This window comes from Halpernia sp. (genome assembly GCF_048269545.1).
Classification (GTDB): Bacteria; Bacteroidota; Bacteroidia; order Flavobacteriales; family Weeksellaceae; genus Halpernia.
In genome coordinates this window covers 57,672-144,163 of record NZ_JBLXIJ010000005.1, presented here as the reverse complement: position 1 = coordinate 144,163, position 86,492 = coordinate 57,672, and the positions used below count along the sequence as shown (strand labels likewise).

At 30.7% G+C, this 86,492-nt stretch carries 83 protein-coding genes, 8 tRNA genes and 1 other RNA gene (1 of these 92 only partly in view); 34 read left to right on the top strand and 58 right to left on the bottom strand.

From position 1 onward, the window contains the following. Positions 1 to 112: 112 nt before the first annotated feature. The 14 genes from nusG to ACN0WB_RS08195 form a co-directional block, all read right to left on the bottom strand. Entirely contained in the window at positions 113 to 655 is a 543-nt protein-coding gene (gene nusG, locus ACN0WB_RS08260) for a transcription termination/antitermination protein NusG (protein ID WP_417430684.1), read from the bottom strand. Positions 656 to 676: 21 nt separating this feature from the next. After that, complete coding sequence (gene secE, locus ACN0WB_RS08255) at positions 677 to 883, bottom strand: preprotein translocase subunit SecE (RefSeq protein WP_417430682.1); 207 nt, start codon at positions 881 to 883, stop codon at positions 677 to 679. Positions 884 to 895: 12 nt separating this feature from the next. Then, a tRNA-Trp gene (locus ACN0WB_RS08250) sits at positions 896 to 966 on the bottom strand. A 55-nt stretch (positions 967 to 1,021) separates the two neighbouring features. Further along, positions 1,022 to 2,209, bottom strand: coding sequence for an elongation factor Tu (tuf, locus tag ACN0WB_RS08245; RefSeq protein ID WP_417430680.1), 1,188 nt, complete (start codon positions 2,207 to 2,209; stop codon positions 1,022 to 1,024). Between the two features lie 251 nt (positions 2,210 to 2,460). After that, positions 2,461 to 2,532: transfer RNA gene (locus ACN0WB_RS08240), tRNA-Thr, on the bottom strand. Between the two features lie 40 nt (positions 2,533 to 2,572). Next, positions 2,573 to 2,648, bottom strand: a tRNA-Gly gene (locus tag ACN0WB_RS08235). Between the two features lie 67 nt (positions 2,649 to 2,715). Then, positions 2,716 to 2,796 (bottom strand) — tRNA-Tyr (locus ACN0WB_RS08230). Between the two features lie 20 nt (positions 2,797 to 2,816). Beyond that, positions 2,817 to 2,890 (bottom strand) — tRNA-Thr (locus ACN0WB_RS08225). Positions 2,891 to 2,990: 100 nt separating this feature from the next. Next, positions 2,991 to 3,281 (bottom strand): HPF/RaiA family ribosome-associated protein, encoded by a 291-nt coding sequence (locus ACN0WB_RS08220; protein ID WP_417430678.1) that lies wholly within the window; start codon positions 3,279 to 3,281, stop codon positions 2,991 to 2,993. Positions 3,282 to 3,302: 21 nt separating this feature from the next. Next, positions 3,303 to 4,193 carry a tyrosine-type recombinase/integrase gene (locus ACN0WB_RS08215; protein ID WP_417430676.1) on the bottom strand — a complete coding sequence of 297 codons (891 nt, stop codon included), beginning with the start codon at positions 4,191 to 4,193 and terminating at the stop codon, positions 3,303 to 3,305. 78 nt (positions 4,194 to 4,271) lie between these two features. Further along, positions 4,272 to 4,469, bottom strand: coding sequence for a 30S ribosomal protein S21 (gene rpsU / locus ACN0WB_RS08210; protein WP_417430674.1), 198 nt, complete (start codon positions 4,467 to 4,469; stop codon positions 4,272 to 4,274). 59 nt (positions 4,470 to 4,528) lie between these two features. Beyond that, positions 4,529 to 5,881: a DNA repair protein RadA gene (radA, locus tag ACN0WB_RS08205; RefSeq protein WP_417430672.1), complete on the bottom strand. Its 1,353-nt coding sequence runs from the start codon at positions 5,879 to 5,881 to the stop codon at positions 4,529 to 4,531. Between the two features lie 124 nt (positions 5,882 to 6,005). Next, on the bottom strand, positions 6,006 to 6,566 hold the full coding sequence (locus ACN0WB_RS08200) for a transposase (protein WP_417430670.1): 561 nt from the start codon (positions 6,564 to 6,566) through the stop codon (positions 6,006 to 6,008). 63 nt (positions 6,567 to 6,629) lie between these two features. After that, positions 6,630 to 7,061: a DUF6759 domain-containing protein gene (locus tag ACN0WB_RS08195; RefSeq protein WP_417430668.1), complete on the bottom strand. Its 432-nt coding sequence runs from the start codon at positions 7,059 to 7,061 to the stop codon at positions 6,630 to 6,632. Between the two features lie 77 nt (positions 7,062 to 7,138). Here ACN0WB_RS08195 and ACN0WB_RS08190 point away from each other — a divergent pair, with 77 nt between their 5' ends. The 4 genes from ACN0WB_RS08190 to rnpB all read left to right on the top strand — a co-directional run bounded on the left by ACN0WB_RS08190 (position 7,139) and on the right by rnpB (position 12,165). Then, positions 7,139 to 7,882 carry a dienelactone hydrolase family protein gene (locus ACN0WB_RS08190; RefSeq protein WP_417430666.1) on the top strand — a complete coding sequence of 248 codons (744 nt, stop codon included), beginning with the start codon at positions 7,139 to 7,141 and terminating at the stop codon, positions 7,880 to 7,882. A 146-nt stretch (positions 7,883 to 8,028) separates the two neighbouring features. Further along, positions 8,029 to 9,636 carry a CTP synthase gene (locus ACN0WB_RS08185; RefSeq protein ID WP_417430664.1) on the top strand — a complete coding sequence of 536 codons (1,608 nt, stop codon included), beginning with the start codon at positions 8,029 to 8,031 and terminating at the stop codon, positions 9,634 to 9,636. Positions 9,637 to 9,849: 213 nt separating this feature from the next. After that, positions 9,850 to 11,637, top strand: a complete 1,788-nt coding sequence (yidC, locus tag ACN0WB_RS08180; RefSeq protein ID WP_417430662.1) for a membrane protein insertase YidC — start codon at positions 9,850 to 9,852, stop codon at positions 11,635 to 11,637. A gap of 196 nt (positions 11,638 to 11,833) precedes the next feature. Continuing rightward, positions 11,834 to 12,165, top strand: an RNA gene (gene rnpB / locus ACN0WB_RS08175) — RNase P RNA component class A. Positions 12,166 to 12,234: 69 nt separating this feature from the next. Here the strand turns inward: rnpB and ACN0WB_RS08170 are convergent. After that, a complete protein-coding gene (locus tag ACN0WB_RS08170; protein WP_417430660.1) occupies positions 12,235 to 13,107 on the bottom strand; it encodes a PPK2 family polyphosphate kinase in 873 nt (290 codons plus the stop codon). Positions 13,108 to 13,188: 81 nt separating this feature from the next. Beyond that, on the bottom strand, positions 13,189 to 13,578 hold the full coding sequence (locus ACN0WB_RS08165; protein WP_417430658.1) for a DUF1573 domain-containing protein: 390 nt from the start codon (positions 13,576 to 13,578) through the stop codon (positions 13,189 to 13,191). 116 nt (positions 13,579 to 13,694) lie between these two features. Between ACN0WB_RS08165 and ACN0WB_RS08160 the strand changes: the two genes are divergently transcribed. From ACN0WB_RS08160 to ACN0WB_RS08145, 4 genes are read left to right on the top strand one after another with little or no spacing between them, the layout of a single operon-like run. After that, positions 13,695 to 16,313 carry a valine--tRNA ligase gene (locus ACN0WB_RS08160; protein WP_417430656.1) on the top strand — a complete coding sequence of 873 codons (2,619 nt, stop codon included), beginning with the start codon at positions 13,695 to 13,697 and terminating at the stop codon, positions 16,311 to 16,313. Further along, the gene (locus ACN0WB_RS08155; RefSeq protein WP_417430654.1) at positions 16,313 to 16,948 is read left to right on the top strand and encodes a DUF4241 domain-containing protein; all 636 of its coding nucleotides are present in this window, start codon (positions 16,313 to 16,315) and stop codon (positions 16,946 to 16,948) included. Before ACN0WB_RS08160 ends, ACN0WB_RS08155 begins: the two co-directional genes overlap by 1 nt. A 31-nt stretch (positions 16,949 to 16,979) precedes the next feature. After that, positions 16,980 to 17,888 (top strand): ribokinase, encoded by a 909-nt coding sequence (locus tag ACN0WB_RS08150; protein ID WP_417430652.1) that lies wholly within the window; start codon positions 16,980 to 16,982, stop codon positions 17,886 to 17,888. Between the two features lie 57 nt (positions 17,889 to 17,945). Further along, the gene (locus ACN0WB_RS08145) at positions 17,946 to 18,788 is read left to right on the top strand and encodes an alpha/beta fold hydrolase (protein WP_417430650.1); all 843 of its coding nucleotides are present in this window, start codon (positions 17,946 to 17,948) and stop codon (positions 18,786 to 18,788) included. A gap of 10 nt (positions 18,789 to 18,798) precedes the next feature. Here ACN0WB_RS08145 and ACN0WB_RS08140 read toward each other — a convergent pair whose 3' ends face one another. Then, on the bottom strand, positions 18,799 to 19,371 hold the full coding sequence (locus tag ACN0WB_RS08140; protein WP_417430648.1) for an ACP phosphodiesterase: 573 nt from the start codon (positions 19,369 to 19,371) through the stop codon (positions 18,799 to 18,801). An 81-nt stretch (positions 19,372 to 19,452) separates the two neighbouring features. After that, positions 19,453 to 19,965 (bottom strand): YceI family protein, encoded by a 513-nt coding sequence (locus ACN0WB_RS08135; RefSeq protein WP_417430646.1) that lies wholly within the window; start codon positions 19,963 to 19,965, stop codon positions 19,453 to 19,455. 268 nt (positions 19,966 to 20,233) lie between these two features. On the opposite strand from ACN0WB_RS08135, the gene hpt reads away from it, so the two are divergent. The 5 genes from hpt to ACN0WB_RS08110 all read left to right on the top strand — a co-directional run bounded on the left by hpt (position 20,234) and on the right by ACN0WB_RS08110 (position 26,894). Next, a complete protein-coding gene (gene hpt, locus ACN0WB_RS08130; RefSeq protein ID WP_417430644.1) occupies positions 20,234 to 20,791 on the top strand; it encodes a hypoxanthine phosphoribosyltransferase in 558 nt (185 codons plus the stop codon). A gap of 43 nt (positions 20,792 to 20,834) precedes the next feature. Beyond that, on the top strand, positions 20,835 to 21,413 hold the full coding sequence (locus ACN0WB_RS08125) for an adenylate kinase (RefSeq protein ID WP_417430642.1): 579 nt from the start codon (positions 20,835 to 20,837) through the stop codon (positions 21,411 to 21,413). A gap of 92 nt (positions 21,414 to 21,505) precedes the next feature. Further along, entirely contained in the window at positions 21,506 to 22,489 is a 984-nt protein-coding gene (obgE, locus tag ACN0WB_RS08120; RefSeq protein WP_417430640.1) for a GTPase ObgE, read from the top strand. 216 nt (positions 22,490 to 22,705) lie between these two features. After that, positions 22,706 to 23,956: a DEAD/DEAH box helicase gene (locus tag ACN0WB_RS08115; protein ID WP_417430638.1), complete on the top strand. Its 1,251-nt coding sequence runs from the start codon at positions 22,706 to 22,708 to the stop codon at positions 23,954 to 23,956. 391 nt (positions 23,957 to 24,347) lie between these two features. After that, positions 24,348 to 26,894, top strand: coding sequence for a phosphoenolpyruvate carboxylase (locus ACN0WB_RS08110; RefSeq protein WP_417430694.1), 2,547 nt, complete (start codon positions 24,348 to 24,350; stop codon positions 26,892 to 26,894). A 27-nt stretch (positions 26,895 to 26,921) separates the two neighbouring features. Here ACN0WB_RS08110 and ACN0WB_RS08105 read toward each other — a convergent pair whose 3' ends face one another. From ACN0WB_RS08105 to ACN0WB_RS08080, 6 genes are all read right to left on the bottom strand, one after another. Continuing rightward, entirely contained in the window at positions 26,922 to 27,689 is a 768-nt protein-coding gene (locus ACN0WB_RS08105; protein ID WP_417430636.1) for a TatD family hydrolase, read from the bottom strand. Between the two features lie 76 nt (positions 27,690 to 27,765). Further along, positions 27,766 to 28,716, bottom strand: coding sequence for a GSCFA domain-containing protein (locus ACN0WB_RS08100; RefSeq protein WP_417430634.1), 951 nt, complete (start codon positions 28,714 to 28,716; stop codon positions 27,766 to 27,768). Between the two features lie 19 nt (positions 28,717 to 28,735). Beyond that, positions 28,736 to 29,707 carry a polyprenyl synthetase family protein gene (locus ACN0WB_RS08095; RefSeq protein WP_417430692.1) on the bottom strand — a complete coding sequence of 324 codons (972 nt, stop codon included), beginning with the start codon at positions 29,705 to 29,707 and terminating at the stop codon, positions 28,736 to 28,738. A gap of 102 nt (positions 29,708 to 29,809) precedes the next feature. Next, positions 29,810 to 30,949, bottom strand: a complete 1,140-nt coding sequence (locus tag ACN0WB_RS08090; RefSeq protein ID WP_417430632.1) for an anion permease — start codon at positions 30,947 to 30,949, stop codon at positions 29,810 to 29,812. Positions 30,950 to 30,979: 30 nt separating this feature from the next. Continuing rightward, a complete protein-coding gene (locus tag ACN0WB_RS08085; protein ID WP_417430630.1) occupies positions 30,980 to 31,618 on the bottom strand; it encodes a DUF47 domain-containing protein in 639 nt (212 codons plus the stop codon). 174 nt (positions 31,619 to 31,792) lie between these two features. Beyond that, entirely contained in the window at positions 31,793 to 33,538 is a 1,746-nt protein-coding gene (locus ACN0WB_RS08080) for a DEAD/DEAH box helicase (RefSeq protein WP_417430628.1), read from the bottom strand. A gap of 142 nt (positions 33,539 to 33,680) precedes the next feature. Between ACN0WB_RS08080 and ACN0WB_RS08075 the strand changes: the two genes are divergently transcribed. Next, positions 33,681 to 34,358, top strand: coding sequence for a DUF2461 domain-containing protein (locus tag ACN0WB_RS08075; RefSeq protein WP_417430626.1), 678 nt, complete (start codon positions 33,681 to 33,683; stop codon positions 34,356 to 34,358). Positions 34,359 to 34,500: 142 nt separating this feature from the next. On the opposite strand, the gene ACN0WB_RS08070 is transcribed toward ACN0WB_RS08075, so the two are convergent. Next, the gene (locus tag ACN0WB_RS08070; protein WP_417430624.1) at positions 34,501 to 35,019 is read right to left on the bottom strand and encodes a TlpA family protein disulfide reductase; all 519 of its coding nucleotides are present in this window, start codon (positions 35,017 to 35,019) and stop codon (positions 34,501 to 34,503) included. Positions 35,020 to 35,031: 12 nt separating this feature from the next. Continuing rightward, the gene (locus ACN0WB_RS08065) at positions 35,032 to 36,657 is read right to left on the bottom strand and encodes an alpha-amylase family glycosyl hydrolase (protein WP_417430622.1); all 1,626 of its coding nucleotides are present in this window, start codon (positions 36,655 to 36,657) and stop codon (positions 35,032 to 35,034) included. Between the two features lie 118 nt (positions 36,658 to 36,775). On the opposite strand from ACN0WB_RS08065, the gene ACN0WB_RS08060 reads away from it, so the two are divergent. Beyond that, positions 36,776 to 37,579, top strand: coding sequence for an FkbM family methyltransferase (locus ACN0WB_RS08060; protein ID WP_417430620.1), 804 nt, complete (start codon positions 36,776 to 36,778; stop codon positions 37,577 to 37,579). After that, entirely contained in the window at positions 37,576 to 39,054 is a 1,479-nt protein-coding gene (locus ACN0WB_RS08055; RefSeq protein WP_417430618.1) for a lipopolysaccharide biosynthesis protein, read from the top strand. Before ACN0WB_RS08060 ends, ACN0WB_RS08055 begins: the two co-directional genes overlap by 4 nt. 88 nt (positions 39,055 to 39,142) lie before the next feature. Here ACN0WB_RS08055 and ACN0WB_RS08050 read toward each other — a convergent pair whose 3' ends face one another. Genes ACN0WB_RS08050 through polA form a run of 5 tightly spaced genes read right to left on the bottom strand, consistent with a single transcriptional unit; the run spans position 39,143 to position 44,453 of the window. Beyond that, entirely contained in the window at positions 39,143 to 40,210 is a 1,068-nt protein-coding gene (locus ACN0WB_RS08050) for a hypothetical protein (protein ID WP_417430616.1), read from the bottom strand. Continuing rightward, positions 40,207 to 41,049, bottom strand: a complete 843-nt coding sequence (locus tag ACN0WB_RS08045) for a glycosyltransferase family 2 protein (RefSeq protein WP_417430614.1) — start codon at positions 41,047 to 41,049, stop codon at positions 40,207 to 40,209. The genes ACN0WB_RS08050 and ACN0WB_RS08045 overlap by 4 nt, the downstream gene beginning before the upstream one ends. 5 nt (positions 41,050 to 41,054) lie before the next feature. Then, complete coding sequence (locus ACN0WB_RS08040; RefSeq protein WP_417430612.1) at positions 41,055 to 41,378, bottom strand: type II toxin-antitoxin system RelE/ParE family toxin; 324 nt, start codon at positions 41,376 to 41,378, stop codon at positions 41,055 to 41,057. Then, positions 41,375 to 41,605 (bottom strand): hypothetical protein, encoded by a 231-nt coding sequence (locus ACN0WB_RS08035; RefSeq protein ID WP_417430610.1) that lies wholly within the window; start codon positions 41,603 to 41,605, stop codon positions 41,375 to 41,377. Before ACN0WB_RS08035 ends, ACN0WB_RS08040 begins: the two co-directional genes overlap by 4 nt. A gap of 31 nt (positions 41,606 to 41,636) precedes the next feature. Further along, on the bottom strand, positions 41,637 to 44,453 hold the full coding sequence (gene polA, locus ACN0WB_RS08030) for a DNA polymerase I (RefSeq protein ID WP_417430608.1): 2,817 nt from the start codon (positions 44,451 to 44,453) through the stop codon (positions 41,637 to 41,639). 166 nt (positions 44,454 to 44,619) lie between these two features. On the opposite strand from polA, the gene ACN0WB_RS08025 reads away from it, so the two are divergent. The 5 genes from ACN0WB_RS08025 to ACN0WB_RS08005 are packed head-to-tail and all read left to right on the top strand — an operon-like array spanning position 44,620 to position 48,686. Beyond that, entirely contained in the window at positions 44,620 to 46,161 is a 1,542-nt protein-coding gene (locus ACN0WB_RS08025) for a S10 family peptidase (RefSeq protein WP_417430606.1), read from the top strand. A gap of 8 nt (positions 46,162 to 46,169) precedes the next feature. After that, positions 46,170 to 47,009 (top strand): alpha/beta fold hydrolase, encoded by an 840-nt coding sequence (locus ACN0WB_RS08020; protein ID WP_417430604.1) that lies wholly within the window; start codon positions 46,170 to 46,172, stop codon positions 47,007 to 47,009. 16 nt (positions 47,010 to 47,025) lie between these two features. Then, positions 47,026 to 47,499: an SRPBCC family protein gene (locus tag ACN0WB_RS08015; protein ID WP_417430602.1), complete on the top strand. Its 474-nt coding sequence runs from the start codon at positions 47,026 to 47,028 to the stop codon at positions 47,497 to 47,499. A gap of 28 nt (positions 47,500 to 47,527) precedes the next feature. Continuing rightward, positions 47,528 to 48,316 (top strand): HipA family kinase, encoded by a 789-nt coding sequence (locus tag ACN0WB_RS08010; protein WP_417430600.1) that lies wholly within the window; start codon positions 47,528 to 47,530, stop codon positions 48,314 to 48,316. Further along, on the top strand, positions 48,303 to 48,686 hold the full coding sequence (locus ACN0WB_RS08005; protein ID WP_417430598.1) for a DUF3037 domain-containing protein: 384 nt from the start codon (positions 48,303 to 48,305) through the stop codon (positions 48,684 to 48,686). The genes ACN0WB_RS08010 and ACN0WB_RS08005 overlap by 14 nt, the downstream gene beginning before the upstream one ends. A 44-nt stretch (positions 48,687 to 48,730) precedes the next feature. On the opposite strand, the gene ACN0WB_RS08000 is transcribed toward ACN0WB_RS08005, so the two are convergent. The 3 genes from ACN0WB_RS08000 to ACN0WB_RS07990 form a co-directional block, all read right to left on the bottom strand. Continuing rightward, a complete protein-coding gene (locus ACN0WB_RS08000; protein ID WP_417430596.1) occupies positions 48,731 to 48,895 on the bottom strand; it encodes a phosphatidate cytidylyltransferase in 165 nt (54 codons plus the stop codon). 86 nt (positions 48,896 to 48,981) lie between these two features. Next, the gene (locus ACN0WB_RS07995) at positions 48,982 to 49,311 is read right to left on the bottom strand and encodes a ferredoxin (RefSeq protein WP_417430594.1); all 330 of its coding nucleotides are present in this window, start codon (positions 49,309 to 49,311) and stop codon (positions 48,982 to 48,984) included. Positions 49,312 to 49,486: 175 nt separating this feature from the next. Beyond that, positions 49,487 to 50,539, bottom strand: a complete 1,053-nt coding sequence (locus ACN0WB_RS07990; RefSeq protein WP_417430592.1) for an NAD(P)/FAD-dependent oxidoreductase — start codon at positions 50,537 to 50,539, stop codon at positions 49,487 to 49,489. Positions 50,540 to 50,697: 158 nt separating this feature from the next. On the opposite strand from ACN0WB_RS07990, the gene ACN0WB_RS07985 reads away from it, so the two are divergent. Continuing rightward, complete coding sequence (locus ACN0WB_RS07985) at positions 50,698 to 51,468, top strand: DUF3108 domain-containing protein (RefSeq protein WP_417430590.1); 771 nt, start codon at positions 50,698 to 50,700, stop codon at positions 51,466 to 51,468. Between the two features lie 96 nt (positions 51,469 to 51,564). Then, positions 51,565 to 53,979, top strand: a complete 2,415-nt coding sequence (locus ACN0WB_RS07980; protein ID WP_417430588.1) for a DUF5916 domain-containing protein — start codon at positions 51,565 to 51,567, stop codon at positions 53,977 to 53,979. 25 nt (positions 53,980 to 54,004) lie between these two features. On the opposite strand, the gene ACN0WB_RS07975 is transcribed toward ACN0WB_RS07980, so the two are convergent. Both ACN0WB_RS07975 and ACN0WB_RS07970 read right to left on the bottom strand, forming a co-directional pair. Continuing rightward, positions 54,005 to 54,253: a hypothetical protein gene (locus tag ACN0WB_RS07975; RefSeq protein ID WP_417430586.1), complete on the bottom strand. Its 249-nt coding sequence runs from the start codon at positions 54,251 to 54,253 to the stop codon at positions 54,005 to 54,007. Positions 54,254 to 54,318: 65 nt separating this feature from the next. After that, a complete protein-coding gene (locus ACN0WB_RS07970; RefSeq protein ID WP_417430585.1) occupies positions 54,319 to 55,341 on the bottom strand; it encodes a 3-oxoacyl-ACP synthase III family protein in 1,023 nt (340 codons plus the stop codon). Between the two features lie 195 nt (positions 55,342 to 55,536). Between ACN0WB_RS07970 and ACN0WB_RS07965 the strand changes: the two genes are divergently transcribed. Continuing rightward, entirely contained in the window at positions 55,537 to 56,436 is a 900-nt protein-coding gene (locus ACN0WB_RS07965) for a CorA family divalent cation transporter (protein WP_417430583.1), read from the top strand. A 108-nt stretch (positions 56,437 to 56,544) separates the two neighbouring features. Here the strand turns inward: ACN0WB_RS07965 and ACN0WB_RS07960 are convergent, their stop codons facing one another. The 8 genes from ACN0WB_RS07960 to ACN0WB_RS07925 all read right to left on the bottom strand — a co-directional run bounded on the left by ACN0WB_RS07960 (position 56,545) and on the right by ACN0WB_RS07925 (position 66,845). Next, the gene (locus ACN0WB_RS07960) at positions 56,545 to 57,576 is read right to left on the bottom strand and encodes an NAD(P)/FAD-dependent oxidoreductase (protein ID WP_417430581.1); all 1,032 of its coding nucleotides are present in this window, start codon (positions 57,574 to 57,576) and stop codon (positions 56,545 to 56,547) included. A gap of 83 nt (positions 57,577 to 57,659) precedes the next feature. Further along, entirely contained in the window at positions 57,660 to 58,517 is an 858-nt protein-coding gene (gldN, locus tag ACN0WB_RS07955; RefSeq protein ID WP_417430690.1) for a gliding motility protein GldN, read from the bottom strand. 260 nt (positions 58,518 to 58,777) lie between these two features. Then, the gene (gldM, locus tag ACN0WB_RS07950) at positions 58,778 to 60,331 is read right to left on the bottom strand and encodes a gliding motility protein GldM (RefSeq protein WP_417430579.1); all 1,554 of its coding nucleotides are present in this window, start codon (positions 60,329 to 60,331) and stop codon (positions 58,778 to 58,780) included. Positions 60,332 to 60,379: 48 nt separating this feature from the next. After that, positions 60,380 to 61,054 carry a gliding motility protein GldL gene (gene gldL / locus ACN0WB_RS07945; RefSeq protein WP_417430577.1) on the bottom strand — a complete coding sequence of 225 codons (675 nt, stop codon included), beginning with the start codon at positions 61,052 to 61,054 and terminating at the stop codon, positions 60,380 to 60,382. Positions 61,055 to 61,090: 36 nt separating this feature from the next. Then, positions 61,091 to 62,530, bottom strand: coding sequence for a gliding motility lipoprotein GldK (gldK, locus tag ACN0WB_RS07940; protein ID WP_417430575.1), 1,440 nt, complete (start codon positions 62,528 to 62,530; stop codon positions 61,091 to 61,093). Positions 62,531 to 62,633: 103 nt separating this feature from the next. Further along, positions 62,634 to 64,487 carry a glutamine--fructose-6-phosphate transaminase (isomerizing) gene (glmS, locus tag ACN0WB_RS07935; RefSeq protein ID WP_417430573.1) on the bottom strand — a complete coding sequence of 618 codons (1,854 nt, stop codon included), beginning with the start codon at positions 64,485 to 64,487 and terminating at the stop codon, positions 62,634 to 62,636. Between the two features lie 19 nt (positions 64,488 to 64,506). Further along, positions 64,507 to 66,060 (bottom strand): DUF4270 family protein, encoded by a 1,554-nt coding sequence (locus ACN0WB_RS07930; protein WP_417430571.1) that lies wholly within the window; start codon positions 66,058 to 66,060, stop codon positions 64,507 to 64,509. A gap of 14 nt (positions 66,061 to 66,074) precedes the next feature. Beyond that, on the bottom strand, positions 66,075 to 66,845 hold the full coding sequence (locus tag ACN0WB_RS07925) for a glycogen/starch synthase (RefSeq protein ID WP_417430569.1): 771 nt from the start codon (positions 66,843 to 66,845) through the stop codon (positions 66,075 to 66,077). A 212-nt stretch (positions 66,846 to 67,057) separates the two neighbouring features. Between ACN0WB_RS07925 and panC the strand changes: the two genes are divergently transcribed. Next, positions 67,058 to 67,906, top strand: a complete 849-nt coding sequence (gene panC / locus ACN0WB_RS07920; protein ID WP_417430567.1) for a pantoate--beta-alanine ligase — start codon at positions 67,058 to 67,060, stop codon at positions 67,904 to 67,906. A 100-nt stretch (positions 67,907 to 68,006) separates the two neighbouring features. Here panC and ACN0WB_RS07915 read toward each other — a convergent pair. From ACN0WB_RS07915 to ACN0WB_RS07905, 3 genes are all read right to left on the bottom strand, one after another. Further along, positions 68,007 to 68,079, bottom strand: a tRNA-Lys gene (locus tag ACN0WB_RS07915). An 85-nt stretch (positions 68,080 to 68,164) separates the two neighbouring features. Then, a tRNA-Leu gene (locus ACN0WB_RS07910) sits at positions 68,165 to 68,247 on the bottom strand. Between the two features lie 50 nt (positions 68,248 to 68,297). Further along, positions 68,298 to 68,370: transfer RNA gene (locus ACN0WB_RS07905), tRNA-Lys, on the bottom strand. A 97-nt stretch (positions 68,371 to 68,467) separates the two neighbouring features. Here ACN0WB_RS07905 and ACN0WB_RS07900 point away from each other — a divergent pair. Next, on the top strand, positions 68,468 to 68,983 hold the full coding sequence (locus tag ACN0WB_RS07900) for a shikimate kinase (RefSeq protein WP_417430565.1): 516 nt from the start codon (positions 68,468 to 68,470) through the stop codon (positions 68,981 to 68,983). On the opposite strand, the gene ACN0WB_RS07895 is transcribed toward ACN0WB_RS07900, so the two are convergent. After that, a complete protein-coding gene (locus ACN0WB_RS07895) occupies positions 68,969 to 69,391 on the bottom strand; it encodes an RNA-binding S4 domain-containing protein (protein WP_417430563.1) in 423 nt (140 codons plus the stop codon). The genes ACN0WB_RS07900 and ACN0WB_RS07895 overlap by 15 nt on opposite strands. A gap of 58 nt (positions 69,392 to 69,449) precedes the next feature. Between ACN0WB_RS07895 and ACN0WB_RS07890 the strand changes: the two genes are divergently transcribed. Further along, the gene (locus ACN0WB_RS07890) at positions 69,450 to 70,175 is read left to right on the top strand and encodes a hypothetical protein (protein WP_417430561.1); all 726 of its coding nucleotides are present in this window, start codon (positions 69,450 to 69,452) and stop codon (positions 70,173 to 70,175) included. Between the two features lie 3 nt (positions 70,176 to 70,178). Here the strand turns inward: ACN0WB_RS07890 and recO are convergent, their stop codons facing one another. The 4 genes from recO to ACN0WB_RS07870 are packed head-to-tail and all read right to left on the bottom strand — an operon-like array spanning position 70,179 to position 74,830. Then, on the bottom strand, positions 70,179 to 70,868 hold the full coding sequence (gene recO, locus ACN0WB_RS07885; RefSeq protein ID WP_417430559.1) for a DNA repair protein RecO: 690 nt from the start codon (positions 70,866 to 70,868) through the stop codon (positions 70,179 to 70,181). Positions 70,869 to 70,873: 5 nt separating this feature from the next. Continuing rightward, entirely contained in the window at positions 70,874 to 73,114 is a 2,241-nt protein-coding gene (locus tag ACN0WB_RS07880; protein WP_417430557.1) for a T9SS type A sorting domain-containing protein, read from the bottom strand. A 5-nt stretch (positions 73,115 to 73,119) separates the two neighbouring features. Beyond that, positions 73,120 to 74,070, bottom strand: a complete 951-nt coding sequence (locus tag ACN0WB_RS07875) for a bifunctional metallophosphatase/5'-nucleotidase (protein ID WP_417430555.1) — start codon at positions 74,068 to 74,070, stop codon at positions 73,120 to 73,122. After that, a complete protein-coding gene (locus tag ACN0WB_RS07870) occupies positions 74,063 to 74,830 on the bottom strand; it encodes a 5'-nucleotidase C-terminal domain-containing protein (protein ID WP_417430553.1) in 768 nt (255 codons plus the stop codon). Before ACN0WB_RS07870 ends, ACN0WB_RS07875 begins: the two co-directional genes overlap by 8 nt. 171 nt (positions 74,831 to 75,001) lie before the next feature. On the opposite strand from ACN0WB_RS07870, the gene dapA reads away from it, so the two are divergent. From dapA to ACN0WB_RS07845, 5 genes are all read left to right on the top strand, one after another. Beyond that, entirely contained in the window at positions 75,002 to 75,877 is an 876-nt protein-coding gene (gene dapA, locus ACN0WB_RS07865; RefSeq protein ID WP_417430551.1) for a 4-hydroxy-tetrahydrodipicolinate synthase, read from the top strand. Positions 75,878 to 75,892: 15 nt separating this feature from the next. Next, complete coding sequence (locus ACN0WB_RS07860) at positions 75,893 to 76,387, top strand: GNAT family N-acetyltransferase (protein WP_417430549.1); 495 nt, start codon at positions 75,893 to 75,895, stop codon at positions 76,385 to 76,387. Between the two features lie 2 nt (positions 76,388 to 76,389). Next, entirely contained in the window at positions 76,390 to 77,079 is a 690-nt protein-coding gene (locus tag ACN0WB_RS07855; RefSeq protein ID WP_417430547.1) for a hypothetical protein, read from the top strand. A gap of 15 nt (positions 77,080 to 77,094) precedes the next feature. Beyond that, the gene (locus ACN0WB_RS07850; RefSeq protein ID WP_417430546.1) at positions 77,095 to 77,763 is read left to right on the top strand and encodes a hypothetical protein; all 669 of its coding nucleotides are present in this window, start codon (positions 77,095 to 77,097) and stop codon (positions 77,761 to 77,763) included. 83 nt (positions 77,764 to 77,846) lie between these two features. Next, positions 77,847 to 78,623: an NYN domain-containing protein gene (locus ACN0WB_RS07845; protein WP_417430544.1), complete on the top strand. Its 777-nt coding sequence runs from the start codon at positions 77,847 to 77,849 to the stop codon at positions 78,621 to 78,623. A gap of 104 nt (positions 78,624 to 78,727) precedes the next feature. Here ACN0WB_RS07845 and ACN0WB_RS07840 read toward each other — a convergent pair whose 3' ends face one another. Together ACN0WB_RS07840 and msrB are read right to left on the bottom strand one after the other, a co-directional pair. After that, positions 78,728 to 79,303, bottom strand: coding sequence for a fasciclin domain-containing protein (locus ACN0WB_RS07840; RefSeq protein ID WP_417430542.1), 576 nt, complete (start codon positions 79,301 to 79,303; stop codon positions 78,728 to 78,730). A 78-nt stretch (positions 79,304 to 79,381) separates the two neighbouring features. Further along, on the bottom strand, positions 79,382 to 79,924 hold the full coding sequence (msrB, locus tag ACN0WB_RS07835) for a peptide-methionine (R)-S-oxide reductase MsrB (RefSeq protein WP_417430541.1): 543 nt from the start codon (positions 79,922 to 79,924) through the stop codon (positions 79,382 to 79,384). 90 nt (positions 79,925 to 80,014) lie between these two features. On the opposite strand from msrB, the gene ACN0WB_RS07830 reads away from it, so the two are divergent. Together ACN0WB_RS07830 and ACN0WB_RS07825 are read left to right on the top strand one after the other, a co-directional pair. Further along, positions 80,015 to 80,575, top strand: a complete 561-nt coding sequence (locus tag ACN0WB_RS07830; protein ID WP_417430539.1) for an RNA polymerase sigma factor — start codon at positions 80,015 to 80,017, stop codon at positions 80,573 to 80,575. Positions 80,576 to 80,579: 4 nt separating this feature from the next. Continuing rightward, positions 80,580 to 81,377, top strand: a complete 798-nt coding sequence (locus ACN0WB_RS07825) for an anti-sigma factor domain-containing protein (RefSeq protein WP_417430537.1) — start codon at positions 80,580 to 80,582, stop codon at positions 81,375 to 81,377. Between the two features lies 1 nt (position 81,378). Here the strand turns inward: ACN0WB_RS07825 and recG are convergent, their stop codons facing one another. From recG to ACN0WB_RS07805, 4 genes are all read right to left on the bottom strand, one after another. Next, entirely contained in the window at positions 81,379 to 83,472 is a 2,094-nt protein-coding gene (recG, locus tag ACN0WB_RS07820) for an ATP-dependent DNA helicase RecG (RefSeq protein ID WP_417430688.1), read from the bottom strand. Between the two features lie 91 nt (positions 83,473 to 83,563). After that, positions 83,564 to 84,097, bottom strand: coding sequence for a thioredoxin family protein (locus ACN0WB_RS07815; RefSeq protein WP_417430535.1), 534 nt, complete (start codon positions 84,095 to 84,097; stop codon positions 83,564 to 83,566). A 12-nt stretch (positions 84,098 to 84,109) separates the two neighbouring features. Then, a complete protein-coding gene (locus ACN0WB_RS07810) occupies positions 84,110 to 85,621 on the bottom strand; it encodes a peptide MFS transporter (RefSeq protein WP_417430533.1) in 1,512 nt (503 codons plus the stop codon). A gap of 86 nt (positions 85,622 to 85,707) precedes the next feature. Then, on the bottom strand, positions 85,708 to 86,492 hold the 3' end of the coding sequence (locus ACN0WB_RS07805) for a peptide MFS transporter (protein ID WP_417430531.1). The gene runs 1,192 nt beyond the window's last position; only the last 785 of its 1,977 coding nucleotides appear in the window; its start codon lies beyond the right edge, outside the window; its stop codon occupies positions 85,708 to 85,710.

Below are 86,492 nucleotides of genomic sequence, written 5' to 3'. Positions count from 1 at the left end.
AATAATTACAAAGGTTTGCTTAAAAAAATATAGTTAATAATTTATTATTCTGATAAATTGTAAAAAAAAACCACTCCTATAAAAGTGGTTTTATTATATTTCTATAAAATATTTAAACTTTTTCTACTTGCATAAAGCTAAGTTCCATTGGAGTTCTTCTACCGAAAATCATAACTGAAACTTCAATTTTTTTCTTGTCTTCGTGTATTTTCTCAACTGTTCCGTTGAAACCATTGAAAGGACCATCTGTTACCTTTACGCTATCTCCCACGATATATGGAATGTCCATTTCTACAGCAAATTCAGAAAGTTCATCCATTCTTCCAAGCATTCTGTTTACTTCAGATTTACGCATAGGAACTGGATCTCCACCTTTGGTTAAACTTAAAAAAGAGATAACACCGGGAATATTTTTTATAATATGAGGAATTTCACCAATTAAATTAGCTTCCAACATCAGGTAACCTGGGTAATAAGGTTTTTCTTTGGGAACTTTTTTACCGTTCCGCATTTGGATTACCTTTTCCATAGGAATGACAACTTGAGTAACATCATTTTCGAAACCCAATCTTTTCATTTCGTTTTCAATATAAGTTTTTACCTTATTTTCTTGCCCACTAATGGATTTTAGGACGTACCAGTTTAATTCACTCATCTCTTTTGGAAAATAATAATTTTAATTAAACATATTAATTAAGCTACCTACAAAATTTTTAATAGCTGTACTAAAAGCTGAATCTACTCCAAAAGTAAATAAAGCTAAAAGCACTGATGTTACTGCAACTACTATTGTAGAAGATTGTAATTCTGGCCATTTTGGCCACTCCACTTTCGTTGTAAATTCTGTATAAGAACCTTTTATAAAATCTACTAATGAACTCATAATAATATTTTGCACGGGCACAAGGACTCGAACCCTGATCAACGGTTTTGGAGACCGGTATCCTACCATTGGACGATGCCCGTAGATTAAAAATGTTCCGCAAGTTTCCCTGCGGAACGATTTTTTATTTAATTTAGATTAGTCTAAAATTTCAGTAACTTGACCTGCACCAACTGTTCTACCACCTTCTCTAATTGCAAATCTAAGACCTACATTAAGAGCGATTGGTTGTAATAATTCAACAGTTATAGTTAAGTTATCTCCCGGCATTACCATTTCTACACCTTCTGGTAAGAAAATCTCACCTGTAACATCGGTTGTTCTAACATAGAATTGTGGACGATATTTGTTGTGGAATGGAGTGTGACGACCACCTTCTTCTTTTGAAAGAACGTAAACCTCAGCTTTGAATTTTTTGTGTGGAGTTACAGAACCCGCTTTCGCGATAACCATACCTCTTTTGATATCTGTTTTTTCAATACCTCTTAACAATAAACCAACGTTATCTCCAGCTTCTCCTCTATCTAAGATTTTTCTGAACATTTCAACACCTGTAATTGTAGAAGTTAATTTCTCGTCACCCATACCTACGATGTCTACTGGATCACCTGTATTAATAACACCTGATTCTATTCTACCTGTCGCAACTGTACCACGACCTGTAATAGAGAATACATCTTCAATTGGCATTAAGAATGGTTTATCTTGATCTCTTACTGGAAGTTCAATCCAACTATCAACAGCATCCATTAATTCTTCAATTTTCGCTACCCATTTTGGATCTCCATTAAGACCACCTAAAGCAGATCCTTGAATAACTGGCGTATTATCACCATCATAGTCATAAGAAGAAAGCAAATCTCTTACTTCCATTTCTACTAACTCTAATAATTCTTCATCATCTACCATATCAACTTTATTCATGAATACCAAAACGTTTGGTACGTTTACCTGGCGACAAAGTAAGATGTGCTCTCTTGTTTGTGGCATTGGTCCATCAGTAGCTGCAACTACTAAAATGGCACCGTCCATTTGAGCTGCTCCAGTTACCATGTTTTTTACATAATCCGCGTGACCAGGACAATCAACGTGCGCATAGTGTCTATTTGCAGTTTCATATTCAATGTGTGAAGTATTAATTGTAATACCTCTTTCTTTTTCTTCTGGGGCAGAATCGATTGAAGAGAAATCTCTTGCTGTTCCGAATCCTTTTTCAGATAATACTTTACTGATTGCTGCAGTAAGTGTAGTTTTACCATGGTCAACGTGACCAATAGTACCAATGTTCAAGTGGGGTTTGTTACGATTAAACGTTTCCTTTGCCATGATTTTAAATATTTATTTTATATTAAATTATTGATTTTTTCAGTGCGCAAATATAGTGAAATTTTAAATAAAAAAAATTATTTAAATAGTTTTTTCCATTCAAAACAACCACATTATAAATTCTGAAAAAAATTGAGATGCAAATTTACAATTTTTTTTGAAGAAATAAAAACATTAAGTTTCTCTCCTCTATTATAATTTACTTTAAAATAAAATTCTCAGAAAGAATCTGAGAATTTTTAAAATTAAAGAGCCAACTACGGGAATTGAACCCGTGACCTCTTCCTTACCAAGGAAGCACTCTACCTCTGAGCTAAGTCGGCAAAAAAAAACCACAAATGAACAAACTTTTGTGATTTTTTATGGAGCGGAAGACGAGGGTCGAACTCGCGACATTCAGCTTGGAAGGCTGACGCTCTACCAACTGAGCTACTTCCGCAATTTTTTTTCAAAAATGTTGATATATGTTTGGCAAAATTAAAAAAATAAATCCACTTTTAAAAAAGTGGGGAGAGCAGGATTCGAACCTGCGAAGTTTTCACAACTGAGTTACAGTCAGTCCTCGTTGGCCGCTTGAGTATCTCCCCAATCTCTTTTATTTTAAATGAGCCTCCAGAGGGACTCGAACCCACGACCTGCTGATTACAAATCAGCTGCTCTAGCCAGCTGAGCTACGGAGGCAAAGATTTTAATGAACTTCTTATCTGTTTTTGCGAGTGCAAATATAAGGTAGTTTTATTGAAATCTACAAATATTTTTTACATTTTTTTTAAAAAATATTTTATGCTAATTCCTTTTTCTTGATTAACAGTTTCTTAGCAACTTCAGCACATAAATCTAAACTCTCTTCAAAACTAGAACTTGTCTTTTTTACTACTATATCATCACCAGGAACACCCAAAATAATTTCAGCTGTTTTGTTTTCTTTATCAGAAGTATTTTCAACTTTTAAAAATACTTTGCAGTCTAATATTTTATCATAATAAGTCTCTAGTTTATTAAGTTTTTTTTCTAAATATTCTTCTAGCGGTGCATGTGGCGTTAATCCTAAAGATTTTACATGTATTTTCATAATAATAAATTTTGGTTAAAATTAATTCTTTCTTTCTTTTTTCTCTGCTCTCGGATGTGCAGCGTTTAAAACTTTCTTAAGTTGCTCTATATTAGATGAAGTGTAAACTTGTGTAGAAGCCAAACTACTGTGTCCCATCAATTTCTTTACTTTACTAATTTCTGCTCCGTTTTCTAAAACCTGCGTTGCAAACGTATGTCTCAATATATGGGGGCTTTTTTTCTTTTTTAAAGTTACTTGACTAAGATAGAAATTTACTACAGAATAGACAAATTTTTCATTTAATCTTTTACCTTTTTTACTTACAAAAAAATATATTTCATTATCTTCATGTGCATTTCTTTCTTTCTCAAAATAAAGTTGAAACTTATGAGCTAATTTTTCTGAAATAGGAATCAATCTTGTTTTGTTTCCTTTTCCTAAAACTGAAATTTCCAATTTAGTATAATCTACATTTTGAACTAATAAATTACAAAGTTCAGCCTTTCTTATTCCAGTTTGGTAAAGAAGTTCTACAATGCACTCTCTCAAATAATCATTTTTATTTTCAAAAATTTGTTCTAAATGTTCCATTTCTTCTAAAGACATCGGAACTTGCTTTTCAGGATAAAATTTTAAAAGCGAAATGCTTTCGATTGGATTAATTGTAATCTCTCCTACTTTTAATAAAAAAAAATAAAAAGATTTTAAAGTAGAAATTTTCCGGTTGATGCTGCGTTTAGAATAATTTTGAATGGAAAGATCCACAATAAAATTTCGAAGCATTAATTTAGAAGCTTTTGCCAAGTCCTCAGAAAGTTCTGTTTTAAACAAAAATTTTTTAAAATCTGTTAAATCTTTAGCATAACTTTTTATTGTAAGTGGCGAGTAACGCTTCTCTATCAACAAATAATCTAAGAACTTCTGAATCATACTAAATAAAAAATCACTTCTCAAATATACAAATTTAAGAAGTGATTTTATATAAAATCTTTAGAAAGATTCGGGATTTTATCCTTGTTCTTCCTTGCTGATTAATCTTTGTTTGTGAGCTGCTTTTAGGTTAGCTTGTCTTTTTACAACTGAAGGCTTGTTAAATTGTTGACGACCTCTTAAAGCTCTAACTGTACCCGTTTTATCAAATTTTCTTTTGTATTTTTTAAGGGCTCTATCGATAGCTTCGCCATCTTTTACTGGAATTATTAACATAGTTTACATCTCATTTTGGTTTGCAAAAATACAATTATTTTTTAATGTTGCAATTATTTTTAAATTAATTTTTCATGAAATTCTTCTATTTTATTCACAACTTCCACTACAATTCCCAGTTTCTTTTTTGCAATTTTATTTAAACCCGAAACAAAAATTTTTTCATAACCCAATTTTTCTGCTTCTGAAATCCTTTGCTCAATTTGTGGAACTGGTCTAATCTCGCCACTCAAGCCAATTTCTCCCGCAAAGCAAAATTTTTCTGAGATAGCAATATCTTCATTACTAGAAAGAATTGCCGCAATTACGGCTAAATCTAAAGCGGGATCATCGGTTTTAATTCCGCCCGTAATATTTAAAAAAACATCTTTTGAACCGAGCATAAATCCTGCTCTTTTTTCTAAAACGGCTAAAAGCATATTCAATCTTTTACCGTCAAAACCAGTAGAACTTCTTTGTGGTGTTCCATAAACCGCAGAACTTACCAGAGCTTGAATTTCCAAAAGCATAGGACGATTTCCTTCTAAAGTAACAGCAACTGCATTCCCCGAAAGTTCTTCAAATTTTTTCGTTATTAAAAGTTCCGAAGGATTTTTTATTTCTCTTAAACCTTGCGCAACCATTTCATAAATCCCGATCTCTGCCGTAGAACCAAATCTATTTTTATTCGCACGCAACAATCTGAACATATGATTTCTATCGCCGTCAAAATTTAAAACCACATCTACCATGTGTTCTAAGACTTTCGGACCCGCAATTTGTCCGTCTTTTGTAATGTGTCCCACCAAAAAAACCGGTGTTCCTGTGTCTTTTGCAAATTTTATAATTTCTGAAGAACATTCTCTGATTTGCGAAACCGTTCCAGGCGAACTTTCTATCAATTGACTTTGCAAAGTTTGAATAGAATCAATAATCACAAAATCAGGTTTTAATTTTTTGGCTTCCGTTAAAATTTTCTCAACCGAAGTTTCTGTGTAAAGAAAGCAATGTTCTTGATGAATTTCTGTTAATCGATCGGCGCGCATTTTTATTTGCGATGCGCTTTCTTCGCCGGAAACATACAGCACTTTTTTTCGCATTTTTAATGCGATTTGTAAAAGCAAAGTTGATTTCCCAATTCCAGGTTCGCCGCCAATTAATGTAACAGACCCCAAAACAATTCCACCCCCTAAAACGCGGTTGAGTTCTTCGGAAGGTGTAGAAATTCTTTGTTCCACACCAAATCCTACATCAATTATATTGACAATTTTCTGTTTCCCAGAACCCAAAATATCATAGGTTGAGCGTGAAGATTTTCCTATAATTTCTTCCACCAAAGTATTCCATTCGCCACAACTTTTGCATTGTCCCATCCATTGCGAATAGTTTGTTCCGCAGTTTTGACAGATGAAAGCGGTTTTTATTTTTGTCATAGATTACAAATTTCCAATTTTTTATTTAATAATAAAAATTTTCCGGTAGAGACGCGATTTATCGCGTCTCAAAAATATTGCAGTTGTTCAAATTAATTACATGTAACTAATCAAGTTTATATGATTATTTCAACGAATCATCATCCCAATTTGCAGGATTATTTTCAATATAATTCTGAATATTTTCAAACGATTTGCTGTTTTTGATGATGTGGTCATGAAACCGAGATTGCCAATCAAAACCTTTTGAAATTTTATTAATTTCAAATTTACACCGTCCTTTATACCATCTGATTATGGTAGAAATATTTTGATGTAGCATAGGATTTTTATTTCCTGTGATGCCGCCGATTTTATGTGGCGGTTCATCATTATTATTTAGAGACGCGATAAATCGCGTCTCTACGAATGGGTTATTTATTATTAAAATGCCGTGCGTGTGGTTTGGCATTATGATGAAATTTCCTAATTCAATGAATGGAAAATGTTCAGGGATTTCTAACCACAACTTTTTTGCAATTAAACCTGATTCATTGTGATACATTTCACCATTCAATATTTTACCAAAATAATTTTCTCTATTGGCAGTGCAAATTGTGATGAAATAAGCACCATTCGCAGAATAATCCCAAGATTGCAAACGTGCTGATGAAATTCTATATTTATTTTGAAATTTATTTCCCATAATAATTACAATACAAACGTGATTTATCACCTCTCAAATCTTATCAATTTTCATAAAAATTATTTATCGCTCAGACAAAGTCACCGTCACACTTTCTACAATATTTTTTCGTGAATTATATTTTGAATTACAAAAATTAGAAGTAAAAGTGTAATTTCCTTTATCCACAATTAGATAATTTTTATCATTTTTATAAACAGGAATTGTATAATTTTTCCCTCCATATATTCTTACAATAATATTGCAATTCGTTTTATTGTCAAAAACAAGCGCAGCGATTTTGTCAGTTGGTTGATCATTAATTAATTGAGAAATAACTTCTGCGGTTCTTTTATTTTTATCGATTTTATCTTTTACCATTAATGTATTAAACTCTTTATTTTCACTATAAACAGAGGAGTTCCCAGAAGAAGCGGGATAACTTGATGGATTGCTATAAACATCACAACTTTTAAAAATAAAAATAATAAAACTGAGGAGGAGAAAATATTTCATAGTTTTAATTTTGATTAAATTTAAACATTTTTGAAAATAAAACACTTATATTTATAGAATTAAAAAATCAAATTACAATGAAATATTCAATATTATTTATATGTATGTTTTTTGCCACTCAACTTTCTATTGCTCAATCATTAAAACCTATTTCCTATAATGATGGTTCCCAAAAACTGAACGGTTTTGTAACATCAAACACTGGAAAAAATTTACCAGGAGTTTTAGTTCTTCCCGCTTGGAAAGGAATTGATAGTGAAGCAAAAAATACCGCATTAGAATTAGAAAAAGCCGGATATATTGCTTTCATTGCAGATATTTACGGAGAAGGAAATATTCCGACAGATAATTCTTCTGCAGGGAAAATTGCAGGAAAATTTAAAACAGATTATAAACTTTATCAACAAAGAATTTCTTCGGCTTTAGACCAATTAAAAAAACAAGGTGCAAATCCTGATAAAATTGCAGTTATTGGTTTCTGTTTTGGCGGAACAGGAGCTTTAGAAACAGCGCGAGGAAATCTACCAGTTGTAGGAATCGTTTCAATTCATGGTGGACTTTCTAAAGATTCTGCAAGACAAAACAATCCAATTACAACGAAAGTTTTGGTAGAAAATGGCGCAGAAGATGGCGGCGTAACTCCAGAAGTTTTAACCGCATTAACTAAAGAATTAAATTTAGGAAAGACCGATTGGCAAATGATTACTTACGCCAATTCTAAACACACTTTCACCAATCCAGAATCGCCAGATTATAATGAAACGATGGCGAAAAGAGCTTGGAAACATACTTTGATGTTTTTGAATGAGATTTTAAAGTAAATAAAATATCAATTAATAAAAAGTTCAAAATATTTTGAGCTTTTTTTGTTGTCAATTTTAAATTTTCAGGATTTTTTTTTTAAAATAAAATGTTCTCAGATTTGCCAATCAAACGAGATAGTTTAACTTTGCGCAAACCTAAACTAATGAGTAAAAAACAAACGAAATATATTTTCGTAACAGGCGGTGTAACGTCTTCTTTAGGAAAAGGAATTGTCTCCGCTTCTCTCGGGCTTCTTCTAAAAGCGCGTGGCTTTAACGTCACAATTCAGAAATTAGACCCTTATATCAATATCGATCCAGGAACATTAAATCCATATGAACACGGCGAATGTTACGTTACGGAAGATGGCGCAGAAACCGATTTGGATTTAGGACATTATGAAAGATTTCTAAACTCTCCTACTTCTCAAAATAATAATGTAACAACAGGAAAAATTTACCAAACCGTGATTGATAAAGAACGAAGAGGTGACTTTCTGGGAAAAACAGTACAAATTATTCCACATATTACAAATGAAATAAAGCGCCGCATAAAAATTTTAGGAAATAAAAATTACGATATTATTATTACTGAAATTGGCGGAACTGTAGGTGATATAGAATCTTTGCCTTATATAGAATCTGTTCGGCAATTGCGTTGGGAATTAGGCTCGCAAAATTCTATGGTGATTCATCTTACTTTATTACCATTTTTAGCTTCAAGTGGTGAATTAAAGACAAAACCGTCTCAACATTCCGTGCGTCAATTAATGGAAAGTGGCATTCAAGCCGATGTTTTGGTTTGCAGAACAGAACATAAAATTCCAAAAGAACAACGTGTAAAACTTGCCCAATTTTGTAATGTCGCCTTCGAAAATGTAATAGAATGCAAAGATTTAGAAACGATTTATGAAGTTCCTATTTATTTACAGAAACAGGATTTTGATGATGTGGTTTTAAAAACTTTAGATTTAAAAAATGATAAAGAAGCCGATCTTAAAGATTGGAAAGAATTCTTAAAAAAATACAAACACCCAAAAAAAAGTATAGAAATTGCTTTGATTGGGAAATATGTAAAACTGCAAGATTCTTATAAATCTATTGCTGAATCTTTTATACACGCAGGTGCAGCGCTAGAAACTGAAGTAAAAGTAAGATGGGTTTATTCTGGTGAATTATCTGAAGAAAATATTTCAGAAGAATTGAAAGGAATAGACGGAATGTTAATCGCTCCAGGTTTTGGCGACAGAGGAATTGAAGGCAAAATCTTAGCCGCAAATTATGCACGAGAAAATAAAATTCCACTTTTGGGAATTTGTCTCGGAATGCAAATTATGACTATAGAATTTGCTAGAAATATTTTGAATTTAGAAAATGCAAACAGCGTAGAATTTGATAGCAGAACTCCAGAACCTGTTATTGATTTAATGGAGGAACAGAAAAATATAGTAGAAAAAGGCGGTACAATGCGACTTGGCGCGTGGAAATGTACTTTGAAAAATGGTTCAAAACTGCAGGAAATTTACGGCACAAAAAATATTTCTGAAAGACACAGACACAGATATGAATTCAACAGTGATTATAAAGAAGCGTTCGAAAAAAATAATTTCATCGCTTCTGGAATAAATCCTGAAACTGGTTTAGTAGAAACTCTTGAATTGAAAGATCATCCATTTTACATCGGTGTGCAATATCATCCGGAATATAAAAGCACAGTTGCAAATCCGCATCCTTTATTTTTGGCTTTCATAAAAGCGGTTTCCAAAAAGTAGTTCCTTTAAACACAAAAACATGAAGGCTTTTTAAAAATCTGAAATAAAATCTGAAATCCGAAAACAAAAATTTCATTTGTGACTTTATAATTTAGAATTTTCATAATTTTTTTCAATGCAAATATTAAAATAAAAATAGTAATTTTGCACCCAAAAATTAATGGAAAAACTACGTCTTTTCAATTCGTAAACTTCCTACTTTAAACAAAAACAATGCAACAAAACAACGGCATAGATAAAAACCAAATCATCAGTTTTGTCTTATTTTCAGTAATCTTATTTGGCTTTTTGATATATTTTCAATCTAAACAAGCGAAAGAAAGTGCCGCCAAACAAGCAAAACAACCCGTAAAAACTGAACAAACAGCTACAAAACCAGCGGAAGTTCAGAATATAAATCCAACAATAAATCAAGATTCTATAAAAACAGTAAGTCTAAAAAATGATTTACTTAATGTTCAATTTTCAAGTTTGGGCGGTCAGATTTCTTCTGTAGAATTATTAAAATTTAAAGCTTACAATGCGAAAGCTGATAAAGACATTGATCCTTTATTTTTATTTAATAAAAATAATGCGTCTTACGGTTTCCAATTTAAAGATAAAACAGGGAAAGTTTTCAACACCAAAGACATGGTTTTCAGTCCTTCCGTAAATGGAAATACTGTAACAATGCAATCAAATTTAAATGGTTCTTTAATTCAGTTTATTTACACTTTAAATCCAAAATATGCAATTGGTTTTAAAGTAAAAACGCAAGGTTTAGCGCAGATTGTAAATAATGGAAAAGCAGATTTCACTTGGAATTACGATGTAAGAGGAAAAGAAAAAGGACGTTCACAAGAAGAACAGCACACAGAATTTTCTTATAGTTTTAATAATTATAAATCTTATGATTATGATGGACGTACAACAATGGAGGAACCAGAAGAAACTTTAAATTGGATTGGAATAAAACAACAGTTTTTTGGTGCAATTATAGAAGCAAATGATGGTTTTACAAATTCTAAAGGAAACCAAGAACAACCAAAAGACGGTGAATTCTTAAAGAAATTTACTTTTGACGGACAAGTAAAAATGGCAGGAAATGAATTAAACCAAGATTTTACTTGGTATTTTGTTCCAATGGATTTAAATCTATTAAAAGAATATAACAAAAACTTTGATGAAATTATTCCACTTGGTTGGTCTTTTATTGGAACGCTAAACAGGCATTTCTTCATTCCAGTTTATAATTTATTGACTTCATGGGGAATTGCTGCAGGTTGGGTAATTTTCTTAATGACGATTATTACGAAAATAATTTTATCTCCGGTCATGTACAAACAGCACAAACTGAGTGCAATGATGCGCGTTATTCGTCCTGAAATAGATGAAGCAAATGCGAAATTCAAAGATGCGGATGCAATGAAAAAGCAACAAGCAACCATGGCAATTTATAGGAAGGCGGGTGTAAATCAAATGGCGGGTTGTCTTCCGGCGGTTTTACAAGTCCCCATATTTTATGCGCTTTTCCGATTTTTCCCAAATAATTTAGATTTGCGTGGACAAAGTTTTTGGTTCGCAAAAGATTTAACAGCTTATGATGACGTTATAAAATTACCTTTTAATATTCCATTATTAGGAGATCATTTAAGTATTTTCGCTGTTGCGTGTACTATTGTAATTTTAATTTATACCATTATGAATTCCGGTAATATGCAGCAACCGCAACAACCGGGAATGCCGAATATGAAAGTCTTAATGTATATTTTCCCAATTACATTTATATTCTTTTTAAATACTTCTGCATCTGGTTTATCTTGGTATTACTTTGTTTCAAATGCAATTAATATTGTTATTATTTTAGTCATAAAATATTGGATATTAGATGAGAAAAAGATTCACGCACAAATCCAAGCGAACAAAGAGAAAGAGCCGAAAAAAGAAGGAAAATTCCAGAAAAGAATGCGCGAAATGATGGAAAAAGCACAAGAACAACAAAAAGCACAAGGCAAGAAATAGACTTTAGACTTTAGACTTTAGACTTTAGACTTTAGACTTTAGACTTTAGACTTTAGACTTTAGACAAAATTAAAAACATCCCGAAAAATTTTCTGGATGTTTTTTTTATAACAAACGCTTTATTTTCAAAAATTCATAATTCATAATTCTAAACTCATACTTTTAAATTTTAAAATTTCTCTATCTTTGCCATCCATGAGAAAAACAGCTTGTTGATTTCAATTTATTTTGAAATAGGAAAGTCCGGACACCGTAGAGCAGCAAAGCGGTTAACAACCGTCGGTCGCGAGATCAGGACAAGTGCAACAGAAAGTATGTATATTAATTTATAGTGAAACCAGGTAAACTCTTTGCGGTGCAATGTTAAGTATATCGATGCTTTTAGATTCGTCTAAAATAGGAGTTGCTCGCTCCGAAAATCGAGGGGTAAACAGCTAAAGTTTTGCAGCAATGTAAAACGTAGATAAATAACAAGCGTTCAGAATTTTTTTTTGAAAACAGAATCCGGCTTATCGTTTTTCTCGTGGTTTTTTGTTATTGCAAAAAAGATTTAAAACAAAATCTAAGTTTTTATATAATTATTTAAGTCAATATAATTTATTTTTCATCTTGTAATGTTAATTTTGCCGCCTCCAATTCGCCTAAATTTTCATTAGTTAGAGTTGGAAATTTCAAATCCATTTTTTCTAAATTTTCGATAATAATTTGCAACGCCGCCAATCTCGTAAACCATTTGCTGTCGGCTGGCAAAACATACCACGGTGCATAATCTTTAGAAGTCTCGTTGATCGCATCTTCATAAGCTTTTTGATAATCGTCCCACAATGCGCGTTCTTTCATATCTCCCAAACCAAATTTCCAATTTTTATCTTCTTCATCAATGCGGTCTAGAAATCTTTGTTTTTGCTCTTCTTTGGAAACGTTAAGGAAAAATTTAATAATTTTTGTACCGTTTTCTGATAAATGTTTTTCAAAATTTCTAATACTTTCATAGCGGTTTTCCCAAAATTTATCATCAAAATCTGAAATATTATCCCAAACTTTTTCATTCAAATTAAATGCAGGATGAACTTTACAAATCAAAATACTTTCATAATGAGAACGGTTAAAAATTCCAATTTTTCCTTTTTCTGGCAACGCAATATAATGACGCCAAAGAAAATCATGGGAATAATCTAAAGAAGACGGCGTTTTAAAACTCGTCACTTCACAACCTTGCGGATTAATTCCTCCAAAAACGTGTTTTATCAAAGAATCTTTTCCCGCTGCATCCATCGCTTGCAAAACAATTAATACAGATTGACTTCCATCTGCATATAATTTTTCTTGCAAAAGCCGAAGTGTATCTTGCTCATCTTTAAGCAATTTTTTACCATCTTTTTTGGAAATAGAACCTTTGTATTTTGTGATAGATTTTTCTATATCAAACTTATCATCAACAATAAAATCTTTAGAATAATTTTTAGACATTTTAAATTTTTAATAAATGTACCAAAAAAAATGCCTCGATAAAAATATCAAGACATTGTAATTATTTTTAATAAATAATATTTAGCTTTTTGCAACTGGAGTAGTATCTTCAACTACAGTTCCTTTAATATAAAGTACTTCTCTTCCTTTTTTCGGATCATTAGAATATACTTCAATCATTTTATTGAACGGATTTACCAATTGTGTATTATAACCTACTTTAATTTTAGCAGATTTTCCCGGCATAATTGGATCTTTGCTCCATTCTGGCGTTGTACAGCCACACGCAGGTTGAACTTTAGAAATAATTAAAGGCTTGTCTCCTGTATTTGTTACCGTAAAAAAAGTATGTCCATCAGAACCTTTTGCAATTGTACCGTAATCATGAGTTGTTTCATTAAATGAAATTGTTTGTGCAGAAGTAAAAGCGAAAGTTGCAGTTAACATTAATCCTGCTAAAATATTTTTCATAATTGTCAATTTGTAATTAATTAGTAATAGACAAATTTAAATATTATTTAATAAATAGAAGATATAATTTTTGATTATCTTATTTTTGCAAACATTACGCTTTAGAATTTAGAACTATGCAGATTTCAGAAAAATATAATCCGAAAGAAACCGAAAGTAAATGGTACAAATACTGGTTAGAAAATAATTATTTTCATTCTACACCAGATGAAAGACCAGCTTATACCATTGTAATTCCGCCACCAAATGTTACGGGAATTCTTCACATGGGACACATGTTGAATAATACCATTCAAGATGTTTTGGTTCGTCGTGCGAGAATGCAAGGTTTTAATGCTTGTTGGGTTCCAGGAACGGATCACGCGTCTATTGCAACAGAAGCAAAAGTGGTGGCAAAATTAGAATCTGAAGGAATAAAAAAAGAAAATCTCACCCGTGAAGAATTTTTAAAACACGCCTGGAAATGGACCGATCAATACGGCGGAACTATTTTAGAACAATTAAAAAAACTGGGTTGCTCTTGCGATTGGGAACGCACGAAATTTACTTTAGAAGAAAATCTATCCAAACAGGTCATAAAATCTTTTGTTGAATTATTTAATAAAGGTTTAATTTACCGCGGTTTTAGAATGGTAAATTGGGATCCAAAAGCCAAAACCAATATTTCTGATGAAGAAGTAATTCACAAAGAATTAAACGGAAAACTTTACTTTTTAAAATATAAAATTGAAGGTTCAGAAGAATTTATGACCGTTGCTACTACTCGACCAGAAACTATTTTCGGTGACGTCGCAGTTTGCATTAATCCAAATGACGAAAAATATTTTCATTTAAAAGGAAAAAATGTCATTGTTCCAATCGTGAATAGAATTGTCCCGATTATTGAAGATGAATATGTGGATATTGAATTCGGAACCGGAGCTTTAAAAATTACGCCGGCTCATGATATTAATGATTATGAAATTGGAAAAAAACATCAACTTCAAATTATTGATGCTTTAGACGATGACGGAAAATTAAACGAACACGGACTTCATTACAATGGTCAAGATAGATTTGTAGTAAGAAAACAAATCGCAAAAGAATTAGAAGAAAAAGGATTGCTTTTAAAAGCAGAAGATTACGTCAATAAAGTGGGAACTTCCGAAAGAACCGGCGAAATTATTGAGCCGAAATTATCCGTTCAATGGTTTTTAAAAATGGAAGATCTTGCAAAACCAGCTTTGGAAGTTGTAATGAACGGAGACATAAAATTATTCCCAGAAAAGTTTAAAAACACCTATAAACATTGGATGGAAAACATCCGAGATTGGAATATTTCTCGTCAACTTTGGTGGGGACAACAAATTCCTGCGTATTTTTTTGGTGATGGTGAAGATGATTTTGTTGTAGCAGAAAATATTAAGGAAGCCTTGATTTTAGCAAAAGAAAAAACTGACAACCAACAACTGACAACTGACAACTTAAAACAAGAAGAAGATGCGCTCGATACTTGGTTTTCATCTTGGCTTTGGCCAATGTCGGTTTTTGATGGTTTAAATAATCCAAATAACGAGGAAATAAATTATTATTATCCAACTGCAGATTTGGTAACCGGTCCAGATATTATTTTCTTTTGGGTCGCAAGAATGGTGATGGCTGGTTTAGAATTTCGAAATGAAATTCCTTTTAAAAATGTTTATTTTACCGGAATTGTGCGCGATAAACAAAGAAGAAAAATGTCTAAACAATTGGGAAATTCTCCAGATCCAATAGAATTAATTGAAAAATATGGCGCAGATGGCGTTCGTGTGGGGATTTTATTGAGCGCTCCTGCCGGAAATGATTTATTGTTTGATGAAGATTTAATGCTTCAAGGAAGGAATTTTGCCACAAAAATCTGGAACGCGTTTCGACTGGTTCAAAATTGGGAAAAATCTGAAACTATAAAAAGTAATTCTGCGGATCAACAAGCAATTGAATGGTTTGAAAATCAGATTAATAAAACCATTATTGAAGTCGCAAATCAATTTGAAAAATTCAGGATTTCTGATGCTTTACATTTAATTTATAAACTAATTTGGGACGATTTCTGCTCTTGGTATTTAGAAATTATTAAACCCAATTATGGCGAGCCAATTTCTAAAGAAGTTTATCAGAAAACGATTTATTTCTTTGAAGAATTAATGAAATTAGTTCATCCATTTATGCCGTTTTTATCTGAAGAACTTTGGCAACAAATGGGAAATAGAAATATAGATGAAGCTTTAATAATTGCACAGCAAAAAAAAGCAACTTCTTTTAAAGAAGAATTAGTAAAAGATTTTGATTTTACCAAAGAAATAATTTCCGGCATAAGAAATTATCGACAATCGAAAGGCATCTCGCCGCGTGAAACGGTGGAAATTTTCACCAACGCTGATTCATTTAAAAATGAAGAAATCATTAAAAAACTTGCAAATTCTGAGCAAGTTAATTTTAATAAGAAAACAGATTTACCAAGTTTTACATTTTTAGTTGGTGGAACAGAAATTTCAATTCCATTTAGTGAAAATTTAGATTTAGCTGAAGAAAAAGCTAAAACTGAAGAAGAATTAAAATATTTGCAAGGTTTTCTCATTTCAGTAGAAAAGAAATTATCTAATGAGAAATTTGTTGCAGGCGCGCCAAAGCAAGTTTTAGAAAACGAGCAAAACAAACAGAAAGATGCGCAAGAAAAGATCAAATTATTGCAAGAAAAATTGAAAACTTTGTAATGAAACACCTAGAAAATCTCACAAAATTATTCAGTAAAAATTTAGCAGATAATATCTTAATTGATACTTATGAAGCAGGAGAATTGCACATTAGTTCAGGCGAAATAATTGCTTGCGATCCTTTAATTACAAATGATAAAGCACCTTTTTTAATTAAATTTCCTAATGGGAATTTTCCAGTTTTAATTCATAAAGAAAAAGAAAGCAACTGCATCGCTTATGTAGAAATTACATTTTCGAAAAATAAAATCGAAAAATGGGAATTAGCACTTTGTGAAAATCAAAATTTAAAAGATTTAAAGGAAGGCGAAATTTTCGGTTATCCTGTGAAAAGCGGAATGGGCTGTTTTATGGACGCCAAAACCCAAGAATGTTTGAACCATTTGGAAACGCGACTTTACCATAGAAAAGGTGCAGATTTCATGGGTATTTATGAAGAATTTTTTCATCCTTCCTTTTATGACAGTTCTGGAATATTTAATCAATTTGCAATTTTAAAACCCGATGAAGTAGAGCCTGAAAATATGATTGCATTTGAAACAGGTTACGGAGAAGGATTTTATGGAACTTATATTGCTTTCGATGAAAATAATAAACCTGTGAAAATTATTTCAGAATTCATAGAAATGGCTTAGATTTAGCATTTCAAATTTTTATTTTTACAATATGAATTTTCAAAATATAAAATTTAACCAAAATTATTCTCCGAAAATAGTTGTAGTCGGAAGTTGTTCTATTGATTTAGTACTTAATACTTCCCAAATGCCACAAGCAAATCAAACCGTTTTAGCCCATCAATCTGAAAGTTTTTTTGGTGGAAAAGGCGCAAACCAAGCAGTTGCAACGGCAAGATTAGGCGCAAGCGTTTATTTTGTAGGCGCTGTAGGTGCAGATCCGCACGGACAACAAATTTTAAGAAATCTACGTGAAGAAAACATTAATATTGGTTTTGTAGCAGAAAAAATAAATACTGCAACTGGAACTGCATTTGTTACCGCATCAGAAGGAAAAAATGCAATTGTTGTAGTTCCTGCAGCAAATGATTTGCTTACTCCAGAAGATATTGATGCCGCAGAAAAAGCACTTTCACAAGCAGATTTGGTTCTTACTCAATTAGAGATTCCACTAGACACTGTGAAATATTTATATAAAAAATGTAAGCAATTAAACGTTAAAATTGCAATTTATGCCGCTCCAGGAAATAAATTACCACAAAATATTATAGAACAATCTGAATTTATAATAGCAAAAACCAATGATTTAGCTTCGATTTTTGGACCAGAAAGCAGAGAACAAATAATGAAAAGACTACCCAATAAATTATTTGTGCGAGATGACACCAATTCTTCAATCTATTTTAACGGTTCAGAAATGAGTTATTTTAGAAATGATCCTGCACAAACAGCTCATAAAATGGGAATGGGCGATGCTTTTACATCTGGTTTTGCAATGGCGTATTGTCATAAAAATAAAATAAAAGATTGTGTGAAATTTGGAAATGATGTTTCATTAAAAGTAGCGGAAAACAGAGGTTCGCAAAGTGGATTGCCTTTTTTAAAAAATGTTTTGGTTTAGGTTTTAATCAAAACTTAATCTTTAGAAATCATACATTTTCTTATATTTCATTTTTAAATGACAGAATTAAATTTAAAAAACGCTTCAAACCAAACTATTTTTGCCACACTTTTTGAGCCGAAAATCTCCAATAAAAAGATTATTTTAATTAATTCTGCAACAGGCGTAAAACAACAAATTTATTTTAATATTTCCCGCTTTTTAGCAAAAAATGGTTTTACAGTAATTACTTATGATTATTCTGGAATTGGTTTATCCAAACCAAAAATTCTGAAAAATTCTGATAGTTCTATGCGAACTTGGGGAACTGAAGATTTTAAAACTTTGACCAATTTTATTAAAATTAAGTTTGAGAATTATGATAAATATTTAATCGGACATTCGGTGGGTGCATTAATTTTAGGAATGAATGAAGGTTCTAAACAATTTAAAAAATTTATTTTTTTTGGTGCACAAAAAGCGTATGTAGGAAATTTAAATTTTAAAACCAAACTTTTAGCTTACGGTGGATTCGGTATTTTGCAACCATTTTTCACGAAAATTTTTGGTTATTTTCCGGCGCAATATTTCGGTTTAGGTGAAAGTCTCCCAAAAAATGCAGCCTTTGATTGGCGCACTTTAATTTTAAATAAGAAATCAACAAATGCACTTTTAGAGAAAATTGATTTTAATTTTTCTAACGATTTACAACAAAATGTTTTGGTTTTGCGAGCAGAAGATGATTCTTGGCTCACAGAAAAAGGCGTAAAAAGTTTATTAAAAGAAACTTTTCCCAATTTAAAACCAACTTATAAAGTTTTAAAAATTGCAGATTCTCCGAAAAAGGAAATTGGTCACATTAATTTTTTTCGGTCTTATAATGAACCTTTGTGGAAAATTATTTTGAAAGAATTTAAATAATAAATTTGAACTAAAATTTAGAATTCATTTCTGAAATATGTGCTTTTAATTCTGGAAAAAATATATCAAATTTTTCTTTTAAAAAAACTTTATTCTGAAGAAAAACTTCAAGAATTGGAATTTCTTTTTCAAGATATTTTGCTTTGTTTAAAACATTTTGAAAACTATATTTTATTCCCCAATCAAATTTATAATTATAAAGCCAATTGTCTTTTTGCATAGAATTCAATCGATTGTGAAAAATTTCCGGAAAATAATTTTCATATTCACGCAACGCTTTATAAACTTTATCGGTATGTTTTTTTAAATCATTTTCTGATAAACTATTTGCTAAAAAATAATCAAAACTCACATCAATAAAGGCTCCAGAATAAAGTCTAACCAAAGGTTGATAAATTTTTTTGGCTTCTGTAATTATAGGGTGAGAATCTGTAAAAGTATCTATTTCTCTATGCAAAATGATACCTTCTTGGATTTTTTCGGGTAAATTTCCACGCTGATTATTTTTCACATAATCTTCCAAAAATTGTCCCACAATTTGTTGGTCTGAAAAAGAAAGATAAGAATGTGCTAAATAATTCATTGAATTAAATGTGATTAAATTTAAAAAAAATTCTATGATTTAATGAAAAATCATAGAATTTAAAATTTAAAGATGGTAAAATTATGCTTGTTTAGAAAATTGCAAATCACCCGCAATTTTCACTTCATCACTTACCAAAACGCCGCCAGTTTCTAAAGTAGCATTATAAGTCAAGCCAAAATCACTTCTTTTAATTTTTCCTTCAAAAGAAAAACCAGCTTTTGTATTTCCCCATGGATCCACGTTTATTCCTCCAAAATCTACATCTAATTTCACCGGTTTTGTAACGCCATTTATCGTTAAATTTCCAGTGATTTCATCATTTAAAGAATCACTTTCAAAATTAATAGTTGGATTAACTTCTACATTAAAAAAGTCTGCGCCTTTTAAGTGATTATCTCTATCTGAATTGTTTGTAAAGACAGAATCAGTCTGGATTGTTGCGGAAGTTTTTGCATTTTTGAATGAATCATCTTCTGATTTTATTTCTGCATCAAAAGTTTGAAAGTTGCCTTTCACGTTAGAAATCATCATATGTTTTACTTTAAAAGTAATTTCACTATGAGACGGATCTAATTTCCATGTTGTTGCCATAATATTTTATTTTTGTTATTAAATTATAGTGCAAATTTATTTTAAAAGTCATCTAGAAACATTGACTTAGGATAAGAAATCATGTTACAATAATTTTGCCAATTAACGTTTTTTGTTAAAAAAGAATTTTAATCATAAACTTGATTTTCATTAATTTTCTTTTTATTAATTCACTTTTTAAGAAAAATATATCATATTATAATAATTAAACCATTTACAGTAAAATTATTCTTTTTAAAAAGTTTAAATTTGCACCTTATAAAAATCTATGGACCGTATTAAAATACACGACAAAAATTTTGTCACATATCTTAAAGATGAAGAAATTCAATCCATCGTAAAAGAAACTGCTCTAAAAATTCATCAAGATTACAAAGATGAAACACCCGTTTTCATCGGCGTTTTAAATGGTGTGATTATGTTTTTTTCAGATCTGTTAAAACATTATCCAGGTAAATGTGAAATCGCATTTATCCAAATGAGCTCTTATGTGGGAACGCAATCTACAGGAATTGTTTACCAAAAAATGGATTTAACTAAAGACATTAAAGATCGACACATTATTATCTTAGAAGACATTGTAGATACAGGAAATACTGTGGAAAGTTTGTTTCAATATTTCAAAGAAACGCAACGTCCAAAATCTATAAAAATCGCTTCTTTTCTTTTAAAACCAGATGTTTATGATAAAGATTTTAAAATAGATTATGTTGGTAAAGAAATTCCAAACAAATTTGTTTTAGGTTATGGCTTAGATTATGATGAATTGGGGCGAAATCTTAAAGATTTATACCAATTAGAAGATGGAAGAATTAATGAAGATTAAATAATAGTAAAGTTTTAAAAACTTATTTTCAAAAAAAATAAAAATGATAAACATTGTCTTATTCGGCCCTCCCGGAAGTGGAAAAGGAACGCAGGCAGAAAATTTAATTAAGAAATTTCATCTGAAGCAGATTTCAACTGGGGATTTATTCAGATTTAATATGAAGAATGAAACACCACTTGGAATTCTTGCAAAATCTTTTATTGAAAAGGGAGAATTGGTTCCAGATAAAGTGACAACAGATATGCTGATTGAAGAAATTAAAAAGCCGACCGATTGCAATGGTTTTATATTCGACGGCTATCCGAGAACTACTTTTCAAACTGCTGCATTAGATGAAATTGTTAAAAATGAACTGCATTCTGAAATTTCAATTTGTTTGTCTTTAGTTGTAGAAGATAAAATATTAGTTGAAAGATTGATCAACAGAGGAAAAACAAGTGGCAGAAAAGACGATTCTGAAGAATCTATTATTAAAAATAGAATTGTAGAATATTATAAAAAAACGGCAGAAGTGGCCGAACTTTATAAGCAACAAGGAAAATACATCGAAGTAAATGGTGTAGGAGAAATTGCTGAAATTTCGGAAAAACTTTTTGCAGAAGTAGAAAAAATTAAATAGTTGTTAGTTGTTAGTTGTTAGTTGTCAGATTTCAAGTGCAAATCTCAACGAAAAACACTAACAACCAACAACTGACAACCAATAGCTAAATTATGTCCAATTTCGTAGATTACACCAGAATAAATTGTAAAGCCGGTCACGGAGGAGGCGGATCTGCGCATTTGCGTCGAGAAAAATATATTCCAAAAGGCGGTCCAGATGGAGGAAATGGCGGTCGCGGTGGAAATATAATAATGCGCGGAAACGAAAATGAATGGACGCTGCTTCCACTTCGTTATACAAGACACGTAACTGCAGGACGAGGAAAAAACGGACAAAAAAGTCAATTAACTGGCGCAGATGGAGAAGACGTTTATATCACAGTTCCACTTGGGACAATTGCAAAAAATGAAGAAGGCGAAATAATTGGCGAAATTTTAGAAGACGGACAAGAAATCATTTTATTTAAAGGTGGAAAAGGCGGAATGGGAAATGAATTTTTTAAAACTTCCACCAATCAAACGCCTCGTTATGCACAACCAGGAGAACCTGGTGAAGAAGGAATGGTAATTTTTGAATTGAAAGTTTTAGCAGACGTTGGTTTAGTTGGCTTTCCAAATGCTGGAAAATCCACACTTTTAGCTTCAATTTCTGCCGCAAAACCAAAGATTGCAGATTATGCTTTTACCACTTTGACACCCAATTTAGGAATCGTGGAATACAGAAATTACAAATCTTTTGTAATGGCAGATATTCCGGGAATTATTGAAGGTGCAGCCGAAGGAAAAGGTTTAGGACATCGTTTTTTGCGTCATATTGAACGAAATTCTATTTTATTATTTTTAATTCCCGCAGATTCTGAAGACCATTTTCAAGAGTTTAAAATTTTAGAAAATGAATTAAAAGAATACAATCCGGAATTGATAGATAAAGATTTTATTTTATCTATTTCAAAAGCAGATCTTTTAGACGACGAACTAAAAAAAGAAATTGCCGCAGAATTTCCTGAAAATAGACAACCACTTTTTTTCTCAGCCGTGTCGCAAGAAGGTTTAATGGAACTAAAAGATGCCATCTGGAAAAAATTACACGGATAATTATTTTTAAAATATTAAATTTATAAACGAAAGAGTTTTTACTTTTTCGCTTTTTTGTGGAAAATCTTTATTCAAACAAATAAACTATCTTTGCAAAATATTTCGCGGCATTCTTAGCCAAAGTAATTTTTAGATTACTCCATTTGCAACTGCAAATGTGCTTAAAATGAAGAAGTAAACTACTTCATCCGCACAAAAAATTTAATATAAATAAATTTGTTATTTACAGACTTAAAAATTATTAAGCCCATCTTAGATGCGCTTGAAAAACAAGGCTATGAAAAGCCAACTCCTATTCAGGAAAAAGCAATTCCATCCATAATTGACGGAAAAGATTTTCTCGGTTGCGCCCAAACTGGGACAGGAAAAACCGCCGCTTTTGCTATTCCAATTTTACAAAATATTGCTGAGAGAAAAGGACCAAGAAACAATCAAATAAAAGCATTAATTTTAACTCCTACAAGAGAATTAGCGATACAAATTGAAGAAAACTTTGAAGCTTATGGTAAAAATTTACCTGTAAGAACTTTAGTAGTTTTTGGTGGTGTAAAACAAGGCACACAAGAAAAATCTTTACGTCGTGGCGTAGATGTTTTGGTAGCAACACCTGGAAGACTTTTAGATTTTATTTCACAAGGCATTATTACTTTAAAACATTTAGAAATTTTTGTTTTAGATGAAGCGGATAGAATGCTCGATATGGGCTTTGTACACGATGTGAAACGCATTATCAAAATGATTCCGCAGAAAAGACAGACTCTATTCTTTTCCGCAACTATGCCGCAAGAGATTGATTCTTTGGCGAATTCCATTTTAAATAATCCCATAAAAGTACACGTTGCTGCAGTTTCTTCAACAGCTGAAACAATTAATCAATCGGTTTATTTTGTGGATAAAAGTGACAAATTAGACTTATTAACACATCTTCTACAAAACGATATTAAAGATTCTGTTTTGGTTTTTTCTCGTACAAAACATGGCGCAGATAAAATCGCTAGAAAATTGCATTCTCACAAAATTTCGGCAGAAGCCATTCACGGAAATAAATCTCAAAATGCAAGACAAAACGCATTGAGTAATTTTAAAAATGGAAAAACCAGAATTTTAGTTGCAACAGATATTGCAGCACGTGGAATTGATATCGATGATTTAAAATACGTTGTAAATTTCGAACTTTCCGATGTTTCTGAAACTTATGTCCATAGAATTGGGCGTTCCGGAAGAGCTGGTGCAGAAGGAAATTCCATTAGTTTTGTGGATGGTTTAGATTTAATTAATTTAAAAAATACCGAAAAATTAATCGGTAAAAAAATACCCGTTGAAAAAAATCATCCTTATCACACAGATAATTTAGTTTTTGAAAAACGAGATTCTAATAATAAACCTTTTAGACCACAACGAAATGCTCCAACTTCTGGACATTCTAAAAAGCCAAATAATAAAAGCAATTTTACGCGAAACAGATAAAAGTAAAACTTTTTTTAAATCAAATACTTTCTTCGGAAGGTATTTTTTTTGTGTTCTGCGCGTCATTGCGAGTGTTGCAAAGCAATCTGTTGAATAATCGAAAAATAATTTTGGAGCAAGGCGGTTTCACTTTTTTCGACCTTTCAGCGCGCTGTTCATTCCAATCTTTTTGTCATTGCGAGGAACGAAGAAGTCCGATGAAACTTTTTCGCAATCGCAATAACAAAAAGGATTTTCCCTTCCATCACGGCTATGTTGAACGGAAGTTCATAAAATTAGTGAAGTTCTTTGCTTAGATTCCTACGGAATGACAAACATTATGGTTGTATTCTGCAAAATACTTATTTCTAATGATTAATAATTTCATCAAGAATTTTCTTTAAATTTGATGATGCGAAACACAGACAGAAAAGAAAAATTCCGGCAGATTGTAGAGAATAAATTTCAAATTTACAACTCACTTTTTATGAGTTTGCCATATGATAAAATGAGTAATATCGGGATGTTGCTGCCATTTTTATATGAAGAAAGCAAAGAAGGTTATGAAGCTGGAAAAACTCCCGAAGATATTTTGGATTCTTTTTTTGCGAATCATACGCATCTTAAAACCGAAGATGAAAAATTAGAATTACTATTTAAAATTATACAATATATCGAAAGACAAGTGGTGCTTTTTGACAGTATTGAAGATGCTGCTTTTCCTTCTTTGCATTCAGAATCTGATGCGGGAACTGTGCAAAATATTTTTGATCGTGCATCTCAACAAAATTGTTTGCCACAAGTAAGAGAAAAATTAAATCAATTTGGTGTGAAAGTAGTTTTCACGGCTCATCCTACGCAATTTTATCCCAATTCTGTACAGCGAATTTTACACGATTTGAAAACACAAATTACCGCAGATTCAGTTACACAAATCGATTTGCTTTTGCAACAATTGGGAAAAACACCATTTTTAAATAAAGAAAAACCGACGCCTTTAGATGAAGCGATGAGTATTATTTATTATTTGCGCTACATTTATTACGATACTTTAGGCGAACTTTTTACGGAAATAAAATCTCTTTTTAAAACTGAGGGATTTCATCTAAATGAAGATTTATTTCAATTGGGATTTTGGCCAGGTGGAGACAGAGACGGAAATCCTTTCGTAACTGCAGAAATCACAAAGAAAGTTGCCGAAGAACTTCATGTTTCTATTTTGAAATCTTATTACAGTCATTTAAAATATGTGAGAAGAAGATTGAGTTTCAGTGGAGTGGCAGAAATATTAGAAAAATTAAGCAATAAATTATATGACGCCATTTTTAAAGAAGAATGTGATATTACTTCAGAAGAATTAATTACAGAAATTGATAAAGCTGAACAGATTTTAATCTTAAAACACAAAGGACTTTTCAGAGGTTTACTTGATAATTTTCGTGATAGAATCAGGATTTTTGGGACTCATTTTGCGAGTTTAGATATAAGACAAGACAGCAGAATTTTGCAAAAAGTAATTGATTTTATTATTTCAAAAAGTGATATTTCTAACGGAGAAAATTTTACAGAAAGAGAAAAATTTAATTATTTAATTGAGCACAAACCGTATCTAAACTACGAAAAATGGGAAGATGAAATGGCGAAAGATACTTTGAAAACGGTCTCTCAAATTACAGAAATTCAAGCGAAAAACGGAGAACGCGGAATGAACCGATTTATCATTTCTAATGCAGAAACAGTGCAAGATGTGATGAATGTTTTAGCTTTTTTTAAAGTTTGTCAATATAAAGATGAAGTCATAAAAATAGACATTATTCCTCTTTTTGAAACCATGGAAGGAATGGGAAATGCAGAAAGTGTAATGGCTGAATTGTATGAAAACCCGTTCTACAAAAGACATTTAGAACGCCGCGGAAATCAACAAACTATAATGCTTGGTTTTTCAGACGGTACAAAAGACGGCGGTTATTTAAAGGCGAATTGGGAAATTTTCACTACCAAAGAAAGACTCACAAAAATTTCAGAAAAATATGGGATTAAAGTTATTTTCTTCGACGGTCGCGGCGGTCCACCTGCGAGAGGCGGCGGAAAAACACATGATTTTTATGCGTCTCAAGGAAAAACTATTGCAAATAATAAAATAGAATTAACAATCCAAGGTCAAACGATAACAAGTGTTTTTGGAAATAAAGAACAGGCAAAATTTAATTTTGAACAGCTTCTGACCGCAGGAATTGAAAATGATGTTTTTGAAAATTCTAAAAAAAATATAAGTGAAAATGAACGAAACTTATTTATACAATTAGCCAGTTTAAGTTTTGAAAAATACTCATCTTTAAAAGCAAATCCTTTATTTGTGCCTTATTTACAAGAAATGAGTACTTTGGAATATTATGCAAAATCTAATATTGGAAGCCGTCCCACAAAAAGAGGAAGTGGTTCTGAACTAAAATTTGAAGATTTACGCGCGATTCCTTTCGTGGGAAGTTGGTCTCAATTAAAACAAAATGTTCCAGGATTTTTTGGTGTCGGAACTGCTTTGCAAAATTTTAAAAATGAAGGAAAATTTAATGATGTAAAAGCATTATATGCAGGTTCTGATTTTTTTAAAGCATTGATTTTAAATAGTATGATGAGTTTAAGTAAATCTTATTTTCCGCTCACTTCTTACATGAAAAATGATAAAAAATATGGTGATTTTTGGCAAATTTTATTTGATGAATATGAACTTTCAAAAAATTTGATGTTAGAATTAACTGGTTTTACTGAACTTATGCAAGAAGAGCCTATTTCTAAAAAATCTGTTGAAATAAGAGAAAAAATTGTTTTGCCGCTTTTAAGCATTCAACAATATGCATTAATTAAAATCAAAAAAAATACGGAAAACAAAGAGGCTTTTGAAAAATTAGTGATGCGTTCGTTATTTGGAAACATTAATGCGAGTCGGAATTCTGCTTAATTTTCAATATTTTTTTTTAAAATTAAATTAAATCTTTGAAAAAATTTTCTCAGCGTTTTCTGTGGTAATTTGGTCAATTTCAGCAAAAGTTTTTCCGTAAATATCAACTAATTTCCCTACAACCAAATCTAGATAAGAACTTTCATTTCTTTTTCCTCTAAATGGAACTGGTGCGAGATAAGGAGAATCTGTTTCTAAAACTATTTTATCTAAAGGAATTTCATTTAAAAATTGGTCAATTTTACCATTTTTAAAAGTCACTACTCCACCAATTCCCAGAGAAAAACCAAGATTTATGGCGCGTTTTGCTTGGTCTAAAGCGCCTGAAAAACAATGAAAAATCCCTCGTAATTTTTCGCATTTTTTATTTTCTAAAACTGCAAAAGTTTCATCAAAACTATTTCTTGTGTGAATCACAATAGGTAAATCATATTGAATTGCCCAATCAATTTGTTGCTCAAAAGCTTTGATCTGAATATCTAAAGTGGTTTTGTCCCAATACAAATCAATTCCAATTTCTCCAATTGCGGGAAATTTTCTTTGCTTTAAATAATTTTCTACAATTTCTAATTCTTTATCCCAACTTTCAGGTTTCACATAACACGGATGTAAACCAACCATAGAGAAAATTTGTTCGGGATATTCTGCTTCCAAATCAAACATTTTTTGGTGTGTTTCGGAGTTAATTGCTGGAAGAAAAAACTTTGAAACACCTTTTGAAAGGGCTCTTTCAATCATTTCATTTCTGTCGTCATCAAATTCTTCGGAATATAAATGGGTGTGTGTGTCAATCATTTTTCTAAATTGTAAAAGCGTAAAGTTGTTGCGATGAAAAGTTAAAATGTATATTTCTAAAGAAAATTTAATTAAACTAAAAAATCTTATGCTTCACTTTTTCCTGTTGCGAGGCAATTTTCAATTTTAATTTCTCTTGAAATTCCAAATATTTCGGATTTTTTAAATCGTCAGTTTTGTGTTCTAAAGCTTTTTTAATTTTTAAATTTTCTGCTACAAAACTTTTACATTCTTCACTAAAATAAGAGTTCCCAAATTTTTCCCAAATGTATTGAATGGCTTGCGAATTGGGATGAATTAAATCCTCTTTATAAAAACGGTAATCTCGCAAATCGTCTATCATAATTTCATAAATCGGTAAATAAGTGCAATTTTCTTCCGTAGAAATTACTTCATGTAAAGCATTAAATAATTTAGATTTACTTAATTGGTTTTCTACAATGCCATCTTTGGTGTGACGAACCGGCGAAATACTAAATAAAATCTGAACATTTTCTGGACAAATATCTTTTAATAAAGAAATACTTTCGGAAATAGAATCACACAATTCCAAATGCGTTAAATATCGTTTTTCAAAATATTTTGATGGAATTTTATGGCAATTGGCTACTAATTTTTTCTTTGGTAAAAATTCATAAATAAAAGATGTTCCATAAGTAATAATTACGAAATCTGTCTTCTTTAAAAATTCATTACTCTGTTGAATTTGATGATTGATAAAATCCAAAGTCTGATGCGAAAACCGAGAATTAAAAGAAGAATTATGGTCTAATGAAATATAATAATCATTAAATTTAATTAAATCTTCTTCAGAATAAAATTCAGCATTATGGATTTTGCTTAATGCCTTATTAATCGAAAAGGGATTAAAAAGTGTTCCAAATGGATTGTTGAAATTCTGCAATTGTCCATCTTGTAAAAGCGTAGAAATTTCTGTGGCAAAACAAGAACCAATACTAAAAATATGAGAATTTAAATTTATTTTTTGCTCGGAATTTTGAAGATTAACTTCAGTACGGAATTTCATGATTTTAATTAAATAAAAATTAAACTTCTCTCTTCAAAAGATAGTTTGCAAGCTCTATAAAAGGTTTCTTTTTTTCATCAGAAACATCAATTTTATGTAAAAACTCTTGAGCAATATGATTGTGTTTTTGTATTAATTGCAACACTTTTTCTTCTACTCTTGTTCTTCTGAAAATTTTCTCAACTCCGTGAATTTTATCAATGTTATCGGTTTTTTTAGAATACCAATATTTTAATTCTTCACGCTCTTCTGATGTTCCAAATTCTAACGCATATTGATACAGAACTGTTTTTTTATTTTCATAAATATCACCTGCATGTTTTTTTCCAAATTGCTCCATATTTCCATAAACATCTAGATAATCATCCATAATTTGAAACGCAATTCCAACATGTTTTCCAAAATTAAATAAATGTTTCGCATCTGTAAAATTGGCACCTGCAATTACTGCTCCAATTTCAAAAGACGAAGCACTCAAAACGCCTGTTTTATAGGTAATCATTCTAATATAATCATCAAAACTTACGTTGCTATCTGTTTCAAAATTAATATCATATTGTTGTCCTTCGCAAAGAAGTAAACCTGTATGCGTAAAAATTCTGACGCAAGCTTTGTATAATTCTGGTTCTAAATCTTCAAAAAATTTATATGCTTTTAGAAGCAATCCATCTCCAGAAAGAATTCCTACGTTAATTCCATGTAGCGTATGAATTGTTGGTTTATTTCTTCGCAGCGGTGCTTCGTCCATAATATCATCATGGATTAAAGTAAAATTATGAAAAAACTCAATTGCTAAAGCTGGTTTGATTGCTTTTTCAGGATCGCCACCAAATAAGTCATTTCCCATTAAAACCATAATTGGGCGTAATCTTTTGCCTCCATGACTTATTATATAGTTCATCGGCGAATACAATTCTTTGGGATTATCTTTGAAGGTGTATTTTTCTATCGCCTTCGAAACTATTTGTTGGTATTGATCCAAAAATTCCATAAATGCTTTTGTTTGTTGCAAAAATACGATTTTTAAAAATTTTTAAAAGAAAAAAACTTTGCCAATAATTGACAAAGTTTTGAATATTTTGAATATAAATTTTTAGAAATAACTCACTGCTAAATAAGTAAAAGCAGCAACAATTGCACTAATAGGAATTGTTAAAACCCATGCCCAAAGCAAACTTACAGTAATTCCCCATCTGACAGCAGAAACTCTTTTCGTTAAACCTACTCCAATAATTGAACCTGTAATTGTATGCGTTGTAGAAACTGGAATTCCCAAATGATCTGTTATAAACAAAGTTAAAGCTCCTGCAGTTTCTGCGGCAACTCCTTCTAAAGGTGTTACTTTTGTAATTCTAGTTCCCATGGTTTTTATAATTTTCCAACCACCACTCATTGTTCCTAAACCTATTGCAACAAAGGAAACAATCGGAACCCACAGATAATGTTCAGCAAAAAAATTAAAACGATCTGCAACGGCTAAATTTAAATAAACAGGATCTGAAATCATATTTACATGATAATAAATAATTGCTGCACCAATAATTCCCATTACTTTTTGAGCATCATTTAAACCATGTCCTAAACTAAAAAGTGCACTAGAAGCTAACTGTAATTTTTTAAAAGCAAGTTCTGCTTTATGTGGATTGCTTTTCTTAAAAAGACTCACAATTATTAAAGTTATGATTACAGAAATTACCATTCCAATTATCGGAGCTAAAAATATAAATAGAAATATAGGAATTACAACTTTAAACTTGACGACATTTTGAGTAAATAATTGTTTTAAAGCTCCAATCAAATTCTCCCAAATTGTAATATCGGGTTGTGAAATTGCAATCTGATGATAATCTAACATAAAAGCGTGCATTAATGCGGCTCCTAAAAAACCGCCAATCAAAGTATGAGAGGAAGAGGAAGGAATTCCAAACCACCACGTTAATAAATTCCACAAAATTGCGGCAATTAAACCAGAAAAAATCACGTGTAAATTAATAAAATCTTCATTTACTGTTTTTGCAATTGTATTACCAATTTTAAATTCACCGATAATATAGTAAGCAATAAAAAAAGCGGCAAAATTCCACACAGCCGCCCAAAGTACAGCTTGAAAAGGTGTTAAAACTTTAGTAGAAACAATGGTTGCAATGGAGTTTGCAGCATCATGAAACCCATTGATATAATCAAAAATTAGAGCTAAAATTACAATTATAGTAAGAAGTAAGGGAAATTCCATCCAAATAAAAATTTTGTTGAATAAGCGTTGTTAAGCGTATTTTATTAAAATATTGTCAATTGTATTTGCAACATCTTCTGCTTTGTCGGTAACAATTTCAAGATAATCTAAAACCGATTTTACTTTGATAATATTAATTGGATCATTAGTTTCAAAAAGTTTTACTAAAGCTTGGCTTAATACCTCATCTGCAATATTTTCAATACTATTTATTTTGATGCAACATTCTTTAACAACTGCAGGATTTTTAAATCCATCAAGATTGGAAATGGCAGTTTTTAATTCTACACAAGCTTTGTAAATTAAAAGAGAAAATTCAGAATAAGCTTTTGTTTCTGGGCTTTTATAAAGATAAATATATTTTGCAGAAGCGTAGATATAATCTGCAATATCATCTAAACCACTTGTTAAAACATTAATATCTTCTCTGTCAAAAGGCGTGATAAAATTTTCTCCTAATTGTACAAATATTTCGTGTGTTAAATCATCCAATTTGTGCTCATAATCGCTCATTTTTTTCAATAATGTATCATCGTTCAAGTCAAAATCCATCATTCCATCATGAAATTCTTTTGACATATCTACTAAATGATCTGCAACCTTGTTAAACAAAACAAAAAAAACTTTGTCTTTTGGTTGAAAAGCACGAAAAATGTTACCTATTCCCATTTTTAATTTTTTAATACTACAAATATCTTTATTTTGATTTTTAAAAAAAGCAAAACAGTATTAAGTTTTGTTAACAATAAAAAAAATTATCCACATAAATTTTATTTGAACTTAATTCAAAAAAAAATCTCAACAAATAACTATTGAGATTTTAAATGTAAAATTTAAATTATATTATTTGCCTGCAACTTCTGCACGCGCATCTTTTCCTTTAAATTTTTGAGTTTCCATTCCTTTTAGAACGGTATCTTTAAAAGCTTTTTCAACTTCAAAAAAGGAGAATTTTTCTAAAATTTCAATATTACCGATGTCGGCTTTTTTACGCGAACCTTCTGTCGCTTTATTGATAATATCCAAAACGTCCATTTTTTTCAAGTTATCTCTTTTTCCAAGATTAAAGAAAAATCGCACCATATCTTCATTATTTCTTCTTGGTCCGCGTTCTCTTCTTTCTCCACGATCACCTCCTCTGTCATTAGAAAACCGATCACTACTTCTTCTATCATCTCCTCTTCCACGGTCTCTATCTCTTCCGCGGTCTCTATCTCTATCTCTTCCTCTATCACGATCTCTTCTGTCTCCACGATCATCTTTACTGAATTTTTGATCTGCCATATCATTTTTATCTTTATAAAAAAGAGCAAGATCTTTCAGTTGAAGTTGAAGCATTTGATGTACCAATTCTTCTTTTGTGAATTTAGATAAATCAGGAATTAAACTATCGTCGAATGTAAAAACATTCACATCTTCTGTTAATAATTTTTCAAAAACTCCACCCACTTGTGCTTTTATAATTTCTTCACCAGTTGGAACTTTTTTCTCAACAATATCAATTTTTGTAGAAGATTTTATTTGTTTTAATTTTCTACTTTCTTCAGGTTTAATTAAAGACATAGAAATTCCGCCTTTTCCTGCACGACCTGTTCTTCCACTTCTGTGAACAAAAACTTCCGGATCGTCCGGTAAAGAAAAATGAATAACGTGCGTTAAAGAATCTACATCTAATCCTCTCGCAGCAACATCAGTTGCTACTAAAATATCAATATTTTTTAACCGAAATTTTTTCATTACCGTATCTCTTTGCGCTTGGGAAAGATCGCCATGAAGCGCATCTGCAGCGTAACCGTTTTGCATTAAAAAATCTGCGATTTCTTGAGTTTCCATTCTAGTTCTACAGAAAATAATGGAATATTGATTTGGATTAAAATCAATTAATCTTTTTAAAGCTTCTTTTTTGTGTCTGTAACCAACAACGTAAAATTCGTGTTTAATGTTTTTCTTAACTTCATTGATATGACCCACAGAAATTCTGTGTGGATTGTTCAAATAATTTTTAGAAATTCGCTCTACCTCCTTATTCATGGTAGCCGAAAAAAGAAAAGTTTGTTTTGCAGAAGGCGTTTCACTTAAAATGGTTGCCAAATCTTCTTTAAAACCCATAGAAAGCATTTCATCTGCTTCATCCAAAACTAAGTATTGAATTTCGGAAAAATCAAGCGCTTTTCGGTTAATTAAATCAATTACACGACCTGGAGTTCCGACAATAATTTGGGGTTTGTCTCTCAAACTGCGTATTTGATCTGTAATACTACTTCCACCATAAACCGCGGTGGTTTTGATGTTTTGTTTGTATTTTGAGTAATTTTTTATGTCTTTCGTAATCTGAAGACATAATTCTCTAGTCGGACAAAGAACCAAGAATTGGATTTTGCGACTTGCATCATCAATCATATCCAAAATTGGCAAAGAAAATGCTGCAGTCTTTCCCGTCCCGGTTTGCGCAAGTGCAATCAGATCTCTGTCGTCTGAAAGTATAAAAGGAATTGACTGTTTTTGGACTTCTGTGGGGGTTTCAAAACCCATTTCTCCAATGGCCTTCAAAATTTCAGGGCTTAAATTGGATTCTGTAAATAAATTCATTAATTATATTAAATATTTTGCAAAGGTACAATTTTTATTAATGATAAATTTAAAGGGCTTTTATTAAGTTTTTGTTAAAATTAAAGTTAAAAAATTTACTTAGATTTATAATCATATAATTTAAAGCATTTATTATAAAATTATGTCACTCTTAATTTCAAAAAACACCTTTTTATTTCTGAACAGTCTAAAATTAAACAACAACCGCGAATGGTTTAATGAAAATAAAAATCTTTATTTAGAAGCGCAGGAAAATGTTCTTCTGTTTTTAGAAAAATTAATCGAATATATTTCAGAGTTTGATGAAGAAATTTTAAAAATTTCGGCTAAAAAAGCCTTGTTTAGAATTTACCGCGATGTGCGTTTTTCTTTAAATAAATCACCTTACAAAACACATTTTGGTGCAGGTTTAGGATTTGGCAAAGGCGGCAGAACTTCTGGTTTTTATTTGCACATCGAACCGGGCAATTCTTTTCTTGCAGGTGGCGCTTTTAGACCTGAAAAAGAAGTTTTAAAAAGTATCAGAACAAATATTAGTGAAAATCCTAAAGAATTTCTCAAAATCGTTAATGATAAAAATTTCAAAAAATATTTTACCGAATTATCGCAGGAAGACAAATTAAAAAGAATTCCACAAGGTTTTGAAAAAGAAAATCCGATGGCTGAATTTTTAAAATTAAAAAGTTTTATAGTAAGATATTCTTTAAAAGATGAAGATTTAATAACAATTTCAAGTGCAGAAAAAATTGCAGAAATCTGCCAAAAAATAAAACCGCTGAATGATTTTATAGAAAAATCGATAAATGTGAATGGTGAATAATTGTGAGCCGTAAATTTTAAAACCACAAAGTCAGAAAGAATAATATAAATAAAAATGGAAAAAGTTCATAAAGAATAAAATCTTCATGAACTTTAAATAGTAACTCTTTTCACAAAAATCTTTGTGACTTTGTGTTAATAAATTAATGTTTTGTTAATTCATTAATCGTTTTTTGAACTTCTGGATCGTCTGGAGTAATTGCATAATAATTTGCGATGTTTCCATTTTTGTCAATTACCATTAATCTAGGAATCCAGTTGAGTTCTACATAATCGTTAAATTTATTTTTCCAACCCGCAGAAAACCAATAATTTTCTTTTGATGATAACTCGTGTTTTTCTAAACCTTTCTTCCAAGCTTCAGAATTTCTATCCAAAGAAAAATATACAAAATCCACATTTGCATTCTTCGCAACTAGTTCTTTTGTTTTTGGCAAAGCTTTTATACAATCTTGACACCAACTCGCCCAAAAATCTATCACTAAAACTTTTCCCTTATGTTTTGCAATGATATCTGAAATTGGCAATTCATTACCATTTGTATCTGTTATTTTTTGCGAAACTGCATCTTTTGTGAATTCGGTTTTATTTACAGCAGGCGTTTTTTGTGAACAAGCCACAGAAAATATAAGTATGGTAAAAATTGAAATTAATTTTTTCATTTTGATAAATTTTTATTTAATCTTCTCCAAAAGTACAATATTGAAAGGAGAATCTACAACAATTTCACCATCAATCACTTTTGCATTTTTACCGGAATAAGCGTCGCGAAGTATCATTCCATTAGAAAAAACTTTAGAAACATTTACTTTTTTGACACCTAAATTCAAATCTAAACCAACAATTACTTTATCATCATTTAAAATTCTTGAAAACCAATACGGCGATTTTGAAAGCATTTCGTGTTTTCCTGCGCCAATTGAAGGATGATTGGCTCTAAATTTTCCCAATTTTTGATAATGCAGTAATAAATTTTTAGTTGAAGGATTTGTTTTTTCATCATCCCAATTCATATCAGATCGTAAATTAGCGTCACCTTCCGCACCTTTTATTTCTAAAGGTCTTGCACTTTCGTCACCATAATAAATTTGCGAAACGCCGGGAGAAAGTAATAATTTTGTTCCTGCTTCAAAAGTTCGGGTTCTGTTTTTATCAAACGGAGAACCATCGTCGTGAGAAGTAAGATAATTCAAAACACTTTTTCCTTTCAAATCTGAATGCAACAATTGGTCATATTTTGAAAATAATTCTTCATAACTTTTATTGACATCACTTTTAAAATCAAAATTAATTAAAGAATGAAAACCATTTTGGAAATAATTTACTTTTTTATCGCCAAAATTATAAAGTTGTTTTTGTGAAATTCCGTAGCCATAGACTTCACCCACTGTGAAAAAGGGCGCATTATCTAAAACTTTAGAGGGATTATTTTTTTTGTACGCTTTGAAATCATCTTGACAAACTTTATAGAAATCCTTCCATACATCTTCGTTCACGTGTTTAGCAGTATCGATCCGATAACCGTCAATACCAAATTCTAAAATATAATCAGAAAGCCATTTCATTATATAATATTTCGCTGCTTTTGGAAAATTATATTTTCTAAAAAAGACGTTTAAAGATTCCATTTCACTTTCATAACGTCCTTCTTTTTTCCATTTATCAGTCAACATTTTTGGAAGTTCAACTGGCGAATTATCTTCCGTTTTAATATCTGGTAAATTTGCCACCAAAGTACATTCCGTAGTATTTTTAAAATTATCATAAGTGCAAGTTGGCGAAGTTCGCACCCAATCATTCGGATAAACTGGATCTTCTGGTGTAACTGGACCAGTATGATTTATGACTGCATCCAAAACAATTCTAATTCCTTTTTTATGCGCTTTTTCTACTAATTCTTTCAACTCTTTTTTTGTACCAAAATTTGGATCTAAAGCTGACCAATCTTTCGTCCAATATCCGTGAAAAGCGTAAGTTTTTCCTGTTCCTTCATCTGTATAACCGTGAATTTGTTCTACAATTGGCGTTATCCAAATTGCATTTATTCCCAAATTTGAAAAATAATTATCATCAATCTTTTGAATTATTCCACGTAAATCGCCACCTTCAAAACCTCTCAAAACTGCGGCTTTTTCTGTTCTATTAAAATTAACATCATTGCTTTTATCTCCGTTTTTAAAACGATCCGTCATTAAAAAATAAAGATTTGCGCCGTCCCAATTAAATGCTTCTTTTGTTTTGGTTAAAGTTTTACAGGAACTTAAAACTGCCAAAAAAGCAATTAGAATCAATTTTTTCATAGTAGATTTTTAAAAGTGAAAGTTAATTATATTTCTTTAAAAGTCTTAATCAATAAGTTCAAAAATAAATTTTAACATTACTTTAACATTTCATATATTTGCTTCATAATTTCACTTTATGTCTTTATACGTTAGACTCGCCGAACAATTACAATTTATTTCACCCACTTTTTATAAAAGTCGGTATTTTAAAAAAATAGATGGTTTAAATTCGGAAAATTTAACATTAAGAAACATAGAACCAGAAATGCTTTGGCTAAAAAAATATTTAAAAAGAGATTTTGTTTTTTTTGATATTGGTTGTAATGTAGGAAGTTATTTAAGATTAGTTGAACCTCTTTTAAATTCAAAAAATATTTACGCTTTTGAACCCAACAAAAGACTTTTTTTAAGATTAAAACGTTTGTTTCCAAAAGTAAATTTGTTTAATACTGCACTTTCTGATGAAAATAAAATAGCAGAATTTAAAATTCCTGTTATAAAAGGACAGGAAAAAAATTCGCGCGGAACGCTTCGCATAGATTATTTTGAAAATAATGAAGAACGATTTATTAGTGAAAAAGTAAAAGTTAAAACTTTAGATTACTGGGTTGTAAATCAAAATATTTCAAAAATCGATATAATTAAAATTGACGTTGAAGGCAACGAAATGAAAACTTTGCGGGGCGCAAAAAATACAATTTTGAAATTTCAACCAGTTTTGTTAGTAGAAATGGAACAAAGACATCACACAGAAAATTTAAAAAATTTAGTTGAAGAGATTGAAAACTGGGGATTTAAAGCACATTTTCTAAATCGTAAAAGCTTCCAACTTGAAGTTATTTCTGATGAAATTTTTACCATTCAAAATTCTTTAATAATTGAAGATAAAATTTCTTATATCAATAATTTTATTTTCCTTCCAAATTCCGAAAAAGTATGAGTGTAATCGCGAGACAAGGTTTTAAATATTCCATTATCGGATATTTGGGTTTCCTTTTGGGAACGGTTTCAGCGATTTTTATTTTTCCCTATGACGTCAAATTTTATGGCAAACTGCGCTACATTATGCCAATGGCGGAAATTATTTTGCCTCTCGTTGTTTTCGGATTATCTTATTCTAACGTTAAATTTTTCTTCTCTACAAAAAATGATGGAAAACATCAAAACTTATTGTCATTAAGTTTAGTTGCGGTTTCTATTAATTTTTTAATATTTATTTGTGGATTTTTTCTTGCAGCTCATTTTTTTCCGGAGATAAAAGACAGCCAACTTTGGAAAATGAAATTATTGATTTTACCCTTGGTTTTGGTGTTGGGTTTAAGCACAGTTTTCAACAAATATATTTCAAATTTTAAAAGAATTGTCGTTCCAAATATAATAGATAATTTCCTGCCAAAAATAGCAAATTTAGGCGCTTTTGTTCTCTTTTTCTTTCTTGCATTTCCAGAAAAATGGGCACTTTATTTCTTTTTTGGAATCTTCGTTTTAGGTCTCATTGCGTATTATATTTACGCTAATAAATTAGAAAAATTTACACCAGATTTTTCCACTAAATATTTTAAAAAAGACAAACTTTACAAGAAAATCTTCACTTATAGTTTCTATGGATTTTTAGGAAATATCGGCACTTACATTGCGCTAAGAATTGATAATGTGATGATTGGTGATTATCTTGGCTTTGAAGAAAACGGAGTTTACAGTACATTACTCGCTATTATTTCGCTTATTAGTATTCCATCTATGGGTTTATATGCGATTTCTGCGCCTTTAATTAATAAACATTTAGAATTAAAAGAATATGAAGAATTAGATATTTTTCATAAAAAAACTTCTCTCACTTTGTTCTTTTTAGGTTTAGTTTTATTCTCTTGTATTTGCGTAGGATTTCCCTTTCTAACGAGTCTGATGAAGAATGGCGAACTTTTTAAACAAGCCGAACCAGTTGTTTGGATTTTAGGAATTATGACGCTTTTTGATTTAGCAACAGGTTTTAATGGTTATGTTATTTCGTTATCAAAATTCTACAGATTCTCTACTTTTGTAATGGTGATTTTGGCTTTTGTAACAATTTCACTAAATCTTTATTTTATTAAAAATACCAATTTAGGATTATTGGGAGTTGCGATGGCAACTGCAATTTCACTCACTTTATTTAATATAATAAAAATTATTTTTAACTATTGGAAATTTAAAGTATTTCCTTTTACTATTGAAATGATTTATGCCACAATCATCGGAACTTCAGCAATTACTATAGCTGTTTTATTACCAGATTTTAAAAATAATTTTTTAAACTTAGTTTATAAACCTGGTTTGGTTTTACTCTTTTTCTTGGTTGGAAATCATTTCTTAAAAATATTTCCGATTGAGAAATATTTGAATAAAACCTTTCTGAAAAGCATTTTTAAATTCTAATTTTCTCGCAGATTTTCTTTGTGAAATTCTCTCACAAATTACTATTGCAGTTTAATCTGCTTCATTTGGAGAATCTGTGAGAGTAAATCTAAGTTAAATTCTTCAAAACTTTTTCAAATTCGTTTCTAATTTTTTCTTTATTAAATTGTCTTTGAAAATCAAAAGAATTTTCAGTTTTTAAATTTGAAATTTGAGATTCAATATTAATTTCTTCTTTTATAATAAAAGGTTTTGTAGAAAAATAAGTCTCAGAGAAAATAGCAGTTTTCCCATATTTAATGGCATCACCGATATTGCCCGACATTTTTGTTTCTCCGTAAATTTCTTTCTGACTAAAAAATTCTGTTTCATTTTGAACAGGACACCAAAGAAAATGGGCTCCATTCATATTCTCATCAAATTCCTTCGTGGAAACCTTTTCTGTAAAATATTTAATTGAAATATTTGTCGCTAATTTTTTTTCTAAATCCTTTAACCAAGTCAATTCTTTTCCATCTGCTTTTCCTAAAAATACAAATTGAAATTTCTCCAAAGTTTTGAATTCTGAAAGTTTGATAATTAAATTTTGATAATCTCTTCTTTTTTGCGAAACACTTCCAGGAATGACAATTTTAGTAATTTCAGTTTTAAGATTTTTATTAAATTTTGTAAAAAATAACGGCAAAAATTGAAGCATTTTCTTCTGATTTACTGATTTATTTTTAAGCAAATCTTCATCTAAAACCAGAAGATTTTTGGCGCTATCAAAAACTTTCGGTGCCCATAATAAGCCTTCTTTAAACAAAAGTTTTAATCGGTATTTTATCTCTTTTTTAAATATACTTTTAAATAAAGTGGCTTTTGAAATAGAACAAAAATTAAGATTATGGCAAATTATCGCTACATTATTCTCTTTAATTAATTTCAAATAAATATTGAAATCTCGATGAACTGTTCCAAGAATTACTAAATCATATTTTTCTGCGGAAATTTGCTTTAATATTTTATCTGCGGAAGTTTGAATTACCGTTTTATTTTCAACTAAATTTAATTGTGAAACTATTTTTGAAGCGAAATAAAAATCAACTTTAAATTGTTTAGAATCTTGCATTAATTCAAAGAAAATTCCGGCAATTTCTGCGTGTGTGTCTAATTCTATGAAAGCTATTTTTTTCAATTTTTAAAATTTTTCCACATTTCCTTCCAACGTAAATTTCTGATAAATTGTATCTCTTCTTTATTTATAATCAAATCATTTTTTTGATTTAAAAAGGATTTTGCTATAATAAAAAATTCGGAAATTGATTTATTTTTTAAGGAAGATTTTGCCGATGAAATCAACATTAATGGAAAACTTAATCCAATATTATAAAAATATTCTCCCAATTTTTTGGCTTTCTGAGTTTTATATTTAAACGCCGTTGGACGCAAATGTTTTACCCACAAATCTTTAATAGTAATAATTTCCCAATTATTTTTTTTAGCTAATAAAACATCCAAATTATCCCAACCTAAAACGGCACGAAGTCCGTTCATTTCTTCAAAACATTTTTTTCTGTAAGACTTTATCGGTCCACGAACGTGGTTTTTTGAAGATAAATTTTCAAAAATCCAGTCGTTATTTTTTTCAATATAAACCAAACCTGAAACCATTCCGGCTTTTGGATTTTGTTCATAAACTTTATTAATTTTTTCCAAATAATTATCCGGAAAAATAATATCTGAATCAAATTTACAAATGACATCAAAATCTTTTAAACCAATTTCATTTAAACCTTTATAAAAAGTTTGAACGACTTTTGCGCCCGGCTCGTGTGAGGATAATTTTAAATTTTGAATTTTAAATTTTAAATTTTGAGAAATAAAGTTTTCAACTATTTCCTGTGTTTTGTCAGTTGAACCATCATTTACAATGACACATTTAAAATCTTGGAAACTTTGTTTTTGCAAAGATTCTAAGCAAGAAAAAATAAATTCTTCTTCGTTATGTGCGGGAATTATGATGAGGAATTTCATTTATACTATTCTGAAATATTCTCCAATTTCAGAGGATTTTGTCTGCAATCAAAAACTTCATGTATTAAAATCTTCTTTTGCGAAACGTCAACAGAATAAATTATTTTGTAATTTATATAAACTAAATAGCGGTATTCTGATTTTCTATTTTCTAATAAAATTTCTTTCTGCCCGATGTATTGTGAATCTTTTAAAATTTCTGCACTTGAAATAATATCTTGGACTAATTTATTGGAAATTCTAATGTTTGCAACTTCCGAATAATATTTTCTAATATCTCGCAAACTTTTGCGTGATTGAAAAGACCAATGTAACTCAAAAGCAATCATCTAAACTCCTTTAGCAATTCTTCAGAAGTTACAAATCTTCCAGCCGCAAAATCTTTTTCCGATTGTTCAATTCTTTCATAAAATTCTTCTAAAGACATTGAAACTAAATCATTTTTAGACGTATTTTCTTTCAATAAATTTTCTAAATTTTTGATTAAAAATTCATCTTTGAGATTTAAAATCCTTTTAGCCAAATCTATTTTTCTAATATTTATATCTAATTCCATTTTATAAAATTTATTAACAAATATAAGAATTCTAATGCGCTTCTAACCAATTATTTCCTACACCAACTTCCACCAAAAGCGGAACTTCAGTTTTCACAGCGTGTTCCATTTTCTGTTTTATGATTTCCTTTGCAATTTCAACCTCATTATCAGGAGATTCAAAAATCAACTCATCGTGAACTTGCAAAAGCATTTTGGTTTTTAAATCTTTTTCTGTAAATTTTTTGTCAATATTTATCATTGCAATTTTAATAATATCTGCTGCACTTCCTTGAATTGGTGCATTTACCGCGTTTCTTTCCGCGTGACCTTTTACCACAAAATTCCCAGAATTAATGTCTTTTAAATGGCGTCTTCTTCCTAAAAGTGTTTCAACAAATCCATTTTCCCGCGCTTTTTCAACTTGCTCTTTCATGTATTCTTTCAAGCGTGGATAAGTTTCAAAATACGCTTCTATCATCGCTTTGCTTTCACTTCTGGAAAGTCCAGTTTGTTCACTAAGACCAAATGCAGAAACACCATAAATAATTCCAAAATTCACCGTTTTTGCCTGTGAACGCTGCAATTTCGTCACTTCATCTAAAGGAATATTAAATAATTTTGCGGCCGTAGAAGCGTGAATATCTTCATTATTTTGAAAGGCTTTCATCATTTCCATTTCTTTAGAAATCTCGGCGATTAAACGCAATTCAATTTGAGAATAATCAGCTGAAATAATTTTTTTTCCATTTGCTGAAACAAAAGCGCCCCGAATTTGTTGTCCGCGCAAAGTTCGGATTGGAATATTCTGCAAATTTGGATTTATACTTGATAATCTTCCGGTTGCAGCCACCGTTTGCGCAAATGTTGTGTGAACACGATTGTCCTTTTTATCAATTTGCAAAGGCAAAGCGTCTACATAAGTTGATTTTAATTTTTGATAAGTTCTGTAGTCTAAAATATGTTTTATGATTTCATTATCGTGGGATAATTTCTGTAAAATATCTTCGCCAGTTGCGTATTGTCCAGTTTTTGTCTTTTTCGCTTTCGGATCAAGTTTCATTTTATCAAACAAAACTTCGCCTAATTGTTTTGGCGAATTCATATTAAATTCTTCACCAGAAAGACTAAAAATTTCCTTCTCCAGATTTTTTAAATCGTTTTCTAATTCTTTACTTTCTTTTGCGAGCCAATCTTCATCTAGTGAAACGCCTTCTAATTCCATTTTAGCCAAAACCTTAAGCAAAGGGATTTCAATTTCATAAAAGATATTTTCAAGTTTTTCTTTCTTTAATTGTGGTTCAAATAACTGGTACAACTGAAATGTAATATCTGCATTTTCCGCAGAAAAATCTGTCTGAGTTTTTAAATCAAGATCTCTAAAATTGCTTTTACTTTTTCCTTTTCCAACCAAAGATTCTAAAGTGACAGGTTTGTAATCCAGAAACATTTCTGCCAAATAATCCATACCGTGGCGACCGTCGGGATTTAATAAATAATGCGCGATCATGGTATCAAAAAAGTTTCCTTTTAAATTAAAACCATAACTTTTTAGAACTTTAAAGTCAAATTTTAAATCGTGCGAGATTTTTAAAACATCCTCTTTCTCAAAAAACGGTCGGAAAATCTCTAGAGTTTTAACCGCTTCTTCCCTGTTTTCAGAAATCGGAATATAATAAGCCAATCCATTTTTGTAGGAAAAACTGAGCGCAATTAATTCTGCAATCATGGCGTCTTCGGAAGTAGTTATGGCTTCAAAAGCAACGGCTTTTTGTTTCAATAAATTTTGAACCAAGAAATATTGCGCTTTAGGCCCGGAAATTAATTGATATAAATTATCCTTTTCTTCAAGTGTGGTCTTGGTGGAAGTTGCATCGTTTAATTCTTCAAAATTTGCGAATAAATCTAATTGTCCCGTAAAAGGTTGCGTGGATTTTTCAGTCTTATCTGCAGATTTTAGCGTCTCAGATTCTGGTGTTTCTCTAAAAGCGCGGTACAGATTTTCATACAAACGCCGAAATTCTATTTCTTCAAAAACAATTTTTGCTTTTTCGAAATCAGGTTCATCCAAAGTATAATCTTCATATTTAAAATCAATTGGCGCATCACAAAGAATTGTTGCCAATTTTTTAGATAAAATCCCACGTTCTGCAGAATTCTCTAATTTTTCTTTTAATTTTCCTTTAATTTCGTGCGTATTTTTAAGCAAATTTTCAATGCTTCCGTATTCTTTAATAAATTTCTTAGCCGTTTTTTCACCTACCCCTTCCAAACCGGGAATATTATCCACGGAATCTCCCATCATGGCGAGAAAATCAATAACTTGTTTTGGATCATCAATTTCAAATTTTGCTTTCACTTCTTCCACGCCTAAAATTTCAATTTCACTGCCTTTCATGCTTGGCTTGTAAATCTTGATATTTTCAGTCACCAATTGTGCAAAATCTTTATCTGGAGTAACCATAAAAATTTCGTAACCCATTTTTTCTGCTTTGAAAGCAATCGTTCCAATTAAATCATCCGCTTCATAACCTGCAAGACCTAAACGTGGAATATGCATGGCTTCCAAAATTTTATGAATATAAGGAATTGCTATTTTTATTGCTTCAGGAGTTTCACTTCTATTCGCTTTGTATTCTGCAAAATCTGCAGTTCTGACGGTAGCTTCGCCGACATCAAAAACAACGGCTAAATGTCCAGGTTTTTCACGACGAATTAACTCAATTAAAGAATTGGTAAAACCAAAAATAGCGGAAGTGTCCATTCCTTTACTTGTTAAACGCGGACTACGGATTAAGGCGTAATAACCACGAAAAATCATTGCATAAGCATCAATTAAATAAAGTCTTTTATCGGTAGAATCTGTCATAAAGCAAAGATAAAGATTTTAGGTTAAGGTTGAAATTAGGTTTTACAATTATATTTAAATATTAAATAAAAATTTAAAAAAGATTAATTTTAAATATAAATTATTTTAACTTTACTTAATTAACTAATATTCAATTTAATAATTCTAAAAAACTATTTAATTTATCATGAAAAAACAATTATTCACATGTATTACGTGTTCTTTATTTTTATTTAATGGGCTAATTAATGCGCAGAAAAAACCTGACATAAAAGTTGATAGTTTGCTTTTGAAGCCTCAAAAATCTCAAACAAAAGGTTCGGTAACAGTTGAAGGGAAATTAATTAATTACGATGCAATTGCCGGAACTTTAATTTTAAAGGACAACAAAGATTCACCAACTTGTAGCATTTTTTATACTGCTTATTTTAAATCGGGGCAAGCCGACGAAAGCAAAAGACCCCTTACTTTTATATATAACGGTGGACCTGGAAGTGCGACGCTTTGGCTTCACATTGGTGCATTTGGTCCCCTAAGAGTCGTAGTTAATGATACGGAACGAGTGATGCCTCCATATAAAACTATTAACAATGATTACAGTTTATTGGATGCAAGTGATTTGGTATTTATCGATGCGCCTGGAACTGGTGCAAGTCAACTTATTACAAAAGAAAAAGGCGGATCAGGAATAGAGAAAGATTTTTATGGAATAGACGAAGATGGAAAAGCGTTTACTGAATTTATAACAAAATTTTTATCAACTTATAACCGTTGGAATTCTCCAAAATATTTATTTGGTGAAAGTTACGGTACATTTCGTTCGGCTATTGTAGCAAATAATTTAGAACAGCAAGGTGTAGATTTAAATGGTGTGATATTACTTTCTCAACTGTTGAGTTATAATAATATGTCGGATGCGGCTGAACTTGATCCTGGAAGTGAGTTGCGATATGAACTCGCCTTACCTTCTGCTGCTGCAACTGCGTGGTATCATAAAAAATTACCTAATCAAAATATTACTTTAGAAGCTTTGGTAAAAGAAGTGGAAGAATTTAGTTTAAATGAATATGCAGTTGCATTAAATAAAGGTTCCTTGCTAAAAGGAGCAGAATACGATAACATTGTAACCAAACTTCACAATTATACAGGTTTGCCAGAAGCGTACATTAGAAAAGCAAATTTGCGCATCACAGGTCCGGAATTTGAAAAAACTTTATTAGCAGATGAAGGAAAAGTTACAGGAAGACTTGACACGAGATTTTCTGGTTACGCAATGGATCCATTGGGGAAGGAACCACAATATGATCCACACGGGGCGACTTTTGAAGGTGCTTTTATAGCGACTTTCAATAATTATTTGCGCACTAATTTAAAATACGGAAAAGATATCGAATATCACGCTTTTGGAGATGTTGGACAATGGGACTTTAGACATCGTGTTCCAGGCTCAGGTGGAAAAATGTATGGAAATGTAATGCCAGATTTAGCGCAAGCGATGATATTTAATCCAAAATTAAAAGTCCAACTCAATATGAGTTATTATGATTTAGGAACACCTTATTTCGAAGGAATTTATGAGATGCACCATTTGCCGATGCCCGCAGAATTACAAAATAATATTTCATATAATATTTACAAATCCGGACACATGGTTTATCTAAATATTCCTGTATTAAAAGAACTTCATGATAATGTGGCAAAATTTATTGTAGGTACTTATTCAAATTAAATAAAATAATGAGAAATTTTTTAATAATTTTCAGCCTATTTTTTTATGGACTGAATTTACAAGCGCAAAAGCCAACTGAAATTAATTATGGTGATAATCCAAAAGCTGGGAATTACTTTAATAATCGTGGTTTTAAAATGTATTATGAAGTTTATGGGAGCGGAGAACCACTTTTAATTATTCATGGAAATGGAGGAAGTATTAAAGATTTCTCTAATCAGATTCCTTATTTTTCTAAAAATTATAAAGTCATTCTTGCAGATAGTCGCGCTCAAGGAAAATCCTTAGATCCAAACGATTCTTTAAGTTATGAAATGATGACCGACGATTTTAACGGACTTTTAGAGCATTTAAATATAAAATCTTGCTACGTTATTGGTTGGAGTGATGGTGGAATTAATGGCTTATTATTGGCAATTCGGCATCCAGATAAAGTGAAAAAACTCGCTGTAACAGGGGCGAATCTTACACCTGATGAATCGGCGGTAGATCCCTTTATTTATAAATGGGCAAAATCACTAAATGATTCTATAAATAAATTACCAATTACACCAGAAATAAAAAAAGACAGAAAATTACTTCATTTATTATCTTACGAACCGCATATTTCAAAAGAAGATTTACAGAAAATTCAATGTCCTGTTTTGGTAATTGGCGGTGATCACGATGTTATCAGAACAGAACATACGATGCTAATTGCAAACTCAATTCCAAAATCTTATTTGTGGATTTTACCAAATAGTGGCCATTCTACACCAATTGTTTACAAAGATTTATTTAATGAAACTGTAAATGATTTTTTTGTAAAACCTTACAGAAAAATTGAAGGTTTGGATAGATTGAGATAATATTTAAAAATTAAATTTGGCTAAAATTCATTTATCCACAGAAATAAATTCTACTATCCAGATTTGCTTTGACTTATCTCGAAGTATAGATTTGCATAAAATTTCTACTGTAAAAACCAATGAAAATGCCATTGCAGGAAAAATTTCGGGTTTAATTGGTTTTGATGAATGGGTCACTTGGGAAGCAAATCATTTGGGTTTCAGACAACGACTAACTTCAAAAATAGTTGAATTTGACAGGCCAAATTATTTTGTTGACGAGCAAATTAGAGGCATTTTTAAAAATTTCAGACATCAACATATTTTTAAGCAAGAAGATGGATTTGTAGTAATGGAAGATATTTTAAATTTTTCTTCACCGTTTGGAATCGTCGGAAGACTATTTGACAAAATATTTCTAAAATCTTATTTAACTAAATTTTTAAAAGAAAGAAATTTCGTAGTTAAAAAGTTCGCCGAAAGTGATGATTGGAAAAAGGTTTTAGAATAAAAAACTAAAATCGTATTTTTGACACCAGATGATTTCCACAGATTTAAATTTACGAACAGTAACCGTTACCCGCTACATTGTACCTTTACGCGAAGGCGGTTCTTTGCCCGCTTTAGCTGAAGCAGATGACAATTTTAAATATGTTTTAAAATTTCGTGGTTCTGGACATGGTACAAAAATGTTGATTTCAGAATTAATTGGCGGTGAACTGGCAAGATTTCTAGGTTTAAAAATGCCCGAATTGGTTTTTGCTGAATTGGATGAAAATTTTGGAAGAACAGAAGCTGACGAAGAAATTCAGGATTTACTAAAAGGAAGTACAGGTTTAAATTTAGCAATGCATTTTCTTTCTGGAGCGATTAATTTTGATCCGAATGTGATGGAAGTTGATACTGAAACCGCTTCGAAAATAGTTTGGCTCGATGCTTATTTAACCAATATCGATCGAACTTTCCGAAATACCAATATGCTCATTTGGAACCGTGAACTTTGGCTAATTGATTTTGGTGCTTCATTATATTTTCACCATTCGTGGGACGGTTGGAAAGAAAAAGCGAAAACACCATTTCCTTTAATTAAAGACCACGTTCTTTTAGAAAAAGCAACAGAATTACGAAAAATTGATATAGAATTTAAATCTAAAATCACTCCTGAAATTTTAGGTTCTATTGTAAACTTAATTCCAGATGAATGGTTGCAATGGCGTGATACAGAACTTTCACCAGATGAAATAAGAAAGGTTTACATCGAATTTTTAAAAATTAGGTTAGAAAATTCAGAAATTTTTGTAAAAACGGCGGAAGATGCAAGAATTTAAACTTTACGAATATGCTGTAATTCGCGTTCTACCAAAAGTGGAGCGGGAAGAATTCTTGAATGTGGGATTAATTCTATTTAGTAAAAAAGAAAATTATATAAAAACACGTTATTTTTTGAATAAAGAAAAGTTAAAACATTTCTTTTCTCAGGAAGTATTGGAAGATTTAGAATGTCATTTAAAATCTTTTATAAATATTGCAAATGGCGAAAAATCTAGTGGAAATATTTCTCAATTGGAAATTCCAGAAAGATTTCGCTGGCTAAACGCTGTAAGAAGTTCTTGCATCCAAACTTCTAGACCGCACGCTGGTTTAAGTAAAGATTTAGATAAAACTTTTGAAAGATTATTTGAAGAATTGGTGAACTAAAGAAAATGAAAAAAGCACCATTTTAAAATGATGCTTTTTTTATATTATTTTTTTGCTTTTCCAAATAGCCATAAAATAAGTCCGATAACAGCGACTACGACAATAATTCCCCACCACATTCCAGCTTTAAAAATATCTCCTATAACTTCACAACTTTGTAAACTGATTAAAGCAATTGCAACTAAACTCAATAATGTAAACTTTTTCATAGCTAAAATTTTATTTGATTAATTATCACGAATTAAACAAAAAACTTGCCATTAAAAATTTATAATGAAAAAAAAGTATGAAAATTTTATGGATATGGCGCTAAAATAACTTCTAAACCATCTAATTGTGAGGTGATAGGAATTTGACAACCCAATCTACTATTTTCTTGGACATGATAAGCTTCACCCAGCATTGCGTCTTCATCCGCTTCCATTTCTTTCAAAGGAAAATTGTGTTGTACATAAACTTGACAAGAAGCGCACATCGCCATTCCACCACAAACTCCAATTGTTCCATCTTCAGCAATTTCATAAGAGCGAATGACTTCCATTAAATTCATAGACATATCTGTAGGAACTACAACTTCATGTAAATTACCGTTTCTGTCTGTAATTTTTATATTAATGTCTTGCATATTAAGTTTTAGGGTTAGTTTTAAGGATTTAGATTTGATTTTAAAATAATTCTTTTAATTTAAAATTGTGCTTTTAATTTAAAATTGTGCTTTTAATTTAATACAGAATTTAATTATAAGATTTTAGATTAATGAACTTGAACCTAAATCCTAAAAACTAATCCCTAGGAAAAATTTAATCTATTTTCTTAACCACTGCTTTCTCCGCTTCTTTTCTTGTTCCATCAAAACCATCTACTCCACTTACAGTTGTATATTTTAAAACGTATTTTTTACCAGGATTTAATCTGTTATAAACACTTTGACACATCATAGTTGCTTCGTGAAAACCACACAAAATTAATTTTAATTTCCCTGGATAAGTATTGACATCGCCAATTGCATAAATTCCGTCAATATTAGTTTGGTAATCTAAAGCATTATTTACTTTAATGGCATTTTTTTCAATTTCTAAACCCCAATTTGCAATAGCTCCTAATTTTGGAGTTAAACCAAATAAAGGAATAAAAAAATCAGTTTCTAAATCTATAATTTCATCATTAGATTTAATGGAAATTCCTGTAATATGAGAATCTCCTTTTAGAGCAACAACTTCTGCCGGTGTAATTAAATTAATTTTACCCAAATCTTTTAAAGCTTGAACTTTTTCTACAGAATCTAAAGCACCTCGGAATTCATTTCTACGATGTATTAAAGTAACATCACTCGCAACATCAGATAAAAAAATCGCCCAATCTAAAGCAGAATCTCCTCCACCAGCAATTACAATTTTTTTATTTCTAAAATGTTCTGGTTCTTTTACAAAATATTCTACACCATTTTCTTCAAACTTTTCGATATTTTCTAAAACCGGTTTTCTTGGTTCAAAAGTTCCTAAACCTCCTGCAATTGCAACAGCTTTTGCGTGATGAACGGTTCCTTTATTTGTAGTCACTTCAAAAGTGCCGTCATCCAATTTATTTATAGTTTCTGCAGTTTCTCCCAAAGTAAAACCTGGTTGAAATTGTTTAATTTGTTCCATTAAATTATCTACTAATTCTCCTGCATTCACTGTTGGATAACCTGGAATATCAAAGATTGGTTTTTTTGGATACAGTTCAGTTAGTTGTCCGCCGGGTTGTGGAAGTGCGTCAATAAGATGGCATTTCATTTTAAGTAAACCTGCTTCAAAAACAGAAAAAAGTCCAGTTGGTCCAGCTCCGATAATCAGTAAATCTGTAGTAATCATTTATAAGAAAATTAATCTAAAAAAATATGCAGCAAATTTACTAATTTTTAAAAGAAGATATTGTGTGACAAATATCAGCCGAAGTTTAATTTTTTATAACATTATGACAGAACTAAATGATTGTTTAAATTTGGCAAAATATTTGTAAACCAAATGGTATGAAAAAAAAATTTAGTCTTTTATTAGTGTTGCTTTTTGGCATCAGTTTCGCACAAATGGATAATATTACTTCCGGCGAAACACTTTCCTACAGAATTCATTATGGTTTCCTAAATGCTGGAACCGCCACATTAACTGCTTTAAAAACAAATTACCAAAATGTTCCTCATTTTTATGTAAAAGGGGAAGGAAAAACAACAGGTGCAGTTCGGGCATTTTTTAAAGTAGAAGATTTATATGAAAGTTTTATAAATATCAAAACAGGTTTACCAAGTTATTATGTTAGAAATGTTCGAGAAGGCAGTTATACACAACATTACCAAACAGTTTTTAACCACGATAACCAAACAGTAATTTTAACCGATAAAAAAAACCCTGCCAATGGATCTAAAATTATTAAAACCACAAATGGCGTGCAAGATATGCTTTCTGCGTTTTACTATTTACGAAGTTTAGATTCTTTACAATTAAAACCAGGAGCGGTAATTAAAATTAATATTTGGATAAGCGATGAACTTTTTCCTTTTCAATTAAAAGTATTAGGAACTGAAAATTTAAAAACAAAATTTGGAACTATTAATTGTTTAAAAATTATTCCTTCCGTTTTAAGTGGGCGTGTTTTTAAAGATAATGAAAGTGTTACAATGTGGGTTACAAATGACAGAAACCATTTACCGGTTTCTATAAAAGCGGAACTTGCAGTCGGCGCATTGAAAGCAGATATTGATAGTTTTAAAAATGTAAAATATCCATTAAATTTTAAAAAATAATTCTAAATATTTCTTATTTAAAAAACAGATTTTCTCTGTTTTTTTTATTTGATGTAACAATATGTATTCTCTGGTTGTCTTATTACAAAACAAACTATGAAATCAAGATACATCATAATCCTTCTTTTATTTAATACTTTCATTTTTGCACAAAAAAATTCTGAAGACAGTATATTTAGAAAAGAAATTACAGCAATAAAAGTGACTTCTGCTCCCAAAATAGATGGAGTTTTAGATGAGGATGTTTGGAAAAATATTCCTGTAGCCAAGAATTTTGTACAATTTCAACCAGAAAATGGTAAAGCAGAATCTCCAGAATTTAGAACAGAAGTGAAAATTTTATACGATGATACGGGAATTTATTTTGGTGCTACAATGTACGACCCAGAACCAGGAAAAATTGCGAATGAATTAGTTGAACGCGATGAACTTGGAAATGATGATTTTTTTGATGTTTTAATTAATGGTTACAACGACAAACAACAAAGTTTAGAATTTATAGTTTTACCAAATGGTGGACAAATAGATGCAAAACTTACAAATGATAATGAGGATTCAAATTGGAGTTCCGTTTGGTATAGCGCTGCAAAAATTAATGAAAATGGATGGACCGTTGAAATGAAAATTCCATATTCTGAACTCCGATTTCCAAAAAAAGATGTTCAAAAATGGGGCATCAATTTTATTAGATTTACGCTCAGAAATAAAATAAAATCCACATGGAATTTTGTAGATAATAAAAAAAATTCATTGTTACTTTTTGATGGAGTTTTAAATGGAATCAAAAATATAAAACCGCCTGTAAGATTGTCTTTTCTACCGTATTTTTCTACTTATTTAAATAATTACGATCATAAAACTACAGCAAATATCAATGGCGGAATGGATGTAAAATACGGCATTAATGATGCTTTTACTTTAGACACTACTCTAATTCCAGATTTTGGACAAACTGCATTTGATGATAATATTTTAAATCTTGGACCTTTTGAACAGCAATTTCAAGAAAAACGCGCTTTTTTTACAGAAGGAACAGAACTTTTCAGCAAAGGAAATCTATTTTATTCTCGCCGAGTTGGAGATTATCCGTCTAGAGATCCCAATTTAAATCAAGATGAATCTCTTGTTGGAAATATACAAAAAGTAAAATTATTAAATGCGACAAAAATTTCTGGTAGAACTAACAAAGGTTTAGGCATTGGCTTTTTTAATGCTATTACTGAAAAAACAGATGTGGATATAATTAATAATGTAACGGGAAATATTCGAACAGAAACTTTAGAACCGCTTGCAAATTATAATGTTTTGGTTTTAGATCAAAGATTTAATGGGAATTCTTCGGTGTCATTAATTAACACAAATGTAATAAGAGAAGGTGATTTTCGCGATGCAAATGCAACAGCTCTTTTGGTAAATCTAACGGATAAACAAAATAAATACAATGTTTATGGAAACTTAAAAGGCAGTTGTGTAAAAGATAATAGCAAAATATTTGGAACCGATATTTCTGCAGGAATGGGTAAAATTTTTGGTAAAAGTAGATACTCATTAGATTTTGAAGCCATTTCTAAAAATTATAATATTGATGATTTAGGATACACAGGACCAACCAATTATTATAGTTTTCACGGATATTACGGTTATCATATATTGCAACCAAGCAAAAATTTTAACAACATCAATTGGAATAATAATATAAACTACGGAAGAAGATTAGAGACTGATCTTTTTCAAGTTTTAGATTATCAAAGTAATCTCAATTTACAAGATAAAAAATTTAGAAATTATACTTTGGGAATTCATATTTATCCTATTGGTGAAAATGATTTGTATGAGCCTAGAACTTTTGGAAAATATTTATTTATTCCCGCGAGTGTAAATCCTTATATTTATTTTAATTCTGATAATCGCAAAAAATTAACTTACAATCTTGCCGCAGATTATTATATGTACAACCAAACCGGAAGAAATAGAATGTACAATGAATTGGGTTTTAGTTACCGATTTTCCGATCATTTTACTTTAGGATATAGTGGAAGATCTGATATTAGTAATCAAGAGCAAGGTTTTGCAGGAAATCAAAATTCTAATATTTATATTGGAACCAGAAATAGAACTACATTAATAAATAGTTTATCTTCAAAATACACCATCAATAATAAAATGTCGCTCAATTTCAGTTTGCGCCATTATTACACTGAAGTGAATTATAAAAGTTTTGGTATTTTGCAAAATGATGGTCGTGTTTCTAAGGTTAATAATTACACCACAAATAACCAAACTTATAATTCTTGGAACATAGATTTGCGTTATTCTTGGTATTTTGCACCAGGAAGTCAACTTACATTATTATATCAAAATGCAGTTCAAAATTATTTAAATTACTCTAAAATCAATTTTAAAAATAATTTCGAGAATTTATTTAATGAACCGATGAACAATACTTTGAGTTTGAAAGTGACTTATTACATAGATTATAATGCGGTGAAACATCTTGTAAGTAAAAGTTAGTGACGTTTTAAAGTTGTAAAGAAATTTAAACAATTTCTACAATCTTTCCGACGCATAATTTTTCAAAACTTAGATTATTTTTCAAACTGAAAATAAATAAATCTGCTCTTTTCTTATTTTCTGTTTGTAAAGATTTTGGATTTGTAATATTTTCAATATCAAAAATATTTAATTTTGAGTTGACTTTTAATTCTAAATGTTCTTTCAAATTTAATAATCGCCCGAGAATAAAACCATTCTCATATTTAAATTCAATTTTAAAAGTGATTTTCATTGAAAATGATTTTTGTAAAATAATTTATAAAAAGAAACAGATTGCAATGTTTTAGTTTCCTATAATTAATATTCAAGCAAAATACTTCCCCAAGTAAAACCGCTTCCAAAAGCCGACAAACAAACCAAATCGCCACGTTTTATTTTTCCTTTCTCAATTGCTTCACTTAAAGCCAAAGGAATCGAAGCTGCAGTTGTATTACCATATTTTTGGATATTATTAAATACTTTTTCTTCTGGAAGATTTAATTTTTTCTGAATAAATTGTGCAATTCTCAAATTCGCTTGATGCGGAATAAACATATCTAAATCTTCTAAAGTTTTTCCGGCAGAATTTAAAACTTCCATAATAGTTTCGGGGAAACGCGTAACGGCATGTTTGAAAACAAAATTACCATTCATTGTTGGATAAATTTCATCGGCAGAAACTGCGTTAGGTTCAGTCAAAACTCTGTCGCTCCAACCAAATTTAGAACCTGGAAATTTATTACACAATTCTTCGGCATATTTTCCTTCAGAATGAAGATTGGTTGCTAAAATTCCTTGTTTATTTTCATCATTTGAAGCCGTTAAAATCACTGCTCCTGCTCCATCGCCAAAAATTACAGAAACGCTTCTTCCGGCATCAGAAAAATCCAAACCAAAAGAATGTATTTCTGCACCAACAACCAAAATATTTTTATATTCTCCAGATTTTATATAAGCATTTGCAACGCTCATTGCGTAAACAAAACCGGAACATTGGTTTCTAACATCAAGCGCTCCAATTGTTTCACAACCCAACATTTCCTGAATTAAAACGCCGCAACCAGGGAAAAAATAATCTGGACTTAATGTGGCAAAAACAATAAAATCTAAATCTTTTGCCGTTAAATTTGAATTCTTCAATGCATTTTCTGCTGCTTTAAAACCTAAAAAAGCCGTCGTTTCTTCGGAATCATTTCTGTTTTTGCGGTAGTGTCTTTCTTTTATTCCGGTACGTTCTGTAATCCATTCGTCATTGGTTGTCATTAATTTTGACAAATCATCATTGGTTACAATATTTTCCGGAACGTAATGCCCGACTCCGGCAATTATACTTTTGAACATTTTTTTATTTTTAGTAAATTTAAGAAAATAGAATTAATTATGATATAATTTCTAAAGTGCTAATAATTGCAGCCCGACCTGAGTGGAGCTCTTTTTGTGAGGAGGAACGACGAACAAAAAAGCGGGAACGGAGGGCGGAATTGTCTGCCAAAAAAAATATAATATGAAGCCAAATTTTTATATTAAATTTGTGAAATGGCGATAGAAATTTTCCTTAAAAATGAGCATTGTGAATGGTTGGACGTGATTGCACCAACTGCAGAGGATTTGAAATTTATTCACGAGCGGTATTCTATAAATCATTTGCTTTTAGAAGACACAATTGACGCCAATCATTTACCAAAATTTGAAAAAGTAGATGATGTTTTGTTTTTTCTGATGCGAGAAAACACGGAACTTGAACGCAAAAATTTGAACAGTATAAGCGATGTGAGTACAAAATTGGGAATTTTTATTTTTGATAAAACAATCATTAGTATTCACAGAATGAATAATAAAAGCGTGCAAGAAACGCGCTTGGAAGTCAATAAAAAAGCTGAAACCATTACGAAAGAAGATATTGCATTAATTTTAGCGCTGAAAGTGATGAAATCTTATGATGACGAAGCCAGTCATTTGATGGATTCTTTGGAACATTTGGAAGATGAAATTTTCTTGAAAAACACGAGTAATACAAACCAAATCCGGCGTCTTTATCGTTTAAAAAGACGAACTGGTTTGAATATGAGAATTTTAAATATGTCTTCTGACTGGATTGATAAATTTAAAATATTAGATTTAGAAGATTCTGAAACCGTAGATTTAAAAGATAAATACAAAGATGTAATTGCAGATTTTGATCATTTAAATGCGCAAGTCACTACTTTAATTTCAATGTTTTTAGCACTTTCGGATCAAAAGGCGAATCAAGTGATGAAACTTTTGGCTATATTTTCTGTCTATTTTTTACCAATCACTTTTATTGCCGGAGTTTACGGGATGAATTTTGAGATTATGCCGGAACTTCATCTGCAACACGGATATTATTACGTTTTGGGATTAATGCTTTTAATTGAAATTGTGATTTTTCTTTATATGCGGAAGAAGAAATGGTAAAGGTGTGAAGTTGTAAAGTTGTTGAGTCGTGAAGAATTCACAAAATTTATATTTATTTAAAGTTGCCTTTACGCATTTGCGACTTTACATCTTTACAACTTCACATCATTAAAAAAATCGTTTCAAATCTACTTCCTCCATCAAAGGTTTTCCGTTTTCAATAAAATTGAATAAATCTTTGGCAAAATAATTTCCGTTTAAAATTCCGCGTGCGCCAAGTCCGTTTAAAATATATAAATTTTCATACAATTCATGTCGTCCTAAAATTGGTCTTCTATCTTCAACTGTTGCTCGAAAAGCAAAATTAATATCCGAAACTTCATATTCATTTTTATAAAAATCTTCTAAAGAATTTTTTAAATCTTCAACAGAATCTTGGTTGATTTCATCTTCTAAATGATCACGATCGTGAGTTCCGCCATAATAGAAATTGTTTTCTGACATTGGAAAAAAGAAATATTTTTTCTTAAAGGTTTTATTACCAATATTTTCAGATAATTTTAAATTAAATTGGTGTCCTTTATTCGGAATTAAAGGAATATTTTTAAAAAACGGATTATTTCTAACCGCCATTCCTTCAGCAAAAACAATATGCTTAAATTTAAAATTTTGATAAATATTTTCTTTTCTATTTAACTCATCGTAATTAAAAAATTCAGAAATTAAAGAATCTATTTTATATAAATAAGAAAATAAATCATTAAAAAAATCAACAACATTTAAACGCCCAGATTGCAAAACATAACCTGTTCCGAAAGGATTTTTGACTTCTTCAAATCTTTCAAACTCTTGACTTAAAAAAGGTTTTAAATCTTCTCTTTTGCTTTTTTTCGACCAAACTTCACGTTCCATTTCATCATGTAAAATGCGATGAATTGGTTCATTTACCCAATAATTCTTCTTAGTATAATTTTCAATTTCATTTAAAGTTTCATGGAGTGCATTTATTTGTTCTTGAGCCAGCCAAAAACGTGTAAATCTTTTTAAAACTAAGGGATTGATGATTCCTGCAGAAATATGCGACGCGCTTTTTTTTCCACCAGAAAATAGAACAAATGATTTTTTATTTTTGATTAATTGGTGTGCAAAAAACAAAGCTGCATAACCGTCTCCAACTATTATATATTCTACATTTTTCATTTTCAAAATCTACTAATAAATATCTTAAAAGAAAAAACCTGAGTAAAATATACTCAGGTTTTATAATATTATTTTACATTGATTTAGTAAGACCACATATCATTTTCCATCTGTAAAATCTGGTTTTTAATACGATCACTTTCATCTAACTGTGCTTGTGCATCTTTTGGAATATAATCTTTAATTACCCCATTTCCTAAACCATTATCTACTTTATAAATAATAGAAGAGAAACGACGTGCATTTAATAAATCATCATAAGAAATATCTGATGATAAGTTTTTATTATTAAATACAATATTATTAGCTAAAACTTTTCTCGCATCTGGATAAAAAATCCAAAATAAATCAATCAATTCGTCTTTATTAGCAAATTGTTGACCCATAGTTGCAGGATCTTGTCCCATTGCACAAATACCGATTAATCTGTATTTCATTTCGCCATCTCTGCGGTCAATGTACCACATTCCTTTAATCTTCAAAAGTTTTACATTTTCAGATTTTGTTTCATAAATATCGGTTCCCGCTTTTTTATCTTCTTCAGTAGCAGTTCCTGCATTAATTTTATCAATTAAATAATCAGAGATTTTGGTATTATGAGTTCGAGCTGCAATTTGATCTGGGGTTAATCTTGTCGTAAAAAGCTCATCATCATAAACTTCAGTAATTTCTCCATTGTTTATAGCATCCAACAAAATTTGATAGAGGGATTTATTTTGAGAAACCAAACCGTCTTCATTGTGATAAAAAGGCTGATTAATTTTTTCATTCATATCTATAATTTCCCAAGTCACCATACTTTTAAGTATGTCTTTGTCTTCAATAAAACCATATTTTAATGGATCTATTTTAGTAGAAACCAAAGAATCACCCTGTTTCATCATTCCAGATTCTCTATATTTTCTAAACGATTCTGGGGATTTTGCATTTAAAATTGACATAGAATTTACTGGAGCATCATCAATAGAAGCTCTAGTTGAAGGAGTTTCTACTACTGGTGCTTGAACAGGAATTTCTGCAGCAGCAACTGGTGAAACTTTAGCAGCTGAAGCTGAAGTTTTTGCCTTTTTATTCTTTTTTGTTCTCTTCTTTGTTTGAGCTCCAACCACTGTGAAACTCAGAGCAAGTATTATAAATAAGACCTTTTTCATTCTAAAATTTTTGTACTATAGATAAATTAATCTATCAAATTAAAACGCTATTATTGAACGTTTATTACAATTGGTGGAATATTTTTTAAAGTTTGATTTCCTAAACCTACTGCAGTCGCTTGGATGCCAAAAACATAAACAATATCTCCGGCTCTTAAATTTTTGGTTAAACTTGCAACGCCACTCATAGAACTTCCTGAAATATTCATCGCTGCTCTTCCCGGAACTTTGAAGTTAAAACTATTAACTTTAAATGTCACAGGAAAATCAAAATCTGGCATTGTAGCTGTAACTGTTTGATTTGCTATTGAACTTGCGGGCATTGAGACTACGCTTTCACCTCTGATTTGACCAACCGGTGGCGGAACATTTTTAATTCTAAATTCAAATCCTTGAGAAATAACTTTACCTTTAGAATCTTTTCCAGAAATTGTTAATTTAACTGTATTTCCACTGTGTGGAGTTACAGTCCATTTTCCTCTTCCACCACTTACCGTTGCGCCAGGCGCAGAAAGTGAAAGTCCAGAAGTATCTGCTCCCAAAATAGAACCGGAAATTGGATTTCCTAAACCACGGTATAAAACATTCATTTTATCTGCGGATAATAAAGCACCTGCTTGTGCTTTTAACTCATTAACACCAGAAACTACATTATAAGTTTGACTGTAAGTTAATGGAATCTCTTTTCCATTTACATCTCTAAATGAAATGGTTCCACTAAAGGTATGTGGACCAACAGAACTTGTATTTAAATTAGCAATTCCTTGTCCGTTTGTAACCGTCAAACCAGGCATAGATAAACCAGGAACATTACTAGAAGAATTTCCAATAGTTACCTTTGCAACTGCAGTTTCACCTTGCACAACTTGCGTGGGTGCAGAAACAATAGCGGTGTATTTATCAAATTTAATATCTGCATCAATTTTTTCTTGTAACATTAAAGATAATGCATCTCCTTGAATACCACGAACTGAAGATTGAATTACCTCCATATTAGAAAGTGCTGCAATAAGTGGTTGGTTGTAAAATTTGTATTGCAACCAGTTTTTATTTTTAATTTTAGAAACTGTTACCATTTGTTTATTTGCTCTTTCAACAATACTTTTCATTGCAGGAATTGCACCAAAAGTTTGATTTACAAATGCTCTAAAATCATTGATTTGTTCTTGTAAAGCTAAAGCATTTTTTGATGGTGAATTTTCACTCCCATCATTAAAGAAAAATTTAGTAGAAGGTTCTGTATTATTTAGAGCTGTAAAGTTTTCTTCTACATTTTGTGCAGGATCAAATTCTGCTTTTTCTTTTAATTGTGCTTTTATTCCTTCTAAATTGGTAACCAAAGCATCTGCTTTTAATTTTAAATTCTGATAATTCTGTAATGGAATTTGAAAGCTTTCTGGGGAATTTTTTGCTTTTGCAGCTAATGTAGTCTCAAAAATATTATTGTTATTCTGAGTTAGCATTCTGGTTTCTTGCAAAGATTGATTTGTATCTTGATAAGATCTGATGATTTCCTGATCAATCGTCAATGCAAGCATTGCGATAAAAACCAGATACATCAGGTTTATCATTTTCTGACGAGGTGTTTGTTTTCCTTGTGCCATTTTTAAATAAAATTATTTTATACGTTAGTAATTAAAAATTAAGGAAAACTAGGCTTTCATTGCGTTTAACATACCGCCGTAAACTTTATTAAGATTATTTAAATTAGATGTTAATCCTTGTAATTCTGAATTAAAATTGTCGGAATGAGCTGCACTTTTCTGTAAATCTTCTATATATTTTTTGCTATATTCATTTTGTGCTTTTCCATTTTCTAACTGAAGTGAGTAAAGTGCATTCATACTTTCTAAATGAGAAGCAGCTAAAGTAAGCTGGTCGTTATATTTTTGTGTTGCACTAGAAACATCTACTGTTTCATTAATTTTTTCTACAGAACCTGAAAATTTATCTAAGCCTGTTTTTAATCTTTCAAATAAACTTACGTCTAAATTGGCATCAGCAAGCATTTTGTCTAATTTATCAGAAAGAGAAACATTAAGCTCATTATCTGCATAATTTATAGTTTTGCGTGGTTTTGCAACTGCATTTGGATCTAATAATTCTGGATAGACATTTTCCCAAGCATAAGTTTCAACAGATTTTTCGGGGAAAAATGCCATAAATAAAAACACTATAACTTCCGCACCTAGACCAATTCCTAAAGTTAAATTACCACTTAAAGGTCCTAAACTCCAGTGAGTCATTTTAAATAATGCTCCTAAAATAACAATAGCAGCAAAAAAAGAATAGAAAAAATTGGTGGCATTTGCTTGATTTTTAAACATGTTCTTGAAAATTTATTTTGTTAGTGATTTTTTTAATTATTTTGTTCTTTTTCTGTATTTAGCTGAACCTTCTGGAATATCTTGAACGGTTCTAAATCCTATAAAACTTCGGGCAGAATCTTTTCTTTCCCAATCTCTATATCCGGTCATTAAAGTATATGAAATATCCTTCCAAGAACCACCTTTTACGGATTTTTTTACATCTCTATTTGCTTTATTTGACAAATATGGATTTAAAGTAGAAGAATATTGATAAGTAGAATTACTGTAAGGTGATTCTGTCCATTCTGAAACATTTCCTGCCATATCATATAATCCGAAACCATTTTTTTGATAAGATTTTACTGGTGCGGTATATGTGTAGCCTTGTTTTTTTCCTTTTTCCCCCTCATTTTCAATATAATTACCACGTTTAGGTTTAAAGTTTGCTAAATAGCAACCTCTGTCATCTTGTAAATATGGACCTCCCCATGGATAAGTAGCGTTTTCAATTCCTCCTTTAGCTGCATATTCCCATTCCGCTTCTGTTGGTAAACGAAAAGCCATTGCTTTTTGTTTTTTCTTTTTTAATCTTTCGTTATAATCAGATTTTAACTTAGTTTTAAAATTACAATAAGCTCTTGCTTGGTCCCAAGTCACTCCTACAACTGGGTAATTTTCATAAGCTTTGCGCCAAAAATAGCCATCATATAATGGTTCATTGTAAGCATAATTGAAGTCTTTTACCCAAACTGTAGTATCTGGATAAACTGCAATACTTTCTTTTTTTAAATATTCTGTACCACGACCTTTTTCTTTTATTGCAGCTTCAACATCTTCCCATTCATAAGAGTAAAGTAATTTACTTGTATCTATAATTCTTTCATTATTTATTCTTTTTGCAGGCGGTAAATACATAGACTCCATTACTTCTGCATATTGTGCATCGGGATAGTTTGAAGTATTATATGTTAGTGGAACACTCCAATCTAATCTTTTAGATTCATTATAACCATCACGCCCCCCTTTATCTTCCAAAAATTGTTGATAAGGAGTAATTGAAGCACCTGCTTTTTTAGCTAAATAGGCATAATTTCCAATTCCTGTTGCATTACCGCTTCCTGTTGCATTCCCTGCTGCTTCTGCCAATAAAGTTCTCGCAATTGAATCTTTAACATAATTAATGAAAAATCGATATTCTGCATTTGTAATTTCTGTTTCATCCATAAAAAATGAAGAAACCGTAACCGTTTTTAATGGTGCTTTTTCTGGTGTATTTGTGAAGTCTTGATCTGCCATACCCATTACAAAAGAACCTGCAGGAATCGCAACCATTCCATAAGGTCTTTCTGCAACAAAACTTTTAGATTTATTACGTGCAACTAATTCTCCTTTGGTTTTAGAACCTGGTTTTCCCGCTCGTGAATTGCCACCTTTAGAACAAGAAATTATGAATGTTGTTGTTAATAGTAATAGTAATAGAAATATCCTTCTCATGCTGTTCTTTGAAATTAAGCGGTAAATATATAATTTTTTTAAAAACCAAATATGATTTTTTTAACAGAACGTAAAAATTAATTTAATATTTTATAAAAATAATTTATTCTACTGTAACTGATTTTGCGAGGTTTCTAGGTTGATCAACATTTGCCCCACGATATACTGCAATATAATAAGCCAATAACTGAAGTGGCACTGAAGCAATTATTGGAGAAAAGCATTCTGATGTTTCAGGGAATTCTATAACATAATCTGCCATATTTGCTACTTGAACGTCACCTTTATTAACTAATGCAATTACTTTTCCTTTTCTGGCTTTTATTTCCTGCACATTACTCACAACTTTATCGTAATGTCCTTGTTTAGGTGCAATAATTACAATTGGCATATTTTCATCTATTAACGCAATCGGGCCGTGTTTCATTTCTGCTGCAGGATAACCTTCTGCGTGGATATAAGAAATCTCTTTTAATTTTAAAGCACCTTCTAATGCTGCAGGAAAATTATAACCTCTTCCAAGGTATAAAAAGTTTTGCGCATCTACAAAATCTTTCGCTATATCTTTAACCAATTCATGAGTTGTACTTAAAACTTCTTCTACTTTTTTCGGTAACGCGTCAAGTTCTGTAATTAATTTCATGAATTCTACATTACTCAGATTACCATTATGTTTTCCTAATTTTAAAGCAATTAATGATAAAATGGTCAATTGTGAAGTAAATGCTTTTGTAGAAGCCACACCAATTTCTGGACCTGCATGAGTGTAAGAACCTCCATCTGTAAATCTTGAAATAGATGAATCTACCACATTACAAATACCATAAACGAAAGCGCCTTTTTCTTTTGCTAACTTTATTGCAGCCATCGTATCTGCCGTCTCTCCAGATTGTGAAATTGCTATGACAACATCTTTATTAGTTATAATAGGATTTCTATATCTAAATTCTGAAGCATATTCTACCTCAACAGGAATTCTAGCAAATTCTTCAATTAAATATTCTCCAATTAAACCTGCATGCCACGAAGTTCCACAAGCAATTATAATAATTCTTTCTGCTTTATTTAATCTTTCTAAATGATCCCAGATTCCAGCCATTTTAATAATGCCTTCTTCTACTAAAAGTCTTCCTCTTAAAGTATCTAAAATAGATTTGGGTTGTTCAAAGATTTCTTTTAGCATAAAATGTTCATAACCTCCTTTTTCTATTTGCTCTAAACTTAATTTTAATTCTTGAATAGCAGGAGTTATTTTCACATTATCCTTTATATTTCTAATATCAACGCCGTTTTCTAAAGAAATTGTTGCCATATGACCTTCTTCCAAATAAACTGCCTCTTTAGTAAATTCTACAAATGGCGAAGCATCAGATGCGATAAAATATTCTTTTTCACCCAAACCAATTGCAAGCGGAGAGCCAAGTCTTCCCACTACTAAAACTCCAGGATAATCTTCATGCATTACTGTGATTGCATAAGCTCCATAAACTTCATTTAACGCATATCTCACTGCAGTAGGAAAATCTAAATCTGCATCTTTATCCATAAAAAATTGGATAAGGTTTACTAAAACTTCAGTGTCTGTTTCTGACTGAAATGTAAAACCTTGCTCTAACAACATCGTTTTTAAAGTATCATAATTTTCTATAATACCATTATGAATGATGGCTATTTTATTATTATTAGAAATATGTGGATGAGAGTTTCTATCACTCGGTACACCGTGAGTTGCCCAACGTGTATGTCCCATTCCTGTGTGAGAAATTCCCTTTAAATTTTCAGAAATCTTTACTAAATCTTCAACTTTACCTTTGGTTTTAGCACAATGTAATTTTTGAAGATTGTCTTCCACAACTATTCCCGCACTATCATAACCTCTATATTCTAATCTTCTTAAACCGTTAATAACGATATCATAAGAGTCTTGAAAACCTGTGTATCCTACAATTCCACACATATTATTTTTAGTTTTTTTGTTATTTAGTTGAATATACTATTCTAAGCTGTGCTCTTTTGTCTGAAGCTGGATCTGTTCCTACAAAAACAACTGCATTTGGTCTATAAGCTCGGGTATTAAAATTTTGTGCATAATTAAGATAAGAAGCAGCTGCCCCTACATATTGTCCTTGTGCATCTAATGTATAACTTCCCACATTTAAAATAATATCTTTATTTGCAGCTTCCGTTTCAATAATATCTTTTACTGTTTTTGTAATATCCACATCGTAATAAGAAGGAGTTCCATAAAGATTGTTTACAGCGACAAAATTAAAATTTGGATTAGCGCCATAAATTGATAATTCTTTCATAAAGGTATAAAGATCTTTCTGTTGTACCGTGAAATAATTTGGTTTTGTAAAATTATTCATCCAAGTTGGATCTGTATATAATCTTATTTTTGCTGATAAAATACCTGCTTTTTGATTTTTATATAAATCTTTAAGCGATGCTATTGCTGTTTCTGGGATTTTTAAACCAATTCCAGGACCTCCCATTCCTTGTGGAAACAATTTAGCATCACCTATTGTAGAATTAGAAGTAGCAATTGCAATTTCTGATGTTGTTCCTGCTCTATTATAATCTACTTTCTGAAAATGAACATTGTTGGAACCTAAATCCAATTTTAAAACACTTTGTGGTCTGGTTGTAACACCATCTGTAACTAAGTCATTTTTATAATAAAGATTTAATTCAACATTATTTGGATTAAATTTAAATAAATAGCCATCATTTTCTGCTACGGAAATTTTTAATCCTTTAAAATAACGAATAAATGTAGCAACATCACTTAATTCTGGTAATCCTTTTTTAGCAATTATCTTATTTTGAAAAAAAGTACCATCTAATGGGATTCTAATTGTTGCGTCTCTGTTAAAAAGCTCACTTTTATCTGTATTTTTTTTAATATTAACAGAAGTAATATCGCCATAAAAAGTTTTTGAACCCAATAATGCACCTGTAGCAAAATCTTGATTAGAAAATAATTTGGTTACATTAGAACCCATAAATTCCGTGACTTCATTTACATTGATGGTTAATTTAGTTTTGCCGCCAATTTTTGTTCTACCATATTTATAAATTATTGGATAGGTATTAACAACTTTGGTGGACGCAATATTTCCATCGGGATATATATAATTTTCTTCGGTGGTTGTTTTTACAGAATCTGATGCGTATCTAGGTTTAATAACAATTACCGCAGAATCTGCTACGGGATTTGTCCCAAAATCTGGGTCATAAGAAGTAAGTCTAACCTGGGTAAAATATGAAGATTTTTGAACTCCAAATTGTGGCACATTAAAAGCACCAATTACCACAGAATCTAACTTTGCGCCATCTGTTCGGATGGTATCATTATGAGAAATATTATAGGCAATTAAATCTTTAAGAACCAAGCCATCTTGCGCTGCACCATTTTGAAAAAATTGGGATCCTAAATTATCTGCATCTGGTTCACAATTAATAAGCAATAGACTTCCAATTATTGCAAAAAACGTTAGTTGCAATAGTCTTTGAATTTTTTTTGTCATTTATATAAATTCTATTAGTAAATTTTATTGAAAGATTCAGAATCTAAATATTCTGATTTTTGAACTTTGGTAGAATTAAATTTCTTATCTAAATCACCTTCAAGAAACTCATCTCCTTTTAGTACTACATCAACAAGATCAATACTTTCTAAAAGAAAAGCTTGAGAACTTGGATTTTTTAAAGCAGCTAAACCATTAATATTATCAAACTTTAATTTTTCTTCAATACTGTGATCAAAAGGAATAATTTCTTCATTATAGAGAGACATTACCATTTTAGTATCATTGAAGTAAGAATCTTTCTCGTAAAAAGTTTTTAAATAAATTGGAATAAAAGCTGACATCCAACCATTAAAATGAATAATATCTGGAACCCAATTTAATTTTTTAATAGTTTCAATAACGCCTCTTGCGAAAAATATAGCACGCTCATCGTTATCTTCAAAATATTGAGTTTCATCATCACCATAATAATGTTTTCTCTTAAAGTATTCATCATTATCTATAAAGTAAACCTGCAATCTTTCACCTGGTAATGAAGCTACTTTTATAATAAGCGGTTGGTCTAAATCATTAATAATAATATTCATCCCAGAAAGCCGAATAACCTCATGAAGTTGAAATTTTCTTTCACTTATATTTCCAAAACGAGGCATAAAAACACGAACATCATTCCCTTCTTGGTGCATTTTCAATGCCATTTTATTTACCATTGTAGCCATATTGCTGTCTTCCTGATAAGGTTGCAACTCTGTGGTTACGTATAGTATTTTTTTATTCTGCATATTATTTTTAAAGTTACTTCATAGCAAGAGCGTCTTCTTGCTTTAGTTTGCAAAATTACAAAAATTTAGAGTAATAAATTTTATTTAACATTTATTTAATATTTCCTCTGATTTGTACTATTTATAATATTAAAAAGTCACAAAACATTACAAAAACAATAGCTTTTTTATTTATTATTTTTTTTTAAATTTACAAAAAACAAAAAAAATCCATGGAGATTTTAAAAAACAAAACTACGCTGCAAAATTATATTGAAAGGCAGAAAGAAATGGGCAAGAAAATCGGCTTTGCTCCCACAATGGGCGCGCTTCACGACGGACACTTGTCTCTATACAAAGCCGCAAAAGCTGAAAATGATTTAGTAATTTCTTCCATTTTCGTAAATCCTACGCAGTTTAATAATGTAAATGATTTAGCAAAATATCCACGAACTTTAGATTTTGATATAAAAAAATTAGAAGATTGCGGAGATGTAGATGCAGTTTACATTCCGCAGATTAATGATATTTATCCGGAACATACTGAAAGTAAACATTTTGATTTTGATGGTTTAGAAGATGAAATGGAAGGAAAATTTCGACCGGGACATTTTGATGGCGTTGCGACAGTTGTGGAAGAACTTTTTAAACAAGTGAAACCAGATAATGCTTATTTCGGAGAAAAAGATTTTCAGCAATTGGCTATAATTAAAAAATTAGCAGAAAAATTAAAATTACCAATTCATATTCACGGTGTTGCAATCTTTAGAAACAGTGAGGGTTTAGCTTTAAGTTCTAGAAACGAGCGTTTAACTTCCCATCAAAAAAAAGAAGCTTTAATTTTACACGATACTTTAATTAAAGTAAATGAGTGGTTTAGAATAATTACTATCCCAGAAATTAATAAAAGAGTAGTAGAAATTTTTGCAAAAGCACCTGCGATGGAATTGGAATATTTCACAATAGCGAACGAAGAAACTTTAAAAGAAACTGACTTTTTTTATAAGGATAAATCTTATCGCGCTTTTTTGGTGGTTAATTTTGGAGATGTCCGTTTAATAGATAATATGCATTTGGAGTAAAAAATATTTTTAGAAAACTCAAAAAGCTTTCCTCTTCAGGAAAGCTTTTTGATAACCAAATCACTAAATATTAATATGAAAAACTTACTTGCGTAAATTGTGACCCGGCTGGGATTCGAACCCAGGACCCATACATTAAAAGTGTATTGCTCTACCAGCTGAGCTACCGAGTCGGTCTAAAAATATAAGAAATAAATAATGGGTAATCAGTAATTTTAATTACTCCTTTTTTTATTGCTTAATGCTAAATTTTCTGCGTGCCTGCGACTGGACTCGAACCAGCACATCCATAGGAAACCACCCCCTCAAGATGGCGTGTCTACCAATTTCACCACACAGGCAAAAAAAAGCCGTCTAGTTAAAAATAACCAAACGGAAATTTCTTGTTTTGTGACCCGGCTGGGATTCGAACCCAGGACCCATACATTAAAAGTGTATTGCTCTACCAGCTGAGCTACCGAGTCTTTAGTAGAAGCATTATTGCTTTTATTAAAGTGGTGCAAAGATAAGTCTTTTTTTAAAATCTCAAAATTTTTTAAGTAATTTGTACAAAATAAAATCATGATAATTTCCTTACTTGGCTATATGGGTTCTGGTAAAACACACATTTCCAAAAAATTAAGCCAGAAAATTAATTATAAATTATTTGATTTAGATGATGAAATAATAAAGAAAAATCAAAAAAGCATTGCAGAAATATTCACAGAAAAGGGAGAAATCTACTTTAGAAAGCAGGAAAGGGAAATTTTAGAACAAATATTAAACACATCTGAAGATATAGTTTTGAGTTTAGGAGGAGGAACTCCCGCTTATTACGATAATATGAAAATAATTAATGAAAAATCTAAAAGTATTTTTTTACGTGCCCATATTTCCACTTTAACAGAAAGACTTTTAAAAAGAAAAAAAAGCAGACCATTAATTGCTAAAATACCAGAACAAGATTTACCAGAATATATTGCAAAACATTTATTCGAAAGAAATCATTTCTATAATCAAGCCGAATTTATTGTAAGTACTGATTACAAATCAGCGGAAGAAATTGTTAAAGAAATTGAAAATTTAATTTTCGTGTGATATTTTAGAATTAAAAAACTGATCCCAATCATCCATAGAATCATCATTATCTAGATAATCTTCCATTTCTCGACGGTCTTTTTTGGTGGGTCTTCCTTCGCCTTTGTTTCTGTAATAATTTTGACTTTCTTGACGTAATTGTAACAAATCCAATTGATCTTTTGTGGTAATATCTTTAATATGGAGCGGAACTAATTTGGCTCCCATTCTGCTTTTCGGAACTTCCAAAACCTTTATTTTATAATCAATCTGGTTTTTACGAATGGTAATTTCATCACCTATTTTTACTTCTTTGGAAGTTTTTACTTTCTGATCACCGATAGATACGCGGTTTTTCTTAATTTCCTCGGAAGCTAAATTTCGGGTTTTATAAAATCGGACGCTCCATAAAAATTTATCTATTCTCATATCTTTTATTTACTTTTGCAGAATTAAAATAATCAAGCAATTTAATCATAAAATTAAAATGAAAAAAATAATCTTAGGTTTTGTACTTCTAACTATGACTCTTAATTCTTGTAAAACTGATTCTTCAGAGGATTTACCAGTTGCACCTGTATATGATGCTGCTACACAAAATTCTTATGATGATCAAGCAATAGTGAAGTTTCTTAGTGATTATTATATGGATGCTCGTGGAAATATTAAACCATTTACTTCAACAGATGTACCAAGTGCAACAAAAGTAAAATTGGCAGATTTAAACCCAGTTACTTTGCCTTCTGGCGTTGTTTATATTATGAGAGTAGGTGCACAACCAACTTCTGGTACAACTATTGGAACTACAGATATTATCAGATTAATGTCTAACTCTTTAACATATCAAGCGACGAATACAAATAACGTAATTGCATTTACTTCTCCACAAACTTTTAGAAATGGTGTTACAGGAAGTGGTGTTCCAGAAGTGGATCCAGGATATTATTATACAAAACAATCTATTGTAGACGCAGGTGATGTAAAATCTCACAGCTATTATGAAATAGAAGGTTTTGGTGAGGCATTAAGAAAATTTCAGGCGTATAATATCCCAGATTCTGATAATTATAATTTACAAGGCGTAATCATTGTTCCTTCTAGAGCGGCTTTTGGTAAAGATCCTCATTTTAATTATTCAGGTTACAGCTTAAATGACAGAAGTTTTATATTTAATTTTCAAGTTTATAAAACTGAAGCGAGACCTACTCCATAAATTTTACTGAAATATTTCTTTTACGATTTCTAATGAAACAGGAATTTTAAAATTTTCAAAATGAAATTGATAATAAATAAGCAGAGAATTTAATATTTCTCTGCTTTTATTTTTTGGAATTTTTGAATTGTAGTCGTGAGAATTTAATAGAATTGTTTTCCAAATTTTTGTGATTTCTTCATCAAAAACTTGATGCGAAATTTCTTCTGTGAAAACTCCCGTTTCTAAATCTAGATATTTCCCATCTCCTAAAAGTGGCGCAAAACCCAATAGCTGAATTATTTTAAATAAAAATATAAGATGCGCTTGTGGATTTTTTATTTTTAATTGTTCACAAAAATTTCCTATTTCTTGGTAAATTTCGTTTTGCGTGTTTTCATTTTTTAGAACTTGGTTTAGAAAATCAGCGGTAAAAAATAAAATAGTAGATGTTTTTATATTAAAATCAGAATTTGCAGAATTAACGAATTCAATTTGATTTAATAAGGGAAGTGCACTAGATTTTCTTTTTAAATTTACATCTAAATATATTTCTGATAAAGGTGAGAGTAAAGCTTTTTTTTTATTTTTTGCAGAATAAATCCCTCGAATATAAAAGCTCTGAAAACCTTCGTCATTGGTGAAACAATGCAGAATTGCATCATTATCTCCATATTTTAAATAAGATAAAAGGAAGCCTTTCTTTTTCGTCATTTCAATTAATTCACCACCGCAATTTTGGCAGTTGCAGTATCTGTTCCATCTTCATTAGTCATCAAAACGAAATAAATCCCCGAAGCTACTCTTCTACCGCGTTGATTATTTAAATCCCATTCATAATAACCACCGCGCGCAACAGCGGAATGAACTAAATTTCCAGCGGCATCTGTAATTCTAATATTTGTTTTCTGAGCTAAACCTCTGATTTTTACATTTCCTTTATAATTAGCATAAACTACAGGATTGGGATAAACTAAAACATCACCAAAATCAGACGTTACATTTACAACATCACCTTGAAAAGTTACAATTCCATCTAAAGTAACAAAATAGACTTTGCCTGTTTTCTCATCCACTTTGATATCAGTTACAGTATCTGTAGGAAGAGGAGAATTGGCTTTAGTAAAATGCTGAAAAGTTTGCTGTCCATCGGAACTGATATAAAACACACCTCCTCCATCTACAGAAATCCATTTTTGATTTCCAGAATCTACAGCAATTTGTAAAATTGCAGCATCTCGAAATAGTTCTTCAGGAATACCATTTTGCTCAATTACAATATTTTCAGTTTGCGGTGAATCAGCTGTGATTGCATCTTTTGGATTTTGCAAAATTCGTAAACCTTTGCTTGTTCCTATCCAAAGATCATCACTTTTGTCGAGCGTAGCACTTATACCTAAACTTTCTGGTAAATTATTACTTTTATTGAGTACTTTATATACATCATCACTAGAATTTACTGGTGTATTTTTATAATCATATAATAAAATTCCACCATCCGTTCTTGAGCCAGGTAAATAAAGAATTCCGTCTTTAGCAAATGGTTTCTGTGCCCCATTCATTGTACTTACTTGTAACAATGTAAAATTATCCGAGGAAGAATTGTAAGCATAAAAACCTCCAGATCCTTTTCCATCCACCAAAAATGAAGCAGAAACAAACAACTGATTATTTTCATCAAAAGTAATTCCTACCATTCTTTTATAATATTGTCCTAAAGAAATATCATCATATTTTTTTACAAAAATGTCATCCTGCATTTTAATTATACCTCTATAACCTGGATTATAAGAGTAATTTGTAAAAAAAACTTCTCCTGGTTTTGCTGGATTTGGAACTACATCTAAAATATTATAAAAATCTCCCAATCCATTAAACATAACGGGATATTTCCATTCTGTTCCATTAAAATGATAATAACCTACGCCATTAAAAACAGGTGTATTATAATTTTCTCTGCCACCAGTAGAAACATATATTTCATCTTTTAATAGTGATATTTTATAAGAAATATTTGAATAGGGACCATCTGGTTTATAAGGCTGCAAACTCTCGTTAAAAATACCAGATAATTTTGTCCCAGTGTAAATCTGATTTTGAAATTGTATAGCTGTATTTAAAGTTTCATTTACATTAATAGTTTTTTCCAAAGTTCCTGTATCAGTATAACGTGATACTTTTTGTAAATCGGAAATTATAACTTTTCCTCCAGTTGATGTGATATCTTTCAAAGAACTTATACCTGTAATAAAACTCGCAAAAGCTGCTCCATTTCCTTTAAAAACTTGGGTAGAAGTTCCTGCATAAACATCAGTATCTGCAGAAATTTGTGTGAAATTCCCTGCAATTGGTGTATTCCAAGAACTAAAAAGTGGGAATGAAACATTCATTTCATGAGATTTTATTCCTGTGGAGGTCGCAGAATAAACCACATTATCTTTGATTATAGATTCATTTGCAGCGGTATAAACACCTCCATTGCTAAAAAATGCAGTATCTCCAAATTCTCTTTTGTCTAATCTAAAAATAGAAACACCATAACCTACAGAAATTACTGCATTATTACCAGAAATAGAAATATGATTAATTTTTTTTGTTCCTGTATAACCTGTTGCAATAGGAATATCTACAATTAAAAAAATTCCCTCGGGTGTTATTACGTCCATCGCACCCGAAACATATCCTACTAAACCAATTTTAGTAACTGGATTATAATCAAAAGCTGAAATTTTTACTTCATGTAAACCATTGGCTTTAGACAATTTGGTGATTTCACCAGAAGAAGGATTATAAAAAAAGAGACCATTTTCTGTAGCCGCAATTATTCTATCCGAATCTTCACGCATAACTAAAACGTTATTGTAAGAAAACAAATCGTTCCATTTACCGGAAGAAATATTCTGACTTTTAAAACAACTTAAACCTATGATTAAGCAGAAAAGAATTAATTTTTTTCTCATAAATTTTATACTAAAATCTGATCATCTATCACTTGATTATTCCAAGCAATATTTTGTATTTTTTTATTTTCATCAAAGAAATAATCTAATCTCCCCAAAAGCAAACCAGCCCAACCAACTTGATTTACCAAAACATTTTTACCCTTTTTATTTTCAAAAATTTCTGGCTCTTTAAAAAATGTGTGGGTGTGACCCCCTAAAATTAAGTCTATATTTTCAGTTTGAGCGACTAATTTTTTATCACAAATTTTCGCTTCATCATTTTCATATTCGTAACCAATGTGCGATAAGCAAATCACCAAATCGCATTTTTTCTCGTTTTTTAGAAAATCGGCGTAATGATTAGAAATTTCTATAGGATTTAAATATTTTGTTTCACCATAATTTTTTTTAGCAACCAATCCTTCCAATTCTACACCAAGCCCGAACAAACCTACTTTGATTCCATTTTTATCTAAAATTTTATACGGCAAAGTTTGTCCTTCTAAAATGGTATTTTTAAAATCATAGTTAGAGCAAATAAATGGAAATTTGGCATTCGGTTGTACTTTCAAAAAACCTTCTAATCCATTATCAAAATCATGATTTCCTAAAGTAGAAGCTTCATAACCCATCATACTCATCAATCTAAATTCTAGTTCACCACCAAAAAAATTAAAATAAGGCGTTCCTTGGAAAATATCTCCAGAATCCACCAAAAGAACATTATTTTCTTTATTTCTAATACTTTGAACCAAACTTGCACGTCTTGCAAATCCACCTTGGTTTGGATTTTTTATGTAAGATTGATCAAAAGGTTCTATTCTACTGTGTTGATCGTTTGTATGTAGAATTGTTAATTTTTTTACCGATTTTTCAGTCGCAATTTTATAATTTTCTGCAAACAAAATATTTGGCGCTAAAGCAGCGGCTAAAGTTCCACCAGAAAGGGTTTTCAAAAAAGTTTTTCTATTCATTACCTTCTACTTTTTTATTTTTAAAAATGATACGAACATCATCTGGAGCAGAAACTTCAGGTTTTGCTTTAAATTTATTTATAAACAAATCGCGAAGTTTAATTCCTGTGGAAATCATTTCTCCTTTTTTAAAAAAATTCATATTATCTCCTCCAAAAGCCAAATAATCTGAAGTCGCAATATAATAATCTTTGTTTGGATTTATTTCTTCTCCATTAATACTTTCTTTTGTAATTTTCCCTGCATCAGTTTCTACAAAAAGGTGAGAAACAGGATTATTTTTCTGAGTTTTAGCGTAATAATCAAACAAACCTTGTAGATCTGAACCTTTTAATTTTACAATCATCACTTCATTTTCAAATGGCATTACTTCATAAACGTGTCGCAGTAAAACATCACCTTTCCCAATTGTAGAACGAATTCCACCAATATTTATTACAGCTGCATCAATTGTGGGTTTATTATTTTTTTCCGCCCATTCTGATGCGCCTTCAAAAGTATAATCTGCCAAAAGATTTCCCAAATTACTGTTGTCTCCGTTTTTTGTTAAATCTACATTGGTGTGAGAAATTACAGAATTCATAGTTGCGGCTAATTTCTTTTTGTATGGCGCAATAACCGCGTCAAAAGCAGGATCATCTTTTAACTCTGAAGAAATACTTTGGTTTTTTTCTGAATGTATATTTGAAACATTCAATCTTGACGTGCAAGAAATTAATGTAACGGCAGAAAAAATTATCAGAAAAATTTTAGACTTCATAGCGTGAAATGAATTAAGAAGCAAATATAAAATAAGTTAGACAAATAACTTTGGAATTCAATCTTTGGTTTAAAAAATATTTTTATTACTAAATTTAATTTAAAAAAATAAATTTCAGAACAAACTTGAAATATAAAAAAACACTAATTTTGAGAAAAATTTTTAAATAAAATGAATATTTTAAAAGGTGTAGGTGTTGCTTTGATAACACCATTTAACGAAGATTTATCTGTAGATTTTGATTCATTAACTAAATTAATCAATTATAATATAGAAAACGGAACTAATTATTTAGTGGTTTTGGGAACAACTGGAGAAGCTGCAACTTTAACAACTGACGAAAAAAGCGCAGTCATTTCACATATTATTAAAATTAATAACAAGCGACTTCCGATGGTTTTAGGAATTGGTGGAAATAATACAATGGATGTAAAACACCAAATAGAAAACACAGATTTATCTGCGTTTGAAGCCGTACTTTCTGTTTCTCCATATTATAACAAACCCAATCAGGAAGGGATTTACCAACATTATAAAATGCTTGCAAGTACCGGAAAAAATATTATTATTTATAATGTTCCGGGAAGAACTGGGCAAAATATAGAAGCTTCCACAACACTTCGATTAGCAAAAGATTTCCCAAATTTAGTAATGATAAAAGAAGCTGCACCAAATATTTTACAATATTTTGATATTTTAAGACAAAAAAATTCTGCTTTTAATCTCGTTTCTGGTGATGATGAATTTACACTTCCCGTAACTTTAGCCGGTGGAAACGGCGTCATTTCAGTTATTGGACAAGCTTATCCGAAAGAATTTTCTACAATGGTTCAATTGGCTTTAGATAAAAAAGTAGATGAAGCTTATAAAATTCACAATTCTTTGGTAGAAATTACGCGTTTAATTTTTGCAGAAGGAAATCCGTGTGGCGTAAAAACGATTTTAGCAGAAAAAGGTTTAATTAAAAATTATTTAAGATTGCCTTTAGTAAAAGCATCGGAAGGTTTGCAAGAGAAAATAAAAGCGGAAATGCTTAAATTTTCGTAATTATTTTTACTTTAAATGAAAATCAAAAAAGCCACTGAAAAAGACATTCCTCTAATCCGAGAAATAGCGGAAAAATCTTGGCGCGCAAATTATCCCGGAATAATTTCTAATGATCAGATTGATTATATGTTGGATTTGATGTATTCTGAAAAAGAAATTAAAAGTCAGTTTCAAAATCCAAATTATCATTATTATTTAATTTTAAATGATGAAAATTCTACAGTCGGAATTTTGGGTTTTGAAAATTCTTATGAAAATGAAACTACAAAACTTCACAGAATCTATCTTTTAAAAGAAACCAAAGGAAAAGGTTTTGGAAAATTTGCTTTAAATTTTCTTGCAAATGAAGTTTTAAATTTAGGCGATAAAAGAATTATTTTAAACGTCAACAAAGAAAATCCTGCAATTGAATTTTATAAATCTCAAGGTTTTGAAACTTATAAAGAGGATATTTTTGATATTGGAAATGGTTTTGTAATGGACGATTATTTAATGGAATTTAAAATTTAAAAATGAAAAAAAATTTACTATTATTAGCTGTTTCAATAAGCAGTTTTTACTTTTCTCAAAATATAAAAGCCATCACAGATGACGGTCAAGAAGTGGTTTTATTGGCCGACAAAACCTGGAAATTCGTAAATGAATCTGATGAAAAAGCTTTAAAAACTTTAAATGAAAATCCTGATGTTTTTAACAAAAATAAATCTGCTACTTTTCTGGTAAAAAGCAAAAGATTAAATGTGGGTGTTTATATAAATCCTTCAAAATGGTCTTTTAAGAATGCTACAGAAACTGCTTTAGAATATACTTTTATCCAAAAAGATGGAAATGGATATGCGCTTTCTAGTGCGAATAAAAGTGATATTGCAAATTATACAATTTATAAAGATATCATATTAAATTCTTTATCTAAAGTTGCGGCTTTTTACAGATTTATAGAATCTGATATAAGAACAGTCAACGGAAAAAAAATCCTTTATGTTCGTTATAAAGCGAATGTTGATAATTTAGATATGGAATTTGTGGGTTATTATTTCATCAGTGATAAAGGCGTTACACAATTGGTTTGCTATAGTTCTGAAAAAAGATTTGAAGAATTTTTACCCGGTTTTATGGAGCTTTTAAATGGTTTTGTAGAAACCGAGGAAAAAGAATCAAAGTTTACTTCACCTCCTCCACCAATGACAAAACCAAAAAATTAAATCTAAAATTTTTCTATGAAATATCTATTTTTAATTTTAAGTTTTATTTCTTTTAATTTTTTTCATGCTCAGAATTCTTTGGATAAAACCGACGAAATGATTGATGAAATGTGTGTGGAATTTCAAAGAGATCCAGATTTAAGTGACTCGATAAGAATTCAAAATTTAAATGATAAATTTATTTTTAATTATCTAAATCAGTTTTCTGAGCAAGAACGAGAAAGCAAAATAGATAATTTGTATTTTAGGTTTCAAAAAAGATGCGAAGCTTTTAGAGCCTATTTATACCAAAAAGATCCGCCAAAAGATGATAATTGGGAAATATTAAAATCAAAACCAGAAATTACAATTTCCGCTTCTGAAATTTCACAATTTAAAAATACCAAAAACTTCCATTATTTTGAATATGAAGGTGCAGAAACCCAAGTGGAAATTGGTAAAAAATATTGGAAGGAAACTTTTGCAGATGGAACAACTTCAAAATTATTAATGAATTGGATTGATAAAACTAAATTTGTTTTAGAGTTTATTGAAAGTACTAATAATGGCAGAAAAAACTTCAGTAGAAAAGGAGATAAATATAATTATGAACTTATTTCTAAAGAAAAAAATTACTACTGGATTCTCGTCGAAACTCCTGGTCAAAATGAAATTTTAAAGTTTAAATTATTTGAAGAAAAATAGTTTTAAATTAAATCGCAGTAAAAATCGTACTTTTATTACTCGGAAAAAAGTGGATAATTTCGGAAATAAAAATCCCATTTAAAATGAGTGAAAAAAAATTTAATATTGCCATCTTAATTGACGGAGATAACGCACAAGCAAAACTTTTGAAAGAAACAATTGAGGAAGTTTCAAAATATGGAAAAGCCACAATTAGAAGAATTTATGGCGATTGGACTTCACCTTTAATGAATTCTTGGAAAGATTTAATCAATCAGCATTCTATAAATCCGATTCAAAAATTTTCTTACACTAAAGGAAAAAATTCCACAGATGGCGCTTTAATAATTGATGCAATGGATATTTTACACAGTAAAAGTGTGGAAGGATTTTGCATCGTTTCCAGTGATAGTGATTATACAGGTTTAGCAAAAAGAATCCGTGAAGAAGGTTTATTTGTAATGGGAATTGGCGAAAAGAAAACGCCGGAAGCATTTGTAAAATCGTGCGATATTTTTACTTATACTGAAAATATTTCACCGAAAATATTAGACAGAAAAGCAAATCCGCCCAAAACTGAAAAGCCCAAAATAGCAAAAGAGAAACCGGAAAATACGGTAAAAAATGTAGCGAAACCAGCTGATTTTTTATCCGAAAGCGACAAAGAAACTATTTCTAAAGCTTTTGAAATTTCAACTGATGAAAATGACATTGCATATATTTCTAAAGTGGGCGCAAATATTCGAAAAATAGATCCCAGTTTTGATGCTCGAACTTATAATTATGCAACTTTATCTAAATTATTTGAAAATCTTTCTGATTTTGAAGTGATAAGAAATGAAGTGGGCGAATTAAATCACCCTTTAGTGAAAAGGAAATAAAGGTAAATATTTTCTATGTAAGTAAGTTAATTTCTAAATTTAAAAAAATGCCGCACTCTTTTCTGAGTGCGGCACCTTCACATAACATTAAAAAACTATGAAAACTAGGGCATTAATACTGTATCAATAACATGTATTACACCATTAGATTGGTTAACATCTGCGATGGTAACTTTTGCTTTGTTTCCTTTCATATCAGAAACATAGATATTTTTCCCTTTCATCCAAAATGTTAAGTCTTCTCCTTGTACTGTTTTTGCCATGTATTTACCATTTCCTTTTTTAATCCAAGCTGCTAATTCTTTAGAAGAAATTCTTCCTGGAACTACGTGATAAGTTAAAATAGAAGTAAGCATTGCTTTATTTTCTGGTTTCAAAACTGTTTCTACAGTTCCTGCTGGTAATTTCGCAAATGCTTCATTTGTTGGTGCAAAAACCGTGAATGGTCCTTTACTTTGTAAAGTTTCTACTAAACCTGCTGCTTTTACCGCTGCAACCAAAGTAGTGTGATCTTTAGAATTTACTGCATTTTCTACGATGTTTTTTGAAGGATACATTGCTGCACCACCCACCATAACTGTTTTTTCTTTTTGCATCATTTTCTGTGCAGAAAGTTGATTTCCTAAACCGAATGTCAATGTTAAAGCCAAAGCTGCGGTTGTGATTTTTGAATAGTTCATAAAAGTTTATTTTTTAAATTAAATAATATATATTGAATTTGTGTTGCTATAATTTACGAGGCTAATTTTTTTTTAGATTTATTTATTTGCCATTTTTTTATCTGGTACAAATTCTAGAGAAATAGAATTCATACAATACCTTTTTTTATTTGCGGTAGGTCCATCATCAAATAAATGTCCTAAATGCGCATCACATCTACCGCATCTCACTTCTGTTCTAACCATATTTAAAGAATAATCTTTTTTATAAACAACAGATTTTGGACGAATTGTTTCAAAAAAGCTCGGCCATCCGCAAGTAGAAGAAAATTTTGCATCAGATTTAAATAAAGCATTTCCGCAAACAGCGCAATAATAAGTTCCAATACCCTCAAAATCATTATATTTTCCGGTAAAAGCCATTTCTGTATTATTTTTTCTTGCCGTAGCAAATAAATTTTTATTTAAAACTTTTTTCCATTGTAAATCGCTTACTTTTAAGATTGAAGTATCAGTTCTAGAATAAAAAGGATTTATAATTTTTTTTCCATTCACTTCCTGAATTCTTTGTGCGGAAAAAGTATGTGTTGTGAGAACTGCCATAAAAATAAGAGTGGAAGTTTTTATAATTATTGATTTCATTATTTGTTAAATTTTAATGTTATTTACGGAAAAAATGAATAAATAGATTTTATTTCTAAAAAAATGAATTATATTTGAACCGTTATTATTATGTCAAAAAAATTAAAGCTCACAACTGAAGAATTAGTGTCTTTGCTGAAAAGTAGAGACCAAAGTGGCTTTAACTATTTATATGAAAATTATTCTGGAGCACTTTATGGAATTATTATTAAAGTAATTACTTATAAAGAAGAAAGCAATGAAGTTTTACATGATGTATTTGTAAAAATCTGGAATTCTATAAATTCTTTTGATGAAAACAAAGGCAGTCTTTACACGTGGATGCTTAATATTGCTAGAAATTCTGCAATAGATAGATTAAAATCTAAATCTTTTAGAAACGATTTAAAAAACCAAAGTATTCCCGACTTCGTAAATGACAGTACAACACTTTCAACAGAGCAGAAACACGAATTTAACGAAGTGCAAAATATTGTAAATGGACTTCGAGAAGATTATAAAGTGATAATAAATAAAGCCTATTTCGGTGGTTTTACACAAGAAGAAATTTCTGAAGAATTAGGTATTCCTTTGGGAACAGTAAAAACACGAAGTAGAGCTGCAATTAAAGAACTGCGAGATTTATTGAAAGGTTTTAAAAACAGTTTATAAAGAAGTGGACATAAAAACTTACATATCAACCGGTATTATTGAAGAATACGCATTAGGAGTGCTTCCGCAGGAAGATGCCTCTATTTTGGAATGTGTGATGAAAAATAATGTGGAAGTTCGAAACGCTGTTTTAGAAGCTCAGAAAACATTTGAACTTTTAGCAGATGCAGAAGCAATTGAACCACCTTCAGAATTAAAATCACAGATTTTTGCGAAATTAGATTTTGCAAAATCAACAGAAAATACAAATAATTTAACTGAAACGAAATCCGTTTCTGCACCAATTATTCCTTTAAACAAAAAATCAGAAAATAGCAACTTTTCTAAATTTGCATTAATCGCTGCATCATTACTTTTACTTTTAAGTTTAGGTTATAATTTCTTTAATAGTCAAAAACAAAGTAAAGAAATATCGCAATTGGCGACTAATAATACTATTTTAAGCACTCAAGTTTCTGAACTTCAAAGTCAAAATACTATGATTTTGAATTCCAAGAATATTAAATTAAACGGTGTTGCAGCGCATCCAGGAATGCTTGCAAATGTTTATTGGGATTCCTCTAAAAAAGTGTATCTAAAAGTTAATAATTTACCAGCTGCACCACAAGGAAAACAATATCAACTTTGGGCAATTGTGGATGGAAAACCAGTGAGTGCGGGAATGTTTGACGGAAGCAAACCAGATTCAATACAATCTATGGCGGTGATTGATAAGGCTCAAGCATTTGCAATAACTTTAGAAAAAGCGGGCGGAAGTCCGACTCCAACGATGGAAAATATGATGGTGATGGGAACAACCTAAATCAGGAGATTTTCCCCCATTTATTTTTCGCTTTGTATTGTTTTACATAAAAATTTTTCAAAGATATATGACTCGCTTCGTTAAGTTGCGGGTCTTTTTTTAATATTTTTTCGACGATATCTTTGGATGCTTTTATGATTTTTCCGTCATTAATTAAATCTAATTTCTTAAAATCCACCACACCACTTTGCTGAGTTCCGAGAATATCTCCCGGGCCGCGAAGTTCCATATCGACTTCAGAAATTTTAAAACCGTCATTGGTTTCACACATCGTTTTGATGCGTTTTCGGCTTTCGTTTGTAAGTTTATCGGTAGTCATTAAAATACAATAACTCTGTTCCGCGCCGCGACCAACTCTTCCTCGAAGTTGATGCAATTGCGACAAACCAAATCTTTCCGCACTTTCAATCACCATTACAGATGCGTTTGGAACATTTACGCCAACTTCAATTACCGTTGTTGCAACCATTAAATTGGCATTTCCAACTGCGAAATACTGCATTGCCGCATCTTTTTCTGCAGGTTTCATTTTGCCGTGAAGCATTGTCGTATTAAAATCTGGATTCGGAAAATATTCTGAAATTCGTTCAAAACCTTCCATTAAATTTTTATAATCCAAAGTTTCAGATTCTTCGATTAAAGGATAAACGAAATAAATTTGCCGTCCTTTTTTAATTTCATCTTTACAAAAATTATAAACGAAAGCACGGTCTTTTTCTCTCCGATGCGCCGTGATAATTTCCTTTCTACCAATTGGCATTTCATCAATTACGGAAACTTCCAAATCGCTGTAAAAACTCATTGCTAAAGTCCTTGGAATCGGCGTTGCAGTCATTATCAAAATATGTGGTGGAATTTTATTTTTTGCCCAAAGTTTTGCTCTTTGCGCCACTCCAAAACGGTGTTGTTCATCAATAATTGCTAAACCTAAATTTTTAAATTGAACAATGTCTTCCAAAACCGCATGAGTTCCAATTAAAATAGACAATTCGCCGCTTAATAAATCGTCGTGAATTATTTTACGTGTAGCTTTTTTAGTGGAACCTGTGAGCAATTTTACCGTAATCCCGGTTTCTTTTAAAAGTTCTGAAATCACATTAAAATGTTGTTGCGCGAGAATTTCTGTGGGCGCCATTAAACAAGATTGAAAACCATTGTCTAAAACTAAAAGCATCGCCAATAAAGCAACCATCGTTTTCCCAGAACCAACGTCGCCTTGCAACAAACGGTTCATTTGAATTGGTTTTGCTAAATCTTTTTTAATTTCTTTCAATACTTTTTTCTGTGCGCCAGTTAATTCAAAAGGCAAATATTCTTTATAAAATGTATTAAAATTTTCACCCACTTTCGGCATTGGATTTCCGATGGAATTTGTTTTATGATATTGCTTTTTCAAACCATAACTCAACTGGAAAAAAAAAGCTTCTTCAAATTTCAATCGTCTTTCTGCGGCTTCAAAATGTTCTAAATTTTTTGGGAAATGAATATTAAAATAAGCAGCTTGCCGAGACATTAATTTTAAGTCATCAATTAAATAAGACGGTAGATTTTCGTTAATTAAATTGGGCATTTCTGCCATTAAATTTTTCAATGTTTGCTGGAAAAATTTTTGGTTTAAGTTCCATTTTAATAGTTTTTCAGAACTCGAATAAATTGGTTTTAGACGCGTTTCTGCTTCTTTCTTTTCCTCAATTTCTATTTCTGGATGCGCCATCGAAAAAGTGTTGTTAAATAAAGTTACTTTTCCGAAGATGAATAATTCTTTATTAATGGGAATTTGTTCTTTCATCCATTTTGAATAGCGGAACCAAACCAAATCCATCGTCCCAGATTCATCCTGAAATTTTCCTGAAAGACGTTTAATTTTCCCTGAAGAAATTTCCTGTAGTTCTGTGATTCTGCCCTTTAACTGAACATCTGGTAAATCTTCAGATAAATTTTTTATTAAATAAATTTTGCTTTTATCTAAATATCTTAAAGGATAAAAAGTAAGTAAATCTTCCACCGTAGAAATACCCAAAATATTTCGGATAATTTTTGCGCGCTCTGAACCGATGCCTTTTAGAAATTCTATGGAAGTGTCAAGATTTAGCAAAGAATATAATTTAGAAGATGAAATTAAGCGAATTTCGGGAATAAAAAAAACTTTGCCAAATATTGACAAAGTTTAATTATTTTTTTGAATATTATTCTTTAATTTTAGATTGGAGTTTTTTTGTATAAGCTTCCCAATCTGCTTTGGTTTTTATTTTTTTATAATCGTTTGTTGCAATCATATTAAGATAAACTTCTAATTCCTTTGCAGATAAATAACCATTAAGATTGGTAATTGGATAAGATTTTTCATCTAAGAAAACGGTTGATGGAATGGAACTTACGTTCATAAACATTGTAAAATCATTTAAAGATTTTCTAGATTTTTTATCTTCACTTTTAGTATTTCCAAATTGTTTACCCAGATAATTGAGTTGTTCGTTTCCGTCTGCTTCAAATTTTACTGCGTAAAAATGTTCATTGATATAAGCTGCGATAAATGGATTACCATAAGTTCGAACGTCCATTGTTTTACAAGGTTTACACCAATCGGTATAAAAATCGATTATTATTTTTTTTGGCTGAATTTTTTGTTGTGTCATTGCTTCAGAGAAACTCATCCATTTTACTTGTGCATTGAAAAACAAAGCAGTTAAAATAAAAAGTAATACGATGAATTTTCTCATAAATAGTAGAAATTATTTAACGCCGTGCATTAATTTTTTTACGAGCGGAGATATCAAAATCAATACCACTCCCGCAATTACTGCATATAAACCTAAATCTTTGTAGCCAGAAGTGTAAGCGTTTAATTTTTCTAAGTTAGATGAATTTTCTCTTACTGTCGCAAGATTTGCGCCAATTAATCCTGCCACATATTGTCCGTAAGCAGAGGCTAAAAACCACATTCCCATCATCATTCCTTGTAATTTTTCGGTAGAAAGTTTGGTCATGATTGAAAGTCCAATTGGAGATAAACACATTTCACCAAGCGTTATGATGAAAAGCGCAATTGTAAAAATACTTAAAGAAGTTACGCCTTGAACATTTGCAAAGAATTTGGTAGCGTATATCGCATAAAAACCAAGACCTAGGAATAAAAATCCCAATCCAAATTTTATAATTGTATTTGGTTCCAGTTTCTTTTTACTAAGCCAGATCCAAAGTAAACCGATTGGAATTGCGACTAATAAAATGAAAAATGCACCACCGGAATTATTCACACCATTTGGATCTAAACCTAATAAATCTTGGTTTAAATTATGTGCGGCGAAAATACTTAAAGAACCGCCACTTTGCTCATAAATTCCCCAGAAAAAGATGGAAAAAATAATGAAAACTAAGGCGGCCCAAAGTTTATTTCGTTCCACTCTATTTACTTTCGTCATTTCATAAAATAAATAGAGCAAAGTCAATGGACCAACTGTGTACATAAAATAATCAGTGTACTCGGTTTTAGCAACCATAATCATAATTAAGGGAACAAAAATTAAGGATAAAACGTAAACGCCATATTCTTTCCATTTTTCCATTGCGACTTCGGTTCCATCTTTCAATATCTTTAAAGGTTGAAGCCCAATGGGACCTAATCTTCTTTGGGTGAAAATAAAATTTATTAAACTGATGACCATTACAACTGCAGCCAAACCAAAAGCAACATTCCATCTTTTATCTTCTGGAATTAAACTTGAAAACATTTCACCTTTACCGATTGCGACACAAAAATAACCGCCCAAAAGCGCGCCTAAATTAATACCTGCATAAAAAAGTGAAAACCCTGCATCTGTTCTGTTATCACCAGTTTTATAGAGTTTACCAACCATTGTGGAAATATTTGGTTTAAAAAAACCAGTACCAACAACGGTGAAAGAAATTCCAAGAAAAAAATAAGTATGTGGATTTACGGCTAAAATCATACTTCCTACAATCATTAAAAAACCACCCCAAAAAAGTGATTTTCGAAAGCCTAAAATTTTGTCTGCAAAAATTCCGCCCACAAAAGTGAAAGCATAGACAAAAGCTTGAGTTGCGCCGTATTGTAAATTAGCATCTGATTCATCTAATTTTAGTTGAGAAATCATAAAGAAAACGAGCATTCCGCGCATGCCGTAGAAACAAAAACGTTCCCACATTTCGGAGAAAAATAAACTCCAAATTTGTCTTGGATATTTGCCTTTGAAATCCTGAATTTGCTCAAGTGTAAGATTCATGTTGCTATTTTTAAATTTTTGCTACACGAATGTAAAAAAAACCACCGAATAATTCGGTGGTTTTATGAAAATATATGAAATGATTTTTAGTTTACACCATGCATCATTTTTTTCAATATAGGAGAAATCATAGCTAAAATTGCGCCTGCAATTCCACAAAGAATAACAAATACCATAAAAAATTCAAATAAACTTTTAATTTCAAAACCTACAAAAGATTTGTATTCCGCTTTTATTACTTTTCCATTTTCTATTTTCGCTAAATCTGCTTCCGAAGGAAATTTGATTTGAGATTGATCTAATGTAAAATCTAATTTTGCGTTTTTATCTGTTTTGTGAAGTTCTTTTAATTTGTTTTCATAATCAGATCTTTGTGCTGCAATTACATCTTTGTTTTCATCAAATAATTTTTGAATATCATTTTTTAAAGTTTCGTCTTTACCGAATTTAGTATCTGCTAAATTAGATTGTGCCAATAAAAATAATTCTTTAGCGGTTGGCTGATAAGTTTTGTCTAAAACTTTTTGTAAATCAATATTTTGTTCTTTAGCTAAAAGAAATTTATCCCCAGTTGCGGGTAAAATAGATCCTAAAGTTCCAGAAAGTGCATAACCTGCAGCATTTGCGATAAAAAATACACCAAACAAAAGTGAAGCAAATCTTTTTGGAGCTAATTTACCAACCAATGACAAACCAATTGGTGATAAACAAAGTTCACCCATTGTTTGAATTAAATAAAGTAAGATTAACCATTTCACAGCAAGAAGTCCGCTGTTTCCTAAATCTTTTACATTGTAAGCGATAATTAAATAACTTAACGCAATTAAACCCAAACCAATTGCTTGTTTTAATGGCGAAACCGGTTCTTTTC

Excerpts from the sequence above, each read along its gene's own strand:
- nusG (WP_417430684.1), bottom strand. The coding sequence starts at position 655 with ATGAGTGAATTAAACTGGTACGTCCTAAAATCCATTAGTGGGCAAGAA.
- secE (WP_417430682.1), bottom strand. The coding sequence starts at position 883 with ATGAGTTCATTAGTAGATTTTATAAAAGGTTCTTATACAGAATTTACA.
- tuf (WP_417430680.1), bottom strand. The coding sequence starts at position 2,209 with ATGGCAAAGGAAACGTTTAATCGTAACAAACCCCACTTGAACATTGGT.
- ACN0WB_RS08220 (WP_417430678.1), bottom strand. The coding sequence starts at position 3,281 with ATGAAAATACATGTAAAATCTTTAGGATTAACGCCACATGCACCGCTA.
- ACN0WB_RS08215 (WP_417430676.1), bottom strand. The coding sequence starts at position 4,193 with ATGATTCAGAAGTTCTTAGATTATTTGTTGATAGAGAAGCGTTACTCG.
- rpsU (WP_417430674.1), bottom strand. The coding sequence starts at position 4,469 with ATGTTAATAATTCCAGTAAAAGATGGCGAAGCTATCGATAGAGCCCTT.
- radA (WP_417430672.1), bottom strand. The coding sequence starts at position 5,881 with ATGACAAAAATAAAAACCGCTTTCATCTGTCAAAACTGCGGAACAAAC.
- ACN0WB_RS08200 (WP_417430670.1), bottom strand. The coding sequence starts at position 6,566 with ATGGGAAATAAATTTCAAAATAAATATAGAATTTCATCAGCACGTTTG.
- ACN0WB_RS08195 (WP_417430668.1), bottom strand. The coding sequence starts at position 7,061 with ATGAAATATTTTCTCCTCCTCAGTTTTATTATTTTTATTTTTAAAAGT.
- ACN0WB_RS08190 (WP_417430666.1), top strand. The coding sequence starts at position 7,139 with ATGAAATATTCAATATTATTTATATGTATGTTTTTTGCCACTCAACTT.
- ACN0WB_RS08185 (WP_417430664.1), top strand. The coding sequence starts at position 8,029 with ATGAGTAAAAAACAAACGAAATATATTTTCGTAACAGGCGGTGTAACG.
- yidC (WP_417430662.1), top strand. The coding sequence starts at position 9,850 with ATGCAACAAAACAACGGCATAGATAAAAACCAAATCATCAGTTTTGTC.
- ACN0WB_RS08170 (WP_417430660.1), bottom strand. The coding sequence starts at position 13,107 with ATGTCTAAAAATTATTCTAAAGATTTTATTGTTGATGATAAGTTTGAT.
- ACN0WB_RS08165 (WP_417430658.1), bottom strand. The coding sequence starts at position 13,578 with ATGAAAAATATTTTAGCAGGATTAATGTTAACTGCAACTTTCGCTTTT.
- ACN0WB_RS08160 (WP_417430656.1), top strand. The coding sequence starts at position 13,695 with ATGCAGATTTCAGAAAAATATAATCCGAAAGAAACCGAAAGTAAATGG.
- ACN0WB_RS08155 (WP_417430654.1), top strand. The coding sequence starts at position 16,313 with ATGAAACACCTAGAAAATCTCACAAAATTATTCAGTAAAAATTTAGCA.
- ACN0WB_RS08150 (WP_417430652.1), top strand. The coding sequence starts at position 16,980 with ATGAATTTTCAAAATATAAAATTTAACCAAAATTATTCTCCGAAAATA.
- ACN0WB_RS08145 (WP_417430650.1), top strand. The coding sequence starts at position 17,946 with ATGACAGAATTAAATTTAAAAAACGCTTCAAACCAAACTATTTTTGCC.
- ACN0WB_RS08140 (WP_417430648.1), bottom strand. The coding sequence starts at position 19,371 with ATGAATTATTTAGCACATTCTTATCTTTCTTTTTCAGACCAACAAATT.
- ACN0WB_RS08135 (WP_417430646.1), bottom strand. The coding sequence starts at position 19,965 with ATGGCAACAACATGGAAATTAGATCCGTCTCATAGTGAAATTACTTTT.
- hpt (WP_417430644.1), top strand. The coding sequence starts at position 20,234 with ATGGACCGTATTAAAATACACGACAAAAATTTTGTCACATATCTTAAA.
- ACN0WB_RS08125 (WP_417430642.1), top strand. The coding sequence starts at position 20,835 with ATGATAAACATTGTCTTATTCGGCCCTCCCGGAAGTGGAAAAGGAACG.
- obgE (WP_417430640.1), top strand. The coding sequence starts at position 21,506 with ATGTCCAATTTCGTAGATTACACCAGAATAAATTGTAAAGCCGGTCAC.
- ACN0WB_RS08110 (WP_417430694.1), top strand. The coding sequence starts at position 24,348 with ATGCGAAACACAGACAGAAAAGAAAAATTCCGGCAGATTGTAGAGAAT.
- ACN0WB_RS08105 (WP_417430636.1), bottom strand. The coding sequence starts at position 27,689 with ATGATTGACACACACACCCATTTATATTCCGAAGAATTTGATGACGAC.
- ACN0WB_RS08100 (WP_417430634.1), bottom strand. The coding sequence starts at position 28,716 with ATGAAATTCCGTACTGAAGTTAATCTTCAAAATTCCGAGCAAAAAATA.
- ACN0WB_RS08095 (WP_417430692.1), bottom strand. The coding sequence starts at position 29,707 with ATGGAATTTTTGGATCAATACCAACAAATAGTTTCGAAGGCGATAGAA.
- ACN0WB_RS08090 (WP_417430632.1), bottom strand. The coding sequence starts at position 30,949 with ATGGAATTTCCCTTACTTCTTACTATAATTGTAATTTTAGCTCTAATT.
- ACN0WB_RS08085 (WP_417430630.1), bottom strand. The coding sequence starts at position 31,618 with ATGGGAATAGGTAACATTTTTCGTGCTTTTCAACCAAAAGACAAAGTT.
- ACN0WB_RS08080 (WP_417430628.1), bottom strand. The coding sequence starts at position 33,538 with ATGAATTTATTTACAGAATCCAATTTAAGCCCTGAAATTTTGAAGGCC.
- ACN0WB_RS08075 (WP_417430626.1), top strand. The coding sequence starts at position 33,681 with ATGTCACTCTTAATTTCAAAAAACACCTTTTTATTTCTGAACAGTCTA.
- ACN0WB_RS08070 (WP_417430624.1), bottom strand. The coding sequence starts at position 35,019 with ATGAAAAAATTAATTTCAATTTTTACCATACTTATATTTTCTGTGGCT.
- ACN0WB_RS08065 (WP_417430622.1), bottom strand. The coding sequence starts at position 36,657 with ATGAAAAAATTGATTCTAATTGCTTTTTTGGCAGTTTTAAGTTCCTGT.
- ACN0WB_RS08060 (WP_417430620.1), top strand. The coding sequence starts at position 36,776 with ATGTCTTTATACGTTAGACTCGCCGAACAATTACAATTTATTTCACCC.
- ACN0WB_RS08055 (WP_417430618.1), top strand. The coding sequence starts at position 37,576 with ATGAGTGTAATCGCGAGACAAGGTTTTAAATATTCCATTATCGGATAT.
- ACN0WB_RS08045 (WP_417430614.1), bottom strand. The coding sequence starts at position 41,049 with ATGAAATTCCTCATCATAATTCCCGCACATAACGAAGAAGAATTTATT.
- ACN0WB_RS08040 (WP_417430612.1), bottom strand. The coding sequence starts at position 41,378 with ATGATTGCTTTTGAGTTACATTGGTCTTTTCAATCACGCAAAAGTTTG.
- ACN0WB_RS08035 (WP_417430610.1), bottom strand. The coding sequence starts at position 41,605 with ATGGAATTAGATATAAATATTAGAAAAATAGATTTGGCTAAAAGGATT.
- polA (WP_417430608.1), bottom strand. The coding sequence starts at position 44,453 with ATGACAGATTCTACCGATAAAAGACTTTATTTAATTGATGCTTATGCA.
- ACN0WB_RS08025 (WP_417430606.1), top strand. The coding sequence starts at position 44,620 with ATGAAAAAACAATTATTCACATGTATTACGTGTTCTTTATTTTTATTT.
- ACN0WB_RS08020 (WP_417430604.1), top strand. The coding sequence starts at position 46,170 with ATGAGAAATTTTTTAATAATTTTCAGCCTATTTTTTTATGGACTGAAT.
- ACN0WB_RS08010 (WP_417430600.1), top strand. The coding sequence starts at position 47,528 with ATGATTTCCACAGATTTAAATTTACGAACAGTAACCGTTACCCGCTAC.
- ACN0WB_RS08005 (WP_417430598.1), top strand. The coding sequence starts at position 48,303 with ATGCAAGAATTTAAACTTTACGAATATGCTGTAATTCGCGTTCTACCA.
- ACN0WB_RS08000 (WP_417430596.1), bottom strand. The coding sequence starts at position 48,895 with ATGAAAAAGTTTACATTATTGAGTTTAGTTGCAATTGCTTTAATCAGT.
- ACN0WB_RS07995 (WP_417430594.1), bottom strand. The coding sequence starts at position 49,311 with ATGCAAGACATTAATATAAAAATTACAGACAGAAACGGTAATTTACAT.
- ACN0WB_RS07990 (WP_417430592.1), bottom strand. The coding sequence starts at position 50,539 with ATGATTACTACAGATTTACTGATTATCGGAGCTGGACCAACTGGACTT.
- ACN0WB_RS07985 (WP_417430590.1), top strand. The coding sequence starts at position 50,698 with ATGAAAAAAAAATTTAGTCTTTTATTAGTGTTGCTTTTTGGCATCAGT.
- ACN0WB_RS07980 (WP_417430588.1), top strand. The coding sequence starts at position 51,565 with ATGAAATCAAGATACATCATAATCCTTCTTTTATTTAATACTTTCATT.
- ACN0WB_RS07975 (WP_417430586.1), bottom strand. The coding sequence starts at position 54,253 with ATGAAAATCACTTTTAAAATTGAATTTAAATATGAGAATGGTTTTATT.
- ACN0WB_RS07970 (WP_417430585.1), bottom strand. The coding sequence starts at position 55,341 with ATGTTCAAAAGTATAATTGCCGGAGTCGGGCATTACGTTCCGGAAAAT.
- ACN0WB_RS07965 (WP_417430583.1), top strand. The coding sequence starts at position 55,537 with ATGGCGATAGAAATTTTCCTTAAAAATGAGCATTGTGAATGGTTGGAC.
- ACN0WB_RS07960 (WP_417430581.1), bottom strand. The coding sequence starts at position 57,576 with ATGAAAAATGTAGAATATATAATAGTTGGAGACGGTTATGCAGCTTTG.
- gldN (WP_417430690.1), bottom strand. The coding sequence starts at position 58,517 with ATGTCAATTTTAAATGCAAAATCCCCAGAATCGTTTAGAAAATATAGA.
- gldM (WP_417430579.1), bottom strand. The coding sequence starts at position 60,331 with ATGGCACAAGGAAAACAAACACCTCGTCAGAAAATGATAAACCTGATG.
- gldL (WP_417430577.1), bottom strand. The coding sequence starts at position 61,054 with ATGTTTAAAAATCAAGCAAATGCCACCAATTTTTTCTATTCTTTTTTT.
- gldK (WP_417430575.1), bottom strand. The coding sequence starts at position 62,530 with ATGAGAAGGATATTTCTATTACTATTACTATTAACAACAACATTCATA.
- glmS (WP_417430573.1), bottom strand. The coding sequence starts at position 64,487 with ATGTGTGGAATTGTAGGATACACAGGTTTTCAAGACTCTTATGATATC.
- ACN0WB_RS07930 (WP_417430571.1), bottom strand. The coding sequence starts at position 66,060 with ATGACAAAAAAAATTCAAAGACTATTGCAACTAACGTTTTTTGCAATA.
- ACN0WB_RS07925 (WP_417430569.1), bottom strand. The coding sequence starts at position 66,845 with ATGCAGAATAAAAAAATACTATACGTAACCACAGAGTTGCAACCTTAT.
- panC (WP_417430567.1), top strand. The coding sequence starts at position 67,058 with ATGGAGATTTTAAAAAACAAAACTACGCTGCAAAATTATATTGAAAGG.
- ACN0WB_RS07900 (WP_417430565.1), top strand. The coding sequence starts at position 68,468 with ATGATAATTTCCTTACTTGGCTATATGGGTTCTGGTAAAACACACATT.
- ACN0WB_RS07895 (WP_417430563.1), bottom strand. The coding sequence starts at position 69,391 with ATGAGAATAGATAAATTTTTATGGAGCGTCCGATTTTATAAAACCCGA.
- ACN0WB_RS07890 (WP_417430561.1), top strand. The coding sequence starts at position 69,450 with ATGAAAAAAATAATCTTAGGTTTTGTACTTCTAACTATGACTCTTAAT.
- recO (WP_417430559.1), bottom strand. The coding sequence starts at position 70,868 with ATGACGAAAAAGAAAGGCTTCCTTTTATCTTATTTAAAATATGGAGAT.
- ACN0WB_RS07880 (WP_417430557.1), bottom strand. The coding sequence starts at position 73,114 with ATGAGAAAAAAATTAATTCTTTTCTGCTTAATCATAGGTTTAAGTTGT.
- ACN0WB_RS07875 (WP_417430555.1), bottom strand. The coding sequence starts at position 74,070 with ATGAATAGAAAAACTTTTTTGAAAACCCTTTCTGGTGGAACTTTAGCC.
- ACN0WB_RS07870 (WP_417430553.1), bottom strand. The coding sequence starts at position 74,830 with ATGAAGTCTAAAATTTTTCTGATAATTTTTTCTGCCGTTACATTAATT.
- dapA (WP_417430551.1), top strand. The coding sequence starts at position 75,002 with ATGAATATTTTAAAAGGTGTAGGTGTTGCTTTGATAACACCATTTAAC.
- ACN0WB_RS07860 (WP_417430549.1), top strand. The coding sequence starts at position 75,893 with ATGAAAATCAAAAAAGCCACTGAAAAAGACATTCCTCTAATCCGAGAA.
- ACN0WB_RS07855 (WP_417430547.1), top strand. The coding sequence starts at position 76,390 with ATGAAAAAAAATTTACTATTATTAGCTGTTTCAATAAGCAGTTTTTAC.
- ACN0WB_RS07850 (WP_417430546.1), top strand. The coding sequence starts at position 77,095 with ATGAAATATCTATTTTTAATTTTAAGTTTTATTTCTTTTAATTTTTTT.
- ACN0WB_RS07845 (WP_417430544.1), top strand. The coding sequence starts at position 77,847 with ATGAGTGAAAAAAAATTTAATATTGCCATCTTAATTGACGGAGATAAC.
- ACN0WB_RS07840 (WP_417430542.1), bottom strand. The coding sequence starts at position 79,303 with ATGAACTATTCAAAAATCACAACCGCAGCTTTGGCTTTAACATTGACA.
- msrB (WP_417430541.1), bottom strand. The coding sequence starts at position 79,924 with ATGAAATCAATAATTATAAAAACTTCCACTCTTATTTTTATGGCAGTT.
- ACN0WB_RS07830 (WP_417430539.1), top strand. The coding sequence starts at position 80,015 with ATGTCAAAAAAATTAAAGCTCACAACTGAAGAATTAGTGTCTTTGCTG.
- ACN0WB_RS07815 (WP_417430535.1), bottom strand. The coding sequence starts at position 84,097 with ATGAGAAAATTCATCGTATTACTTTTTATTTTAACTGCTTTGTTTTTC.
- ACN0WB_RS07810 (WP_417430533.1), bottom strand. The coding sequence starts at position 85,621 with ATGAATCTTACACTTGAGCAAATTCAGGATTTCAAAGGCAAATATCCA.